Origin of the sequence: Sulfolobus sp. E5-1-F (genome assembly GCF_009601705.1) — an archaeon.
Classification (GTDB): domain Archaea; phylum Thermoproteota; class Thermoprotei_A; order Sulfolobales; family Sulfolobaceae; genus Saccharolobus.
Genome location: NZ_CP045687.1, coordinates 631,574 through 746,916 on the forward strand (window position 1 = coordinate 631,574; position 115,343 = coordinate 746,916).

A 115,343-nucleotide genomic window follows, 5' to 3' on the forward strand; every position below is an offset into this window, starting at 1 on the left:
CTATTGGTGAGGGCAAGAAAATAATGCTGGAGGAATTTAATCATTTCCTTTCAAATAAGGAAAATAAGCAGTTATACTGCAATATAATGAACGTGCTTAAACTAGCTAGTAAGTGGAAAGATATTAAAAATGGTGTCGAGATCAGAATGGGTAAGGTAGATGATAAAGTTTTCAGTAACGCGTTACAAAATTTAGTTAACTTTAACTTCGTTTCAAAAGTCGATGATGAGTATAAGATTGTTGATCCGATGTTAAAGGAGATAAACTTCAATAAGTGTTAAAAAAACAAAGAAAAATTACTTCTTAATTAGTCTTTTAATTTCCTCCCACATCTCGTCAATTTCCTCTTGTATGACCTTTATTTGTTCTTCAGTGAGCTGTTTAAATCTTCCTTGTAATTTTAAATACTCTGCTAATGGTTTCCTATTCTTCTTCTCAACTAACGTCTTACTCACACTAGTCAATCTAAATTCGCCATTTTCTATTTCAAATAGAGGCCAAACACCAGTTTCAACTGCAAGTTTAGCAATATCGATAGTTAGTCTAGAGTCAAAACGCCAACCGGGTGGACATGGTGATAATAAGTGTAAATACCTAAATCCATGAATCTGCTTAGCTTTCCTCACCTTGGCTTCATAATCGTATATGTAAGCAATTGAAGCAGTAGCGACATATGGTACTTTGTGTTCTGCAATAATAAATGGTAAGGGCTTTTTGAATTCCCTCTTGCCCTCTGGGGTTGTTGTGGTCCAAGCACCTTTTGGCGTCAAACTTGAACGCTGAATCCCAGTATTCATATACGCTTCATTATCATAACATACGTAAAGGATATCCTCATTTCTCTCCGCTGCACCGCTTAACGATGCAAATCCTATATCGCCAGTTGAACCATCACCAGCCCAAACGGCCACTATTGCATCCTTATCACCCCTAGCCCTTAAGGCCCTTACAATACCGGAAGCTATAGCAGCAGGAGCTCCAAACGCGCTATGTACCACCGGAACAGTGGAAGGCATTCCATTTTTATCACCCATTATTATCGTAGTACATGAAGCTGGAACGACTAGGACTGTTTTATTTCCTAAAACCTCTAGGAGTACATCCAACTCTTTAGGTATTGGACAACCTGGACATGCAGCATTCCCCTTATAGAACTTAGGTATTCTCTTAGGTATAACTAAACTACTCATAACAACCACCTCTCCTCTTCCAAATTATCGTTAATCAGATCTTCAATTACTTTTTCGAAGTGACGTGGTCTGACATCCTTCCCACCTATACCAGCTATTACGCTATAGACTGGCACTCTATAACCATAAAGTGTAGCCTTTATCTCATTTGCTAAAATCCCACCTGAACCATAGGAGTAAGCTCTATCGAAAACTATTACACCTTTCATCGACCTTAAATATTCCTCAATTATCTCCTTTGGGAATGGCCTGAATACTCTGATCTTAAGCAATCCAGCTTCAATCCCAGCATCCCTTAGTCTATCCACAGCAACCTTACCGTCACCACTCCATGCTCCCATGGTAACTAAAACGTACTTGGCATTTTCGCACTTATAACACTCAACTAAACCGTATTGTTTCCTTCCACTTATTCTCTCATATTCATTCATTACTTCCCCAATAACTTTTTTCGCTCTTTCCATGGCCTTCATAGCTTCATACCTATACTCCATATAGTCCTCTGGAGTAGCAACTGGCCCAATACCAATAGGATCAGAGAAATCAATTAGGTTAAAATGTCTAGGTGGTAAGAAGCTGTCAACTTCATCATTCTCCAGTACCTCAATTCTTTCCATTGTATGAGTTAATATAAAGCCATCAAAGCCCATCATAACTGGTAAGATTACCCTCTCATCCTCTGAAATTCTAAAAGCTTGTATTGTCATATCGTAAGCTTCTTGTACGTTTTCTGCCATCATTTGAATCCATATGGCATCCCTCTTACTTACGAAATCTTGATGATCATCCCAAATACTCCAAGGTTCCGCAATCGCTCTAGTTGCAACTGCAGCTACAATAGGAACTCTTTGACCACCAGCCCAATAAATCATTTCAGTCATATATAGCAGTCCTTGAGAAGAAGTAGCAGTGAACACTCTAGCACCAGCTAATGCTGCACCATAAATTGAAGCCAAGGCTGAATGTTCGCTTTCAACCTTTATTAACTCTGCTTTTAATTCCTCTGAAGCAATATACTCAGAAAGTTTCTCCAACATTGTAGTTTGAGGAGTTATTGGAAACACTGCCAAAACCTGAGGTTTAGCTTGCTTAACAGCATAAGCAACTGCATGATTACCGACTAAAGCTAGAACTTTCCTTTTTAAAACCTGCATTATTTATTTCACCTCCCTAACCATATCTATTGCCTTAGGTGGACAGACTTGTGCACAAACGCCACAACCTTTACAGTAGTCATAATCAATTTGAGGATATAGGTTCTCTAGGAGATCAATGGTATTTTCTGGACAATAAATTACGCAAAGTCTGCATTTAGTACACTTATCGTAACTAATCACCGGTTTCTCTACTCTCCATAATCCAGTTTTTCCAGCTGAACCTATCTTTGGCCTTGCCACTGGAACTCCTATTGGAACTTTAATCAACCCTTTTCACCTCCTTATATCCTATTTCAACTGCCTCCGCATTTAGTTCACCGATTTTTCCGGGAAACTCCTCCTTTACAGCCTCTTCCAATGAGTGTAAGGAAGGTTGACCCAAGATTCTTGCTAAAGCCCCTATTATCGCTGTATTAACAACAGCCCATCCAGCTACTATTAGTCCTAATTCTTTAGCAATATTGGTAGCGTCAACTACATACTCATTCTTCCAAATTCTTTTAGGTGTGTTTGTGTTCAATAGTAAGAACCCGTTTTCCTTAAGACCCTCCGTAACGTTAATTAGTTGGATTAGCGATACATCAAATATTGCTACACCATCTGGATTGTAAACTTCTCTATGCAAGAGTATTGGCTTATCTGATAGTCTTACAAATGAAACAACTGGTGCTCCCCTCCTTTCTCCGCCGAAAAAGGGAATAGATTGGGCGTACTTATCCTCTAAAACCATCGCCTTCGTTATAAGTTCTCCAGCGGTAACTATCCCTTGCCCACCTCTTCCTCTTAATGCTAATTCAAGAAGAGTCATTTTGTCACAATTATAATATTCCAATTCATAGGAAAAAAAGTTGTCCTAAAATGAAATATGATAAAGATATTTAACAGCATTTAGTCAAATAATTTTTATATTCTGATTAAAACATGATATTATGATAGTACGAAATACGCGGAAAGATTTAATTAGTTAGTTTACGTAATAACTTTCATGATACAAGAGCATTTACCTCTTATAACTGGCAAAGGTAGTTATATCGACGATATTAATCCAAAGAACGTCGTTTACCTTCACGTAATTAGATCTCCAATAGCTAGGGGTATAATAAAGAGTGTATCCAAACCAGAAAGCGTACTCTTATCGTTAACATGGGAAGATGTGAAATTATACATGCCGGCGAGACTATTTCCAGACCTAGCTAAAACTGCACAAGTCGCTAAAATGCCAGTATTGGCTGATGGTAGGATCAACTTCGTAGGTCAACCAATTTTAGCATTTGTAGTTGAAGATAGGTACAAGACTGAGGACGTTGCAGAGGAAGTTTCAATTGATTATGATGAGTTAACGCCAATAGTCGACCCTGAGGAATCGTTAAATAAGGAGCCTATTCATCCCGGATTGAAAAGTAACGTTTCTATAGATCAGTATTTAGAAGGGGGAAATTTATCGTTAAAAACAAGGCTGATGTTATTGTAAGGAGGAAAATTAAACAACACAGAATTGTTTCAAATCCAATGGAACCAAAAGGTTTCATTTGTTGGTGGGAAAACGATGTGCTAAACGTTTATGTATCTACACAAGCACCATTTGGAGTGAAGAACGATTTAAGGGAAGTTTTAGGCATTTCTCCAGAAAAAATAAAGGTCTATTCAGCACCTAATGTAGGAGGAGGATTCGGAAATAAAAGTGGTGGATATCCCGAGTATGTATTAGCTGCAATTGCTTCCCTAAAACTGGGGAGACCAGTTAAATGGATAGAAACTAGAAATGAGATGTTAGTTAACACTCAATCCTTAGGTAGAGGAGAAGTATCGGATATGAAACTTTACGCTACTAAAGATGGCGAGATTTTAGGAATAGAAGGTACTATAATAGCTAACATTGGTGCTTTCGATTATGGAATCGGTTTTATTGCTCCTCTATTTATAGCTAGATTATCTAATGGTCCTTATAAGATGAAGTTCGCCTCCATTAGGGCTTTAGGAGTGTTCACTAACACTCCTCCAATGGGATTTTACAGAGGCGCTGGTAGACCGGAAGCAGCACTGATTCATGAGACTCTTGTTGAGGATTTGGCTGAAGAATTGGGTATGGACTCTGTAGAGATTAGAAGGAAGAATTTGATCGGTGATAATGGCTATGTCACACCTCTTGGTGTTAGAATTGATCCTGCTGGCTATAATGAGGTTCTAGATATAGCTGAGAAGTATTATAGGAAGGCTAAGGAGGTTTATAAGGACAAAGGGGTTTCAATAGTTACGTTTGCTGAGATAGTTCGAACTTCACCCGGAGAAGGTGCTAGAGTTAAGATAGAGAACGGTAAAGTACGCTTCTACTTAGGACTGGGTCCACATGGACAAGCTTACGGTAGTACATTTAGGAAGCTTGCATCAGAAGTATTAGGTATAAGTGAAGATAAAATAGAAATAATTACTGGTAGTTCTGAGATCGTCAAAGAGGGTATAGGTAGCTTCGGTTCTAGAGCTGGCACTATTGGAGGTTCAGCAGTAGTAGCTGCGGCAACAGAGTTGCTTAAGAAGATAAATGCTAATTCTTTAAGTGAAGTTGACTTAGTCAAGTATGAGGGCGTAGAGGCTGAAGTGTTCTATAAGGTTGATGATATATTTGCCCCAGGTGCTCATGTAGCTGTAGTTGATGTGGATAAGGAGACTGGATTTATTAAAGTTTTGGAGTACTATGCAGTTGATGACGTTGGTAGAGTTATGAATAAGGAAGAGATAGAGGGGCAAATAGTTGGTGGAGTGTTGCAAGGAATGTCGCAAGTTATGATCGAAGCAATGAGATATGATGAGAGAGGAATTCCATTATGCTCTTCAATTGCGGATTGTGGAGTCCCAACTGCTTTAGAAGCTCCTTTAAAGGTAAATACTGAGTATGTGGAATACCCATCTCAGCTCTTGTCTAAAAGCAGGGGAGTTGGTGAGGCTGGTACTACTGGTGCTTTACCGGCTGTTTTTATAGCAGTAGAGAAAGCTACTAAAAGGAAGTTTGATAGAACTCCAATAGATCCTTGGTTAATATCTTCCTCAATCGCTTAAGATGTATCTTTTCATAAGTTTCCAATATAGGTCGTTCTTTATGAATTTTATAAATGTATAAAGAAGACTTTAATATTATTTAATCAGAATGCCGTGATTGAATAATCATTAAAAATATGAATAGTTATTTTTGCTTTTTTTTATGTAGTTAAAGACACCTTATACTCTGCTATGCGATGATGGTATGTACCACAAATGAGAGGTATATAGGGTTTACCTTAACTGAGTATAATGCCGTTAACTGACGATTTCCAACTCGGAGCTAATGACGAAATTTCCTAGTAGTAGCTAAAAGTGATGTGAGAGGAAAATGTTGAAATATAAAAACTAATAATTAATAAATCTAAGGAAAAGTTTAGCACTCAACTAAAGTTATACATCACATAATACTTTGTGTAAATTTACCTTGAACCTTAAATACTAACATAGATTCTCTTCAAGAAGATTTAAATAATCGTAAATGCTTTACGCGTGTATAGTATAAATAAGCCTTAAATTCTACATTGGAAAAACTAAACGTTATATACTATACGTCATTTTTAGGAAACTACTAATCACGAACGATCTAGGGTAGAGTAAGTCTTACTTGTTTGATTCTTATGAAGAGAATTGTTAGAAACCCTAAAAGATCAAACAAGGTTAAATATAACCTTATCTAAAACTCTACTAATTTTACACTTGTACGTAATTAAGAGACAAGCTTTACTACGAATATAATATATTTTTATAATATTTTCTATTACTATTTCCATAACTATTATTTTATACTTATGTGAAGTAAGCATCCTTATAGTGCATTAGATAGATGATACACTTATAAACTAATTTTGCTTAAATTCAGTTTTTAGGCAATAATCTAGGATTTGCTTCCATTATTTTTATCAAGTTGTCCAAGGTTCTCAACTTCTCTTCCACTTCCTTCTCCTTTTCCAATTCCTTTTGCAATTCGTCTAATTTATTTTTTAACTCATCAAGGTTTTTGGTACATTTTTCTTCAACTTCTTTAAGTTTCTCGTTACACTCATTAAAATCTTTAAGGTGTTTTAATGTTGCATAAATTAGAGAGGCTACCATTATTCTCTCATCTTCTGGCAATTGCTCACCAGCTATAAACTTATCTAACGCATTGGTGAGTTTCTTGATCCACTCTTCAACCATAATAATTAAAAAGTGTAGAGGATTTATATTTATTTTTTGCACTCCTCATATTAACCATTAATTCCCCTTTCGTTGTGAGAATGAAAGAGTTTAAATTGGTATGCGAGGAGAAAGTTTAATTGATGCCATCGTTTGGCATTATAACAGATATTGTAATTGAGGAGCTTAAGGAAGAACTAAGGAAAAAGTTAGGAAAAGAAATTCCCAGTGTAACAGTTGAGTTTGTTAACTACCTCCCTCCTCAAGTATTAGCATATGTGAGAGCCAACGATTACACAATATACGTCAACTACGAACAGTATATGAGAGCCAAGAGAATGGGATATGAATACGAGTATCTATATGTCATACTACTGCACGAATATCTACATATCATTGGAATTGCAGATGAGAGGGAGGTGAGAAGGATAGATTTAGAAATTGTGAGAGATAAGTTTGGCGAAAATAGTACAGCATATAAGATAGCGTTAAATCTAGCAGACCCTAGAGACGTATATTTAAATGAGTCTCAAAGGTTAGGTGGGAAGCCAAACACATTTATGTGATGGAAAAGTAAGCGTCTTTCTTTATTTTGTATTGCCCTTTATCTAAATTGTGAGACAAAATACTTATATAGAATAGATATAATTCACTTTTGTGGAAGAGAAAATAGAACTATATGGTAATGATTACGATGAGAAGCTTTCTATAATATTTGCTGATCCAAAATTTTTACTGCCAAACTTGGTTGGAGCTTTGAATATTGAAGTTAAAGGAAGCGATTTCTCTGCTGAAATTCCTCTATCGACACTACTTGGCAAGGCTACAATAGTAATATACGGTAAAATTTTTATATCGCCCAATTCTGTAGCATATGTAATTAACGTAGCAGGGTATGGACCAGATAAAGGAGGAAAAATAAAAATCCAGCTAGAGAAAGGTAAAGTAGTCATGGATATTGAGTTTAATATTCCGCTTGGTTTTTTAAATACTAGACTTATCAGGTCTAGAATAAACGATTTCAAGAATAAGGCAAGTGAGTTAATAAGGCTTGAAAGAATAAAGAGGAAAATCTAACTTTTCCATAAAAACTTTTTAATTTTTCTCCTGTTATTTGAAAACTATATAAGGGATAAAGGACTCCATTGACCCTAAAATCCTTTTATTAACTTACATATAACTATTTATTATGGACTTCAACGAATTAAGTGATATTGAGCAAAAAGTAGAGGAGAGGGAGGATTTTTCAGGAGCGAAGGTAAGACCATTAACTGTGTTTTTCCCTAAGGATGAGGATGAAGTTGTTAGGATCGTTAAATTTGCCAAGAAAAATAGATTACCCATAATACCTTGGGGTCAAGGAACGAGTTTAACTGGAGCAGTTTCGTGTGATAAAAACTGTATACTAGTAGACCTATCAAAAATGAATAAAATTTTGGAGATAAACGATATTGATTGGTATGTAAGAGTTCAACCTGGGATAAAATTAATAGATCTCTTTGAGGAACTAGAGAAAAAAGGTTTTATGTTACCTCCAGATCCAGCAAGTTTCTTCCTATGTTCAGTTGGTGGTGCAGTGGCTGAATCCTCCGGAGGAATGAGGGGTGTAAGACATGGTTCATTTAGAGAGTGGGTATTATCTTTACGTGTAGTATTGCCAAATGGTGAGGTAATTAAGGTTGGAGAACCGTTAAGGAAGAATAGGGCTGGATATGATTTAGTTCATTTATTCGTGGGAAGTGAGGGAACTTTAGGAATTATAACGGAAATCTGGTTAAGAATAATACCAATTCCAAAGAGAAAGATGGTTATGATATCTGCAATGCTAAAGGATTTTGAATCTGCTGGAGAAGTGATAGTAGGCTTAAGGAAGAGTAAGATACTGCCGGAATTGTCAGAGTACATTGATGCTGATGTAGTTAAAGCGTTAAACAAACACTTGAACGCCAACCTTAAAGAAACAGAGGGAGGGATGCTGTTGATATCCATAGAGGAAGATAGTGTTAATGATGTATTGAAGGTTCTGGAAGGGAAAGCGGTAGATGTTAAGATTGCGGAAGGAGAAGAGGCGGAGAAATTGTATTCATTGAGATCCCAAGCTGCAATAGCAGTAAAAGCTGAATCAAACAAGGTATTTTACGCTGAGGATATAGTTGTACCAGTTTCTAAACTACCAGAGGCTATAAGAAGACTTAGAGAAATAGGTGAGAAATACAATACTAAATTCTACGTAATATCACACATAGGTGACGGTAATCTTCATCCAAACATAATTATTGAAGATGAGGTAGCAAGGGAAAAGGCATTTGAGGAGATAGCTAGAATGGCAATAGAACTTGGAGGTTCTGTTAGTGGGGAACATGGTATAGGCGTGCAGAAGGCTAAATTAATGGCTGAACAAATAGTCAAACACAATGGTATTAGGGTGTTAGACTTAATGTATCGTATAAAGAAGCTAATAGATCCAGATGATATAATGAATCCAAATAAGTATGTGGAGTTAGCCTATAACTACTTAGCCTCTAATAGTCTTAAAGTAGATTGATATAATGACCTCATTAGCTTGTTTTTTAAATCTCTCGTAAGATGGGATTTTATTGAATTTTCATATATCCACTCCTTAAACCTTGGGCATTCAAGTGAACTACTCCGCCCTTGCGGACGGAGCATCCCCACCTCACGATGAGGATTTCCTGCTTCTTCCGGGAAACTTGCTATACACTCCCTCTGAGAAGGGAATGTATAGTAGAGGTTTCCCGTCCACAGGCACTAAGGGCAGTCCCGACCCCGCACAAAGAATATTTAGAGAAGCATTATAATCACGATCTGCCACCCAACCACAGTTGGGGCAAACAAATGTTCTGTCAGCAAGAGTAAGGTCGTTTCTCACATAACCACATCTCGCACACATCCTTGACGTGTTTCTTGGGTCTACCTTCACCACCCTCCTACCAGCTCTTTCAGCCTTGTAGGAGAGGTGATGAAGGAAGAGGGAGAAGTTTGAGTGAAGAATATGCTTCCTAAGGGTCTTGCTTTTTGGTCTCTCTACCATTTGTTTGGTTTCCAGATCTTCAACGTAAATCTCGTCATATTGTTCCACTAGCCATGTGGTTATCTTGTGTATGTAATCGTTCATAACGTTCTTGGCGTGTTCGTGAAGTTTTGCGAGCTTAACCCTAGTCTTTTCATAGTTCTTAGAACCTTTCTTTTTCCTAGATAATATTCGTTGGACAAGACGTATTTTCTTCTCGATCTTGTCGAACACTTTTGGATTTTCTATAACAATACCATCTGATGTTGTAACTAGTTTCTCAACACCAACGTCAACACCTACTCTCCTACCGTTACTTGGTAATGGTTTCTTTTCAACCTCAATCTGGAATATGGCATACCAGCCTGTAGCATTTTTCACTATAAGCACTCCCTTTACTCTCCCTTCTAAGGGTCTGTGAAAGAATACCTTTACGAAACCTATCTTTGAGAGAATTAGCTTATCTCCCTCAACCTTGAAACCAGATTGATTATAGTTTATGAACTTGAGGATCTTCTTATATCTAAGCCTACCAACTTTCTTTCCTTTCTTCTTGAGTTCGTGAAGTGCTCTAATATTATACCATAATACATTGTTTACCATTTGGAGGGCCTTTGAGTATACCAGTTCCTTTCCCTCAACTTTCAAGTCCTTGATCATTGCTTGGGTGTCACTTGGGGTTATCTTCTTTCCCTCTCTTCTCGCTTTCGTAATAACGTCTAACAACGTGTTGTAAACTTTTGCTTCAATTTGCATTACTCTGAGGAGTTTTTCCTCTACTTCTCTCGACGGGTAAATCTTGTACTTGAAGGATAGTTGTACTACGTTATTTTTTCCCTTGGCTCTCCACATAGTTCTCCTCTAACGTAACTTGTCCGCTAGTTGCCAAGAAGTAGGATGGGGACCATAGATGCCCCTTCCATAACTTGTGGAAATTTTCTCTGTATCTCCCTTGAGGTTATTGTCTTTATCGTATTTATGTACCTTGGTATGTTAAGGGTTGGTTTAGCCTTGAATAACATGTGGAAGTGATCCTTGTCAACGCTAATGTCTATAACTTCGAATGTTTTGCTTATTTCAAGAATTGTTTCTTTCAAGAAATTTATGATCTCCTCATTGTCGAACACTTTCCTGCGGTACTTCACTACCTGAACATAGTGGTAGTAAAGCACGTAAACTGAATGTGCATTTCTGTTCAATCTTTTCCGCATAGTTACATGTATTTTTCAAAAACTATAAAAATCTTTCTATAAGGGGGCTATCCCTCACGGAAGGGGACTTTCGCCCCCTTAACCCCCATAAAGTTAAAAATACTCCATTTACCTAGGTTACTGAATTTGATAAATACTCTAAAAAGTTCTTAATTGTAGCCTGTCGTATATATTGCTAAGAGTCCTAATTCTTCTTATGGAGAATAACTGTTGATAAACGGAAAGCTACGTTTGAATCTCCTTCCTAGCTTAAATGTTTAACCCATAAATATGATTTTAATATTATAAATAGTTAATAAAAATCTCTGAATATTATTTGTGTAAACTTTAATTATCGCTAAGAATTTATAGAAGATAGATTTTTTAGCACTCTTAACTATCTCAAGGACATTTTAACTACGTGAATTTTATTACAGTATATCTTATAAAGATTATTGGAATCATTTTCATAGAGAGTAAAAGAAACAAGAATCGGTTATTTTGCAACAAATTGATGATAAATCATAAATATATTATATAATATTATCTACTATTGTGAATAGACTGATCAGACAGAAAATAAATGGGCCTAGGAGATTAAGGGAACTCATGAATTCAAAGGACCTCATATTAGCTCCTGGAGCTTACGACGCATTAAGTGCGAGATTAATAGAACTGACTGGGTTTGATGTAGTATATATGACCGGATTTGGAACTGCAGCGAGTATGCTAGGATACCCAGATGTAGGATTGATTACCATGCATGAAATGGTAGATAATGCGAAAAGAATCGTTGATGCCGTTAATATTCCAGTTATTGCTGACGCTGATACCGGTTATGGAAATCCGATTAATGTAATTAGGACGGTCCAAGAATATGAAAGAGTGGGAGTAGCAGGTATACACATTGAGGATCAGGTATTCCCTAAGAAGTGTGGGCATATTACTGGGAAACAAGTAATTCCCCTAGAAGAGATGGTAGAGAAAGTAAGTGCAGCTAAGGATGCTAAACTATCTAAAGATTTCGTATTAATAGCGAGGACAGATGCCATAGCGGTGGAAGGATTAGATTCCGCATTAGAAAGGGCAAAGGAGTATTATAGAGCTGGTGCTGATGTGATTTTTGTAGAAGCTCCGGAAAGTAGAGAGCAGATAGAAATTATATCTAAAGAATTAAAGGGTATTCCATTATTATTCAATTGGGCCGAAGGAGGTAGAACTCCGCCAGTTACTCTAGAGGTCTTGAGGAAACTGGGTTACAAAATAGTCATCTTCCCCATCTCTACGTTACTAGCAGCTACTAAAGCTATTAAGGAAGTTTTAGAGGAAATAAATAAGGATGGGACTCCAATTAACGTAATGAACAGACTATATCCATTCAAGGATTTCTTGGATTTCATTGGTTTACCAGAAGTTCAAGAGCTTGAAAGGAAATACATAACAAAGTCAAGGACTTAGAATTAGCTTTTATTTTTGCTTAAAAAGATGATAGTAGGCATAATCTTTTCATGACTTGTTTGAAACATGTTTGAAAGAGATATATTAACGACTCATCGCTTTAAATTACCTATGGGTAGGGTATTAGAAGAGGTCAAGAAGTATTATGGGAGACTGAAGCTATACATAAACGGTGAGCTTATAGATTCTAAAACTAATACAGTAGGTAATGCATATAATCCAGCTAAAGATGATGTTATCGCTGAAGTCCCATTCTCAACTAAGGATGAAGTTAAAGAGGCTGTACAATCAGCACAAGATGCATTTCAGAAGTGGAGAGAAGTTCCGATAACGACTAGAATACAATACCTCTTCGCACTTAAGAGTAAGTTAGAGGATTATTCAGAAACAATATCTAAGATAATTGTTCAAAACCACGGAAAGACTATCCAAGAGGCTAGAGGAGATATGAGGAGAACTATAGAAAACGTTGAGGCTGCAATTGCTGTTGCTTACACTTTATATAAGGGTGAACATCTAGACCAAGTATCTCAGGAGGTTGATGAGACCGTTATTAGAGAGCCTTTAGGAGTTTTTGGAATTATAACTCCATTTAATTTCCCAACAATGGTTCCTTTTTGGTTCTTACCATTTGCAATAGTTTTAGGCAATACGGTAGTCGTTAAGCCTTCTGAGATAACTCCAGTACCAATGGATTTTATTACTAGAATTTTTGATGAAATCAAATTGCCTAGAGGCGTTGTAAACGTTGTTCACGGTGCTAAGGATGTAGTTGACGAGTTTCTTACCAATAAATTAATTCAAGGTGTAACTTTTGTAGGTTCGACTAGAGTGGGAAAGTACATTTATGAGAATGCTGGGAAGAACGGTAAGAAGGCCATTGTTCAAGCTGGAGCTAAGAACTTTGTTGTAGTAATGCCAGATGCTGATTTAAATAAGGCAATACCCTCTATTGTCTCAGCGTTCTTCGGTAACGCTGGGCAAAGATGTTTAGCTGCTGCTAATTTAGTAGCAGTAGGTAATATTTACGATGAGGTTAAGAGAAAGTTCATAGAGGCTTCAAAACAATTAAAGATAGGTTACGGTCTAGATGAAAGTGTAGATATGGGTCCAGTAGTTACAAAAGATGCTAAAAAGAGGATAATAGGATACATAGAGAAAGGTATAGAAGAAGGCGCTAAACTGTTGTTGGATGGAAGAGATGTTAAAGTACCTGAATACCCCAATGGGTATTTTCTGGGTCCAACAATATTTGACGAGGTGACACCTGAGATGACGATAGCAAAGGAGGAGATATTTGGACCAGTAGCATCAATAATTCACGTAAGAAGTTTAGATGAGGCAATAGATATTATAAACCGGAGCAATTACGGTAATGCATCATCAATATTTACTACAAGTGGTTATTATGCTAGAAAGTTTAGGCGTGAAGTCAATGCCGGAAACATAGGTATTAATATAGGAGTTGCTGCTCCAATGGCGTTCTTCCCATTTGGAGGTAGGAAAGAATCCTTCTTTGGAGTGTTGCATGGGCAAATAGATAGCGTAGACTTCTTCACAGATAAGAAGGTAGTAATAACCAGATGGTAAAATTAATTTTTAACTATCCTTTTTCTCCCCTTCTTGCTGCAAGCCACTATTAACTACATTGTAGAATTTTAGATCATTAATATATCGTTTAATTATTCTCGATTCAGCCGATCTTAAATGATAGGTGAATGTAGATTTACTTATATTTATCAATTTAGATATTTTATCAGACTTAATTCTTCTAGGAAAATCAAAATATCCATTTTTATAAGCCAAAATTAAAGTTCTGAGCTCATATGGAGTAAGTTCATCATCTGTAATATTTAACTCTTGAAAGCTAATAAACTCCACATTGCCTTTTGACCTAAGCTTCTCCCTCAATTCATTTATGTAACTTTCATATAATAAAACTCGCCAATATTCCTTTCCATCATATTTAAATCCATCTAAGATTATACCATCTACGGAGCTTATATTATCCATTACACTATATTTATATCTCTTTCTGAAATCAAACAGTATTTTCTTGTTGTCAGATGTGAGATTAATTGATGAGTATCCTATGAAACTATTATTTCTCTTTATCTTATTTATTAAATCCTTATATTTTTTATCAATCACGATTAGGGACCTAATAAAGTCCCTCTCAGTATCCACAGAGAATCTCATAGTTTTCACAACGTATTTACCAACTAAATTAGTCCAACAATTTTCATGTTCCACAGAGAACGTAATTTCCAATAGTCTATCACTCATGTCAATTCTATCTCTGAATTAAAATTTATAAACTTTATGACAATTCTCCTCATCTTAAATCACGGAATCAAACAAAATTGTTCATAGTAAATTAAGTCGCTATCTAAAAACATTAATCCTAACTCGTTGAGATTTCAATAATTAATTTATTAACCTAGTTTACTTTATTGACTATATCAAACATGTTAGAGAAATCCATTTTAATAGTATGATAAAATATTTATTGATGAAGGCGGCTAGGTTAGTAGAGTTTCAAAAGCCTCTGAAAGTAGAGGATCTAGATGTTCCTAAAGTGGGAAAAGGAGACGTACTTCTGAAAGTGATAAGCTGTGGGATTTGCAGATCAGATTGGCATTTGTGGCGTGGAGATCCTGCTTTGGTAGCATACATGCAGTGGAGTGGTGGTAAGTTACCAATAACTCAAGGTCATGAGGTTTATGGAGAAGTTGTAGAGGTTGGAGAGAGTGTGAGTAGATTAAAAAAAGGAGATAGGGTAGTCATGCCCGCATCATCTACTGGAGATAATAGGACATGTAAGTACTGCATGGAAGGAAATTCAAACGTTTGCGAACACTTAGTAATAGCTGGCTACGGAATCGATGGATGTTTTGCAGAATATATGTTAGTTCCAGAAAGATCTGTAGTTGACTTAGTTAAAGTACCAGACGGGATAAAGGCAGAATGGGCTGCACTGACTTCATGCGGTTTTGCAACTTCATGGAACGCGTTTACAGTGAAGTCTAATTTAAAGCCCGGGGAGACGGTAGTCATAATCGGAGCCGGAGGAATGGGATTAAGCGGTATATCAATAGCTAACGCTCTTGGAGCTAAAGTGATAGCTGTAGATATTAATGAGCGATCTTTAGAGAAAGCAAAGATGTTAGGGAGTATTGAGACTTATAGATACTCTGGCAAATCCGAGGAATTGAATAAGATAGCTGAGGATATTATGAAGAAGTACGGTTCAGTAGATGTAGTATATGATACTACCGGAATTCCAGAAGCAATTACTCCATTTTTGTCTCTTATTAGACCACAAGGGACATTACTACTAGCTGGATTAATGATGAAAGGAAAAGAAGTTTTCCCATTGCCGGCGGATTTAGTAGTTGCGAGAGAAATCAGAATACAAGGTGTATTGATGTTACCAGCTCAGAAATTCGACGCAATATTTAATTTAATGAAAGAAGGGAGGATTAACCTAGATCCAGTTATATACAAGACTATAAGTGTGGATGAGATCAATGACGCCTACAAGGAAATGAGCGAGTACAAAAATGCAGGGAGAATTATAATTAATAAGTTTAGCTGAACTTTTTCACCTCTTTCTCGTTATAAAACTTGTTTCATAAAGGTTTATTATGGTAGGGCAAGAATAAATCCTATGGAAGATGTACGTGAGTCGTATTATAATACGTTCAGTTTGCCAATAACTAAGTCTGGTAAGTCACAAATCGTTCCACCTCCGCCATGGATATATGCAATAGAAATGATAGGGGTAAAAGCATATTTCGATCCCAATAAAGTTCTTGATGTAATCCCTCCTCCATTAGAAGTAGAGGACGGAGAAGGGTTTGTATATGTTGCTAAGATCTGGACGGTAAGTGGAAATATATGGGAGATGTTGTACGAAGATCCTGAAGAGACTAAGTATATGGAGGCTGCAATAGCCTTTAAGGTCAGATATAATGGTAAAATTTACACATATTTTCCATTTATGTGGGTTGATAAAGATCTACCGATGATTCGTGGATGGCTGTTGGGCTATCCTAAAAAATTAGCTCACATATCAATTTCGGAATTTCATAAACTTCTAGATGGTTATAATGGTCCTAACAGTGGCGTAAAGATGGGAGGGTATGCTTTAAGGAATGGTAAGGAGATAATAAGAATGAAAATAACGCTAAAAGAAAAAGTATCACAACCTCCAATACCCTTTGGTCCTATAGTACAATTTAGGAGATTCCCAGCTGTCCAAGATGGTACAGATGTTTATGAATTAGGACAAGTAATCTCTTCAGATTTTAGAGTCGGCGAAGTATGGAGAGGTGAAGGAGAGTTGATATTAAATGGCTCAGTAAATGAGGAATTGGAAACTTTGAAGATAAACAAGATTGAGAGAGGATATTACTTCAATTGGTCATTTAAGCAATTAGGCACAAAAATCCTTGCTAAAAATATTGGATAATTGCTCAAAGCTGTATTTTTAAGTGAAATACGAAAATATTAAACATGTTTAATGGAATGCTTATTTAATGGGTTAGATTAATACCTTTCATGGCAAAAAATAACTCCGATTTCACGTTACCCCCAACAAAAAATGGTAAATCCCAAATTGTATTCCCACCACCATGGTACTATGGGGTTACCTACATTGGGGCTCATGTAAAGTTCTCTAAGGAATCTGCAGAAAAACTCCTCCCAAGTTTTCTATCGACTGACGGCGAAGGTTGGGTTTATATAGCTGAATTTATTTCTACCTCAGAAGACAATTGGGAATACATGTATCAAGATCCAGATTTAGTACAGTACATGGAGGGAGCTATTGGGTTAAAGGTCAGCTTTAAGGGAGCTAATTACTTATATTTTCCATTTATGTGGGTAGATAAGGATTGGGCATTAGTAAGAGGTTGGTTAGATGGTTATCCAAAGAAAATAGCAAAGATAGCAATGACCAAATTACATCCCTTACTTCCAAAGTACAATAAACCAGAAGGTGGACTAAAGTTAGGAGGATACGTAGTAAGGGGAGGAGGTGTAATGTTTAGAATGCAAGTAGAATTAGAAGAGAGAACAGACTCTCTGCCTCTTAAGAGCTTCGGACCATTCTTAAATATAAGGAGGTTCCCGAGTAGGGGTGAGGACGAAGTTGACCTTTACGAAATAGTAAGTAGAGTTAGGGATGAGAGCAAATACGGAGAAATATGGAAGGGAAAAGCTAATGTAGAGCTAGGCGGATACGTTAATGATGAAGTTAACTTGCTCGAAATCGAGAAAACGATTGGAGGTTATTATTATACGCTATATTTCAAAGTAACTACTACTCAACTAATAAGTAAGAAAATTGAAGAAACAATCTCACTAAAATAAATAAACTAAAGTAAATAAAAGATATATAATTTTTAATAAAAATAATTTTAAAAATATAATAATCTTTACTTAGATTTTTGCACCCAATTTCTGCCTAACTATCTCTTTTAACTCGTCACTAACTTTATTTGCAGGTATAGGGCTACCATGCCAGAACGCTTCTTTAACATGTCCCCAATAATATAACCATCTGTTTTCATCCTCCTTAGTATCCCACACTACGGGCTCCCAATCTGGTACAACATTAAGATAGCCACCATGTAATAATTCAATTACGTTTCCGCCCGGCTCCTTTACATAGAGAGAGTGGCTATCAGTTATACCATGCCTTAAAGGACCTCCTACAATTTCCAATCCGTAATCAGTGTAAAAATCCGCAGCTCTAAGTATGTCGTCTGCATAATCCACATTAAATGTAACATGGTTTAATCTTGCTGGAACTCCAGAAGGATCTAGACCAACCGCTAAGTCATGTGCTGTTCCATTAACTGCCATCCAATATGCAACCTTTTTATCACCTTCCTTCAATATTTCATTTACTTTAAATGTAAGCTTCTTTAATAATTCTACAGTCTTAGAAAGAGCTTCGTCACTATAAGCGAAAATAAATATGTGAGACAAATCCTTAGCCTGAACTCCTTTTGTAGGTTTTTTCATAGGCCTAGCTTTATAGCCAGATCTAAGTTCACCTGACTCTCGCCATACTTTCATTTCCCATACGAGCTTACCAATTTGACCACTGGGTAAGACAAATTTGTAACCTTTCCCTATTCCCATATCTGGCTCTCCTTGATCCCATCCCAATCCTAATCCATTAGAGTTTACTATATTTATAGCATCAATTAGATCTTTTTCACTATAAGTCCTCCATACGATCTCCCTAACTCCAGCGGTATCAGATTCAGTAACCTTCAAACTATACGTGTACCAATCTTGCCATCCTCTTAAGTACACTGACCTATCTTTCCTTCCTACTTCGTGCAATCCCAAAATGTCCTTGAAAAACCATAATGTATCATTGATTTTAGGCGTTAGAATTTCTACGCTAGCTAGCTGAGAAAGTAACTTATTTACCATTTTTCACATTCACCTTATGTTCCTTCTTTTTCTGCGATATTAAAAAATCTACTCAAACAAGTTTTATGTAAAGCTTAATTCAATACTATACTTAAATATTACTCATGAATTTGCTAAATAAGTTAGGTATATCGGACGAATTGGCAGATATATTGATAAGTGAGGCAGTAAAGAAGGCTAAAGAGTTAGGAGTAAACGTTTCAATAGCAATAGTAGATGAAGGAGGAGAGTTGAAAGCTTTTAAGAGGATGGACGGTGCACCAATCTTAACCATACAAATAGCCATAGATAAAGCGTGGACTGCTGTAAGTTTTGGTATACCAACACATGAGTGGTATAATATGCTTAAAGATAATCCCCCACTGGCGATGGGATTTCCTAAAATACCTAGGTTAATAATCTTTGGTGGAGGATTTCCTATAATCTATAAAGGGCAAGTAATAGGAGGAATAGGAGTATCTGGTGGGTCTGCTGAACAAGATATGGAAATTGCCAGGAGCGCACTTAAAAAAGTAGAGTCATAATTTTGTTAAATATTACTCAAACTATTCAGCAAAGATATAAAAATGAATAAGGATGGTTTAAACTTCATCTTCAATTTTTTAAATAATTGTGGGCTTCTAAGAGTGTCAACAACAATTTTGTTAATTTAGTATAAATCATCTTAAGAAGTATTCATTTATTTTCAATTCAATGTGTGCTTTAGATTTTGATAAGGAGAAGATAGAGCAATTTTTAATCTTTTTCCAAAAGTTTTACTACACAACTAAAGTATTTGACGAGAGAGTTGTCAGAGGAATTTAAACTAAGTTTCAAATGGATGAAATTATTACTTATACTTACTTTTAAGTTCAAAATCTCAACACATCAAACTTGTTAGACCAAGCTTAATATTACTTTCGACTTTGGTTGAATCTAGATGGAAGATGAAATGTGAGTACTTGATAATTGGGAGTGGGATCGCGGGATACAACGCATTAAAGGAACTACTCCAAATAAAACCGGACTCAAAGATAATCATGGTAACATCAGACAGATACTACCCATACGATAGACCACCACTATCAAAGGATTATCTTAAAGGAAAATTGGAAAAAGATATGTTGTTTTTTGAGTCTGATGATTTTTATAAGAGGGATAATTTGGAGGTGATATTGGGTAAGAGTGTTGAAAGGATTGATGTTAACTCAAAGGAGGCAATATTAAATGATGGTAGTGTAATATCGTTTGTTAAGGCATTAATAACTACTGGTGGTAGGCCGAGAAGGCTTAACATTCCGGGAAGTGATAACGCGTTGTATTTGAGAACGTTAGATGACGCTGATAAGATAAGGGAATCTGCGAGTAAGAGTAGGAGTGCTTTGATAATTGGTGCTGGTTTCATAGGTGTTGAAGTTGCCTCTAGTCTAACTACACTTGGCGTAAAGACTACAGTCGTGGAAGTAATGCCATACATATGGAACACGTTCGTGGATGAGAAAGTATCAAGGGTTATACAAAAATACTTGGAGAGTAAGGGAATAAACTTCATATTAAACGATTCAGTGAGGGAGATTCAAGGGAAGAACGCTATAACATCAAGTGGTAAAAAAATTGAGGCGGATATGCTCTTGATCGCGGTGGGAATTTCACCAAACGTTGAACTGGCACAAAGGAGTGGTATACAAGTCGATAATGGTATAGTCGTAAACGAGTACTTGGAAACTAGCGCTAAGGACATTTACGCAGCTGGGGACGTTGCGAACATATTCGATCCAAGGGAGGGTAGGAGGAAGAGGATAGAGCATTGGAATAATGCTGAGTATACTGGAAAGTTGGCAGCTAGAAATATGGCTGGAAGTAAGGAGGCTTACAATTTCATATCGTCAATATGGTCAGACATATTCGATTTACATATAGAATCAGCTGGAGAGACGAGAAATTACGATGAGTACGTAATAAGAGGAAAGTTTGAGTCGCAAAAACCAAGATTCAGTGTAATATACTTAAAAGGAGGTACTATAAAGGGTTACCTAACAATAAATAGGAACGTTAAAGAAATAGTAGCCCTTAATAAATTAATACAAAAGCAAATAGAGATCTCAAGCAAAAAAGACAAGTTGGTAGATGAAAGTTTTGATCTTCAGAGGTTATTAGTATAAGTTGGATAAAGTTACTTCTTTTTTCGAACATGTTTAAGAAGTATTTTTAAATGCAATGATGCACAGTTACTTATGAAACCAGTTCCTGCAGAACCTAGACTACCATCAAGAGACGAGTATTATGATTTAGCGAACAGGTTAGAGTGGACACCAAAATACGTAGAAGAAGAAGAGTTATTTCCAGTAGATATGAGTGGAGTACCGAATTTACCAATAGACGTATGGGTCGAACTATATGATGCCCCATACAAGGTGACATATAGAGAGTATGTAAAGAATCAAAAGGAGAAGGATCAAAGACTTTTCTCTGTGAGAGAGGCTGGATTAAGGGCAGAGTTAGTAAAGAAATTAGATAAGACTTACCATCAAGGCTCCTTCTGTTTCCACATTACTGCAGTTCCTATACCAGAATATACTGCGGCTATAGCCGAAGCAAGAATGGCAAGATTTGGGAAAGCTGGTGAATGGAGGAACTTGTCCACATTCGGTTCTATGGATGAGGTAAGGCACGCACAAGTACAAATCTTACTGTCTCATGATAATATACAAACTAATCCTAAGTTCGCTTTTGCGCATAAGATGTTCTGGGTTGACGGGTGGTTACCAATAGCAGCTAGGTCGTTCTTTGATGATACTATAACTGGTACAAATGCAATAGAATTTGCTTTATTAACGACCTTTGCATTTGAGACTGGATTTACTAATTTACAATTTGTAGCATATGCTGCTATGGCAAATAAAACTAATGACTTCGTGTTCTCCTCAGCAACTCAAAGTATACAGACTGATGAGGCTAGGCATGCGCAAATAGGGCACCCAGTTCTAAAGACTTTTGTTGATATAACAAAATTAAATGAAGAAATGGAAAAGAAAATTTAATTTTTTTGTTAAAATTTTTTATTTATACTTTATTCTTTTTAGTAAGGATACAAAATCTATAAGCTGATAAATGCATCTATCAAACTTGTTAGAACAATTCTTAAAAAGTATAAAAAGGATTAAATGATGATGAGTAGGGAAGGAAGTTTAGGCCAAACTAAAGGAGAAGTTAAGCAAGCCTTATCAAACATTTCAGAGGGGCTAATGAAAAATTATAGAAATACTGTTGAATTTGCTGCTAGAATGAGAGAAAAAGGCCCAGCATATAAGGAAGCAGGGGAATATTTAGTAGCGAAAGGATTCTGGCTAGCATATAGGTTAATAGGAGCTTTAACTGGAGTTTCGATGGATTACCTCACTCCACTAGACGCTAGAATAATGTCGTTCAAGGAATTTATGACAGAATGGGTAGGTGCACAATTAAAGAGATTACTAGAAGATTATGGGGTAAAATTACCTTGGTATTGGAAATGGTTTGAGTTAGAGTTAGACTATTGGCATCATGACTTTATTATAGGACTATACACGTGGAGAAGGACCTTAAATATTGCGTTTAGAGGACCAACACCGGATGAAAGAAAATGGTTAAATGAGAAATATCCAACCTGGGAGAAGTTTTTCGGAAGGGTTTGGGACTTATACATAAAGAAGATAATTGATGGGCAAATACCATTACCATTAACAGCAGTACATCTATGTTCAGTTTGTCAAGTACCAATACAAGCTCCAACCATTGGAAAGTACTTGAGAATCTACTTAAAAGAGTATAAGGGAAAGATATATACATTTGATAGCCCAGCTTGCTTATGGATTTTTGAACAAGAACCGGAAAGATATGCTGGAAGAAGGACCTACACGCAGAGAGTACTTGAGGGAATGATACAGTTTACTGAAGAGGCATACAAGGATCCAAAAAGATTACTGGATGAGGTAATATGGAATATGGGACAGACAGAGGAAGGTGAAGCTGGGCTTGATCCTACCGATGGTGCATATGCACTATTGTACAAAGAGAAAGATCCAGATTTCTTTAATAGGATAAAGAAGTATACGGAGGGGTAAGAAAATGAGTATGGAAGCAGTACCAATTATATTTGTCCCGGAAGAGGGCACGGTGTGGTTACCCGCTGTACTTCCAACAAACATTACAGTAAAAGAGGCTGTTGAAATGTTAAGGAGCCTAACAGTAAACGTGTTAGTGTGGGAAAAGAAGGGAAAAGAATTAAGGTTAGTAAATTACTTTAATGGTAATATCTTAGATCTTAATGCCAAAGTTGGAGATGTGATAAAGCCATATGATGTCTTCTGGTTAGTTTGGTGGCCTCCTAAAGAAGAGTTCTGGAAGCCAGAGAATCAGAACGATGAAATTTTTAGGATTATAAAGGAGACTGAAGAGGCAATAAAGTCAGCCCCGAGATCTCCTTCAGTACTATTTGAAGATGAGATTGAAAAATATAGTATCATTAGAAGATTGGAAAGGGAGGGTAAATTGAGAGCGTGAAATTATGAGTTATCCAGGAGAATTCCGTAAATTACTAACACTAGACGACATTTATGAAGGAGAGGCTAAGCTAGTAGAGGTTAATAGATATGAAATTCTAGTAGTAAATATAAAGGGAGAAATTAAGGCATATTATGCGAGATGTGCCCATGCATTAGGTTTAATAGAGCCAAACTCTTTCGATGGTGAGGAGAAAATAATATGCCCAGTACATCTATGGGAGTATAACGCGAGGACGGGTGAAAGTATAAACCCAGTTGGTAGTTCCCTCTTTCCATTAGATGTGAGAGTTGAAGGTAATGATATTTTTGTTAAAGTTCCATCTGTTCCCATATCCGAATTCAAGGTTAAATGGTTTGGTATGTATAGGCAAAGGGGTGTGATAAATGAGTTTGGAGTTAACTCTTGAAGCAATCTTAGATAAATATCAAATAAAAGATTTAAGTAAATTACCGCAGAATATGGTAGGCCCTGTGTTGATGAAAGACGAATTCAGCTATGGTGTAGTTGAGGCTTTAGCGCTTGATAATCCAAATACTTTTAAAGGTGTTGTTGATAGGGGTTCGTATATAAGAATAGTAGGTGAAAGGGAACTTATTTTAAACAAGAGTACGCTAGAGGAAGTGCTGGGTAGAGAGGTTAGATTTCCTGGAGAGGTTGAGGTAAGGATGAGTGCGTTTGCAGGAAAGATAACTGTTAGAGGGGATTACATAAAATGGTATTTAGAGTTGTGAGGTGAAAAGTTATGACTAGATTAGAGGATTTGGAATGGTATAAAAGGTATAAACAAATGTTCGGGGCATTTAAGAGTGGTCCGGAAGGGGATCCATTTTTCAGAGATTACGAGTATAGAGGATACAAGAAGGTTTGGTCAACGTGGCCGATGCTGGAAAGAAAGCTAGGAAGGAAAAAGCCCTCAGAATATCAAATAGTTACATATGCATTATCGTACTGGGCTGATCCAAGATCCCCTACTTACATCTACGATAAAGGGCCATTTGAACTAGGGACAGATCACATAACCCAAAAATGGTATAAACACTTTAGAGACAACTCTCCATTCATTAAACCATTATTCGAGAGAAGTGAATGGCACGATTACGAAGATCCATACAAGCTGACATATTGGACATATAACTCAATGGCGGATGATAATGAAACCTATTTAGATAAGATATATGAGGAGATTGTAAGTACTAAATACGACTGGAACCTAAGTGAGGAAGTCCTAGAATTGTATAAGAATGTCTATGATCCATTAAGGTATGTATTCCATATTATACAAATGGAATCAATGTATCTAGGAAGCATGGCTCCTACGAGTTCTATAGCTAACGTTTTCATTTTCATGGGAATGGACCACATGAGGAGAGTCCAAAGAATTTCGCAAAGAGTAAAGATGCTCGATATCGTATATCCAAGCTTAGGATTCGGAAAGGAAACAAGAAAAACATTTGAGGAGAGTCCAATATTTCAGCCGGCAAGAGAAGTATTGGAGAAAATGTTAGCTACATATGATGTAGGAGAAGGCTTAGTAGCGTTTAACTTAGCAGTCAAATTCGTATTAGATGAACTAATACTCCAACATCTAACTCAACAATTCAGTAAAATGGGTGATGAGATGATAAGACACATTCATATGTCGTTCTATAATGATACGTTAAGGCATAGACATCAAGCTCAAGAACTGTTCAAATACGCATTCAGTAAGGAACCAAGCTTAAAGGACGTTATCAAACCTTGGTTGAAAGATTGGCAAGAGAAGGCATTTATGGCTACGGAGGGATTTAGAGATGTGTTCAAAGGAGAATATGACAATGTTATAAAACAAATCAAGAAGGCTCATAGTGAATATCTTGGAGGAATAGGATTATGAAGGATAGAATTGTGGAAATTCTAAGACAAATTTACGATCCAGAGATTCCAATAAATATATATGACTTAGGGTTAGTAAGAGAGATAAAAATTGAAGGTAAAAAAATTTTTGTTAGACTAATTTTCACTGCAAACAAGGGATGTACGTTAGCTGATCTTGTAGCGGTACAGGTTAAGTATAAACTAATGAAAGTATTTCCAGACTATAACGTGGAGGTAAAGAGTGATTTCAACGAAGAATGGAATATAGGGTATGCGACAGATTCAGGAAGGCTAATGTTAGAGGAAATATATGGGAAGGATGCAGTGGAATTATTAGTTAATAAGGCAAAAATAGAAGAGTTAGTGTCGGTCAATAAAGTCAGATTGGAGAATTTCGATCCACGTGAGTATATGAGAAAAGCAGTGGATGAGAGATATAAAAAATTTAAGGAATGGTACGAAAAACATAAGATATTCACGTCTAATTCTATCTAAAATCGAACCTTTTTAACTTTAATCTCCTAATGAAATGTTCTTTGTATGGAGCGTTAAGTATTAAATATTTTTAAACGATTAGAACGATTTAATATTCATGAATGGTTCAAGTCTTCTCTTTTCCCTTTTAAAGGAGTATGATGTTAAGCATATATTTGGTTTACCGGGTGAATCATCAATATCATTATATGATCAACTTAAAGAAGGTGATATACAGCACATACTTACTAGAGATGAAAGGAATGCAGTATATATGGCCGATGCATACGCAAAGCTAACTTATAAACCTGGAGTGGTTGAAGGCCCAAGTGTAGGTTCAGTATATATGCTTCCTGGAGTTGCTGAAGCGTATAAGTCATCTACACCACTAATTATACTGACTACCGATACACCATTATATGGAGAGAAGGAGAATTATTTAACCGCATTAGATCAAACTTCTCTATTTAGACCAATAACTAAGGACACTATAACAGTATATAAAATTGAGGAATTACCTCACGCTATAAGAAGAGCATATAGATTAAGTACTAGCGGAAAACCTGGACCAGTCCACGTTAGAATACCCGGAGACGTTTTAGAAGGGACGTTAGAAGATAACGTTGAACTTAAAGCACAAAAGGAGTTCTCAAGATATCCGTCTCAAAGACCTTTAGCGGATCGTGAAATGATCAAGAAAGCTGTAGATTTGATTTTGAAGAGTGAAAGTCCAGTAATAATTTGCGGTCAAGGTACATTATATTCGATGGCGTGGGATGAGGTAATTGAATTCGCTGAGTTACTAGGAATTCCAGTAGGAACTACAATAACGGGAAAGGGTTGTATTCCAGAAACGCATCCATTATCAATAGGCGTAGTTGGCGGTAGAGGAGGTATGAGTTTTTCGAATAGTGTTGTAGAGAAATCAGATCTTGTAATTCTCATAGGGAGTAATACGGACTCAGCAAATACTTATAACTGGACAATACCATCAAGAGACAAAACCATAATTCACATTGACATAAGCGAGACAGAAGCAGGGAATAATTACGATAGTATAAACCTTATAGGCGATGCTAAAGCGACACTAAGGGAAATTATTAGTGAAATAAAGGGGAGTGAGAAAGGGATTAGCAAGAAAAACATTACTTTAGATAGAAGTGTATTCGAAGGTAGGCTTAGTGAGGAGAAAAGAGAAGTAGTAAACCCGTTACGTTTCATAAAGGAACTTTGGAATCTATCACCAGAAGACGCTATAATAATAGCAGATCCCGGCGTTGGAGCAATTTACGCTGCAGCCTTCTATAAGGCCAAGAGGGCTGGTAGGTATTTCATTTTTAACTATGGCTTAGGTGGTCTTGGCTACTCAATTCCAGCATCTGTAGGTGCTTATTTTGCAAAGCCTAACTCTTTAATTATTTCTCTATCTGGAGATGGGAGTTTCGGCTTTTCTGTTGGTGAGCTAGAAACTATAAGGAGAGTCAATGCTAACGTGGCTATAATTCTCTTTAATAATGGGGGTTACGGTTGGATAAGAGCTGAGATGAGGGCTAGGGGTAAGGACATTGTTGGAACTGATTTTTCAAGTCCAGATTACGTTAAGATTGCTGAAGGGTATGGATTATCTGCGTATAGGATAACCAATGATGACGAGATATCTGATACGTTAAAGAGGGCTATAAAGAATACTCCTTCTTTAGTTGAGGTTATTGTTGAGCCTGAGGATAAGTTTATCCCTCCAGTTATGCCTTGGAGTAAGAGATTTCTTTAAACTGCATAGTAAAATAAACCCTAAGAATCTTATAGTCGTATTTTCTTTAACAACTTTCATTTAAAAATTAGGGGAAAGTTCAATCTTATAGGCGATAAAGAGTTAGATACAGCTTTGAATCTTAAGATGTTTATTCTGACGATAGTTACTGATAGCTTTAAATATGTTCCTCAAGAAAATATATCATGGATAAAAAAACATTTGTTATACCTATAATGATAAGTATACTAATTATAATAGCTTCTTCGTTCATCTATTTTGAGAAAATTCCGCAAACTTCTACATCAGTTACCCAAAGTTTGACGTCTTCTACTTTGTGCTCATCTTCATTCTCTACTTCTCAAACTTCTACATTAATCTCTTCTTCTCCGCAAACTTCATCAACTTCTACTCAAAGCCCTTTAGTTAACCTATTTCCCACTTTAGCATCTGGGTTCACGTTGATTGGAAGCTACTTAAGTCAGAGCAGATATGGGATGGCCTTGCTAAATAGTAATGGAACTAGCTTATATGCTTCACCATTTTTATGGAATATTAAATCTGCTCAAGGCCAAGTTGCAATGACTTTCAATCCCTATCTCAACGTTCATGTTAACATGTCTAACATAAAGAAGATAACTCCATCCATATCTGTTGATGGATACCCAGGTTTAATGTATGGTCAAGAGTTATGGTTTCCATTTGCAGGGAAAACTAATGTAAGTCCTTATTTATCTCTTCCAATGATAGTCTCAAACTTGCCAAATTTCATGTCCATTCTCAATTTCACTGTGTATGATAACGTAGGAACTATTGATGATTTTTCATATGACATTTGGCTTTCTCAAAACCCGAATATAACATATTTACAGTATGGAGATTTCGAAGTGATGATATGGATGAATTGGCAAGAGAATATAACTAAGGGAGATCCTTACATAGTCAGTGTAGGCTCATTACAAATTCCTACATTAGTAAATGGTACAATAGAGAATTTGACGTGGTCAGTTTATGTTTTGCCTAGAACTGGATCAGCAAATGGTTGGACATCAATTTACTTCCTATCTCCCAGACATCTAGAAGGCCAAATAGGAATACCAATAGCGTATGTTTTGAAGAATATGGGATCCTATCTAGAAAAGGCTGGAGTTTCGATATATAACCCCAACACATATTATTTGGATGCGATACAAGTTGGAATGGAGTTTAATGATACTAATGGCGTCGCTAACCTAGGATATAATTTATATTCATGGTATATAATGATAAATACTTAATCTTCGTTATCTTAAAGGAGGATTCGATATATATTTTTGCTGAGTGTGGACAACAATTTAATTAATTTGTAATCAATTGTATAAGTTGCTTTTATTATAGAAGTAAATTGTTTTTATTTAGCGTAATACCTTTTTGGGTGAGCACGGGATTTTTATTGGTGAGAACATAATGAACAAGTGGAGTATTCCCGTCCTAATCCAGGTTATTTTAACGCTTAGAGCATATTAACCTTAAGCCTAGGTTTCACGTTAGGGAGGAGATAACATTAGGCTTAGCGAGTTATCTAGCTGGCTTATCCTCCTGGAGGACTACGTTACCACACTCCATCTTGCTCTACTATTATAAGAGGCTTGGTAGTGTTAAGTACGTCGTATCCTTGAAACGCTATTGACGAGGCTTTTGCGTTAGGGGTAATTATTATTACGTTTTGATTGTTAGGGATGTTGTGTTGAGGGGTGTTTTTCATATGTTGATTGCTAACGTGAGGAGATTACTAGTTAGGAGGGTTGATCGAGTGATTTACTTGCATGATGGTTTACCAGCTTATAGTGCCTTTGACTGGTTTAATGTTAAGCACAAGAGGGTTTGGTAGGAGGGATTACGCTGAACAAGGACATTGAAGCATAGGCTCTCCTCTATGAACTTATACTTCTCCTGGAATTTCAATAGGTTCACAAGTCGGCTCTCTACCTTCTTCCTAATCTACAACATTCTTTACACTCAAGTGTATTTAGTGGATAGGGAGTAGTAATTATAAATGTAAATATTTCAAATGCACGAAATTGTTGACCACGCTCAATAGTTAAAAACGTCTTATATTTTTAAGGCTTTGTGGAATTCGAGTAAACAATATTTTTAAGGCTTCGTGGAGTCTAAATACACAATGATTGAAGATTATAACCCTTGGTGGATATCAAAGGATAGGATTAACGACTTGGATATATATAGAAAATTCGAGGAATCAGATGTAAAGTGGATTCCAGATGTAATTGACAAAGTCTCTCTTTTTCCTTACTCTCTAAATTTCATTTTAGGTCCTAGACAAGTTGGAAAATCCACGGCACTTATACTTCTCGTTAAGAAATTGTTGGAGAAAGTTAATCCGGGAGTGTTCTCATGCAGTCATCTTATTCGATATATTATTGTAAAAATATATCAGATTAGAAATTTTTATAATTACTCATCTTGACTTTTAGGTAAACACGAAATTAGAACATACATAGTACTTTACGTAAATTTACCTCAAATCCCTTAAACCTTAAACACTAATATAGATTCTCTTCAAGAAGATTTAAGTAATCGTAAATACTTCAAGCGTGTGTAGTATAAATGCACCTTAAATCTTACACTTACATTAGAAAAAATTAAGCGTTATATATTATACGTCGTTTTTAGGAAACTATTATTAGAAAAATCATAAAATTAAATTACACACTACATATATTATTACTCAAATAGTACCTCTCTATGTCTTATGAAAGTACCCTTCCTTAAATCTTCAAATGCTTCAACTATTTGATCTTCAGTATTCATAACTATTGGTCCATACCAAGCTACTGGCTCATTTAGAGGCCTTCCGGATAATACAATAAAGCTAGCGTTTCCGCTAATTTTAATCTCATCTCCTTCTCTAGTGAAGATCACTAGATTTCCCTTTCCTATTTCTGGAGAATTAGGAGCGAACCTAGCACTACCATCAACCACATAGGCGAGTACAGTATATCCTTCTTTTACCTTTAATTTCATATCTCCATTTAATTTCACGTGAATGTATGATGGATCAACATCGCTCTTCACTTTAACTGGTCCCTCAATTCCAGCGAATTCTCCCGCAAGAACTGATACTTCTCCAAAGTCAAACTTCTCCTTAGGAACACTTTTTACATCCCTATATACGGGCTGTGTCATCTTTTTGTAAGATGGTAAGTTTATCCATAACTGTAATCCTCTTACTAGGAAGGGATCTTGATTGTACTTAGGGATTTCTATACCCTCTAAGGGCTTTGGCATTTCTTGGTGAAATATTCCACTCCCTGCTGTCATCCACTGAACTTGACCAGGATAAATTGTTCCCTTATTACCTAAACTATCCTGGTGTTCCACCTTTCCTTCAAATAGTAATGTCACTGTCTCAATTCCCCTATGCGGATGCCAAGGAAATCCATTAATATACTCCTCAACCTTATTTGAACCGAAGAAGTCCAGTAAAAGGAAGGGATCCGTTAAATCCACAGTATCTGGTCCACCAAACACTCTGTAAAGTTTAACCCCTGCACCATCCATCGTATTTCTTCCTTTAATTACACCATCTATTCCTCTTATCATAAATTATATTTTGTATGCCTTTAATAAAAACCTAATCCATCTTGCTTATGGTTATTTTATTAAGAGAATAAAAAGGTTAAGAATCTCTTATCAAGCTAAGTCGTTAGATAGAAAGTCGTAAGGTTTACGTTAGTTTATCATAAGCTCCTAGTAAGTTATAAAGGAATGTGTTTAGAAATGAAACATAGGGAGTAAATAAAAACAAAACAGTGCACCAAAAGCTTGAAGAATGAAAACATTTTTCAAGAGGAAGATTAAGAAGAATGAACAGGTTTATCTATGACTTCAACAAATCCAAAAACACTTAACGCAAATTATCTTCGCAATGTAGCAAGTTAGTACATATTATGTGAATATACGCACATAACATTAATTTATTATCCTTAATGTATTTCCTTTTCTAAAACTTCCAATAATTTCTTAAGCTCATCGGCCTTTTTACTATACTCCTCTAATATTTTATGGAATTCAAGGCCTTTACTTGTAATATAATAGAACTTATCATCTTTTCTGATTAATCCTAATTTCTCTACAAGTGGCAAATATTTTTCTGCAATATTGTAGCTTATGTTGGCTTTATAGATTAGCCTAGTCTTCAATACTCGCTCATGAACTACCGCGTTTAATATATCGTAAATGATTTCAAATTGTGTTCTCTTTCTCTTGTTAAACTTAAGAGCCATAAACCTATTTATGCTTGTATTTATATAAGGATTTCCTCGAATATGCTCTTATTAGATATACAAGTTACGTAAAATTTTATCTATATACTTGTTGGGATAATACCTTTTTTCCATCTTGTTAAATTTGAATATTTCAATGTAGCAGAAAGACTACCACTTTTATTGGAGGAAAACCCTTAAGTTTAGTCTCCTTCTGAACCAATTCGTGTAATGACCAACTTTTCCGCTTATGCGAAAAATTAACGATTCACGCTTAAATACCTTTTCATAGAGAAGTTCAGCTAAGTTTATTTATAATAATATATACTACCGCACCCACTACTATGCTCATTTCAACACTTTCAGCAATTAAGGGTAATATTGGATTTAGTATGAATAAAAAGTTAAGTATTTGAGGAGGTAAGAGTTCAAGCAATATTTCAATACTTACTACCTCAGAGTGTAAACCTGGAGAGAAAGTGTAAAGGAGAAAGATTAGATTGAGAGATACATTTTGTAATTTGAGGCTAGGTGAATGTAGAATTATCAAGGGTATTTTTAATAAGAAAGGATGATAATTCACGTTAAGAGTTATCGGGATTGTTGAATATGGAGGTACAGCTCCCAAATTATTACTGAATTGCCTAGGTATTAATGGAGCATTTGGTACTGAGTTCCACATTATCTCCGTAAATATAACATGAGGGGAAAAGAGAATCATGAATGTTATGAAAGAGAGGACTATAAACGCTATTGCAAAAGTTTTAGGATCCGCTACTTTCCTCCTATTTCTCCTTCTAACTGTTAGAACTACTTGATTTCTATCATATACTTCACTGATACCATATATGACAAAAATTACTATCATGGCTACTATATAGCCCGTTGTTCCCCTTATTAGACCTATTAAATTGCCCACGTAAGGAATAATTATGGGCTGTCCAAATATTTCTGGCACAAATCCCTTAATCCATGAGGATTTTACGATCCAAGGATCTGAAGTAGGGTTATTTATTCCCTTGACGATGTATCCATTACTGGTTACGTTAATGATTTCATGAACTACGTAATAGTTTAAGAAAGGCGGTTTATATGCTATTATCTCACCAGGAGAAAGCTTTCCCATAATGGGAAAAACAAAAACTAGATCTCCAGGCTTCAGTAAAGGATACATAGAATTTGTTGCCTCAATATTCCAACCATATGGTAGATGATATATCATTTGCGAAATTACAGAAAATATTATACTAACAAGAAAGAGAGAAACTAAAAATATTGCTATTAGTTTGATCACGGGTCATCACGTTATTAGCATATTATTTTACTTTAAAATTTATTTTATAAAAATATAGAATTAAAAAATAAATTACCTTTATATTACTCACCTACTTTTTTGTGCTATTATGAAGTAGCAGTAACTATTATAAGGAACTTAGCGTGTCCTTGAGTTCCACCAGTTGCTAGCCTTAAGCTGATTGATTGTGAGTGTCCCGCAGCTAAAGTGAACATGTAGCTAGTTGATGGTCCAGATGGTGTTAGTATGTATAGATTTGTTCCGGATGGTACGCTAACCGGCATCACTGTTATTGTTATGGTTGCAGTAGTGTTCAAATCGTTAGATACATCAAATGCGTACAATAATGTTTCGTTAGCGTATGTTGCTACGTCACCAAAGTTTATTTGTAGATCTCCAGAACTATTATAGTTTACGAATGGTATACCTGTCGAAGACCAACCGTGTGCTGTATCGTTTGCAACTAAGTTTATATTTGCAGATGGATCCGCTACGACGGTTGCATTTACATCTCTCGCAGCTGTATATTGGAATGTTAGTGAAGCTACCATTGATATTAGTAGTATTCCTGCTACTATGCCTATTATTAGGGCTTTAGTTGTGTGTTGCATTGTAGTTCTAAATCTATGTAAGGAATGGACATTTTTAAATATTTCTCCTAATTCAGCTATTTTAACAATATGATTTTAAAAGATTAAATGTTAAATTTGACATTATTATATGGAAAAAGACCTTACATTTTATATGTAATTTACGTTAATTATAGGGTTAGATTAAAATGTCTATATAAAGTATGTTGTATATATGAAGTGGTATTATATCGTAGCTATCATCATTGTTTCGACTCTAGCTCCGCTTTTCGCTATATATTCTATGAATCTTTCACTAAGTGAAAGCTTTTCAGTTAATGCTAATGTAATTGACTCTTTTATCACTGTTGATGGAAATTACACCATTATAAGGAACGTCTATAACTTTACTGTAACTGTTTATTATGGAAACTATACTGCAGTCCTATATCCAGGTGAATTAGTAAGTTTTCCCTATCAACAAGGTAGTAGTGTTATTTTAAAGGCAAATAGTTTTGAGGAGGTAGTTAAGGTAATTGAGGTGAACTAATGTGATTAAGGTAAAGATTAATAAAAATTTAAGAATTGGACTTATTTCTCTCCTAATACTTTTCATTGCGATAGCATCTTATTTCGATTACGAAAGTACTGTTCCTCATATTGTTTTAGCTGGCTATCAACTCAAAAGTGAGATGACTTTCACATCTCAAGGTTTATTAAAGATTTATCCTGTTGGTGAGAGTAAATTTATAGGTTATACCAACGTCTCTAAACCTCTTGCTTACTTAGGTCTTTCTACCTACGCTTATGTCATAAATTCTATCTTGTATAATAACGCTAGCGTGGTTTACAACCAAACATACTATTTCCTAAAGTTAACGAAAATAATGTTTCTAAAGTTTAACGTTTCCAATCTAAATTACAAGATATATATAACAACACCTTATTATAGTAAGCTGATTACTCAGAATTTAACGCATTACGGGATAATACCGATAAATATAACCTCGATTTATAATCTATATCGTATTTTGGAGAACGAGACAGAAGTGTATGTAGAACCCACTATCAACGTAATTATCAACGGTTCAGCGGTTGTTAGTTTAAACATAAATGGAGATGTCATTTCTGTTGATTTTATTAAGAATACTATAACGAGTGTTGTGGAGAAACCATCCTATGGTAAGTTGATTAGCCTAGAAGAGTATCCCATGTCTCAACTTATGGTCCTTTACATCTATCCAAACTTCTACCCTAATCCTCTATCTGAAAACTATTCAATATTACTAAGTGTTGACAATTTTAACTTCACTGTAGAAAAAGGTAGTTCTCAGAATTACATTCCATTAAATATTTCACAACTCTATTCTATAGCTAAGAATTTTACATATACTTACAATTTAACTCCTACTACACCTATAATCTACTTAAATTTTACAGCGAGATATCCTAACTTTACCTTCAGACCTTTTATTGAGATAGTAGATAATAACGGTATGATTCAAGTTCAAGCATCTAACAATTCCATAATCTCTCCAGTCTATAAGACGATTGACGATCCCATAAACTACCTTAACTTAATGTACATTATACTGCCTTCGGCAATATTAGTTTACCTATTATTATTTTCACAAAGTATTTCTAAGACACCCTTAGATATTATTATGAAGAAATATAGGAAGCTAATAGTAAGCGTTAATGATCCATCACCTCATGAAAAGAAGATAATTAGGGTTAACAATTTCGGTGATCTGCTCAAATTATCACAGATTTTAGCTAAACCTATTTTAGCAAAAGAAAATAAATTGTGGGTAGATAATGAGAATTTAATCTATATATATGAGTTAACGTAAAAGTTTTAAGAAAATATTTTTTATCTACAAAATAAAAGTATTATTAAGTTTGCGAAATGAGTCAATTCTTACAATTAATACTAGTGGGTGTTTTCGCAGTAGGCTATTTCGATTTTCTTTTCATGATATCGAATTCTATGAGAAAAAGAGTGAAACTGTTGAGAGAGAAATTAAAGGTGGAGTTCCCATTAAGGTTTCTACAGAAGAGTGTTGACTTCCTTTCCTCGAGCGAGTTCGCTGAGCTGATGAATGAACTTTCTATTATAATGAATATTAGTAAGATTAATAAGAATAATTTAATTAAGGATTTTTACTCTAGATCTCCCAAGATAGAAAAAGAATTAGAGGATTTATTGATGTTAATAAGCATAGCTAATAAAATTGACAGCTTAGCAAAAGATATGGAGAGAAAATCTACATTAGTCAGAGTTGCTGCTATACTTATTTTACTTGATACTATTGCAGTATTTGTTATATTGAATTACTATCCTAGCCTAAACATTATGATGTATTTCATTTTAGTTGGGATAATGATAGGACTATTATTCATCATTTTCGAATCACTTATTGTCTACTATAATAGTGAAAGATACATAAAAATTTAATTTTGATATATAAACGAAGGAAATTTTGCTCATTCTGACTTCTCTCATTCTTTAACGATAGAGCTAAAATCTCCATTTAAAAATGAATTTAGTAATCTAAACTCTGTTTTAGATAAATTTACTTTAAATAGCTTTATATCTTTATTAAATATTTATGTATAGCAGTTATCTTCTAAACTCATAATATTAACTGTTCATATTTTTTACGATCTAATACACAAAGTGTTTCGATATAACGATATGTATCTATAGTAGTTGTATCATTCTTATAGGACGTCTTTATGAAAGTGTTTAAGGTAAAGCATGTTCGAGGTAAATAAAGTACTACTATCAAAAAGAAGATGATTTGGTAAACTCTATTCTTCTTTGTGTCATACACCGAATCACAAAGTTACAATCTTGTAACCAACATTTACGCAACCTAAGATTTTTGTATATTGGACAGTACATTACTTTTTAAATGTTATTAATTTAAGTTTTTGTAAAATATAATAAAGAATTTATTAACTTCTAGGCAAATTGTATATTGGTGAGTGTAAAAGATGAGTAGTCTTAAGATATATAAGGAGCTTGATTTAACGAGTTCTTCTTGTGCTGGACCTATTGGTGAGTTGTCTAGTGTTGTTGATGAGTTAAGAGATGGTGAGGCTGTTAAGGTTATTTTGGGTGATGAGGCAACTAAGAAAGATATCACTCTGTGGAGTAAGAAGAGGGGTTTGAAGATCGTTCAAGAATCACAAGAGGGAAACAAGTACGTATTACTAATAGCTAAGTGAAATTACTTTTTCTTTTTTTCCCAATTTTATTCTTTTAAGGAGTATGGTAGGAGAAATCATTAGATCAGCGTATTTTAAAGCAATTTTGATACTTTTCGTATCCGGTGTATATGAAGGTTTATCCATTAAAGGATTAATCCAGATTATAGATTTACATCTATGTTTTATATTTCTTAACTCTCTTTCTAGTAACTCTAATTCACCTAAATCCCACCCATCGCTAAATATTATAACACTGCATTTTCTAAATAATAATTCGCCGTGGTTTTTCCTTAAATTGTATAACGCTTCTCCTATTCGCGTTCCGCTTCCGTAAGATACAATAGAGATTACTTTTTTTATATCTATTTCATTTATGCCACCTACTTGAAAGAAGTTTGTAACTCTCTTTACGTCAGTGCTAAAATAGAATATTTCAGATTTGTTAGCAACTCTTTTAATAAAGAAAGAGAGAAGTAATATTTCCTTAATATAATCTTTCATTGAACCTGATATATCGCATAATAAGACTATATCTGACTTATTTATTTTTCGTCTGTGTTTAATAAGGTATGGTGATTCTAACGAATATTTTATCTCGTCTTTTATTGTCCTTCTCATATCGAGTTCTCCATTCTTCTTTACCTTGAATCTATGTCCTTCATAATTTAGCGTAATCTCCTTAAGTCTCTTTGCTATTTTACTCCATTTTATTATATCGTTATTTTCTATTTGGAATGTAACTGTCTTAATTTTTGATTTAGCTGGACTATAGATGTAGAACTCATTTGCTAAATACGGACTATCAGTTACTTTACCCAGAACAGAATACCTATTTTCAATCTCTTGACTTCTTTTTTCTTGTTTATCTTCATTTGGCACAAAATCCTTTATCATTGTTGCTCTTAGTATTGCTTTGATGGTCTCAAAATCTCTATCTTCTATTAATTTTAGCGCATTTATTGCGTCTATGACCTCATCTACTCCAACTTTCCTCCCTAATCGTCTGAGGATATTAGCTATCTTTATTATTGTTTTCTCTTCTTCTATTTTCAATCCCCTCAAAGTGCTTTATGTCTTCCTCATCTTTAAGTAAAACATTTACCACCAAACTCCTCAAATCCTCTTCAGATTCCACGTCAAGTAAGTTGATTGCATTAGCTAGATCTATAGTCTCAGCTATTCCAGGTTTATGCAGTATTTCTCCATCTTGCCTAAGACTGTTCACTATTTTAATGGCTTTTCTAGCTTTCTCAATATCTATTCCTCTAACTTTTCTACTCACTATCTCTAACTCTCTTTCTTCATTTGGATAATTAAGATAAAGGTAAAGACATCTTCTTTTAAGTGCATCTGAAAGGTCTCTAGTCTTGTTAGATGTTATAAACACAAACGGTTTATGCTTAGCTCTTATGGTGCCTAACTCTGGTATAGTTACTTGAAATTCTCCTAAGAATTCTAGTAGAAATCCCTCAAATTCAGGATCAGCTCTATCTATTTCATCAATCAATAAAACTACTCTCCTATCACTTTTTATTGCTTTTAATAGGGGTCTCTCTATTAGAAATTCCTCACTATATATTCTCTTCTTTGCTTCATTCTCATCAACTTGCATCATCATTTTAATTTCTAATAGTTGTTTCGGGTAATTCCACTCATAAAGAGCGTGAGAGTAGTCTAGGCCTTCATAGCATTGCAATCTGATTAAGTCTAGGTTTAATATTTTAGCTATAACTTTAGCTAACTCCGTTTTTCCACTACCTGGTGGTCCTTCAATTAACAGAGGCTTCTCCAATTTTAAAGCTAGATATACTGCTACGGCTGACTTTCTATCAATTATATAGTCGTTTTCAGCTAACAGTCTGATTAAATCGTCTATACTGTTAAGCATAATGTATGACACCTTAATAAAAATAAAGGAATGAAGTATTAATTAATATATTTTCCTATTATTATTCATCAGACGCAAATCCCTTCTCTTTAAGAACTTTCCAGACTTTCCATGGCCATATTGGCATATCAATATGTTTAACACCTAAATACCATAAAGCATCAACCACTGCATTCACAAACGCCGCTGGAGATCCTACAGTAGCGGATTCTCCAACACCTTTAGCACCTAAAGGATGGTGGGGAGATGGCGTTATAGTCTTATCTAATTCCCACTTAGGTGTTTCAACTGCAGTAGGTATTAGGTATTCAGCGAAACTTCCACCGTAAATATTTCCGTTCTCATCATAACGTATCTCCTCCATGAAAGCTGTACCAAAACCCATTGTCAGCGCTCCCATTATTTGCCCATCGACAATCACTGGATTTATTATATTACCACAGTCGTCAACAGCTACAAATTTCCTTACCTTAACTTGTCCGGTTCCCTTATCTATATCCACTACACAAATATAAGCTCCAAATGGGAATGTCATGTTCGGTGGGTTATAGTATGTTACTGCCTCAAGTCCAGCTTCAATGTTAGGAGGTGGGTTAGTATACGCAGCAAGTGCAACATCTTGGATAGTTTTGTATTTATCTGGATATCCCTTAACGTAAAACTTACCCTTTTCAAATACTATATCTTCTTCTCTAGCTTCAAGTAGATGAGCTGCTATTTTTTTAGCCTTATCTAATATCTTTCTAGAAGCCACAGCTGCGGCAGCACCTGCTGTAGGTGTACTACGACTTGCGTAGGTACCTAAACCATAGGGACAAGTATCAGTATCACCCTCTTCTACTATTATGTCTTCAACTGGAATACCTAGTATTTCAGAGATAATTTGAGCATATGTTGTTTCATGCCCTTGACCTTGTGCTCGTGTTCCAAATCTTGCTATGACTTTTCCGGTTGGATGTATTCTAATTTCAGCACTATCAAACATCTTAATCCCCACTATATCAAACAGATCAGCTGGACCAGCTCCTACTATTTCCACAAAAGTGCTAATTCCTATGCCCATGAGCTCTCCCTTCTTTTTCTTCTCCTCTTGCTCCTTTCTTAACTCATAATATCCTATCTTCTCCATTGCTTTCTTTAACGCTGAAGCGTAGTTTCCACTATCGTAAGTCCAGCCAAGTGCTGATTTATATGGAAACTTCTCTGGAGGGATGAAGTTCTTTAATCTCAACTCTGCAGGATCCATACCTAGCTCGTGGGCTAGGATATCAACTAATCTTTCTATGGTATAGGAGGCTTCTGTTACCCTGAATGAGCATCTATATGCTATACCACCTGCTGGTTTGTTAGTGTAAGCTCCAGTAACCTCAACATATGCAGTCTTTATATCATATGCCCCAGTACAAATACTAAATAAGCCTGCTGGGAATTTACTTGGATTCGCATCACCATAAAATGCTCCATGATCACTTATTACCTTAATTCTAAGTCCCAAGATAGTACCATCCTTTTTAGCAGCCAACTCACCATGAATGTGAAAGTCTCTTGCAAATGCGGTACTTCTCATATCCTCGGACCTAGTATTTATCCACTTAACTGGTCTTCCTAATTTTATTGATGCATAAGCAGATACTACATATCCAGGATAAACGTAGACTTTGCCACCAAAACCTCCTCCTATATCTGGTGATATTATCCTTATTTTATTTTCGGGAATTTTAGTCACTAGTGAAAATACCGTTCTAACCACATGAGGAGCTTGAGTGGTCATCCATAGGGTTAACTTTCCAGAAACCGGATCATAATGTGCTATTGAACCAACTGGTTCCATATAGGCTACATGTAAACGCTGATAGTAGAAGTCTTGACTTACTACAACATCCGCTTCTTTAAATACCTTATCAGTTGCTTCTTTGTCACCAGCTTCCCATCTAAATACTAAATTAGATTTCTTATCTGGCCTAACAATAGGAGAATTAGGCTCTAATGCTTTTTTAGGATCGACTACTGGATCTAACGGTTCATATTCTATTTCTACTTGATTTGCCGCATCCATTGCCACATATCTATCCTCTGCTATTATAGCTACTACTTCTTGCCCTTGAAATACTACTTTATCTGTTGGCAGTACCATCATCTTATCTCCCATTAGTGTTGGGATCCATGATAGTCCTGCCTTATCTAGCTCTTCTCCGGTAATTATATCGATAACTCCCGGTATAGACTTAGCCTTCTCGACATTTATTTTCTTTATTTTAGCGTGGGCGTAAGGACTTCTTACGAAAACTAGATACGTCATATTAGGTAGTTTTATATCGTCAACGTATGTCCCTTTACCCATTAAAAATCTGATATCCTCTTTACGTCTTATCTTATGTCCCATACCGTGAACTCCTGTTGGTGGTAAAGTTTCTTCCATCCTAATCCACCTCTCTCATTTTCTCAGCTGCGTACTTTATGGCTTCAACTATATTTTGATAACCAGTACATCTGCATAAATTTCCAGAAATACCCCATCTTATTTCTTCCTCCGTAGGATTTGGATTCCTTTTAAGTAATTGATAAGCAGCCATTATCATCCCGGGAGTACAATAACCACATTGCAATCCATGCTTAACCCAAAATCCTTCTTGTATTGGGTGTAATTTGCCATCTTTAGCTAAACCCTCTACAGTTAGTACTTCTTTTCCATTAGCTTGAACTGCGAACATAGTACATGATTTTACAGCTTTACCATTAAGAATTACCGTACAAGCACCACAATTCGTTGTGTCACATCCTATATGAGTTCCAGTTAGTCCCGCAATCTCTCTAATAAAATGTACTAATAGTAACCTAGGTTCTACATCAGCCTCATATGGCTTTCCATTAATTATTATTTTCACGTGAACCTTTTGAACCATTTTAAGCACCTCCCAATGCCCTTCTCAGACTATATTTAATTGCCCTTACTGTTAGTACTCCAGCCATTGCCTTCTTGTATTCTCCGGGTGGACCAAATGGTTCTTCGACTGGTGTAATCTCTTCAGTAACTACTTTTCCAACATCCTTAATCAGACTATCATTTATCTTATTTCCCTTAAGCAACTCCTCAGCCTTAGTTACCTTAACTGGGTTATTAGCAGCTCCTCCTATTGCGATCCCAGCCTCCTTAACGGTACCATCATAGTCCAAGGATAAGTTAACTGCAGTAGAGACTATAGCGAAATCTCCAACTCTTCTCTCTAATTTTATATAATGACCTCCGTTTCTAGGTTGAGGAATTGGGATTCTTACCTCAGTCAAAATCTCATCTGGTCTTAGTGCAGTTTGGAAGGGGCCTAAAAAGAAATCCTTCGCTTTAATAACCCTATTCCCAGACAGACTAGTAGCTACAAACTCAGCGTTGTATGCTAGCATTACGGCGGGTAAATTATTTCCTGGGTGATTATAGCACACATTTCCTCCAACTGTTCCCCAATTCCTAACTATTGGATCAGCTATATGCTTAACAGCTTCGTGAAGTAATGGATACTTAGATTTTATCAAATCTGAAAACTCTAAATCGGAATACCTAGTAAGAGCACCTATTTTTAAATACCCATCAGATTCATTAATATACGAGAGATTAGGAATATTATTCACATCAATTATGTACTTAGGAGAGACTATTCTCAATTTCATTGCTATTATCAAGCTCTGCCCCCCAGCTAATACCTTAGCCTCTTCACTATACTTAGAAAGAAGTTCTAATGCTTCCTTAAGTTCACTCGGAGCATAATAGTCAAACGGCGCAGGATACACTTATCTCACTGTTTAATAATCAGTGTATCAGCATAAAAAGGTAATTATATCTAATAATACATATTTCATTATTTAACATATATTTCAGGATTGTTATCAAATTTATCCTTACAATATTTACTACAGAAATAGTATGTTTTATCTCTAAAAATTGAATAATAAGGAACTGACTTAGAGATAGTCATCCCACATACAGGATCAACAACTTCCTCAGTTTCCTCTTTCTTACTAGTCGTATCTTTAGTATTTGAAATCTTAACTATTTCAGCTAATACACTTAACGCTATTTCTTCAGGTGAAATAGCGCGTATATCTATTCCTGCAGGAACTTTAATTCTGGTAAGAAACTCTTCTTTATAGCCCTTATGACGTAAATACGAAAGTAAATCCTCTCCCCTTCTCTTTCCAGCTACAACTCCAATATACCTTATCCCGGTATTTAGAAGACTTTCCGCAAATTCATGATCTTTCTCACCCATAGTAGCTACTACAGCAAAGGTATTTCTGGTTATTTTTACCTTTACTAGTTCATTTGTACTTTCTAACTTTATTATAGTGAAACCAAGCATCTCACCTAATTTCTGAATATAATACGTGATGGGATTATTTCCTACCAAAATAAGCTTTTTCTTAGATATTACTGGTTCTATATATAGATAGACAATTCCTCCATGGCAAGTATTTAAATTCACATATATGCTTTGGCCATTTTCCATGGCCTCTAACGAGTACCTTATTATCTCATCCTTAGTACAGAATCCTCCTATCCATCCCTCAAAGCTTCCATCACTCTTAACTATTAATTTATTACCGGGCTTTAATGAACTAGGACCTTCTGTTTTTATTACTTCAACTATTGCAAACTCCTCATCGTTTTCAATCAAATCCCTAACTCTATTTATAAACTTATAAGAATGACCAAAGTAACTACTACTCTTTTCTTCATAGATCATTATAAGTTAATATAAAAATAAGACTATTTAAATTTAATCGCACTATATTTGAAAATAATAAAGGAGATTCTACTCTCTTTATTTTAGCTAGTCATTGTTAAGTATACTCCTATTAGCGTTATTGCAGAACCAATAATTTGAATCAGTGTTGGAATTTCTCTGAAGAAAGCAAAAGACAATACATAAGCCATAATTGGAACCAACAACGAACCTGAGCTAGCCTTGACACTTCCCAAGTATTTGACCGCGTTAAACCAGAAATAAAATCCCCCAACTTGGGCAATTAAGCCTAACGCTATCAGTAATCCTATGTTTATTACGCTAAGCGAGAAATGATACCCTAAGGGCGTTAGGAGTAATAGAATCGGCAATGATGCAATACTCATAAATGCGTTCAATTTCCCCAAATTTTCTTTCACTAAATTCCTCCTATAATATACTGTACCAATCGCCCATACTATACCTCCTAATATACCGAATAATAATCCTAAGTCAAATGATAGGAAAGCTGATGCTGTTACTCCTATTACACCTAAAATTATTCCAATTATTCCTTTAATCTTAACTCTAGTTCCCATGAACATCTCTATTAAAAGGATAAATAGAGGTTGAGTATATATCATAACTGCAACTAGGCCAGGATTTGATGAAAAATAAACGCCTAAATTTAAAAAGGTTAACAATCCCACGAAATTGAACAAACCATTAATAAATTGCTTCACACCTATTGAAAGACCTCTGCCTAATATAATGAAGAACATACTTGCTATTGCAACTCTAACAACGCTCACTATCATTGGTGATGAATAATATGTAATCAGTTTAGTTAGAGGATACGAAAGGCCCCAAACTATTGCCACTGGAATCATCCACTTTATAAAGAGATACGTGGTACTGGACGACATAATGTAAGATTACATGAGTAAGTAAAAAAGTTTACTGTTAACTATTAAACAACTTCGCAAAACACGGAAAAATTACTTTAGTAATTCCTTAAGATCAAATCCTTCATCCGCCAAAGAGTTCTTCTTATTTGAAACATCCATACCTCCTTCAATTAGCTTATTTAGAACCTCCAATTCACTGTAATCCCTATTTATAGCGACATACCCCTTAACTACACCACCTTTCAAATATATCACATTGAAGTTAGGATTATCAGAATTAAACTTTCCTCTTATTACGTACTCATCGTAATTTCTCGTCTCTCCAGCTGATTCTATATGTAAATCGAATATGTCTGACCATATTGACGATATGAAATTGTAAGCCTCCTTACTTCCAGCCATATTTCTAGCTGCCAACTTTCCAGTATACTCAGCATTATTCCAATGCTCTATCCTCTTCCTCCTACCCTCCCTTGGATCGAATATGTTCGCAACGTCCCCAGCTGCGTAAATGTCCTTAGCGCTAGTTTCCAAGTACTCGTTTACGACTATACCATTATCGACTTGTATACCACTCCTTTGTGCCAGTTCAACGTTTGGTGAAATTCCCACCGCGATCAAGAGCATATCCGCCTCAATTTTTTTACCACTTGATGTTATAGCGTTCTTCCCTTGAATCTCCCTCACTGAATCGTTTAATATGAAGTTTATTCCCTTACTCTCCAAGTATTTTTGTATAACCCTTGATACTTTCTCATCCACGAACGTGTTCCATATGTATGGCATTACTTCCACGACTGTAGTCTTTACGCCAAGTGTAGTTAGACTAGAGGCAACTTCAACACCTATGAAACCAGCACCAATTATCAAAGCACTCCTACTCTTACTCGCAGATTCCCTTATCTTATCAGCGTCATCTAACGTTCTCAAATACAACGCGTTATCACTTCCCGGAATGTTAAGCCTTCTCGGCCTACCACCAGTAGTTATTAATGCCTTAACAAACGATATTACACTACCATCATTTAATATTGCCTCCTTTGAGTTAACATCAATCCTTTCAACACTCTTACCCAATATCACCTCCAAATTATCCCTCCTATAAAAATCATCAGACTCAAAGAATAATTTCTCCCGTGGCATTTCTCCTCTGAGGTAGTATTTTGATAGTGGTGGTCTATCGTATGGGTAGTATCTGTCTGATGTTACCATGATTATCTTTGAGTCCGGTTTTAGTTCTAGTAGTTCCTTTAATGCGTTGTATCCCGCAATCCCACTCCCAATTATTAAGTATTGACAAGATTTTTCGGTCATAATAATGAATTCGTAAAGGATAATATAAACCTTAAATTTAGAGTTCCTTAGTGAATCTGTTGAATTTTTATAAAGAGATAAGAGACATTATAAACCTAAATTGTACATTTTGAGATAAATTGATAAGGAAGATAATATTATTCCGAAAATTCCTACTCTTTAGTGGGTTAGTGGAAAAACATTCAATAGTTCAGTAAAAGCAATTTAGATACCTATTTTCTCCTCTATAAAAAGCTCGCAAGCATTATTATTGCAAGATGGTGAAAGTATTTTGGGAAAGTTTTATTATTTAACGATCCTTCCTTACTATATGCAAGATCCCGTTTGTAAGATGGAAGTTGAGAACACTACACCATACAGGATAAACTATAAAGGTATAACGTATTACTTCTGTTCTAAGGGGTGTTTAGAAGAGTTTAAGAAAGATCCTACAAAATATGTCTCTCCAGCCGATCTGAATAAGAAAATTAATGTTAAGATAGTTTACTGCAGACCTTGTAAGTATATGGATAGAGCGTTAAATCTAGCGAGGGATATTTTATCCTACTTTGAAGAGGCTAATGTAGAATTAGTCCAAGGTGATAAAGGAATTATGGATATATACGTTAATGATGAATTAGTGTTTTCTAGATATATAGAAAAAAGGTTCCCAGAAAGTGAGGAGATTCTAAAAAGTATAGGTGAAAAATTACAACTTGCCAGACAATCTTAGGATATCCTCTATAATATTCTCAATGTTTTCAACGTTACTGTAATTCTTTTTTATGTCCTCTATTGTCATCTTCTTTTCCGTAAGGTGTTTAACTAGGACGTCAGTAGCTATTTTAGTCAAGGTATCTACGTCAATCTTATATTTATCTTTCAATTGCCTTACTGCATCATCTACTGTACAAGTTTTAACATTAGTAGGAGCTGATAACCCTTTAAGGTCCTTTAATTTCCAACTCATTAATAATGAATATTTATACAAGCTAAAAATCCTTTTCTTCTAGAAGTGGTTTTACGGATCGCTGTAGGGATAGGATTTTCCTAAAAGTAGTGCTATATTTTACTTCCTAATGGTAGCTCTAGTTTTTCCTAATAGTCGGTTTTTAAGAAGAGGCAATTAGTCTAGCCAAGTATACTCGTATCTGGAATTTCTACCCATTACTGTCAAGTTGACAACATTTGCTCATTCATCTCAAAGCATAATCCTAGTTGATTGAATATTTAGCAAGTAATGTAGTGTACTTGAGGAAGATATATCATTTGTCTCATTCTTTCAGCCTTATATCTATAGTTTTGAGGATTTGAAATGTGAATGGTTTATGCTCTAGCCAACTTAAAAGACAAGTTGTAATCTAGGTGCTATTACTGGAGTTATTTTAGTCATAGCGATGTTATACCCTACTTACCTTTCTTTACTAATTCTAGTATAGTAGTTTCCTGAAAATGACGTCAATTTGAAATACCTTAAAAACTTTTTAGGATGATAATACCAAGACTAAACAATGAAAATAACGAGTCTCTTCAACAGACGATTTGCAAGGGTAAGGAAGTACCTAGAGAAAGTGAAGAAGACGCTAGGCAGTAAATCCCTAGTGAAGTTACTGGGCGCATCTCTGATCGAAGATGGATCAATGAGGACCAAGTGCACCACGGCTGGAATTGACTACGAATACGCCTTGAGGAAGTTAGAGGAGGTCGCTAAGGTCGATCTAATCGAAGTAGTGAAGGAATTAGTAGGGGAACACAAGGTCCAGCTCTCAATAGACGACACACTAAACGAGAAATACTACGCTGAAGCCGCGTGGGTCTCAGCTCACATGACCCAATTCTTCTACTCCAGGAAGGATAAAACCTACATCCCAGCACACCAAATCCTTGTAGCCACAATAAGGGACTTGGAAACCAACGAGGTCTACTTGATCCACCTCGAGATCTACCTACCACAAAAAGTCGTGAATATCTTGAAACAAGAAGGGAAGCCAGTCCAGTTCAGAACGAAGATCGAAATCGCAATTGAGCTGATAGAGAAAGTGAGGAGGAGGCTTAACGTTAGTTCAATAGCGTTCGATTCGTGGTACGTGAACAGGAGAACTCTTCTGCCCGGTGTTGTTTCGGAACTTAAGGCGAGCGCGCGGGTTACCGAGGGAGGTAGATCCGTGCCGGTCGCCGAGTTCCCCGAGGGAGAGTTCTCCGTCACGTACCTCGGCGTTCCTATTAAATTAATTGTAGTTAATAATTATAAAGGTTGCGGGAGGAGGTACTTCTTCACGACCGACCTAACCATGACCTCTGAGGAGGTAATAACGACTTGGGAGAATAGGTGGGATGTTGAAACTGTGATAAGGGATTTGAAGGTCCTAGGCCTTAGGAGCAGTTCGTTCAAGAGCGTAGTCAAGATCCTCGGATACATGAAGCTTGTTGGCCTAGTTGTGAACTTCCTCCACATCTTGAAGTATGAGCTCGGTTCCCACCTTGGTGTAAAGGCTCTCTCAAGGTACTTGAAAAACGTTTATGGATACTTCCTTGACTATAAGAAACTATTCAGACTACGATAAAATCTATAAAGTACTACTAGTAGGTAATGCTGGTGAACACTTAATGGAGCTACTATTAGGTTTTACTTTTTTAGGAGCTCTCACATTTTCCTTTATAAAGAAGATTAGTCAGAACCTAGGACTGCTTATATAACATCATTTTTTAGGAATAGTAGCTGAAGGAATTGAGGTAGAGCTCTTTTCAGTGGATTTTCTTATGACTCCTAAATCTTCATGATATTTTAGGCTCGAGTTCTTAGTTTTTGTTCACTCTCTTTTAAGGAATTATTTTCGGGAGTTTCGAGAGAGAATATGAAATATGTCACTGTAGGATTCCTTTATACTGTAAGGTTTCGTTATATTAAATATTGCTATAGTGTGAGTTATCCTTATGATGTTATCTACAACAAGAGACTTAATGGCTATAAAGGTTAAATTTCTCATCTAGTGAAGGAACTAATACTCAAGAGTAAAATATGATGATTTTACAACCTTGGTGTTAAATTCTAGGACAGTGTTCAAGAGTAGCGTGGCACCTCAACAACCTAAACCATTATAATATCCTTTACAACAAATCCCTTTTTATTTAAGAACTCATAAAACGATCTATCCATAGTAAGTAGTGGAATTTTAGTACTTTTGTGTGCGGTATATAGTATTGCATCAAATATGTCATTCCAACCACTCTTTATTATATCATATATTAGTTCAATATCTATTTGTTCTAATGTGATTAATCTTACATTTCCTATAATATATAACAAGCCTTTAATATATAAAAGCCTTCTATCGCCTCCTCAGGCAATTGCTTTAGTTTAAGTTTCTTTGCCTCTTTAATAATTACTGCAAGAAGTTCAGTTAGCATAAGTGATGGATAATATATGGTTTTTCATCAAGCACCTCGCCTTCAATACCTCTAATCTTGATACCCGTAAATGGAAGTAAAAACGTTGTATCAACTATTAATTCCGAGAGATTTGCTAATCTCTTCTCCAACCTCCTCTATCTCTTCAGCCTCTATATCAGCCCAATACTTAGATGACCTTCCAAGTGGTATTAGTTCTATTTTGCTTCCCTCCTCAATTAATTCAAGCTCTTCACCCTCCTTCAAATTTAGGACCTTAGCTACATCTTTTGGAATATAAATTGCATTCCTTTTCCCTATTCTTACTATCCTTCTCACACATTTTTATCTGATTATTATTATTAATAAGTTTATTCTGATTACACTTAAATATGTTACTAGAACAATATGAGTGTAGCCAACAATTTAATTAATTCGAAAGTAATTGTATAAGTTGCTTCTATTATAGAAGTAAAATTGTTTTTATTTAGCGTAATATCTTTTTGGGTGAGCACTGAATTTTTATTGGTGAGCACTTGATGAACGGATGGACTATCCCCGTCTAACCCAGGTTATTTTAATCCTATTGGAGTATATATTAGTTAGTACTTTACGTAAATTTACCTCAAATTCCTTAAACCTTAAATATTAACATAAATTCTCTTCAAAAAGATTTAAGTAATCGTAAATAGTTTAAGCGTATATAGTATAAATACACCTTAAATTCTACATTGAAAAAACTAAACATTATCTACTATGCGTCATTTTCAGGAAACTACTAAAAGATAAATTTAAAGAAAGATCTCTGAAAATTCTTAAGAAGATACATTTAAGGATTAGACTTTTAACTTCATGGGGGAGGAGTGAAAGCCCCTTCTTGGATGGATAACCTCTTGTAGAAAAGTTTCTATTAAGAGAAAAAGTAAGAAGCGTTATACTTTGGCTGGAATAGCTAAGCCTACCTTTCGACAAGGATTTTAAGCCTATGAAGAGTAAGCTCTCCGAGCCCTCTTCCACACAAGGAATTGCAGAATAGTTACGTTCAATTTGATTTAGGAGGATCAAGGTTGCCTTTAGAAGCAGGAAATCCTCCTCGTGAGGTGGAGATAGTCCCTCAGTAATGGTAAGTAGTTGACTCATTCATTGAAACAGTTATCCAATGCGAAAGATAGTATTGAAGAAAGGAGAGAAGTATTCATTAATTGATCTAATTTATAGTATTTTAACTAAATAAATTCGTTCCATCACATTATTAACATTTCCATGTTATGTTATATCACTTTCAACCTTTATCAAGTGTCAATAGATCAATTCTGATCTCTTTAAAGGTAAAGATCATCTAATTGTAGGAAACTTTTTAATGAGGAATAAAAACTTACTTTCATGCTTTCGGAAAGAGAAGTAAATGAAATACTTACACAAGAGGAAATTTTCAATTTTATAGGTATTAAATTTGAGAAACTTGAGAGAGGTTATTCTAGACTAAAATTCAACTTTGATGAAAAGTTGACTAGAATAGGTGGGATTTTACATGGTGGAATAATATTTACAGCAGTTGACTATGCGGGCAGTTACGCCGTGAGAACTCTGGAAAACGTAAAGGATGGGGTCACAGTGGAACTTAAAATAAACTTTTTGAAACCAATGAAGGATGGCCCATTTACAGTTGAGGCAAAGGTTATAAGCGAAGGGAAAAGACTAATAGTAGTTGACATATTAGCATATGATGGAAATGGTAACTTATGTGCTAAGGCTTTAGGAACGTGGGTCGTTTATAGGGATACTAGCTCTGAAACTCAAATATCCTCTTAGCAATCTTATAGTGTACGTAATCGACTAATTTATCGTCTAACCTTATAGCCCCTCTACCCTGAGCTTTAGCTTTTTCATAAGCCTCTATAACCCTTTTCGCCCACTCGATTTCCTCCTTGCTCGGAGAAAATACCTCATTAGCAATATCAATCTGAGAAGGATGAATAACTTGCTTTCCCACGTATCCTAATTTCTTTGCTTCTTCACATTCTCTTCTAAAACCATCTAGGTTCTTCAAATCGAAGTAAACTTTATCTATGGCATCAACATCGTAGGCCCTAGCGACACTAACAATTAAAGTCTTCACGTATTCGTTCTTTTCATAGAAATTGTAATCTCCACCAAGGGATAACGAAAGGTCAGCTGCACCATAACTTACAGCTACAACACCTTCAGACCTAACTATATCCTCAATCTTAACTAAACCCTTCGCAGTCTCTATTAACGGTATTAAGTGTTTCCCAGTCGCCTTGTGGAGAAATGAAAGGTCATTTTCAGCCTTAGGCACAACAATGCATGTGATCTTATCTTCCCTAGAAATTGTCGTAATATCCTTGTATGAGTCAAGTAGTTGTAGGGAATTAACTCTAACGCATAATTCTCTCTTATCCCAATCCAATTCCTTTACGAGTTTAATTAACAATTCTCTTGCTCTTTCCTTATCCTCTGGAGGTACTGCGTCTTCAAGATCAAAAATTATTGAGTCAGCTTTCAGTTCAACCGATTTCCTTATCATCTTTTCGGAAATTGCGGGGACGTATAACTGAGATCTCCTTATCATAAGTTAATATAGTAAGAATTTAGCATTAAATTTTATCTAAACAACACTGGCAATATATTTTGCTTTACATAATCTAAAACTTTCTCCTCATGCATTCTCATCATGTCATAAGCCAAATCCGGACTACGGTTCTTTATGGCTATTACTATACTCTCGTGTTCCCTAAGCTCGTCATCCCTTCTCTGAAAGCCGGTAAACAAGGTTATTCTAACAATTTTTAGCTTCAATCTAATACTATCCAAAATATCTACAATGTATTTATTATGTGATGCCTCAGCTATTGCCCTATGTAAGTTACCGTTTAAATTTGCTAAGGTTAATGGGTCAGCGTTTACTGACTCCTTTATCTCGTTTAAAACATTTATGATCTTGTTAATTTCATCTTGGCTAGCTCTTATTGCAGCTAGTTTAGCTGACAGAGACTCTAAGTTTATTCTAACTTCGTAGAGTTGAAGAATATCGCTTTCTGTTAACGGTATTACGGTGAATGATTTACCATTCTTTATTATTACTCCCTCTTTTTCTAACCTAACAAGGGCTTCCCTAATTGGTGTTCTACTAATCTTAAGTAGTGACGCAAGCTCCTCTTCTTTCAGAGTGCTCCCGGGTTTATATTTGCCAGTAATTATGTATTCCAGAATTTTCTCGTAAGCTATTTGTGATAATGACATATGAAATGTTTCTGTAGTAAACTTATAAGTGTTACCATCTGAGTCACTTTAAGTATACACGCAAGAAATATTTTTTATTGAATAGTCAATGCAAATTACATAAGCATGAATTGTTAAAGAGTCCAGTAGTAAAATCTTTTGGAAAAAAAGAAATAATTAACGGATAAATAGAATAATTTTCCTGAGGTAAGGGACTTCTAGTTAAGTACCTCTCTTTCCTGTGGTTAAAGCAATTATAACAAGATTTGTCTCTTACTGGTCATTTGTATCTTCAAGAGAGATGAAGATATTTACGTAAGGTTTGTCTATAACTTCAATGAATTCCAAAGTTCGAAGATTGATATAAAATGGCATGAAATTCCTAATTCCAAAATTTTCACTCCCACGACCAAAGCTTTCCTTCCCTTCTAAACTTTTTCCTTACTTCTTTATAAATCTCTAGAACTTGTTTTATGAAATTCGCATCTCCACATAGTATTTTACCATCTTCAATAACTTCTAGTAAAAACGTGCTTCCCTCTTTTAAACGGGCCAGAAACACTTCCGTATTCATAACTGTAGGGATGACTTTATCTCTTGAAAGTTTAAAGGCTGACGCAAATGCCTCTTTGGGATCTTTTGGCAAGATGTCAGAAACAATTAGAACATCAATGTCACTCTTATTAGTATAATCCCCTCTAGCATAAGAACCAAACAAAATAACTAAAAGAGGTTTTAAACTACTAAACATTTCACATAAATCCAACAATACTCTTCACCCATGACAGAATTTTTTTAGCACATGAAATACACCTTTCAGCATCACTCTTGTTATAGTAATCAGCTGGAGCTCCCTCTGCATATGCATCAGGGTACCTAGAAGGAATATAATGTTTATCAAGTTCTTGTGCGCAACTGATAATATCATCTGGGACTGAGATATATGTAGATCTCAGCAAAAGCGTAATTGAATGTCCTCTTTCCTCCTTATGAAGAAAATTGAGAAGACCCTTTACTGATTTCTCAGCTACCTGCTGAGATTCGTAACAAGATTCCTCATAAAGTGAGTTAGCGTAGTTAACCTCAGCAGATATTAGATTCCTTTCTGCTTGTCTTAACCAGTCCTTAACTCTACTAACCATATAAGTATCTTTTATTCCTCTTTTAAAAAGAATAGAGACAGATCCTAATGACTTTTCCTCACAATTTTTTCTACTTATTGATACTCTTCAATAAATTTCTATATATAGAATCATATCATAGAGCAACAATTTTTTTGTCGAGAATAAATTTTATGGCATTTTGTTAGTATAACCCTTAACCTCAACTCACAATGAAGTAGTGACATTATCTTACTACTTACGCTAATCTCTTCCTCTTACCTATAAGTAATGCTTAACACAATTAATTACGAACTTTCGTGTAATTCTGGAGTGGTCCATAAAGGACTTACTAGAGGATTTTACAACCACCTTATTTTCCTTAGGTAAATCACTAGAAGGATTGTTAATATTAAAACGGGAGATAAGAAGATCAAGCTCTGCCAGTTTATAAGTGTATTATATACATTTGTAAAGTCAACTGCATAAATACTGGCAACCGCGGTTATGGGCATAAATATAAAGGATATTGAGGTGAGCTTTTTAATTATCTCATTTAAGTCATTTTGGACTTCTGTGAGATAGAAGTTGTACAGATCACCAGATCTAGTAACTAACAATTCAGCTCTTTCGTAATTGAACTTAACGTCCTTTACACTCTCAGCCGAGAGGAACTTGCTCAACCTCCTACTAACGTAGTATATTACTGTTGAGTCCGAATAATTCGTCAATATCATCTTTCTCAACAATACTATACGTTTTGAGTCCTTTACCTTTCCAGACGTTATGAGATCGAAAAGGTTATCGAATTCTAAGAAGAGTTTGGTCCTTCTAGTACCCAATTGATATAAAATAACATAGAAGATTTCTTCCAAAATACTTAATGGGGAACAATCGTCAATCTCCTCTCTTGAGACCAATTCAGATAGTTCCTTTGAGTGCAAAACTATTTCGCTGGTACTAAAGGTAAAGTACATCGGTTTGCCATCAAGCTCAAGTCTAATATAATATTTGCCATCCTCTTCTAACACTCTATAAACATCTACATCAGATTTAGGAAAAGTATCCGGTAACTCGACATAATGGTAGCTGGCATTTCATATTTTAACCATAAATCTACACCTATTTTTAAGTTAATAGGAACTTCCAGAGTGGCATAAAATCTATATTTTTTATCCATTTTTATGATATTGCGTTATTGCGATCTTCCTCTTACACTTTAACTTTATGGGGGTTAAGGGGCGAAAGTCCCCTTCCGTGACGGTAGACCCAAAATCACTTCCTTAAAAATAAATCTAACAAGGTAAAACTCTTAGCTATGGTATTTAGTTCCTCACCGATTACGGCAAGATTTCCCAACTAGAGCGAATTCTTCATCAAGTCCCCATTAGCATAGTCCTACTTGCTTTACTTCCTCCTCTTGAAGATGAGATTAGAGAGAATTTTAAATTTGATTGACCTGCTAAGAAAGGTTCAGTATGCTTATCTTCTCCACTTACTCAAGGTGTCTTCTCTATTTTATGTTTTTCGTAAAGTATTAATTTTCTTCTCAAAAATAATCGGCTTAGATATTTTTGTAAAATGAATTTGAAGTCTACTAGCTACGGTTAATAAGAAATTGCTAAGTAAGATAAAAAGACTTTGATTTAATTCTTCGTATATAACGATTATCCATTATTTAGTATCATATAATCATGACTATTAAACATTATTCGAATTGCATTAGATAAGTAACTTGACACAAGCTACAACTAGGGTTATATTTTAATATGAGGTAAAAGCTAGTAATCTGTTCCATACGTTGAAAAGAGATAGTTAAACTATTCGGAGTTTAATATTACAATAAGAGTAAAATAATTAACGTTCTTGATATTAATTCTATAAACTTTTCACCCAAAAATTTAAATACTCTAAATTTGAGAAGGAATTGATATGCTAAAGGAGGACATCATAAAACTACTAAAGGAGGATACAGAGTTCAGAAAACAAGTAGAGGAGATACTAGGCATTTCGTTTATAAACATAACTCTAGCTGATTTAAAGGATATATTGAAAGGATTATTAGCATCAATGGACAAACTAAGGAGTTCTGTAGATCAGCTTGTGGATGCTCAAAGAAGGGCGGAGGAAAGGATATCTAAACTTGAAAATGCGGTTGAGCAACTTATTGAGGGTCAGAAAAAACATGATGAAAGAATAGCGAAATTGGAGGAGAGTACGAGGAAGTTGGAGCAAGCTGTACAAGAACTTATTGAGGGTCAGAAAAAACATGATGAAAGAATAGCGAAATTGGAGGAATCAATACAAAAATTAGTGGATGCTCAAAGAAGGGCGGAGGAAAGGATATCTAAACTTGAAAATGCGGTTGAGCAACTTATTGAGGGTCAGAAAAAACATGATGAAAGAATAGCGAAATTGGAGGAGAGTACGAGGAAGTTGGAGCAAGCTGTACAAGAACTTATTGAGGCCCAAAAGAGAAGTGATGAAAGATTGAGTAAATTAGAGGAGGTAACTATGAAGTTAGTTGAATCCCAACTGGCTATGCAAAATGAGATTAGAGAATTAAGAAAAGCTTTGGGGAGTATGGGTAAGAGGTGGGGAAGAGATTTTGAAAAACTAATAATTGAAATAGTCGACGAATTAGCTAAGCAAGAAGGACTAGATCTAAAGTACGTTAATAAGTTTACTTACAAGGATGATAATGGATTATTTGGTCTTAAAGGTGTTGAATATGATGTTGATCTCTTAATAAAGGACACTAAAGTGTATTTAATAGAGATTAAGTCCTATGTGGAGAAGGACGACGTCAACTGGGCAGCACATAAATTCAATGTGGTAGAAAAGGCTTTAGGTCTAAAGAATACTATCAAAATGATATTTGCAGTTGATGCTACAAATTTAGCAATAAAGAAGGGTGAAGAGTTGGGAATTAAAGTTGTATACGGAAGTCAATCCGAGGAGGAAGAGAAAGGAGAAGTAAAGGTAGGTTAAGCTTACTCTTGTCTTATTTCTGAGAGAGATTCTGTATATCATAGTTTTCACCCAAAATTTTGTTTAGGCTTAATTTTCACGTGTTATATGGACCTGATTACCTTAAACATTACTCTTCTAAATTATTTTCAAGGGAAATGAATGAATGAATAATATTCTCATTTTAAGATTGATATATTCTATGTCTGAGACAAGTTAATTTCGTAGGCAGTTAAATCTGCGAGTGTAATAAATGTGTAATTGTAATTTCTGAATCACCTATTCCGCATAGTTGACAACTTTTCCATGCACTAGCGTTTTCTCGTAATTTCCTACGCTATTTTTCCTCTTAACTTGTTCTCCAAATCACTGAAATGTAATATTCTGAGCCTATTTTTGTAACTATATTTTTCTATATTTCTCTCTACAACTTCGAGATTTTCTGGTGGAGATATATAACCACCTTTGAATTTAGGTAAGGAATAAAATAGGTCATTAGGAAAATCTGCAATGGTATATTCCACCATCTCTATTTGGCTATTTACTAGTCCGAGATTTAACGTATATATTAAGGATAGTGGAGAAGCGTCTGGTCTATCGTGAGGCAATACTCTCACTTTATACTTAGACGCCAGATCTAATATTTCGAGAAATTTACTCACCCCTCCAACCTTAGCAATATCTGGTTGTAGATACGTTATACCGCTTTCAATCAATTTCCTAAAACCATATAAAGAATATTCGTTCTCCCCAGCAGCTATAGGTATAGGAGAAAATTCAGTCAGCTTAGAGAGTAGATCATAATCATTAGGAGGCCATAACGGTTCCTCAATCCATTCAATTTCATATTTGTGAACCTTATCTACGAATTCCTTAGCTACATCCAGATCATCGAAAGGAGAATTAAGGTCAATCGCTATTTTAACTTCCTTGTAATTTTCTCTTATAGCTTTTACCGCATCTAAAACACTTAAAGGAGATTGGTGAAGTTTAATTAAATCGAAACCTCTGTCCAAAGATTTCCTTGTAGCAATCACAACATCGTTAATTCTACCAAATCTGGGAAAACTAGCATATACTTTTACTGAATCTCTAATTTTACTTCCAATTAATCTATACAATTCTACATTACTTTTCCTGGCTTTCAAACCCCATAATGCCATTTCCACAGCACTTATGGCCCCAGAAACTACTCCACAGTTTCCAGCACTAAAAAGAATTTTCTCTAAAATAGTCCTAACATCTATAGGTTCGCTTAATTCTACTCTAGACAAAAGTGGCACTACAATATCATTTATAATCGAGAGATAAGCGTTTATAATTCCACTTCCCGCTACTAATGCCTCCCCCCAACCGTAATCTTCTCCATCTTCCACTTTAACGTAGAGCTGTACATCCCACGTGTCCTTCCATTCAGAGGGAGGTTCAGTATTAAAGGGAATGGATAAAGGAAAAGGTTTAACTTTCATAGTTAAGCACTTATGTAAAGCTTTATTGGAGAGAACTCCTCATGCTGTAATATCTCAGCTGAAGTTAACCTACCATTGGCAACCCTAATCGTATAGTTGAATATTCTCTCCCCTGCTTCTTTTAAGCTAACCTTCAATTGAAGTAAGTCAGAAACGTCAACGTCAATATGCTCACTCATTGTCGAAATAGTCTTTGGATTTGCGGAAATTTTCACTACGGGAATTATCGGATGCCCAACTACATTCCCTTGCCCAGTTGTAAACAAGTGAAGTACTGAACCCTTAGCTGCGAATAGTGTAACTGCCTCTGCTGCAGCAGATGAAGTATTAACGAAACATAGCCTAGAAGAACCTTTCCCTAATGGGTCTAAATAGTCTAATACGCAATTAATTGGTTTAGTACCTAACTTTTGAATATTGCCTAAAGCCTTTTCTTCTATAGTTGATAATCCTCCTTTAATGTTTCCCTCAGTAGGTTGTGAACCTAGTAGATCTACTCCTTGGCTCTCAATGAATTTAACGTACTCCTTATAAATCCTCATGAACTTCTCCCTTAAAACCGGATCTTGTATCCTACTAGCAACTAAATCCTCAGCACCAGTCAACTCTGACGTTTCTCCAAACATCACTGTTGAACCATAATCTATCAATTTATCCACAGCATAACCAGTAGCTGGATTTGACGCTAAACCAGATGTAGTATCGCTTTCCCCACATTTAATGCTTAAAACTAAAGATGATAGGTCTACTTCAGTCCTCTGCTTCTCACTAGCTTCTTGAACGAATTCCTTTGCTTTTCTGCTAGCTTTCTCTATTACTTTCAAATCTCCATTTCCCTCAATAGAGAATACCTCTACTGGCTTTCCAGTCTCAGCTATCTTATCAGCTACTCTATTTGCCCAGTTCTCCTCAATTCCAATAACTATTGCCCCCGCTACGTTTGGATTTGCCCCAGTTCCAGACAGTATGTGAAAGAGTAAATCTAAGTCTTTACCAAATTGCAATCTACCATAGGGGTGAGGAATAGCAACAGTACCCCTAATTATTTTCGATACTCCTAATGAAGCATTGTTTGATAAGTCATCTACTGGTATAATCGCTACGTAATTTCTAACCCCAACGCTACCGTTTTCCCTAATATAACCCTTTATTATTGGTTTCTCCATTTTCCCCACCTATTAGATCTTATATTATGTACATGTACGTGTTCTCCTACTTTAATTTCCTTTATAGCAGACCCTATTGGTCTACCATACTTTATGACGAGATCACCCTGCTTAAGATTCTTTAATGCTATCTTATGACCTAAGGGTATATCGCTAATTGCCTTAATTTTAGGTCCTTTAGTCATGTCCTCAATATAAACTCCTTCCACTTCCTCCCCAGCTTTAATGTCAGTTACGGCAACTCCAACGTTGTCTTCCTTGTTATGAATCAGATAATGTGGCATGTCTTATATTATGTAAGAAGACATATATACTTAACTGTATACAGAAACATTCTTTCCAATTACTCTTAAATTGGCCTGGTCGTAAAATACTTTATACATGAAAAAGGTAGGAGTATATGAGTTGAGAAACTTAATTATTAAAATACTTAATGAAAGAGATGTAGAGAGCTGTGAGATAATAGCTGATCACTTAGTTGAAGCAGAACTTAGAGGTCACTCATCTCATGGCGTTCAGAGATTAATTCCCTTAGTTAAGGGAATAGAACTAGGAACGATTAGGAGAAGGTTAAGATATGAAATCATAAGACAAAGCGGAAATAGTATGTGGATAGACGGAATGAGGAGTATAGGTATTGTGTTATGGACTAAACTGATAGAAAGGGAATTTACTAGCGATCCCATCTCAATAATAGCGATTAAAAACTCATCCCACATTGGATTCCTAGGATATTATACTGAAAGATTAGCTAGGAGAAGACTGGTCGGAATAATGGTAGGTAATGCTGAGCCAGCTGTAGTAATGCCCGGGAGTTCAAGGAAAGTGCTATCTACTACTCCGATTTCAATTAGTATTCCACCTTCAATAGTCCTAGATATGGCACTTTCACAAACTTCAAGAGGGAAGATAGTAGAAGCCCTTAGAAGAAAGGAGAAGATCCCATTGGGTTTAGCTGTTGACGAGAATGGGAATCTTACAGACGATCCGGAAAAGGCGTTAAAAGGTGGTATATTACCGATTGGCGGGATGAAGGGATTCTTTCTGATGTTAGTTTTGGAAAGTCTAGTGAGTTTCTTAACTGGTTCAGCGTTAGGACCTAACGTTAAGGGTGTATTAAACACTGAGAATCCCCCAAATAAGGGAGAAGTGTTGATAGTTATTAATCCCTCATTTTTTGTAGGCTATAGAGAAGAAATAGAAAGATTGAGAGAGATTTTAGGAATTGAGTTCCCTGGTGAACACGGGTTAAAGGTTAAGGCTAAAAAGCTTATTGAAGGAATAGCTATTGATGAAGAGTTATGGAATACCTTACAAAAGCTTAGCCGAAATTAGTTTCCTTTCCTTTTACCTTCCCACTACAAATCTCCTTAGACATTTCCTCCAGATCATTAAAGTACCTTATCTTAATAACTCTTCTATCATCAATATATTCTGGAAATGCTTTAGCGAACTGATCAGTACTTAATCCAGTATTAGTTAACGCGTATATAGGCTTACCCATTGCGTAAGCTAACATTATCTCTATTTCCGTTCCAACACCTCCGCCCAGTGAAACTAAGATATCCCCTGATCTGACTAGGAATCACTGATCTACACCTAAACTCACAACCAGACTTTATTGGAATTACATCTCTTGGAATTTCGATGTCTTCCCTCTCGATCGGTAATATTAAAACTGTTTTTATGCTCTCTTTTAACGCCTCATCAACTATAATTTTCATTAGTCCCCAATATCCTCCTAGAAGCAATGTGGGATTACAAGTTTTAATTGACCTTACGAATTTTCTCGCCTTGTCAGCTAACTCGTGATTTGGTTCTTCACTATGGGCAGCTATGGAAATAATCATGAATGATTGATAATTTTATCTGTATTTATGATTATCTCTCATATTAAAACCCCATAAGACGATATCAATAAATATTAGAATTACACTAAGAATTTCAGCTACTGTCTTATATTGAAATATGTTAACTTTATAGATTGTTATTTCGAGAGTAATAGGATAAGTCCCATTTTTAGTTGTCACTATCTCTTGATATTTCTCTATTTTTTGATATTCATAAACGTATACTATACCATCTGACTTATTAACAACAGTAGCGTTTATCACTTTCGTTAAAGTTATAGGGAACGTCTCATTATATATAGAAAACTCCCATGTCCCTGGTGTTAATTCTAGAAAATAAGGTAATTTAACAATATTTTCTACTTGTCCATCGTGAAAGAGCTTAACGTAAACTGTAACGTTACTATTATTCTCGAGAAGCCTAACAGTAGCATAAGCTATTTTAGGTATCGTGATGGTATACAGGTTTGAAATACTTACGTATGAGTAAATTGGCGAATTAATGGATAATAGAGATAGAACTAATAAGGAGAAGCCTATAATGGTAAGGAGTCCGAATTTCATCTCATTAAACCTCCATTTTCTTGAACTTGAGTAACGATACGGAGAATAGTACAACTGATATTAAAGCTTCACTGTAAATTCCAACATTCAAGTAAGCTACTTGTTTTTGGCTTATCGCTTCATAAATTAAAAACACGTAGGGATTCGAAATAGTGGCTATTGGTGCTATTGGTGAGTTTGTTATTATTCCATAATATCCCGCAATACCTCCAAAGATAAATAAAATCCCTATTATTGTCCCGGAAAGGAGTGTCACTATACCTCCACTCCTAAACGACAGTGCCGTTAAAAGTACAATGTTTTCAGTAAAGTAATACCCTACAGTGTAGACTAGGACTAAATATTGAGGAACTGGAATTCCGGAGAGAAAGATATAAAGCTCCGTTGTGGATAACCAATATAAATAAGGTAATATTATATCGCAAAAGTAGGTGAAGAAGAATAGATTAATTCTCTTTATAGGCATCATTAGGAAGGATATTATGGAACCCCTATAGATGTGATCTCCGGTAACGAAAATGATATTCCTCAAAGCTAAGGCAAAGGCTAAGGTTTCCGAAACGCTTATTAAAGGCACGAATGCTAGTACTAAACCATAAATGTTAAACACTCCCCTAGCGTAAAATGCAGTGATAAAAACGTTTGAAACTAACATTGTTGGTATAACTAGCTCGAGTGTGGGTTGTCTGTATCTCTCTTTAAATATAAGTCTAAATATTTGAAAACTTCTTGAACGCATCATCTAGTGAAGACCTCCTAATGCTTATTATCTCAATTCCATTATCATCTAACCTATCAACTATTTCTCTTAGCCTACCTTTGACCTTAATATACGGTCCTTCCAATATTCCTCCCAATATTTTTAAAGCTCTTTCAGTTTCGTTTACCATTACGTAAATCTCTTCCTCTTCAACGTTAGCTAATGCTTGGTTCATCCTGCCAGTGTATGATATTCTTCCGTCGTTAATAAATACTACATCAGTTACAACTTTCTCAAGTTCTGAAAGAATATGAGATGAAATGAAAAACGTCACACCGTTTTCCCTATTCAGCTTCTTCACTAACTCATAAAACTCCATTCTAAAGGAAGGATCTAAATTTGTAGTTGGTTCGTCAGCTATTATCAACTCTGCCTCTTTAATAAGAGCGGCAACTAATTGAACTCTTTGGGCTAAACCAGAAGACAACTGATAAAGTTTCTTACTGATATGAGAAGTTAACTTAAATTCCTGAATGAGAGATTCAACCATCTCCCTCTTTTTTCCATAGACGTTTCCTAGATCTCTTAAATATTCTCCTACCGTATTTTCCTGAGGATGAATTAAGTTAGTAAAAATCACTGAAACCATTCCCATAACTTTTGGGTTATCCCAAGGATCTTCTCCAAACACCCTAACTTCTCCTCCATCCTTTCTTAGCAGTCCAGAAAGTATTTTTATTGTAGTCGTTTTTCCGGCACCATTTGGTCCAATAAAACCTGTAATTGAACCCTTTCTGACTGTAAAACTAACACCTTTAAGCACCTCTTTACCATTAAACTTCTTCTGTAAGTTGTCAACTTCGATTGTCATGATGTAGAGTTGGAAAAAGAATAATTTATTATTTTTTAAACTATGACAGCCTTTACTAGTCCCGGAGGAGTGTCTATTGGTAAGCCTCTTCTAACTCCTAGTTTATAAGCTAATAGCTGTAAAGGTATAACATTGCTTATGGGAGTTAAGTCCCTAGTTGTTTTAACACTCTTTATATCACCGTCTTCAGAAATGGTTATAATAACATCCCTCCTTTCCTTTATAGACTTAACAACCTTGTTGTATAAATCCTCAGCCTCTGCGGGTTTTATCAAAATTACGGGATAGCCTTTATTTGTGAGAACTATTGGACCATGCAAGAGTTCACCTAACTGCATACCCTCTGCGTGAATCATTGAGGCTTCCTTAAACTTCAACGCTCCTTCCAAGGCTACAGGATAATTTATCCCACTACTTGAGACGTATAAGCTTTCCTTATCCAATTTAGTAGCCAGTTTCTCTGCTTCCTTCTCTATCTCCGGTAAACTTACAGTAAGTTGCTTAGCCAATTCCTCAATCTCAGTTTTTAATGAATTAATATCACTCCTGCTATTTCTCCCAGAGTGGAGCCCAGTATACAGCGAAAGTACTTTTAATACTACAATGGTCGAAGTAAAAGTTTTGGTTGCAGGCACTGCCATTTCTGGTCCAGCTGTTATTGGCAAATACACATTAGATTCTAATGCTAATCTTGAACCTACAGAGTTGGTAACGCCTAATATTACAGCCCCTCTCTGCTTAGCCATTTTAACACTCCTTATAACGTCGCTCGTCTCTCCGCTTTGACTTATTGCAATAATTACTGAACCGGTAGTTACGTTTTCCAGTGCGTAATATGGAAACTCTGCCGCACTTACAACGTTAACGTTAAGACCGACTTCAGAAAAGTAGTAAGTGGAGATTAGTCCAGCGTGAAGACTAGTTCCATTACCTATCACGTAAACGTTTTTGGCACCATATAATATCATTGAGGCTAAGGAAAGGTACTTTTCCATTAAAGAATTATATGAGTTTATCAATGCTTGAGGAACGTCATATATTTCCTTTAACATAAAATGTGGAAATCCACCCTTTTCCGCTATCTCCTCCTTGTATTTAACCCTCTTAATTTCCGGTTTTACCTCATTACCTTCAGTGTTATACACCTTAATCTCATTCCAAGAGATCACTGCAATAGTATTCTCTGGCATTACTATTGCATTTTCTGCAATGCCACTCAAAGATGGTAAATCACTAGAAACGTACTTGCACTCGGGCGTGAGACCTATCATCAAGGGTTGGCCAGAATTTATTCCAAATATTTTATCAATGCCCACGATCACGAATACTAGAGAGTATATCCCTCTTATCCTTTTCAGAACGTTTAATGAGGAGTCTAGGTAATCCTTTGAATTCTCAAGTAAGTGTGGTATTACCTCAGTATCCGTAGTAGAGACGAATTTGTGCCCCTTTGCTATCAGATCATCCCTTATTTTCTCGTAATTATCCAAAATCCCGTCCATTACAAGTGCTATTTTCCCATTACAATCAGTTAGTGGGTGAGCATTTTCTAAAGTTGGCCAACCTCTACTTGCATATCTAGTGTGACCTATTGCGACCTTTGCCTTATCATTGACGTTTATCTCATTCTTTGATATATTCCCTACAATTTTATTTATCACCAAATTATCATCCTTGAGATAACCAATACCAGCACTGTCATATCCCCTATAAATTAATTTCTTTAGCCCCCTAGTGATAATTGAAACTTCATTTGGATCCTTGCATACAAAACCGAAAATTCCTCCCATAATTAAATATTAGTTTGGGTATAAAAAAGGAGTTCTAACCATCATTCCCTTGCTCGATCGAAGCAAACGTAGCTAAAATTATACTGTAAACTTCTGGATGAACTAGGGATAAATTGCTGAACAATTTTCTAATCTGTATAGGTTCAACATTATTATTTAATATTTTCATAATGGTTTCTGTTGGAATGTTAATCTCCCTTAGCTTCTTTTCAATAATTCTCTTCATATCTTCTTTAATCTCAAATGACTTTAACGTATTATAAGTTGTAGCACTTCTAAGGCTCCTAGCCTTCCATAGATCTCTATAGTTAATAATTGCGAAAATAATTGGAATTCCTAGATCAATATCGCCCAATTCCTCGTATATATGGTAAAGATAATATCCAGTAAATACCTCATTTTGTATAGCGTTTTGTAAGATTATAGCTAGCTCAATATATTTTTTAACCTTCCCCTCATCCCTCTTAACCCTATTTGCTATTATAGGGACAACGTAATAATATTCTTCCATAAATTTCTCTAAATCCATTCTCTCACGTCCTTAGCCTTTAATCCTAAAAATATCTCCTTTTTTCCCTCTTCCTCAATGGGATTCTTATAAGCCTTTGCTAAATTCCTCTTAAACCATGAAATACCTCCACCTTCTAACCAATTATAAACTATTTTAGAACATTTTTCTCCATCTGAAAAGTACGTGTAAACACAGTCATTTCCGTAATATAATATCTTCTTTCTGTTGTCATATACAAACTCTGGAGGAACGGCGCTGATCTTTACCTTATCAGTAAATAGATCTACTGTTACAAAATCGCCCAAGAGTTCGGTAGTCTTTTCGAATTCCCTCTTATCCATTAAGTGACTTATTTCACCTAACCTTTTTATAAGCCTTTCATCAATATTAGGCTTTAGGATCATCTTATTAACATATCCCATCTTTCCATTACAGCCAAAGGGATGTTTCAAGCATATCTTAATATTTGAAAGTAAATTAAGAGTACTTTCAGTCATTTTATCGTAATTATCCCTATCTACCCAGATGTAAATTTTATCCCCCTCATTAACCATTCCACTTCTAGCTATTACTGTTGATAATGGTGAAATTTCACTCACTACGTTATATCTAGTAGGCATGATCTTTGTTGTGATAGTTACTTTACATTCATCACTATTATTAAGGAGACATACCTCAACGTTTCTCTCCTCCCTTAGTTTTCTGTATAATCTCAACGCCTTTTCCCAAGAATTTACAAAAAGTGTAAATGGTTCCTTTACCTTAAATATATCTTCACCTTTAATGATCTCATAATCCAAATCCCTAATGTTAAAATCCTCGATTAGCTCTATAACTTCGTAATTACCTTTACACTGATAATATCCCTCACCTTTCTTTACACAATCTCTACCCTCTACTGCTTGCGCATATTCATTTACTATCGAAATAGATACTACTCTTCTATTTCTAAATCTATTCACTATCTCCTCTTCGAAGAATACCGAAGGTGTTGAAGTCGAGAAGATTACGTTAACACCACTCCTTGATAATTCGTCAGCTGCAGCAATTAACGCTTTATCTGGCATCATTTGGTATTCATCAAAGATAACTAGTGAGGTGAGAATGTTAAACCTTGGGATTTCAGAAAACGCACTACTATAAAGGTTTAAAAAGAATCTACTAAAATGAAGTTGTGAACTCTCATAATCATTAGGAACTACGTAAGTTAATCTTGAAAAGTTATTAGTCGTATGTTTCGATAAATAATTTTCAAGTGGTAAAATTAGGTCTTTTAGATAACCGATAGGTAGATTTAAGATGAAGTTAACATCATTGCATACTGAAAACTTTCTGCCGTTGAGTTCCCTTTCAGTCTCCTTACAGTTTAAAAGCTCAAGAACTTTATCTATCATTCTAAACACTTTATGTCAAATGATATCTCAAGCAATTGTTTACTATTCCTATATCTCCAATAGTCCTTAATTATTTCTCCAATCTCAGAGGTAGTCTTAGTATGTTGCTTATTGCACGCGTTTATATTCCAATCTGGTATTATTACAATACTTAACTCCCTAACCTCCGCTGGAACGGGAAAGAGGTCATAAATTTCATCTCCATATTTCTTTTCAGCTTCTTCCCTATCTAAAACCTCAACTATTATTGGAAGGTTTTCCCTAACCTTCTCATTGGCTAATACAAAAACCTTATCGATCTCCTCATCACTAGGTTTTCTCTCAAACTTCACCGTTAATCTTCCATGGTTACCATTAACGTAAGTGCTTGCAGTCCATTTAGCATTTAACACCTTTCTCACAGCTCCCTTGACCAAGTGTAAGGCTGTGTGAGTACGAATCTCAATGCTATCCATGTCAAATATATTATCCTCAAAGCCTTTTATATAATATGACTAAGAGGAGAAGCATTGGTTTCTCAATCTTCCCAGGCTGGAAGGAGATAAAAGATGAGCAAATTAGTTTATTGAAAAAAGGTAGAGATCTGGGATTTTCCGAAATATTTATGGGTATTGGCCCCGGAACGCATTGGAGTACTTCAGTGACCGAAGCACTTGTCATTGCTGAGGATATCTTAAGGGAGGCCAATAAACTGGACTATTATACCTTTGTAGATATAAACCCCCAGATTCTTAAAGAGTTAAACGCATCACCAAGGGATTTATCACCGATTATGGAGATAGGCTTTAAGGGAGTGAGGGTTGACTATGGATTTAGTAAAGAGGAAATTGTTGAAATGAGCAAACAGATGACTGTTGAGTTAAACCCATTTGAAATAAATGAGGAGGAGCTAGATTTTATTGTTAAGAATGCAAATCTTGAAAGGATTAAGGCTTGTCATAACTATTACCCAGTACCGTACAGTGGAATATCAAAAGAGATCTTTCTGGAAAAGAATAGAATGTTTAAGGAAAGGGGTATAGAGATAGGTGCATTTATCGCTCATCCAAAATTTAATCTTCGAACCACATTAGAGGTTTTAAGGTATGTGGAACCGTTCGATTCTGCTAATTATCTGTTTAAACTTGTTGATAGGGTCTTGATAGGAGACCCTATTCCAGATTACGAAAGTTTAAGTCAAGTATCAGAAGTTTTCAAATCTGATATTACGAAGATAAGGATTAAAGTATATGATGGAAGTATGGGTAAAACATTAGATAATAGAAAATTTGTTGTTGAAAAGTATAGAGAGTATGCTATAGTATGTTATACTAAGGATAATATATCTCAAGGGGAAGTTTGTTATACTAAAATATTTAAGAATGCGGTGACAGTTAGGGGTAAAGAGGTTTGGATATTTACTGAGGATTTGGGAGTTGGCCCTTATAGGTTAATAGGAAAGATAGATGATATTAATCTTGAGATTCTCAAAATGTCGAAGGAGGTTATATTCACTAATAAATAATCAATATTCAACGATCGTATGCATAAGATTTTTATATAGCGCCTTCCTAACTATATTCGGTGTACAGTGTGTTAAAGATAAAAAGTAAAAAAACTATTTCACTCTTAATATTAGTGGCAACCATTATCAGCCCTATTTTTGCCACTGCACAATCTGTCAGTTCATCACCCGCTTCTACAGCAATAACAATAATTTCATATAATGGTAATGACGCTAACGGTATATTGGCTTTTGAGCATGGACAAATAGCTTTTTACGCTTACGCCGTGCCTCCATCAGAATACACCAGTTTGCCTCCTGGGGCTAAAGCCTATTTGCTACCGAGTACTTATTACGACATTCTAGTAAATCCATTAAATACTACTTTTGGTTTTAACCCATTCCAATTCCAAGAAGTTAGATTCGCACTGAACTATATAGTAAATAGAACCTATTTTGTAGATAGTATACTTCACGGATATGGTATCCCGGCAATCTCTCTGTATGCTGGAGAACCCGATGTGATTCATCTTCAACCAACGCTATCTAAGTACGCTAATGTCCATTATAATTTCACTTATGCAAATGAAACTATTTATAAAGTTCTAACTGCTCATGGAGCTCAATACATAAACGGAAAATGGTATTATGATGGAAAACCCATAACTGTTTACGTATTTGTCAGAACTGATAGTACCGTAAGAAGAGAATACGCCGAATATTTCATAACTCAGTTACAGAAGTTAGGTTTCACTGTTCAACAAATCCAAGGTAATTTACAGAAAGAAATTTCCGTAGTATATGGTAGTGATCCAGCAAACACTACGTGGGACATACTGATTGAAGCTTGGGGTGGTACTTATGGGTATTATGATTCTAGTCTAGCAATAGGTCTTTACAGTACCTTAGGAGCTTCAGATCCATATTCTTCATATTACGGCTTAAGTATGGGTACGTATAACGATACGAAGTATGAATCTCCATTATTACTCAAAGAAGCTAATGAGCTTGACAATTTGTCATTGATAATAGCCCAAAGTCAGTTCACTAGCGCCCAAGAATATTACCAATTATATAATGAGATTGTAAACTTAGGTATTAACATGTCAGTAAGAATAGGACTTGGGATGAGTCTAACTCCAATATACGCACTATCTAACATTAACGGAATCTATCCAAGTTTTGCCCAGAGTACACTACTAAGCTTCCAAACGTACTATTCCATAACCAATGGAAGTTATCCCAATGTTACGATAGGCGTTAGACACTTAAGTCAAGGTTCAGCTAATCCTGGAGCTGGTTTCACTGATGCATATACAGACGAAATAGGAAGTGCTTTATTCACTCCATCATCTTTAACAGTACCAGGTTCAGGATACCCAGTACCCTTTATTTACACCTATAAGATAGTTAACATAACTCCACATGCTGTAGTACCAGTACCTTCAAATGCATTGTGGTGGAATCCAACAACACAACAGATAACTAAGGTACCTCCTAATACTACCGCACAAATGGCTGTAATATACAACTTGGCCCCACTATTCAATAACGATAAATGGGCTGATGGTCAAAATATAACTCTTGCTGATATAATATATCAATATATAATTGCATCCGAGATGTCTTTAAATTCTAGTAATCCAATTTATGACTCCACAGCATCATCAGTTTACGCTCCAGCATTACAAACAATTAAAGGATTTAAGGTAATTAACTCCACTGCTATAGAAATATGGGGCAATGATTGGTTCTTCGATCCTACTGAGGCTGTGGTAAGCTTATTTGGATCTTTCAATCCACTAGGTTATGCGTTAGCTGGAGGAGGTTACTTCCCGTGGCAAATGTATGTTGGTATGAAAGATGTTGTTGCACAAGGTAAAGCAGCGTGGTCTGAAGGAGCAGCTCAGTCTAAGGGAGTTGATTGGCTAAATCTAGTTAGTCCAACTGATGTTGGCTACATAATTTCGGCGTTACAGAATGCCTCAGCTACTGGATATGTACCTAAGAGTTTACAAATAGTAGAGAACTTAAGTGGCATAACTCTAGTAACTCCACAAGAAGCAAAAGCTGGTTATCAGGCAGCAATTAACTTCATGAAGACCTATGGAAATGGATTAATTGGGGATGGTCCATATATCTTGGTAGCGTGGAATCCAAGCGCTTCACCACCATATGCAAAACTGATTAGGAATCCCTACTTCCATCTGGTTCCTCCATCTAATGCATTAGCATCCCCAACAATGTATTCAGTTTCTCTAAGTGTCCCGTCTACAGTTTCACCTGGTCAAACCTTAACTGGCACTGTTATGGGAACTCCTGCCGGAAGCACTACTGCAGTACCTACTCCAAATGCCATAGTTAATATAGAATTATTGTATCCAAACGGCTCTATAATATCAGGATATAAATTAATGACCAATGCTAGTGGTCAATTTACCTTCTCCGTTCCATCTTCATTACTGCCCGGATCATACCTAATAACAGTATCAGCGTATAGCAATACTTCAATATTGATAAATCCAGTAACTTATACTCTTGTAGTATTGCCATCCATAACAACTACTACGAGCACAACGACAAGTACTACTACCACATCTACGTCAGTCAGTACGTCTGTATCTACAACTACAATTACTTCCGTTAGCACTGTAGTTAGCACCTTGTTAAGTACTGTAGTATCCAGTGGCTCCAATATTGGTTATATAGCTGTAATAATAGTCCTAATAATTATAATAATAGCTTTAGCAGTATTGTTGTTCAGAAGAAGATAATGAAGAGTGGATGGTAATGGGTTTTACCACATATATAATAAAAAAGGTACTTATTTATTTTTCAGTTCTTCTCGCAACTCTAACTATACTTTATATTTTCACTTTTCCCATATTGCAGGAGGTTATAGCTAAGAGTATAAATTTTCAAGTTGCACAATTCTCTCAAACCCTGTTTAAAAATGCTCATAATTTGAACTCTACCCAAATTCAGATTGCAGTAGAGAAGTATAGGGAATCTTTAATTATTGCTTACGGCCTTAACCAGCCAATTATCGACAAGTATTTTATTCAGATGTATAATTTAATACGTTTCGATTTCGGTACAGCCTACTTTTTACAAGCCCCATCTGGTTCTAGGGAAGTTGGTGCAATCATTGCCTATTATTTACCCAATACTATCCTCTTATTCACTACTGCTACTATAATATTCATAGTCGTAGGGACCATTATAGGTTTACTTTCTGCAAAATCTAAATTCTGGGAGAAAATTATCGCAATAATAGCTGTAATACATTCTAGTATCCCTACATGGTGGTTAGGTTTTGTCTTAATTGCAGCATTAGCATATGCGGTTAAAGTTTTCCCTCCTGGAGGAATGACCTCAGTCCCACCGCCAAAGAATCCCTTTGATTATGGAATAAGTGTCTTATATCATATGTCATTACCATTAATTACCATCTTTATAGTAAACGTAGGAGGATTCGCATATATTGTTAGAAGTTTAGTTACATCTATAATGAAGGAGGATTTCGTGATTACAGCAAAGGCTAGAGGATTACCAGATTCCAGAATATTGTATAGGCATGTTTTACGTTCTGCCTCCCCATCAATTGCTACCCAAGCTATTTTGGCATTAGCTGGATCGTTAGGAGGTAGTTTAACTACGGAAGTTGTATTCGAATGGCCTGGGGTTGGTTTATTAACTTATGTTGCCATATCCTTGAACGATTTGCCTGTGATATTAGGAATAGCATACGTTTTGACAGTTGTGTTACTTGTTGGGTTGTTTTTAGGGGAATTAGTTTATGGATTACTGGATCCTAGAATAAAGGTGGGTGAATAAGATTGAGTAAAAGGAATGTAGGTTTTTCCTCTTATCTTAGAGATTTTTTGTCTAGTAAAATTGGATTAGCAGGTCTTATAATTCTAATTATTTTACTTATATTCACTGGGATAGCCCTATCTATCCCCGCAAAAGTTTACGCATCTTGGAATAATCCAGCATCATGGAATGAATATCCTGAACATGTACCTCCATCGTGGTTATCTATCTTTTATCCTAATGAGTATTTTACAACAAAGGAGTTATCTCCAACAAATATATCTTTATATTCTCTTGCTAAGAACATATATGTAGCTGTAATAACATATCAATTTAATTGGTCTAAAGCCTTACCGGCTTATAACGTATATTTCATAGCTTCAACCAATGTTACCCCTATTGAGGAAGTAATATATTGGAGTAAACCAGATGGTTATACTCTACAAATAAATGTACCAAGTGGGGTATTTAATGTACCGTTTGACCTTACAAGTATTAGAGGTAGCATTTTGAGCTATATATCGTCAGTCACCGGAAAGACACCAAATATAGTTAATAGCACTGTGTTATCATCAGCTTTATTCAACTCTCCAAAAACCAATTTCACAGTTACTGAACAAGGGAGTTATGTAGTCAAGATAGAAATTGTATCCTCATTACCTATGAACATTACAAAGTCAAGTTTGCTTCTATTAGGAAATTCCTATGGTTTGATGGGAACTGACTATTTTGGAAGACCATTAGATCTGGGAGTTCTTTTAGGACTGCCCAACGCATTAGAAATAGGCGCATTAACTTCACTAGTAGCAGTAGTCGTGGGAGTTTTCGTGGGAGGTATTTCAGGTTATTTAGGGGGAAATAAGGATTCTGCAATACAGTGGGTTACCTTAGTATTTTTAGCATTACCAGCTCTTCCCTTTCTAGTTGCAGTATCATTTGTAACACAGCCAAATCTGGAAATTGAAGCCCTACTAATAGCGTTCTTATCTTGGCCATTTTACGCTATAATAGCAAGGTCAATGGCTTTATCAATAAAGTCAAATAGTTATGTTGAGGCCGATAAACTACTCGGAATACCATCATACAGGGTATTCTTCACACACTTTATGCCTAGGTTAATACCAATAACAGTAGCTTATATGGCCCTTGGTGTCCCAGCTGGTATACTTTTAGCTCAAACGTTAGCCTTTTTAGGAATAGCCCCAGCCAATATAGTAACCTGGGGAGGAATTTTAGATGCTGCAGAGACTTATCAAGCACAAGTTAATGGATGGTGGTGGTGGGTTGTGTTCCCTGGAGCGATGATTGTAATCGTAGCAATACCTTTCGTGTTAATAGGTTTCGCAATAGAGAGGGTTACATTAGGTGAGAGGTAAAATGCTACTTGAAGTAAGAAATTTAAAGATTTACTTTTACACGAAGAGAGGTATTGTAAAGGCTGTTGATAACGTTAACCTTTATTTGGATAAGGGAGAAATTGTTGGACTTGCTGGAGAAAGCGGATCCGGAAAGAGTACAATAGGCTATGGCATTATGAGACTTGTGCCTTTTCCGGGAAAAATTGAGGGTGGTGAGATACTATTTAAAGGTGAGGATATACTTAAACTAGACGAAGATACTTTTAGGAAAAAGTATAGGTGGAAAAAAATAGCTATGGTTTTTCAAGGCTCAATGTCTGGGTTTACTCCTGTTTTTAAGATAAAGGATCAAATAATTGAGGTTTTACGCATCCATGGTTGGACTGGAGATTACGATGAGAGAGTAAAGGAGTTATTCAAAATGGTTAACATGGACCCACAGCTAGCTGAAAAGTACCCCCATGAACTTTCTGGAGGACAAAAACAAAGGGCCTTTATAGCCATGGCCCTAGCCTTAAATCCAGAGATTCTAATAGCGGATGAACCTACAACGGCCTTAGACGTAATGGTTCAAGAACACATTCTTAACCTATTGAAGAAATTAAGGAAAGATCTAAACTTGTCCATAATTTTCATAACTCACGATTTAGCCTTACTTTCCGAGATTTCAGATAGGGATTATATGCTATATGCGGGTAAAGTTATGGAGAGTGGACCATCAGAAGTTATATTCAAAAAACCCAGACATCCCTATACTTCACTACTTATTGAATCAATAGCTACATTAGATAAAGATATAATAAAGGGGATTCCAGGATCCATGCCAGACCTCTCAAATCCTCCACTAGGTTGTAGATTCAATACTCGATGTCCCTTCGCAAGGGATATCTGTTTTAAGGAAGAACCTAAAATGAAAACGTTCTCAGATGGTGATGAGGTTGCCTGTTGGCTCTATTAGTAATTATATTGTAAAAGTAGAAAACCTAAAAGTATATTTCACTAAAGGAGGAATATTTAGTAAGAAGTATATAGTTAAGGCTCTAGATGGTGTAACATTAGGAATAAAAGAAAGGGAAGTTATGGGAGTTGTAGGTGAAAGCGGATCTGGCAAAACCACATTAGGTAGAGTCACAATAGGTCTCCAAAAACCAACTTCTGGTAATATCTATATTAAGGTCGATAATAGGGAAATTAATGTAAATAAGGCAAAGTTAAGAGATATTAGTAAATACGTTCAAATGGTATATCAAGATCCATACTCATCTATAGATCCTATAATGAGAGTTTATGACGTTTTAGCAATGCCATTGAAGTACAGAAAAGAGAGTGACATAGATAAAAAAATAGAGGAAGCAATGAGGTTAGTTGACCTTCCGCTTGAACTTTTGGAAAATAGGGTATATCAGTTATCTGGTGGACAAAGACAGAGGTTAAGTATAGCTAGGGCTATAGTTGTAAATCCAAAATACATTGTTGCTGACGAACCTACCACAATGTTAGACGCTTCATTAAAGGGAGAGATACTAAAGATAATAAAGGACGCTAGGGAAAGTAAAGGTTTTTCGTTTATGCTTATAACCCACGAGCTACCAATAGCTAAAATAATTTCAGATAGAATTGCAGTGCTGTATTTAGGGAAGGTAGTAGAATTAGGAAACTCAAATGAGATTATTAAAAACCCATTACATCCATATACACAAGGGCTAATTGAGGTATATCCTAGAATAGACCCTTCACTAAGGGACAAGATGAAGGAGATAAAGATCAAGGTTGATATAGTTAGGCCAGAGAAGGGGTGCGTATTCTATCCAAGATGTCCATTTGCCATGCCTAAGTGTAAGGAACAAGAACCAGAGCTAAAGGAAATTTCTCAAGGTCATTACGTAGCATGTTGGCTTTACTAAGGAGGGTTAAATGGAATGAGATCAATACTAAAGATAATAGTTGGTCTTGGAATGTTAGGCGGAGCTATCGGATTAGACTACGTAGGAGCCTCATTTCAAAGTTTATCCGTTTTGATACTATCCATGATACTTGCAATAGCTGGAGCAATGGTAGGTATAAGAGGTTTAATGGAGTTTTTAGGAGAGAGATTTTAAGGAACAAACAGAGCCCTATCTTTTTTAAATATCTTGATGATTTTCTAAACATATATACACTGAAAGTGTCTCATGCAGTCATCTTATTCGATTGGTACTTTGCGTGAATTTACCTCAAATCACTTAAATCTTAAATACTAGTATAGATTCTCTTCAAGAAGATTTAAATACTCGTAAATACATCAACCGTACATAATATAAATGCCTTAGATTTTGTCCGCAATTCCCTTTAAATGCCTTAGATTTTGTCCGCAATTCCCTTCCTTTTCCAAGTAGTTTCTTATTGTTTGTGGCGAGACGATGTATATCTTAACCTTGTTCTCTATTGAGTCGTTCTACAAGGTTGCTGAGATAAGTCTTCTAACTTTCTCTCCCTTTTTTCTCTTGAAGTTTATCGTGGAAGGTAATTTATACCTTATCTGCTGAATGGGTGAGGGAGACCCGTATTACTATCTTGAATTCGCCTTCGATAATAAGGTTTCCCTCACCTTAATTCTTTTTCCAATTTGTTGACTGCTTTATACTGTAATTAATTCTGTTTCTTCGATAGATTCAATATTAGACAAGTAGTATTATTTTTTATAAAATGATTTTAGATCTATTGTCACGGAAGGGGACTTTCGCCCCCTTAACCCCCATAAAGTTAAATAGGATATATAAAGACGAAGGTTCTGCAACTACTAGACTTGGAAAAACGTTTTAATAACACCCTGTTAGTATACTAATAGGGTGTTAGTTATTTACTTTGACTTTAAACCTAAAGAGACTAAGGAGGATTTATTTGATAGGGAGGAAGAACTTAAGAAATTATTGTCGTGTAAAGATGAAACTATTGTTCTTCTCACTGGGATAAGAAGAATTGGAAAAACGTCACTTCTTAAAGTATTTCTAAATGAGAGCAAACTACCTTTCGCGTTAGTTGACGTTAGATCTCCTCTAACATCTTATAGATCCCTTTATACAATATTTTCAGATGTCCTATCTCAGTTAAATAAAAAGAGAAGAGTTATTGATCTCTTAAAATACGTAAAGGGAATCTCCATCTTTGGTATAAATATATCATTGTCGTGGGATCCTAAGAATAGACCATCCCTTTTGGAAATAATGGATAGAGTGGATGAAAGTGGAAAAGTGATCGTAGCCTTTGATGAGGCTCAGAATTTAAGGGGAAAGTTAGCTAACGATTTCCTCTCAATTTTAGCACATTGCTATGACTATTGCAAAAATGTTACGTTTATTCTAACAGGTAGTGAGATTGGACTGTTATATGACTTCTTAATGGTTGATAATCCTTCATCCCCACTTTATGGTAGACATATTGAAGAAATTAGGTTAAATAGGTTCACTGAAGAACAATCATTGGAATTCTTGAAGGAGGGATTTAGACAAGCTAATATTTCACCTGATGAGACAGTATTGCAATACGCAGTCAGTAAGCTAGATGGTGTCGTTGGTTGGTTAACTGAATTTGGACATAGATGTGTTAGGATAGGTGATGTGAAGAAGGAAATAGTCGATGAAGTATTAGAAATTGCGGGTAGACTAGCGTTAGAGGAACTGAGTCATTTCTCTAAGGATTATATTTTAGTAGTTGAGGCAATTGCTAAAGGGTATAATAGGTGGAGTGAGTTGAAGAGATACTTGGAGGATAAGAAGAAAAGGAGAATCTATGATGCTGAGTTGAAGAGATACTTGGATAAACTCGAGAAGAGAGGCTATGTAGTAAAGAAGGAGGGTGGAGAATATGAGTTAACAGATCCCGTTCTAAAAAACGCATTAGCTTAAAAAGTATTATTATCCAATTTTTATCTTTCTTATATCAAAATATTAGGGAGATGATATAAGCTTTCTAACGCTAAACATTATATAGAGTAGATAACAATTTATTGTACCAAATATAAAAGTATCTTGTGAGCAACGAAGAGATAATTAATACTATAATCAAGAACCCCCAGCTAATATCAGCGTTGGCTGAGAAAGTCTATGATAAACTTAAGGACGAAATAGTAATAAAAAAGCTTGAAGAGAACACTCAAGCAATAAAAGAATTACAAATAGTAATAGTTGAATTACAAAAAAATGTTAATGAACACAATAGGATTTTAGGAGAACATTCGAAGGCTATACAAGATTTGCAAAAGGCTGTTAATGAGCATTCTGAAGCAATAAGGGGTCTTCAAATTGCCGTAAATGAAAACACGAAAGCTATACAAGATTTGCAAAAGACAGTCGATGAGCACACAAAGGCAATACAAGAGCTACAGAAATCTGTAAACGAGCATACGAAGGCTATACAAGATTTGCAGAAGGCAGTTATCGAGCACTCAAAGGCTATACAAGATTTGCAGAAAGCGGTGAATGAACATTCTGAAGCAATAAGGGGATTGCAGAATGCGGTAAACGAGCATTCGAAAGTAATACAAGAACTGGTTTACGAACAAAGGAAGCTCTCGGTAGAAATAGGGAGTTTTACTAACAGGGCTGGTAGAAATATGGAGAAGACTATACTAATGCTCTATAAGAAGGCTCTAGAACTACATGGAGTAAATGCAGATAAGGTAATTCACGGAAACATAATTGATACTTTAGGGGTTATAGAAAAGGACAGAGTTTTTGAGGTAGACTTTTATGAGACTAACGATTACATATACGTTTTTGAAATAAAGAACTTTGCAGATGAGGGGGCATATGAACAAATGCTAAATAGGAAAAAGTTGTTCTCTGCACTTTATAATAAACCTCTAAAGTTATTCCTAGTAGCTAATTATGTTAGAAAAGATATAAGGGAACTTCTAGAGAAGGAAGGAGTAATAGTAATATCGTCTGTAGATGTTGAGTAATTGTGTTCTCTTAATATAATATGACGAGATAGTATGTTAAGGGGATATTTGAGTTTCCTTTGTAAATTATGAATGTATACAATAATTTAGTTAATTAAAAGTTAAGTTGGATAATTTGCTCTTATTATAGAAATAAATCGTTTTTATTTAGCTTTAGCTGAACATGGAATTTTTCTTGATGAGCATATGTTAAACATGGAGTATCCAGTGCTCATCAAATGGATTATATTAATAATCTTAAGTAGTACTTTGCGTAAATTTACCTCTAATCACTTAAACCTTAAATACTAAGACAGACTCTCCTCAAGGAGATTTAAATAATCATAAATACACTAAGCGTATATAATATAGACACTCTTAAATTTTGCATTGTAAAAATTAAACGTTATACACTATACGTCGTTTTCAAGAAACTACTACTTAAGCCCAGATAGAGAGGGTAGCGTTAAGTTTAGCAAATTATCTTGCTGGTTTATCCTCTTGGTGTATACCTCACTTCATCTTGCTCTACTATTATAGGAGGCTTAGGGTTAAGTACGTCAGTATGGGGATTTCATTTTTAGCGAAAATTACGCAGTAAATAAAATACAATAAGGCTAAATTTCGGATTTTAAAATAGAAGAAAAGTTTGTATATAAGGAAGGCGAACCTAACGTATGACCAGAAGCGGAAATCCTACCAGAACTTACGTTAGGTCCGCCTTCAAGAATTTATTATCCCTTTTCTCCCTAATATTCCTTTCTCTCCCAGATGAGAAGGTAAAAAAGATCTTGAGAACACTCTTGAAAGCTAGAGGAAGATACTTAAGCGAGCTTGGAAACGAGGGAAAATACACACTCAACGCCCTAAACTCGGTGAAAGCTGAGAACGTGATAAACGCAATAGAGGAACAGGCTAAAAAACTCCTCAAGAGACAAGAGGGTAGCGGTGGACTTCCACGCAATGCCACAATACCACAAATCGAAGAACTTACTAGCGAGAATAAAACCAACCAAGGGCACAACCTATGGACTAGTCCAAATAGCGATCTACCTCATGGGAAGAGTTAAGGGATTCATAAGCGTCCAACCCGTTACCGAGAAGAACGTAACAAAGAACTTCAAGGAAATCTTCACAAACCTAGAGAGACAAGTCAAGGAGCTGGGATTCAAGCTAACAATTGTCTTCGATAGGGAGTTCGCCGTGAACGAGGTACTCTCGTTCCTCGTGGAGAGGGGAGTTGACTTTGTCATAGCAGCTAGGTTGAACATGTATAAGAATTACCTCAAGGAGTTGGAGGAGATTAATGTAACCTACGCTGGGGTAACCTATACGGGTTTCTTGGTTAAGAGGCATCGCTCTGGAGCTTATTTGGTTATCTTGAGGGAGGGAGATAGGGTGATCTCATTTTTTGGTGAGGAGTAGGGTTTCGGAGTACGAGGCCATTTTCTTGGCTGAGATGTATAGGAGGAGGTGGGGGATAGAGACCGCATTTCGTTCCCTTGAGGGCTTTAGGATAAGGACGAGGACTTGTGATGTGAGGAAGGAGTTGGTTATCGTCCTCATCTCGTATCTCATAGTTAACGCTTGGTTTATTCTCTCATCTCGTCGGAGGATCAGGTTGAGGGAGTTCGCTGACGAGATGATCTCTCTTTCCTCGACTGAGATGAGGGGAGAGGGATCTCAAACGAGTTCTAAATCTTACTTGGACTACCCAGTTTGTTTGTATACTCGTTTACTTGTTTACTTGAATTGACTCACTCTCGCTTTCCCTTTATCTCACGTGCAATAAATTCTATATTCCTCTTCATTTAATTAGGAAAAGTGTTATTTTTCTTCTACTTTAGCACAATATAATATATTTTTATGAAGTGAATGTTAGCTTAATACTATTCTAGTATTTTTTAGTTTATATCAAGATTAAAGAAATCCCCATACTGACGTTACCTCTCTAAGCCTTTACGCTATTGACGAGAATAAGGTTATGTGTTAAGCTATTATCAAATTTGTTAGGGATGTTGTGACTATTCCTTTCTTCATGACTTGAGGAGTGGTCTTCACGTGTTGATTGTCCTAATTAACATGATTGTGAGTGAGTACTTTTGGGAGGGTTGATCGAGTTTATTTGTATTACTGACTATTAGCATATAATGCTCTGGTTTAATGCACATGAGGGTTTGTGAGAGAGATTACGCTGAACAAGGGTTTAGGGCCTTGAAGCTCCTCTCTATAACTTCCGTCAGAATTAGAATAGGCTAACGAGCCAGCTCTCAGCTTTCTTCCTAATTTACAACATCCTTTACCCTCAATTGCATTTAGTCGATGAAGAAGTAATAATAAATTCAAATATTTCAAATGCATGAAATTGTTGTTCATCTTCTCTATATTCGTGTATACTTTCATAATGTTCAGTTCGAAAGTAGGGATTTGTCCCGTTCCTCAATTGAAGATTTTCCTTCATTTCCCTTACCATTTTTCCCCAGCTGAAGAGAGTTACTCCCTTCAGCTAATTAACCTATATAGGTTTGCCCGTGATTTTGGTGAAGTTCAAGGGCAGAGAATTGGATACATTTAATGAAGCCCAAGCTATATATATCATTCACTTATAAATAAAATCTAAAAATTCAACAATTCAAACCTTAGTCCAAAAAACCTCATAGTCTCCAGTAAACTTATCTAAAGGAAGACCTCCAATCTGACTTTTATACTCATTTATAGCCTTAATCTTAACCTCCTTGTACTTTCTGATATCAAACACTACTTTCTTCCAATGAACTTCATTAGAGCCCCATATTAAGTAGAAGTAAGCCTTTGGATACAACTTCTCTATCACTTTACCTATCTTAGCGTGGTCTGGATGACTATCAAAGGGTATTGGGGAAAAGACTAAATCTTTTCCTCGTAAAAAGTCGACTAAGGCATTTTCAACATCACTTTAGTTAACCTTAGAATCCTCGAAGTTCAGAAATGTAATCTCAACTATACCTAAAATCTTACTAGCCTTTAATGCCTCTTGCCTCCTAATCGAGTGTGGTCAACAATTTAATTAATTTGAAATTAATCGTATAAGTTGCTTCTATTATAGAAATAAATCCTTTTATTTAGCGTAATACCTTTTTGGGTGAGCACGGGATTTTTATTGGTGAGCACTTGATGAACAGATGGAACATCCCCGTGCTCACCCAAGTTATTTTAATCCTAATGGAGTATATTAATCTTAAGCCAAGATTTCACGTTAGGGAGGAGGTCGCGTTAGGCTTAGCGAGTTATCTAGCTGGCTTATCCTCTTGGAGGACTACGTTACCACATTCCACCTTGCTTTACTATTACAAGAGGCTTGGTAGGGTTAAGTACGTTGTGTCCTTGAGTGGTCTTTACGCTATTGACGAGACTAAGGTTGTTTGCGTTAGGGGTAATTATTATTACGTTTGGATCGTTAGGGATGTTGTGACTAAGGCTATTCCTTTCTTCATGGTCACTAGCTTGAGGAGTGGTCTTCACGTGTTAATTGTCCTAGTTAACATGAGGGGGATTGAGGAGATCGCGAGTAGGTACTTTAAGAAGGTTGATCGAGTGGTTTACTTGCATGATGGTTTACCAGCTTATAATGCATTTGACTGGTTTAATGTTGGGCACAAGTGGGTTACGTTTGGTAGGAGGGATTACGCTGAGCAGGGGTTTAGGACATTGAAGCATAGGCTCTCCTCTATGGACTTTCATTTCCCTTGGAGTTCAAATAGGTTGACGATTACGAGTTGGCTCTCTACCTTCTTCCTAATCTACAACATTCTTTACACTCAAGTGTATTTAGTGGATAGGAGAGTGATAATAAATGCAAATATTTCAAATGCATGAAATTGTTGACCACACTCTCCTAATCTCAACTAACTCCTTACTCCCCTTTAGCTTCTCATCTGGAGAACCGTATCTTCCATCAGTTACTATAACTACACTTACATTATAACCCCTTTCCTTAAAGCTCTGAATAACCCCACCACAGCATAAGGTCTCGTCATCTGGATGAGGCGCAACAATCAAAACTTTCATATGGTTATCTCTTAGCAAAGGCTTTTATATCTTCTAACTCGGCTTTAACTACTTTATCCCACGAGGAATATTCCTCTGGAATAGGTACCTCTTCTCCTTTGAAATTCGATATTAAATCCGCTAATCCCTTTATGTCATTCTCTCTTGCCAAATGAACTCCCTTAACCTTTCCATATATTTCCCTCAATGCTAGAGTATCGTAAGCAAACACTGGAGTTCCCACTGCTAAAGACTCAAGTACAACAAGGGAAAAACTATCGTAATGTGAAGGGTAGACTGTGAACATGGCTTTCGCTACAGTACTATAAAGTTCCTCATTTTCCTTAAAGCCTAAATATTCAATGTTTACGTCAAGCCTCTTAACTAAAGAAAGGAAATCTTCCTTATCCCTCTCATCTACGAATTGGCCCATAACGTAGAGCTTAACATCTCTCCTTAATTTTTTCCAGATCAAGGGAATTTCAAAAAGTCCCTTTTCAGGCATGAGTCTCGTAAAGTAAACAGCGTAATCTTCCTTGTTCTCCTCTCTCCTAAACTTCAGTAAATCCTCATCGAAAGCATTTCCCGGTTTAGTCACCCTATAACTTATGAGCCTATCTAAACCGGAATTTACTAAAGGTACCTTGCTTACAGAAATTGCGAAGTTTAAATCGCCTCTTTCTATCAATCCCTTCCATTTTACTTCTTCTCTCTTTGACTCCTCCATCGCTTTCTTAAACTTTTCAACAGCTCTACCAGTTACTCCTCTAAACTTTATTTTGAAAATTGTTTTCACATCTTGATAAAATGGTTCCAATTGTAGTTGAACCCCTATAGGCGCAGAAGTTATTCTTCTAGCTAGCTCAACGTTTTCAGAGGAATTATTATAAACAACCGCAATATCATATCTTTTTTCCGTTTTAAGTCCCTCCAAGAATTCCTCAACACTACTGCTCTTTTCCAATAGTTCAATGACGTAGTCTGGAGTAGAGTTCAAGCTCACTAGTAGGGAGATTAGATCTTTCCTAAATGAGTAAAGCCTAACGTTTCGTAAAGATGGTATTATATCTACGTTAACCATTTTCGGTAATCGCTTCATGATCTCAAGGTTTCTCTTGTATCCCCCAGTCTTTTCGTTAAGTCCAAAGTCAACAATCGCCAAAAAGTTCATTGTCTAATGATTAGCGAAATAGCCTTTTAAAATTAATATTAACGTGGTCTTTAACACTAAGGATTGAAATATGAGAATCTTATTTTAGGGACTTAGGAAGATTATAAAGTGCAAAAATGGAATAATGTAATTATGTACAAGAACCCATACGGTCTCGAGATTCACTTAATTAAAGGTGATATAACGGAAATTGAAGCAGATGCAATAGTTAACGCAGCTAATTCCTATCTGCAACATGGTGGTGGAGTAGCCTATGCAATAGTGAAAAAAGGAGGTTACGTAATTCAAAAGGAAAGTAACGAATACGTTGAAAAACACGGTCCAGTTCCAGTTGGAGAAGTAGCAGTTACTGGTGCAGGGAAGTTAAAAGCAAAATACGTTATTCATGCAGTAGGCCCAAGGTATGGGATTGAGGGAGAAGATAAGTTAGAATCAGCGATTTTCAAATCACTATTAAAGGCTGAGGAGCTTTCATTAACCTCAATAGCCTTACCTGCAATCTCAACTGGAATTTACGGCTATCCGTATGAAATATGCGCCAGAGTTATGGCGAATATACTAAAAAATTATAAGCCTAAAACCTTGAAAAAGGTTATAGTCTGCCTCTACTCCCAAGACGCATATGACGTTTTTAAAAACATTTTTGATACAGTTTTGAAAAGCTAATCGATTTCTCCTTTTTTTAGTTATTTTAGATATATCCTAATCATCAGCTAATTTAGGTCAGATATATCCATTTACTAAGCTCTCAGAAATACTATACAAGTTAATAATGTATAAAAATAAAATTTATAAAAGATAAATACTTTATTATAAATATTGTAATAACAGCTAATAGTAGAAGTGATATAATACCCAATCGTTTCCTTAACGAGTAAAATGGTATCGCCAAAATCGGTAATGGGAATGAGACTGCTAAATAGGATATTAGCTGAATAACATCACTATCCTCAACACTCTTACTTCTCGTAATTAGAAATACAACGATCAAAAGAAGTGATATACTTGAAAACACTATCACGCTCATTAAATAGCCTGTTGCAAATAAGTATAAGGAATACACGAAATAGATTAGTGACGCGATCAACATTATCAAGTTAGATCTCAACTTTTTCTTATTCTTCTTATTAATACCTATTATTAGATATATTAAAACCCCAATTGCGTAAAAAATCCACGATGTTATTGAGTAATGATAGTAAATATATCCGATCAAGGGGATTATGAGAAAAACGTAAGAGAAATTACCAATAACGGAGGATAGCCCCGCGAGTGGATTTATCAGACTTAGGACTCCAATGAATAACCCTGTAGGGTTAACTCTAACTGGAAAACTTATTGCTATTGCTGACAAACTCAACAGAGTAAAGTCAAATACGTTAAGATAGTAGAAATAGAAAGCGAGAAATAACAGACCTATAGACACGATATAAGGTGAAAAAGAGATCAACGCATTCTTTACCCTTAATAAATACCTCCAGAACCTCAATCCAACTAGAAATGTTGCAGAAAGAGACAAGAATTCAGAAGCGCCATAATTACCTATGATAATGAAATACAGCGAGAACACGAAAGGGAGAGTATAGTATAAAATTGATTGGAATAACTTCCTTTTTTCATTGTTATTACTATTTATCACATCATAAGATGAAGATAAACTGAGTGGTGGGTAGAGAAAAGATAATATTGTTGGTACGATGTTCAATAACTTCCAATTAAATCGTTTCGCAATATACTTTACACTAATTAACCCAAGGAATGGGTAAAAAGGTGAGAAGAGTAAAGATGCCAATGGCGAAAAGGATAGAAGGAAGGGAACTAGATAAGGAATTTTATAGAAAATTAGGAGTGATGAAAGGTATACTGCTGTCGAAGTTTTAGTGTCTATTTTAATTTTCGTCTCAACCAAGGTTGAAATTACACCAGCAACTATTAGGAAAAATGCAATATTACCATAATCAACGTTCATGAAAACACCTCCTAATATTAGGAAAAATATGCCAGAGGAAATCAGCCCCTTCTTATCTAATGCGAATCCCAATAACAATATAAGGTAGTTCTCCGTGAGCATTGCGAAGAATGTTGAAAGTAGGAACGATATTGAAAATTTTTTATCCAGGTATAAAAGAGGATAAGGTAATAATACAAGGAAAGCGTGAATTGGTGAAAAAATCAACAGAATTGAAGAGACAAACACAGGGAAATATTTTAAGCCAAGATAAGAGGCTAAGGCATAAACTAACAAGATAGATAAGTAGAAGAAATACTGATCTTTGAGTAAGAATGAGGAAAGTAAAAGTAGTGTTCCAAGAATTGCTTCTTCCCTAAATTTCTCCATTCCATCTACTACCAATCCAAAGTTGCTTTAAAATTTTATTGACGAGAATTATAACGGTAAGATTCGTAATTTAACCTTATCGACCATCTCTAGCTTAAAAATAAGTTAAGACCATAAATGGTTTCATAACCAATAGAATGATAAACGCTGAATATTTCTGGTAATAAGATCTTAATCGACAACATAAGAGGCTATAATCTCAACTCCCTCTTTCTCAAGCTTCTCTTTAACTTCCTTTTCTATATAGTTAGTGACTACAAATACTTTTAAAGGTTTGTTGTAAAGTGCTGAGAATAACTTCTTCCTTATGAAAACTTGATCAATAACGCCCTTATCGGAGAAGTTCTTTATCTCGAAAACGTAGATGTAGTCATTAGTCTCATAGAAGTCCACCTCAAAGGACCTACCCTTCTCTATAACACCAACAGTATCAACTATTGTGCCATGTTCAACCCTTTTAGGATCTACACCATGAAGTTCTAAAGCCTTCCTATAAAGTTTTAACATTGTCCTTTCAAACCCTTTACCAGCCCTCGAAGTAAAACTACCCAACTCGACTGAGAACTTCTTTTGACTCCTAACTAGTCTAAGAATTATTCTGGAATGTCTTTCAATTTCTTTTTGGAGAGAGACTATTGCTTCTCCTTGTTTTTTCACCTCTTGTTGTAGCGATGTTATTGCTTCTCCGTGTCTCTTGACTTCCTCTTGTAGCGATGTTATTGCTTCTCCGTGTCTCTTAACTTCTTGTTGTAATGATACAATTGCTTCTCCTTGTTTTTTCACCTCTTCTTGTAAAGATTTTACTGCCTCTTGTAGCGATGTTATTGCTTCTCCATGCCTCTTGACTTCTTCTTGTAAAGATTTTACTGCCTCTTGTAGCGATACAATTGCTTCTCCTTGTTTTTTCACCTCTTGTTGTAGCGATGTTATTGCTTCTCCGTGTCTCTTAACTTCTTGTTGTAATGATACAATTGCTTCTCCTTGTTTTTTCACCTCTTCTTGTAAAGATTTTACTGCCTCTTGTAAAATCTGAATACTTCTAGTATTTTCTTCCAATCTCTTTATAACGATTTCATCCTTTAATTTTTCATAAACTCTATCAGCTATTGCGGAAATTAACTGTGGGTTTCTAAGGATTTCATCAACGACTTTCTCACTACTCATATGTTTTTGTATATATAGAGGAGTTTAAAAATCAATCTTAGACAAATGAGTATTACTACCGGGAGTGTTCTCATACAGTCATCTTATTTGGTATATAATAGTAAGGTCGTATCATACTAGAAATTTTCACAATTAATCACCTTTATGTGGCTAAGAGGTTAGATTATGCAGATGTTTCATGAAAGGTTTATATGAAACTTCATTATCTTTGTATAATTAATGTTTTTTTCCTAATGTAGAAATTTAAATCTTAAGTAGAGCTGGCTTAATGGGGTTTAGTAAAATTATTTATTCTTCATAAAAAGATGATTATTACATTATAACATTCTATTGAAAATCTATTGAAGAACTTCGCAACGTACTTTATATCGAAAGAAAAAGGGAAAAATCTCACTTTTTAACCCTTTCGATCTTTTAGAAACTTGAATTCGGTCTGTGCGGATTTGAAAACCCATCGTAGTTAAATAAATAGTTAGGAGGAATTCTTTTAGCAACATCTTCTTTGTTTATTAGTAACAACTCCGGTTGAATTATGGATAGAAGGATTCTTCCCTCTTCTCCATACTTAACTAGATCTCCATCATCACTTATTACTTGTGTATATGTGAAAGGTCTTGGAGAATAATAATGGATGTCATCTCCATTTACAAATCCAATTGAAGATTTACCTGCAAAGTGACCAAACATGGGTATAATTTTAACCCCGTAATAATTCTCTGCCTCTATAATAGACCTAGCATCAACTTCAACCCCCGAAACTTTTAAAACGGGCTTACGTTTCTTTATAAGCTCATTAAGCGGAGGACGACTAATTGTAGATAAAGTAGAAGTCATTAAACCAACTTCTGATTTATTAAGTAAATCGATTGCAGAAGACAGAGAATTACCTATTCTTTTTTGAACTTCTTCTTGAGGCAACAGTTTTAGTCCAGTAGTATCGAAACTCAGATCTCTATATTGCATATTCAGAAGATCTGCCAAATATTGATGCTCCCTAACAAAAGCACCTTGAGGACCTAATATTAAGAGGAGTTTGTCTTTTAATTTTTCATTATCAACAGTTGCGCTAATACCCGTATATTCATTTAACGCAGAGAATAACAAGGGCACTAGACCGTGGTAAACTGTCTTAGGTTTACCAGTAGTCCCTGATGAGCTAGACTTAAATAATGAGTAATCTTTTTTTGTTTTTAGTGAATTGGGAAGGAAGTAATTAAAATAACCATCTTGCTGATATAGTAACGAATAATTAGCCTCTCCCAAAAGCTGATATAAAGTTGTAGGTGCAGTTGGATCATTTTCGAGAGCTTCTACATCTTTCTTATATATTCCCTTCTTTTGAGCTACTTCCTTCCAAAAAGGAGCACCGTGATCAGGGTCAATATGTAAGGAAACTACTCTAGCTAGAAATGGAAATTTATTTTTCGATTTTAATTGTTCATATATTTCATCAAATGCCTCTTCAGGGTTTGAGTATCCTAAAACGTCTAAGAATGGTTTAGAAAAAGTAGTTAATACTAATTGTTTGTTATTGTTTATGTTTTCTATATACTCTCCCATATTAATAACCTTTATAGGATATTTATCCTTTTAATATTTAAGCTTATTATTGATAGGTTTAATACTTTCTTAAAGACTAAAATTTCTGTTAAAGTCTTGAATGGAAGAAAAAGGTCCAATTCCTAATGGTCTACAGTAAATGTGGAAACTCCTTTATGAAAAGGAACGGACAGATAGTCCTTTAGAAGATTGAAGATATATACACACTAAAGGAGATCCCAAGAGCAGAGACTCATTGAAATTTCAATAAAGCCCAAAGTGTGCATACTCTTTTTATTAATATGTCCAATTTTATCCCCTTGCAATATCATATAAGCTTCAATCCGTATTCCTCCAATCTCTCGAAGTGTTTCTTATTGTTAGTTCTTAAAGGTAAGTTATTTGCTATACATATAGAAGCTATAAGTAAGTCTGGATCTTGTATCAAATTTCCTTTCTTCCTCAATTCAGCATAAATCTTTGAGGCAACCTTTAGGGAGACATTATCTATACACACTACTTTAAGGTTAGTCTCTATCCAGACCTTGAACTCCTCTATGTTTCTCCCTATAAACGCTAGACCTCTTAAAAACTCATAGAGGTTTATACACGTAGTAAAATAACCTTTAATCTCGGTCGGATTACCTTTAAAATAGTCGATTATAACGTCAGTATCTAAGCAAACTCCCTTGCTTTCCAATTCTTCCTATCCTCCAATACAAGCTTTTTCAACATTTCAGCTTCCTTCTCTGTTAATCTTGGTACACTTTCCTCCTTAAATACTTCTTGAAAGAACTCATCCCAAGTTAAGGGTCTATTCAATTTGATTTCCATTTCCTTCTTCTTCCTCTCCAATAACTCCTTGACATCTTTGTTCACACTTATTGTAGACTTCACATGTAATTATTTAATTATGTAATTATTTAAGATTATCGAAGAGTGTAATCAACAATTTAATTAATTTGAAAGTAATTCTACAAGTTGCTTTTATTATAGAAATAAATTGTTTTTATTTAGCGTAATACATTTTTGCCACACTCCACCTTGCTCTACTGTTATAAGAGGCTTGTAGGGTTAAGTATGTAGTATCCTTGAAACGCTATTGACTAGACTTTTGCGTTAGGGGTAATTATTATTAAGTTTGGATCGTTAGGGATATTGTAACTATTCCTTTCTTCATGGCTTGAGGAGTGGTTTTCACGTGTTAACATGAGGGGGATTGCTAGTAAGTACTTTAGGAGGGTTGATCGAGTGATTTACTTGCATGACGGTTTACCAGCTTATAGTGCATTTGACTGGTTTAATGTTGGGCATAGGAGGGTTTGGTAGGAGGGATTACGCTGAGCAAGGACATTGAAGCATAGGCTCTCCTCTATGGACTTTCATTTCCCTTGGAGTTCAAATAGGTTAACGAGTTGGCTCTCGACCTTCTTCCTAATCTACAACATTCTTTATACTCAAGTGTATTTAGTGGGAGTGTGGTCAACAATTTAATTAATTTGAAATTAATCGTATAAGTTGCTTCTATTATAGAAATAAATCCTTTTATTTAGCGTAATACCTTTTTGGGTGAGCACGGGATTTTTATTGGTGAGCACTTGATGAACAGATGGAACATCCCCGTGCTCACCCAAGTTATTTTAATCCTAATGGAGTATATTAATCTTAAGCCAAGATTTCACGTTAGGGAGGAGGTCGCGTTAGGCTTAGCGAGTTATCTAGCTGGCTTATCCTCTTGGAGGACTACGTTACCACATTCCACCTTGCTTTACTATTACAAGAGGCTTGGTAGGGTTAAGTACGTTGTGTCCTTGAGTGGTCTTTACGCTATTGACGAGACTAAGGTTGTTTGCGTTAGGGGTAATTATTATTACGTTTGGATCGTTAGGGATGTTGTGACTAAGGCTATTCCTTTCTTCATGGTCACTAGCTTGAGGAGTGGTCTTCACGTGTTAATTGTCCTAGTTAACATGAGGGGGATTGAGGAGATCGCGAGTAGGTACTTTAAGAAGGTTGATCGAGTGGTTTACTTGCATGATGGTTTACCAGCTTATAATGCATTTGACTGGTTTAATGTTGGGCACAAGTGGGTTACGTTTGGTAGGAGGGATTACGCTGAGCAGGGGTTTAGGACATTGAAGCATAGGCTCTCCTCTATGGACTTTCATTTCCCTTGGAGTTCAAATAGGTTGACGATTACGAGTTGGCTCTCTACCTTCTTCCTAATCTACAACATTCTTTACACTCAAGTGTATTTAGTGGATAGGAGAGTGATAATAAATGCAAATATTTCAAATGCATGAAATTGTTGACCACACTCCCTCCAGCGATCACAAATTAGTCTCAAGAATAGTCAATCTAGTCTCATATGTTAGGTGTGGATATTGTTTGAGTTATTACTTTCGCTCGTCTCTATACTTATATATTGGTTTTTAAGAGTTTTATTCATGGATGTTTTCATTCAAGTGCTTAATGATGTTGTTACTGATTACGCTAAGAGTTTGGTGGAGAAGTCTAGGCAGGGTAAGAAGTTGTCTGAGCAAGACTACTTATTTCTAATGATGTATTTGAGTAGTAAGAGGATCGATGACTTGAGGCAAGATATGGATAAGAAGATTGACGATCTGAAAAGTTACGTTGATAAGAGGTTTGACGATACTAAGGCGGAGATCATGAGCGTCAAAGAAGAAATTAAGGGCTTAAGGGATTACACAGAGAGGAAATTCGAGGAATCGAGGGCCTATACGGACAAGAAATTCGAGGAGACTAATAAGAAAATTGAGGATTTGAGAAGCTACGTTGATAAGAAGTTCGAGGAATTAAGAACATATACTGACAAGAAGTTTGAAGAGACTAATAAGAGGTTCGAAGAGACTGACAAGAAGTTTGAAGATCTTAGAAGTTATGTTGATAGTAAGTTCGAGGAGTCGAGGGCCTTCACTGAGAAGAAGTTCGAGGAGTCGAGGGCTTATACGGACAAAAAATTCGAGGAGATGAAGTTGTATGTTGATTCTCAGTTTGTTAGGTTTAAGGAGTATGTTGATAAGCAATTTGAGCATATTGATAACAGGTTTGATGATCTACGTTCTGATATGAATTCGAAATTCGGTGAGCTAAAGAATGATCTGAATTTGATCATAAAGTTGTTAGTTGGGAAAAGGGGAGGAGAAGGAGAGGAAGAAAGATCATCATGATCTTTCTCTTTCCTAGTATCATGATTCAACCTTTATTAGGTAAGTGAAATTTATTGGGGTTAAGGAGAAGAAGTTTTATTGAAATTTCATAAAAACAAACTGTATTCAATTCTCACCCTTTGGATTTCGCTAAAGTTGCCGGCAAACCTATATAAGATACTAGGGTTAAGATGAGTGAGAAAATGGTGGATTAAAGCCTTACTTTGTTGAACATAATGTCAGCAGTTATCATATTTTCCCTTAGTAGTACCGAGTCCACGGTACTACCTAGAAAGTTTTTAACATTCTAGGTCATTTCATTAAAATATATGAAAAACGAGATCAAGGACTTGGTAAGTAGAGCTAAGGCAGAACTCGTAAACACCATCAATTTCGTAGTAGGAACACTAAGGATGCAAGGACTAACAAAAAAGGTCGCTATTGCTCTCGCCTTAATCGCATTCATAAGCGATAGAGCTAGCGTGAAGAACATCTCACAAACGTTCAACCTAGATTACAACAACCTACTCAAAGCGTTAGAGGAAGTGGAAAAAGCGTGGACGAACTACCTAGACAAATTAAGAGAACTAATCAAAGGACCAGTAATAATCATAATCGACGACACGTTCGACCACAAGGAATACGCTAGAGCTAGAAACAGAGCGAGCGGACAAGGAAACTACATCATGTGGTGTCAAGCACACAAGAGATTCGAATCCGGAGTCCAATTACTAACAATCGCAATCTACGATCTGAACACCAAGAAAGCTTACATGATAGGAGCCTTCCCCTACGCTACTAGAGAAATGTACGAGAGGGGAATGGTGAAGGAGTTCCAAACCAAGATCCAGATGGCCTCTGCATTAATGAAGCTGCTGAGAGCGAAGTTTCAAGTGATGAGAGTCGTCTTCGACTCTTGGTATTGGTCGAGTGAGCTCGTAACTGACAAGGTAGTGTCTGAACTGAAGTCCAATAGGAGAGTCCTCAGAGTCAAGTCAATCCAGGGGACCCATGATGAGGTGGAGGGTCACCTTCACGTGGGCGATCTACCCCCTGGAAGTTACTTGGTTGACTTGACCCTGAAGGACAAAGTTATTACAGTTAAGTTGTTCGTCGAGGAATATAAAGATTACGGCAGGAGGAACCTCTATACTACTGACCTATCCCTTAGCAAGGAAGAGGTTGAGGAGACTTGGAGGATAAGGTGGGAGATCGAGAAGTTTCACAGGGACATTAAGGTTCTAGGTCTTCAAGATACCTCTTTCTTCAAGAGGGTTAGGCTTCAAGGTTATGTCCTCCTCTTCGTGATGCTCGTTAACGCGGTTAGGGAGCTATTGGTCTCCCTTAACTTAAGGAGCGTTGAGGAGTTGTTGAGGTTCGTTGAAAGGCATTTAGGAGGGATAGTGGGATTAATGAAAATCTTTAAACTACGTTAAAATCTTATAACTGCTGATAATGTATTTTCAAGGGAGATAACTTGAACGAGACTTACCTGACAATAGTACAGTATATTATAGATACTGATATAATTTTACTAATAGCTCTCGAATAAGATGGCTACATGCCACATACAATTCAGAATCTTATTATTTTCGTAAATATTCTAGAATTGATAAATACCGAAAACAGACTTAATATCATTATAATCATTGCTAAATTCATAGACAATATTCCAATTACAGCTAACGGTATGCCAATTCCATTGTATGTTAATGCTAATATTATATTAGATGGAATAGCATAACTTAATCTTTTTCTATTTATAATTAATCCTAATAAGGTTCCAATATCGTTACTAACTAGGATAATATCTGCTACATTCTTTGAAATATCTACACCATTGCCCATAACAACAGAAACGTCAGCTAAAGCCAATGCGCCAGCATCATTAACACCGTCGCCTATCATTAAACATTTCTTTCCATTTTGCTTAAAATTTTCGATTATTTTCACCTTATCTTCTGGTGATAAACTTGAATAATACTCTTGAATATCTAAGTCTTTAGCAAGTTCTTTTACTTTATCCTCTCTATCACCACTTAAGATTACGAGCTCTAATCCCTCATTTTTTAACTCTTTTAAATGATCTTTTAGATTAGCTCTTGGAACGTCTGAGATATTGAAAGTTGCTTTTGGTTTACCATTTATGTAAACTATTATATCACTATTGCTATTCCTAGCCTTTTTTACTTCTATAAAATTATCACCTATCCTCCCTCTAACACCAACTCCGGGAATTTCTTCAAAATCTCTCACTTCATCTATGATTTTAACTCCTCTTTCTTTAGCATATCTAACTATAGCCTTAGCTATAGGGTGAGATGATAAAGCTTCAACAGATGCTGCATAAATTAAACTAATAGAATCACCAATAAACCTTGTAACAATTGGTATACCGTAAGTTAGAGTGCCAGTTTTATCGAAAATAACTATGTTAATATCTTTAATTTTTTCGTATACGTTTGAATTCTTAATTATCATTCCTTTACGTAACATTTTTTCGTATAATGAAAGAGCCACGGAAGGACTTGAAAAACCTATAGCACATGGATAAGCGATAGCCGATACGAGTAGACCATTAATAATACCATATAACCACAAATTTTCGCCTATTAAAATACCATAAATTCCCCAAGAAATTACGGTAAAGATTGATATAGCTAAAGCCAACGGTACCCATATCCTATCAATAACTTTATCAAAGAAAGTTAATGTAGCAGATTTTTTCTGTTTTGAGTTATTTACTAGACCAATTATTCTAGATAAGTAACTATTATCGTAATCTTCTGTAATTCTTACTTTTAAATATCCACTTCCATTGGTTGATCCTCCTATAACCATATCTCCTTTCCTCTTTAGTATTAACTCGGATTCCCCGGTTATTATTGCCTCACTTACTTCACTCTCACCATCTATTACTATTCCATCTAATGGTATTTTCTCTCCTGGCTTAACTATAACTACATCCCCCTTCTTTAGTTTAGTTATTGGAACATCCACACCATTAATTAAATGAGCATATGGAGGTCTTAATTCAATAATTTTATGGAACGCTTTTTCAACCTTATTATTCAACACTGCTCCCATCCATCCAGCTGATAAGTGTAACGATGTAAGTAGAGATGATATGAACAAGAAACCAACTAAATTTACATTAAAATTTAAAATCCCTATAATACCTAAAACATATGAGGAGATTCCTGCAACACCGTATAAAACATGTTCATTTAATATTCCTTTCCTTATAGCATACAATGCCCCTTTATAAATGGGTAACGCTATATAGAATAAGTTTAGAGAAGTCAATAATATTGAGAAGATATAAAATTCGTTAAAATTAGTTATAATGGGAAAAAGTTTAAATTCAAAGAAAAATAGTAAGCCCAAAAACGTAGTTAAGCTCCAGCTAATTATGGACCTTTTTCTTGAATCTTTTAATAACTCATTAGAATATTGACTCTTATCTGATACATAATATCCGAGTTTTTCTACCTCTTTTTTAATAGCTTCAGTGCTAACTAACGAAGGATCATATTTTACAAACACCTCACCTGATTCTAAGACAACCTTTACCTCCTTGACTCCATTTACTTTCTTTAAACCTTTCTCTATAGTTGATGCACAAAACGCACAAGCCATACCACCTACGTAAAATCTTTCTATCTTTCTATGATTTTGTTCTTCTGTCATCAACCATATAATAGTTACATATGTTTATAAACTATAAAGTTTATAGCAATTAATATGGTAAAGAGAGATAAAGTTAGTAAACAGCAGAGTTGCCCATTAATGGAGACTATAAATTTAGTTTCTAGGAAATGGTTACTCCTAGTCCTAAATACTATAGGTAATGAGGGTGAAGTAGGGTTTAATTCCATTTTAAATAGTATTAATGGTCTTAGTCCTAAGGCGTTATCGGATATATTAAAAACTATGGAGAATATGAGACTAATTAAAAAAGAGATAATAAGCTCTTCACCTCCTAGGGTTAAATATTCACTAACTCGTGAAGGGAAGAAGTTAAGGAAAGTGATAATTCCTTTATTTAAATGGGCTTCAGAGTATACTGGACATTATGAGTGTCCAATACTTCAGTCAAATAAACTAAATAAAGAGAAGTATAGCTAAAGAATAAAAGTTGGAAATATCTAATTATGGATAGGGAAAGTAGATATGAGGAAATTAGAGGTTGAAGTAAAAGGTATGTGCTGTGACCATTGTGCTGCCAATGTCAATAGAGGTTTAAAGGAGATAACCGGTGTAAAGGATGTGGAAGTAGATTTAAGGGAGGGATTGACATTTATTACCATAGATGAAAATACTGATATAAATAGGGTAATAAATAATATAAGAAATAAAATTAACTATCTTGGATATATACCGGGTGAAATAAGAATAATAGAGGTTGACGTGGCATGAAAGCTATTACCAATATTTTTCCAATACTCATCGTCTTGTTACCTATGCTATTTTTCACTATTAGGCATTCTTCATAGTACAGTTACCGGTAACTACATGACCCTAATACATACAGTGAATCAAGTTATCAATGACTGTGAACAATTTGCACAATACTGCGGGTGCTGCTAAGAAAGTTTTTAAGGTATTTAACAGCAGTTATAAGATTTTAACGTAGTTTAAAGATTTTCATTAATCCCACTATCCCTCCTAAATGCCTTTCAACGAACCTCAACAACTCCTCAACGCTCCTTAAGTTAAGGGAGACCAATAGCTCCCTAACCGCGTTAACGAGCATCACGAAGAGGAGGACATAACCTTGAAGCCTAACCCTCTTGAAGAAAGAGGTATCTTGAAGACCTAGAACCTTAATGTCCCTGTGAAACTTCTCGATCTCCCACCTTATCCTCCAAGTCTCCTCAACCTCTTCCTTGCTAAGGGATAGGTCAGTAGTATAGAGGTTCCTCCTGCCGTAATCTTTATATTCCTCGACGAACAACTTAACTGTAATAACTTTGTCCTTCAGGGTCAAGTCAACCAAGTAACTTCCAGGGGGTAGATCGCCCACGTGAAGGTGACCCTCCACCTCATCATGGGTCCCCTGGATTGACTTGACTCTGAGGACTCTCCTATTGGACTTCAGTTCAGACACTACCTTGTCAGTTACGAGCTCACTCGACCAATACCAAGAGTCGAAGACGACTCTCATCACTTGAAACTTCGCTCTCAGCAGCTTCATTAATGCAGAGGCCATCTGGATCTTGGTTTGGAACTCCTTCACCATTCCCCTCTCGTACATTTCTCTAGTAGCGTAGGGGAAGGCTCCTATCATGTAAGCTTTCTTGGTGTTCAGATCGTAGATTGCGATTGTTAGTAATTGGACTCCGGATTCGAATCTCTTGTGTGCTTGACACCACATGATGTAGTTTCCTTGTCCGCTCGCTCTGTTTCTAGCTCTAGCGTATTCCTTGTGGTCGAACGTGTCGTCGATTATGATTATTACTGGTCCTTTGATTAGTTCTCTTAATTTGTCTAGGTAGTTCGTCCACGCTTTTTCCACTTCCTCTAACGCTTTGAGTAGGTTGTTGTAATCTAGGTTGAACGTTTGTGAGATGTTCTTCACGCTAGCTCTATCGCTTATGAATGCGATTAAGGCGAGAGCAATAGCGACCTTTTTTGTTAGTCCTTGCATCCTTAGTGTTCCTACTACGAAATTGATGGTGTTTACGAGTTCTGCCTTAGCTCTACTTACCAAGTCCTTGATCTCGTTTTTCATATATTTTAATGAAATGACCTAGAATGTTAAAAACTTTCTAGGTAGTACCGTGGACTCGGTACTACTAAGGGAAAATATGATAACTGCTGGTATTTAATTTTTCTCTTTTCTCTCTAGAGTGTGGTCAACAATTTCATGCATTTGAAATATTTGCATTTATTATCACTCTCCTATCCACTAAATACACTTGAGTGTAAAGAATGTTGTAGATTAGGAAGAAGGTAGAGAGCCAACTCGTAATCGTTAACCTATTTGAACTCCAAGGGAAATGAAAGTCCATAGAGGAGAGCCTATGCTTCAATGTCCTAAACCCCTGCTCAGCGTAATCCCTCCTACCAAACGTAACCCACTTGTGCCCAACATTAAACCAGTCAAATGCATTATAAGCTGGTAAACCGTCATGCAAGTAAATCACTCGATCAACCCTCTTAAAGTACTTACTCGCAATTTCCTCAATCCCCCTCATGTTAACTAGGACAATTAACACGTGAAAACCACTCCTCAAGCTAGTGACCATGAAGAAAGGAATAGCCTTTGTCACAACATCCCTAACGATCCAAACGTAATAGTAATTACCCCTAACGCAAACAACCTTAGTCTCGTCAATAGCGTAAAGACTCAAGGACACAACGTACTTAACGCTACCAAGCCTCTTGTAATAGTAAAGCAAGGTGGAATGTGGTAACGTAGTCCTCCAAGAGGATAAGCCAGCTAGATAACTCGCTAGGCTTAACGCGACCTCCTCCCTAACGTGAAATCTTGGCTTAAGATTAATATACTCCATTAGGATTAAAATAACTTGGGTGAGCACGGGGATGTTCCATCTGTTCATCATGTGCTCACCAATAAAAATCCCGTGCTCACCCAAAAAGGTATTACGCTAAATAAAAGGATTTATTTCTATAATAGAAGCAACTTATACGATTAATTTCAAATTAATTAAATTGTTGACCACACTCTCTCTCTAGATACCCTTAATAATATCTTCATTGGATCACTGAGAGGGAGTTAAAATTGCAAAGGAGCCTTAAATTGTCCCCCGGGCTGGGTTATAGTCTCCTGATTATATAATATTTTCATAGATATTGTAATCATATTTAATACTTATAATAAATTTCTTATTCTCTTCTAACGCGTTTTTAATGCGTTTAGTTAATGAAAGCATATCTTCACTTACACCAATCATAAAAGTTTTTTCAGAGTCTGAAAATTTTAATATTTCTAAATCATTAAATTCATTAATGTAAGAATCGGAAAATACCGAAAACATTACGATATTAGCTCTCTGTAGATCAACTAGAGGAATTTTTTTAATTAAGTCACTATTAAATAATTTTTTTATTTTATTAGAAATTTTACTCTTATTAAGATTTAATTTTAATGATAACTCGCCAAGATCAATTTTCTGATTAAATTTTAAAAGATGTATTATTTGCTTATCAATATTATTAATGGAAATATTTTTGTTCACATTTATTTCCATAAATTTTTCGCCTTTAGTTAATGTTAATATTCTTTTCTTATTTTCTTCTAACTCTTTCTCACTTTTCCCAATGACCTCATAGATAGTATAACCTTCTATACACAAAAACTTAGATGTAACATACGGTAAGTCATAACCATGATCATACCCCTTAATAATTATAAAAGAATGTAAGTATCCTAAAACATTAGGATTTATATATATACTAAAGCCCTTTAAGATTCTGTTTTTAATATGAGTTTTTAATCTATAGTGTACAGCTTGATGTGAAATTTTAAGTACTTTAGATATATGCCTTAAGGATGTATTTCCTCTAAATAGCTCAATAATAATTTTCTTATCTATTTCGTCCATAAAATCATTTTATTTAGTTGGTTTATAACAGTTATTATACTTTCTACGAGTGTGGACAACAATTCTATGCATTTGAAACATTTGCATTACTCCTTTAGTAGTTTCCTGAAAATGACGTCAATTTGACTTTGCAGATTGTAAGAGTGATCCAATGAAGATATTATTAAGCGTATCTAGAGAGAAAAGAGAAAAATTAGATTGAATATAATATATTATTACAGTTAGGTTGCAGTTGAGGTCTACTGTTATCGTGATCTGGAATAATCTCCGGAAGGATTTCCAGATCCTCTTACGTTCCCTTACAATCTGCAAAGGAATACTGAATCACTTTATCTAGGAGAATTCAAAAACCCTTAAAAAATAAAATAACTTGTTACAAAAATTATGATAATCATTACTCTTTCTTAATTGCTTTTTGTATCATCGACATCATTTCTGGTGTGACTTCTTTAATATTATGAGCTTTTTCAGCATGCGCCTTAATTATTGCCATTAGTTCATCTTCCGACATAGCACCTTTCACTTCGAAATCGCATTTTTGTCCTACATCTTTGCACTTAAACGAATACGTCATATGCTACTATTCATCAAACGCTAATATAAGGATTCTTCAAATTTATTTTGACGTTTTTCACAAGTCATTATTGTTACATGATAAAAATATTTTTGACTTACTCTTTTATATTATCTATTTAATCGTGTTAATGGAGAGTCATGAAATATCTAATCTCCGTGTTAACTGATCCTACGGAAAGTAGAGGTAACATGGTGAAAGTAGCTCACGCTATCCTATATGCTATGGAACTAAAGAAAAATGGTCACGATGTTTTAATACATTTCGATGGAGGAGGAATTAAGACTTTTGAAAATGAAAGTTTGAGAAAGTATATAGAACTTGCTATAAAAGAGGGAATAGTGTATGGAGCATGTGGTTATTGTGCATCTCCCTCACATATAGGAGGTAAAGAAAAAATTGAGAAAATTGGGGTAAGATTGATTGGAAATGAAAGCAGTCATATTGGCATAGCAGAATTAATTAATGAAGGTTACTATCCAATTATAATGTGATATGAAATGTTATATGCATTCGACGTATACGGTACTTTATTTGACGTTAATAGCATAGTCGAGGAAGTTGGAAATATGGAGTTAGTAAATGAGTGGAGGAGGAAACAACTAGAGTATAGCTGGCTTTTAACAATTATGAATAGATATGAAAGTTTTTGGGAAATAACAAGAAAGGCATTAATGCACGCCATGAAGAAGTTTAACGTCTCTTTAGACGTAAACAAAGTCATGAGGGCATGGCTTAATCTTAAACCTTTCGAAGACGTAATAGAAGCTTTACCCAAAATAAAGGCAAGAAAAGTAACGTTAACAAATGGTGATGAATGGATGGTTAGAGAACTACTGAAAAATTCAAACTTATTAGAATATTTTGATGAAATGATAGCTGCTGAAAGAGTTAAAAAGTACAAGCCAGCTAGAGAAGTTTATAAATTAGTTGAAGGAGCAATTTTCATATCTTCTAACCCCTGGGATATAGCTGGTGCACATAATGCTGGATTATCTGTAATTTATATTAATAGATATGGTTATAATTTAGAGGAGATAGATATCGGAGGCGAATTAAAAATAATTAAATCCCTAAGGGAATTACTGTAAGATATACAAGTTACACAATTCCATAATACTTACAGTAGTTTCCTGAAAATGACGTCAATTTGAAATACCTTAAAAACTTCTTAGGATGATAATACCAAGATTAAAACAATGCCACACCCGCAGTATTGTGCAAATTGTTCACAGTAGGAGTTCTTGAATAATATCTCCTTTTTTTTGATTACAAGTCATTATTGTTTTAAACTCAATCATAGCAATGATGAGAGAATTCTTTTTATTTTCATCTAGTCCAATTATTATACATTTCTAGAGCTAAATAGTTCTGCTATATTGATAATTCTTTGTGTGTTTTCAACATCGATTATTATAGTAGTTGTTACATCCTTTCCTACTAATGAGCTAATTTTACTGCAGCACTCCATTTTATTATCACATATATAGCAAAAGTTAGCACAAATACAATTAGGACGTTCTTGACTCATTATCAGATATTTTCATTTCCCATGTGAACTACTTCGCCCTTGCGGACGGAGCATCCCCACCTCGCGATGAGGATTTCCTGCTTCTTCCGGGAAACTTGCTATACACTCCCTCTGAAAAGGGAATGTATAGTAGAGGTTTCCCGTCCACAGGCACTAAGGGCAGTCCCGACCCCGCACAAAGAATATTTAGAGAAGCATTATAATCACGATCTGCCACCCAACCACACTTAGGACAAACAAATGTTCTGTCAGCAAGAGTAAGGTCGTTTCTCACATAACCACATCTCGCACACATCCTTGACGTGTTTCTTGGGTCTACCTTCACCACCCTCCTACCAGCTCTTTCAGCCTTGTAGGAGAGGTGATGAAGGAAGAGGGAGAAGTTTGAGTGAAGAATATGCTTCCTAAGGGTCTTGCTTTTTGGTCTCTCTACCATTTGTTTAGTTTCCAGATCTTCAACGTAAATCTCGTCATATTGTTCCACTAGCCATGTGGTTATCTTGTGTATGTAATCGTTCATAACGTTCTTTGCGTGTTCGTGAAGTTTTGCGAGCTTAACCCTAGTCTTTTCATAGTTTTTAGAACCTTTCTTTTTCCTAGATAATATTCGTTGGACAAGACGTATTTTCTTCTCGATCTTGTCGAACACTTTTGGATTTTCTATAACAATACCATCTGATGTTGTAACTAGTTTCTCAACACCAACGTCAACACCAACTCTCCTACCGTTACTTGGTAATGGTTTCTTTTCAACCTCAATCTGGAATATGGCATACCAGCCTGTAGCATTTTTCACTATAAGCACTCCCTTCACTCTCCCTTCTAAAGGTCTGTGAAAGAGTACCTTTACGGAACCTATCTTTGAGAGAATTAGCTTATCTCCCTCAACCTTGAAGCCAGATTGGTTGTAGTTTATGAACTTGAGGATCTTCTTATATCTGAGCTTACCAACTTTCTTTCCTTTCTTCTTGAGTTCGTGAAGTGCTCTAATATTATACCATAATACATTGTTTACCATTTGGAGGGCCTTTGAGTATACCAGTTCCTTTCCCTCAACTTTCAAGTCCTTGATCATTGCTTGGGTGTCACTTGGGGTTATCTTCTTTCCCTCTCTTCTCGCTTTCGTAATAACGTCTAACAACGTGTTGTAAACTTTTGCTTCAACTTGCATTACTCTGAGGAGTTTCTCCTCTACTTCTTTAGACGGGTAAATCTTGTACTTGAAGGATAGTTGTACTACGTTACTCTTTTCCTTGGCTCTCCACATAGTTCTCCTCTAACGTAACTTGTCCGCTAGTTGCCAAGAAGTAGGATGGGGACCATAGATGTCCTTTCCATAACTTGTGGAAATTTTCTCTGTATCTCCCTTGAGGTTATTGTCTTTATAGCGTTTATGTACCTTGGTATGTTAAGGGTTGGTTTAGCCTTGAATATGTGGAAGTGATCCTTGTCAACGCTAATGTCTATAACTTTGAATGTTTTGCTTATTTCACGAATTGTTTCTTTCTAAGAAATTTATGATCTCCTCATTGTCGAACACTTTCCTGCGGTACTTGACTACTTGGACATAGTGGTAGTAAAGCACGTAAACTGAATGTGCATTTCTGCTCAATCTTTTCCGCATAGTTACATGTATTTTTCAAAAACTATAAAAATCTTTCTATAAGGGGGCTATCCCTCACGGAAGGGGACTTTCGCCCCCTTAACCCCCATAAAGTTAAACGTTATATGCCATACGTAATTTTTAGGAAACTACTATATAGGTAATATACTAAAATCTCTCCACGAGTTAGTATAATAGTTCTAGTAATTGTTAAAGCAACACACATCTCATCATAAATTTTTAAGTACAAAACCTCCTCCTTCATAAGCCCAAACACTGTTATTAGCGTATGCATATTCCACATAATTTCTTAACAAATTATCATTTGGTAAATTCCTTATACTATTCTCATTACCTAAAACAATCAGCTTATACCTAGCCCTAGTAAAGGCTACATTCAACCTACGCTTATTAGTAGCAAACTTCAGATCATTAGTAGTAGCAGTCACACTGAAAATTATCACATCCTTCTCCCTCCCTTGAAACGCATCAACAGTATTAATCTCAACATCGTAGTCACTTAACTCCTCAACCAACCTATTCCTCTGAGCCCTATAAGGTGAAATTATCCCAACCTCTACACCTCTTAACCAAGGGACAATCTCCTTAATAGCTTTGATTTCCATCTCGTTATAAAGACTCTTGCTCACCTTATTTTCAGTAACCTTTACCTCCCTACCATTAACGTGCACAAACACTACCTGCTTTAAAGGATCTAGTAGAGGGAAGTCCGACTTAATATGTAGAGATAGGTTAAAACACCTCGAATCTGGAACAATCTCGTTATTATACACATGTTTAGCAACAAAATTAATTATCTTAACATTACTTCTGTAATGCTTTCTCAATCAAAGACTCCTATGCTTATACTTCTCTATTAGTGTAATAAAGGAGCTGTACTTTGCAACCTCATCATCGTCATTAATAGACTTTAAAATTGGTGGCAATTGGTTATGATCACCAACAACCACCCACTTCCTCCCCTTAACCATTCCCAATAAGGCCAAAGTTATTGATGCTTGACTCGCCTCATCAATTATTACAGTATCAAATGATATATTTGTGAGTGGTGCTAACTGGGACTTAATAAGCGTTGAACCCACAACCTTAACGTCTTTAAGCACTTCCTCTGAAATCTTACTGATTAACGCATTCCTCTTCTCTAATTCTTCACTTAACTTTTCGTAAACGAGAGGAGAAGTATTACCCCTAGAAATTTCATCTAATAATTTCTCAATTTCAAGTTCGATCTTAGAGAGAATATCTCTAGCACGTTCCCTAACTTGAGGGGTCAGAAGGAACGGTCTTACCTCCTTTGAGACCTTTTCAACCATCCCAACCCTCACAATGTCATTTGGAATCCTCTTACCTAAGAGCTCAATAACGTTATCAACTGCCCTATTTGTGTGAGAAGTTACTAACACCTTTTCTCCTCGTGAAGATAAAGCCTCGGCTATCTTACTTATCACCCTAGTCTTACCAGTGCCAGGTGGGCCAATTATAAGAAGTAACTCATTATCGTTCAAATCTAGTGCTGAGTTTAACGCCTTATTCTGGTGCTCATCTAATTCAACATCTTTAACACTTACTCTCTGTGAAAGAGGTGGTAATTCAACATCTTTGAAGAATAAATCTAATGCATTATGGTTAAATATCTTAAAACCTCGAACATAATCTACTACACCCCCTGTGTTAAATGCTCTTTCGAGTAGTTCTAATTGGACAAGATAACTAATTAGTAACTCATTATCGCGGATAGACACTTTTTTCTTAGGGAAATGAACGTCTTTTCCAAACTTAACTAATAACCTCCCACCGCGTGAAGATATTACAGTTCCGGGGATATTTCCTACAAGTACTTGATCCCCAGGTTCAAAGAGGTTTGCGTACTTGGTCTTAAACACAACTAGAGAGAAGTAATAATTCTCAACCTCAGCATTATAATGGATTATGTCCTCTTTAGCAATCTCCATTTCATTCAAAATTGTATAATATAACTTGTAAGGGTCCATCACTTTCACTTAACCCTCTAATTATTTAAATGGATCTTAAAGAATTAAGGATTATTTTCACAAGTTGTCAAGGAAACTAGTTAAACCGAGTAGTCAACCTAAAAGATTTCTTTGACGTTAATAGGTAGTTTAGCTATGGTCGTTATGAGAGGTCATTCCAATTTGGAGAACTTGTATAAATAAAGAGAAAATGTATGCCTTAATTTTACGAGAGCTTAAAGAGAAAGCTGAGAGATTTTAGGTACAGATATAAGTAGCAGAAAGAATAGTAGAGATATTGCTATATATAAAAGAAAAGCCGAAGAAAATAACAGAATGAATGGAATATTTTGAGGAATGGATAGTACTTTACGTAAACTTGCCTTAAACCTCAAATACTAACGTAAATTCTCTTCGAAAAGATTTAAGTAATCGTAAATAGTTCAAGCGTAGTATATAGTGTAGTATAAATATACCTTAGTCTTATATTGGAAAAACTAAACGTCACATACTGACGTCATTTTCAAGAAACTCCTATACATTAATTAAAAAATAAAATATAGAGACTTTTCTTCTCTAAGATGTATTGAACCAGTATTGTGCAATTTTCTCGCTCCTAGATCTAATCTCAGTTAATTGCTAAAGTATCGATATCAATCATTGTTTACGCTCCTTGTTTTTACCACTATCTTATGATGGTTTATAGTTCTGTAAACACTCCTCTACGAATTTCTTAAGTTTCCATCTATTTACACTCCCATTAACATTTTCAGCAGCAACTCTGACGTCTAACTCCAGATCTCGTATGTCGTCAAATTTAAAGCATGGATTTAATATACGATTCCAAGCTTCAGAAGATTCGCCTGGAGGCACTGTAAAGCATATTTTATCAATATTCCCTAATAATTTGTTAACATCTTCTAATGAGCTCTTATCACTCGTACCTTGTCCGGAACTATCAGTTTTCAATCTAATAAAAAGTACAACTAATGATTCTTCACCAACAATGTCTAATGAATATTTATATGTGTAACCCCAAGGTGCCATAGCACCATGTTTATCGTCAAGTTTTACCCATCCTCTTGAATTCTTAGCTAATGCCCTACTACCAAAAGGTATATACTCAACTTCGTATCTCATACTACATTGAATACATTTATATTTTTGTTTCTCGTCACATGGGATATATTCACTTTCTTGCGGGTCTACTTCTTTGACTCTTATCTTTAAACCTTCTATCTCATTCCCCGTAACCTTCAAAAATTTAAACTCAGGTTTGAAAAGCGTGTCTAAATATCTACCTAAAATAACTCCAAAAATAGTTCCAAGTATGGAAATAACTTTAATAGCTTGAGGAATAAAAGAGGTAATCAAAATAATAATGATAATAGATAAAAATAGGATGATGAGTAATAGGGTCACTTTATCGTTTATCACTCTCTTGACAGCAATTTTCAAAGATGACGCTTGCATAATTAAACTATCTATAATTATGATTTATTAAAATTTATTGTGTTATAGATTATTTTTTGTGTTATTGAGAGTTTGATAAGGCTTAAATAACTTTTTCCATTTAGAAACCTTCATTAGGAGATATTCTAAACAGCTGTTACGTATAAAAATTTTTACACTTCCAACCGAGTAACTTTTCTCTTTTTTCTCATAATTCTCTCCATGGATTAGGAAATATTTTCAAAGGCAATATTGAAACTGATAGGATCAAAACTACTGCTCCTTTACATGCGTAATATAAGGGCTATATCTCCTATCCCCCGCTGAACTATTATTTTTCCGTATCGTAATGATAAAAAAGTAAGTTTCAGCAGATAAGCTATTGAGATTAATAATGTTAAGCCTACATATACATATATATTGAACTATATATATATTGAATATTTTCTTCTAAATTGGGAAAAGATAGAAGCGTTTAATTAACACATTGAAAGAATATGCGCTTAAATAAATAAGGAAAGAACATATAAGTATAATTGTGATATTTATAACTAGCACGGTTGTTTTTAAAGAATGACTTACAATACGATGAAAACTTAAAACTCTACATCAAATATTCCAGCAGGAATTTGGTTAGATCAACATTAATCCGAGTGGAAAAAGGAAATAGTTGATGAAAGATGAAGAAGGTTTGAAAATACGTAGAAAACTCATAACTGCAAAGGAGCTTAGAGTAATGACAGTAAGACTCTAACCGCATATGTTAATATAACTAAATCAAACATATCTATCTTCCCTTCTGGTAGTTTAAACCCATGTATAACATGATTTGATATTTGTTTAAGGTTTCTCAACATTTCGTCGAGTTTTCTATCTTTTAAACTTGTTATCTCATAAATGTAGTCCCATACATTTTTTAGAATTATATCGTTGACTTGCTTACAACATTCTCTCACACTCTTCACGTTATAATTCGAATTACATAATCTCTTGACGATCTTTTCAATTTGACTTTTTATATTTTCAATATTTTTCTCTAATTCTTTCTCATATTTATCTTTTACTTTATCTTGCAATGTTCTTTGGAATATTATTAAATTGTAATATGCAAATACACGATTATCATTATCAATAGCATTTTCGATTTCATTTATTAGAAAAGAGACTTCCATATGCTTATTTTTAATTTCTTTTAAGGTTTCTTTTATCCATTTTTTTAAAGCAGTTTCGTCTTGACTAGCATAAACTATGAGGTCCTGCGGTAATTTGTTAAGCTTTAATAGCACAATTTTTTAATGTATGAGGAATATATAAAACGAGATGGTTAAAAAAGTAATATACTACGATCGGACCGTTAGTCCAAGCTTTTTAGACACAAAGGTAATCTTAAGTAAACCACCAGATTATGACGTAGTTGATTATTTTACTATTTCTGAATGGTTAGAAGTAGCTGGCAAGGGTGATATTTTAGTCTTCGCTCACGATATTATTCCTTATACTGCATATGAGATTACCCCATATTCCACAGATAGTAAATTACTAAGGTTTTTGCAGAGAGGCGGAATCGTAGTCTGGTTGGGTGACGTCCCATTCTTTTACAGGCTACATTGTTATGATAGTTCGCAAGAGAAAGAAATAGAAGAGACTAAAGAATTGCTAAAAAAGAACGTTAGCTATACATTAATACCTGAATTTTACTTAAAGAAATACGGTCCATATGAAAGAGATAAACAGTTGTGCACGCTTGACATAATTGGCGGATTCTATGCAGATCTTAACAACGTTAGTTGGATTGGATTAGATTTTAAACATTTAAACTTCTATAAGTTAAATGATGTTTGCTATCTAAATACACCAGCAAGAATTACCCCAACGATTATAGGAAAGCTTTTGGGTTATCAAAGCAGAGAAACGATAAGGCCGGTAAAGCTAACTACCAAAATCTTTCCATTAACTATGACAGAGTTAGATGGGATTTGTCAAGGAAAATACGCCGGTTCGTGGATAGCACAGATAGGTGAAGGAGTATTTGTAAGATTATATGACCACAGGGAGGACATTGTTAACGTTTCGAATATATTCAAAATAGCAGAAACATTATCTAACTCAATACAGTTAAAACTGTGAAAAAGACGTGGAGAGTCAAAATTCCTATTATTTCATTATAGAGGGAGAATTTTCAGCAGTTGTTTTCTGAAAATAACGTATATATAGTAGACAACATTAAATTCTTCCGATGTAAGACTAAGGTGGATTTATATTATACGCGCTTGAACTATTTACGATTACTTAAATTTGAAAAGAATTTACGTTAGTATTTAAGGTTTAAGTGATTTGAGGTAAATTTACGCAAAGTACTATACTTTATCTCCGAGATCGATTTATTTGATAACGCGTATTTAGAACGCTAGGGACTAGCATGGTTTGCTCTATTAAATTGATTTTTTCATGATATTACCTTCTACTCTTCACTTGGTAGTCTTACCCATTAAAATGTAGAATCAATTACTCTAATCAAGGTCTATAGAAACAAATTGAAATCACAAAGGAGACTTGAATGGCCCATTTATTTCTTATTACTCTATGATATAATTCTATTGAAATTTCTTGAAGAGCTCCACAAAGTACATTAAACCGCTAAGCTTATTTAATTTCTGTCTTTCCTTTTATCTATGAAAGTTTTAGTGACTGGAGCTGGAGGATATATCGGAACTGTTCTTGTCCCATTATTACTCTCAAAAGGCTATGAAGTAATAGCCCTAGATAGGTTCTTTTTCGGAAAGACATTGCAAGAAGATAAGGGACTTAAAATAGTAGATGATGACATCAGATTTGTTGAACCAGACGTTTTAAGAGGAGTTGATGCAGTAATTGACTTAGCCGCACTCTCAAATGATCCATCTGGTGAACTAGATCCAATAAAGACTTGGTCTATAAATTATCTAGGAAGATTTAGGATAGCAAACTTAGCTAAGAGAATGGGAGTTAAACGCTATATTTTACCGTCCTCATGTAGTGTTTATGGTTTCAGAGAAGACATAGCTGATGAAACCTCATCAACTAATCCTTTAACCACTTATGCCAAAGCTAACTTAAAAGGTGAAAAAGATATTTTACCTTTAGCTGATAAGAACTTTACAGTTACAGTATTTAGAATAGCAACAGTATATGGTTATGCAAAGACTCGAAGAATGAGGTTTGATCTTGTAATAAATGCTTTTGTTAGAGATCTAGTTACCAAGAACAAGATATTTGTAATGAAAGACGGTACTCAATGGAGACCTTTCGTCCATGTTTGGGATGTAGCTAACGCTTTTACCATTGCCTTAGAAAAGGAAACAATAAATGGTGAAGTATTTAACTTGGGTAGTGATGACCAAAATTATCAAATATTTGATTTAGCTGTGAGGATTTCTAAGGCCTTAAACAAAGAGTTAAATTATGAATGGTACGGTTCACCAGATAAGAGGTCCTATAGAGTCTCCTTCAAGAAACTTAAGGAGAAGTTTGGTTACGTTCCAAAATATAGGGTTGAAGATGCTGCTGTAGAAATTTCTAAGGCTATTTTATCTGGTGAATTAGATCCAAATGATCCGAGATACATTACTGTAAGTTGGTATAAGAAGTTAATAAGTGAGGGAGTTTTAGTTTAACTCACTAGGGGTGAAGACAATAAGACCCACTATATAAGTTAATTTTTTAGTCTCCTTCTATTAGAAGAATAAACACATGCCATTTGAGTTCAAACGTTTAGAAATACCAGAGGTAATATTAGTAGAGGCTAAACAATTTCTAGATAATAGAGGTTATTTTGAAGAAATCTACAAGAGGAGTGACTTTGAACCTCACATACCGTGCAATTTCGTCCAGGTAAATCATTCCTTTTCAAAAAAGGGCGTATTAAGGGGCTTACACTTTCAACTAAAACCAATCCCTCAGGGTAAATTAGTAACTGTGACTTCTGGAAGGATTTTCGACGTAGCTGTTGACTTAAGAAAAAACTCTCCATACTACAAGAAGTGGGTTTCAGTTATTTTAACACCAAGTAAACTATTATGGATCCCAGTAGGCTTTGCTCACGGCTTTCTTGCATTAGAGGAATCCCACGTAGTTTACATGGTAACTAGAGAGTTCTCAAAAGAACACGATGCTGGTATTAGCTATGATGACCCAGAAATAAATGTCAAGTGGCCCACTGATTCTGAAATTATAGTATCAGATAAGGATAGAAACTTACCCTATCTAAAAGATGCCAAAATTAACTTTGAGTATGGAGATGATCTTTGCTAATAGTAAGTCAGTGTAAGTTCCTTCATTAATACCTTTATATAACTCTTCCCTTCATTAAGATTTTTATTAGTCAATTAGAACTGTATTCTATGAAAACGCTTATTATTGGAGCTTCTGGACAATTAGGTATCGAGCTATCTAAACTATTTCCAGATGCAATCAAAACTTACTCTTCTCACGAAATACCTGGAGGTATTAAGTTGGACGTAACAAATTTCAGTGCCGTTGAAGATTTAATTCTTAAGGTTAAGCCAGATGTTGTAATAAACACCGTAGCTTTTACAGACGTTGATGGCTGTGAAAAATACAAGGACAAGGCGTACAATATAAATGCAGAGGCTGTAAAACACATTGTAAGGCCTTCAAGGGTAGTTGAAGCTTATTTAATCCACGTTAGCACAGACTACGTATTTGATGGGGAAAAAGGGAACTACAATGAGAACGATATACCAAACCCAATCAACTACTACGGCCTAACAAAACTCATGGGAGAAGCTTACGCCATGTCTTATGATGACGCTCTTATAATTAGGACTTCCGGAGTGTTTAGACATAAAGCTTTTCCAGTCTACGTTTATAAAACACTAAAAAGTGGGAAAGAAGTCTTAGCATTTAAGGGTTATTATTCCCCAATATCAGCTAGAAAGTTGGCAAATGCAATCAAGGAACTAGTTGAGTTAAGGAAAACTGGGATCTTAAACGTAGCTGGGGAGAGAATATCGCGTTATGACCTAGCCTTAAAAATTGCAGAGAAGTTCGGTTTTGAAAAAAGGGTAAGGGAAGTAGACCAAATCTCAACGTGGGTAGCAAAAAGGCCTTATGATTCCTCCCTAGATATATCGAGAGCTAAGAAACTCCTTTCAACAGATTTTTACACATTAGACCTAGACGGGATGGTGGTAGATTAATGGAGGCAGTAATTTTACACGGCGGTCAAGGTACACGTTTAAGGCCTTTAACACACACTGGACCAAAGCAATTAATAAAAGTTGCAGGGAAACCGGTCTCACAATGGGTATTAGAACAAATAAGAGATGCTGGGATAAAACACGTCATAATCGTGCTAGGTGACAACATACCTACAAAAGTTACAGAATATTACGGAGACGGGAGTAGATTTGGAGTTGAAATAACTTACGTTTATCAAGGTAAGGCTAGGGGATTGGCTGATGCAGTTTATAAGGTTAAAGATGTTGTTTCAGACAAGTTCCTAGTTTATCTAGGAGACAACATTGTATCATACGACTTGAGGAGGTTCATGGAGTTTAATGGATCAGCCTCAATACTTTTAGCTAAAGTTGAGAACCCTAATCGCTTTGGTGTTGCTGTAGTCGAGAATGGAAAGGTGGTTAAGTTAGTGGAAAAACCAAAAGAGCCAATCTCAGACCTAGCTCTCGTAGGTGTGTACGCTTTCACTAAGGATGTCTTTGATGTAATAGAGGGTTTAAAACCTAGTTGGAGGGGTGAGCTAGAAATAACTGATGCACTTCAAGGGCTAATTAACAGAGGCAAAGATGTCAACTATGAAATTGTTGAGGGTTGGTGGAAAGATACGGGTACTCCAAAGGACATACTTGATGCAAATGCATTCTTACTAGACAAATACGCTGAAAAGAGAGTTGAAGGTGAAATAGAGAACTCTACCTTGGACGGAAGGGTAATAGTGGAAAAGGGTGCAGTAATTAAAAACTCTGTAATTAGAGGGCCAGCATATATAGGAAAGGGTAGTAAAGTAATTAATTCATATGTTGGTTCATTTACCTCTGTTGGAGATAATTGTGAGATAATAGAGAGCGAAATTGAATACAGTGTGTTGCTAGACAATGTGAAAGTGAAGGGAGTAGCGTTAATGGATTCGATAATAGGAAATAACTCCATCGTAGAAAAGGGAAAGAGATGGCAAAAATTAATTATTGGTGAAAACTCATCGGTGATATTATGATCATGATAATTGGAGGTGCTGGTTTCATAGGCTCAGCTTTCGTAAGAGAAGTTAACAAAAGGGGATAACACCAGTAGTGGTAGATTTACTTACATACGCCGGTAGGTTGGAGAACTTAAAGGATACATCATACGAATTTGTAAGAGCAGACGTAAGAGATGAAAAGCTACATGAGATAATTGAGAAGTACAAGCCAGAAATTGTAATAAACTTTGCACCGAGACGCATGTAGATAGGTCAATATATAAGCCACAAGAGTTTATAACGACAAACATAATAGGATAACGTGCTAGAAGCGTCTAGGAAGTACAACTTCAAGTATATTCACATTTCAACAGATGAGGTATATGGTGAGGAGTGTAGCGACGAGAATGCCCCTTTAAATCCTTCTTCTCCTTATAGTGCTTCAAAAGCCTCAGCAGATCTTTTCGTAAAGTCTTACGTAAGGACTTATGGTGTAGAAGCAGTGATAATCAGACCTTCTAACAACTACGGACCTAGACAGTACCCAGAGAAGTTAATTCCCAAGGTCATTATACGCACTCTTTTAGGACTCCATGTACCAATTTACGGTAATGGTGAACAAGAGAGGGACTGGATTTACGTCGAGGACACTGCTAGGATAATCTTTAATATAATAGAGAAAGCGGAGTGGAAAGGTGAGGTTTATAACATCCCCGGGGGGAAATAGGGTTAAAAACTTAGAGTTAGTTAAGATGTTGGAGAAAATAATGGGAAGGGAGATTAAGATTAAGTTTGTCTCTGATAGACCGGGGCATGATAGGAGGTATTGTATGATAAGCACTAAACTGAGCTATGCCACGACTCCATTAGAGGAAGGACTTAGAAGGACATATGAGTGGTATATTAATAACCAGTGGTGGTGGGCTCTGCTAATTGAGGACAAATCCTTTAAGGAAGATGAACCGTGGAAGGCTTAGTGAAATCGAATGCTCTAATCTATTAATAGATGCTGTTAAAAAGAATTTTAAACTAAACAATTCTTAAACTGTCATTAAATTACCTAGTTTAAAACATAAAATGAATTAGGTGTGTTTAACTGCCTATAGTAAATAGCAAATTATAGTCTAAATATGTTATAATATGAATGCTTTCTAACACCAGTCCTTTTACATCAGTTGTTTTAAGTAACTAAATAGAGCCTATCTAGGCAAAAAGCTTTGAGGCTAATATAAATCCAGAGTCTAATAAGATTAAGATTAAAAATGTGGGTAAAAGATAAAAGGACTTGTAACCACATTTTCCAATAAAGATACCAGATAGAACCGAATCATCGTTAGAATTACAGTAGACAAAATTGATAAAACCTATTAGACATTTATTCTTCTTTTTGTTTCTTTCATACATTTGTCACTCCCTTTAAATTTTTTCAATTAAAGGATAGGTATTACCATTTCACAATTAAGCCTTTCCAATTTGAAACTTTAGAAATAAGTTCTAAAAAAATAACTATACGAATATTTCATAGCTAAAAAGTGAGAAAGAATTTTTCCTCCTCGCTCTATCTTTTTGTTATTAACCATCCTTGTAAATACATTGCATCAAAACCACCAACAGCAAAACTCCTAATAGCATCTTGAGGAGTCTCAACCAATGGCTCACCAGCTAAATTGAAAGAAGTATTCATCACCAGTCCCTCACCCCTTAAGTCCTTAAAAGCCTTGATCACGTTATACCAATTCTTATCCTCCTCACCAGTAACAGTTTGAGGTCTTGCTGTTAAATCAACATGACAAGTAACTGGAACCCTCTTACAAACCTCCTCATCCTTATAACGAAGCATTAAAATCATAAACTCGTGTTTAGTAGGATCTCTGAAATACTCTGAGGCGTCTTCTAGAAGTAAAGAAGGTGCTAATGGTCTCCACCACTCCCTACCCTTAATGTCATTAACTAAACGCCAGTATTCTTTTCTAGTTGGGTCAGCTAAAATGGATCTGTGACCCAAAGCCCTTGGGCCTAACTCAGCCCTACCTTGATAGAAAGTAACAATTTCCCCCTTAGCGACCAAATCAGCAATAGGATTCATATCGTTGTCCACATATTCAGCCTTAAACTTACTCTTCCTAACTATATTCTTAACCTCATCGTCTGAATACTCCGGCCCAAAGTAAACGTGAGTAAGCCTCTCATTCTTCATCTTACCACCTAGAATGTGTTCATAAACGTAAGCAGCTGCACCAATAGGACCACCAGCGTCATTAGCTGCTGGAAAAATGAAAATGTCGTTGAAGAGATGAGAATAGTGAAGCTCCATATTAGCCTTAGCGTTCAAAGCAACGCCACCAGCCAAAGCAACCTTGTCTTCTCCCGTATGCTTCTTAGCCCAATAAGCCGTGGATAGAACAGCCTCCTCCGTGACTTTTTGAACAGCCCAAGCAATGTTAACAGCATTTTCATTCAACTCACCACGAGGATTCCAGTCCAAAGTTTTGGAACCAATAACACTCTCAGAAATAATGTCATAAATACGACTTATTTTCTGCCAATACTTCGTCTTTATTTTCTTTCCATCTAATAATATTGTGTAAGGTTCATCACCATCCGGTGTAATTTTTACAAACTCTTTGAGTTTATGATAATAACTTGATTCTTTACCGTAAGGTGCTAAACCCATACCTTTGCCTGGACCTTCAAGCGGGCTAAATTTAATACTCTGCATCATAGATTCATAAAGATTTCCTAAGCTGCCATATGATGTCCACATTGATAATATTGGTTCAAAGTTCCCATCTTTTACTTTCCAAATTACCGTTGATTCGTACTCACCAGAAGCGTCGATTGTTAGTATAGTGGCCGAAGAAAAACTAGAGAAATAATATGCTGATGATGCATGTGTTAAATGATGCCTAACGGGATAAATCTTTATATCATTTGGCATTTCTTCTCCTAGGTCATTAATTACTTTCCTTATCAATCTTTCAGCTAGATACATGTAATTTCCGTT

The 115,343-nt window shown here is 35.6% G+C and carries 106 protein-coding genes and 15 pseudogenes (2 of these 121 running past the window's edge); 58 read left to right on the forward strand and 63 right to left on the reverse strand.

The genetic code is table 11. From position 1 onward, the window contains the following. Positions 1-281: the 3' portion of an AAA family ATPase gene (locus tag GFS03_RS03415; protein ID WP_256365654.1), read on the forward strand. 667 nt of this gene lie to the left of the window's left edge; the window shows 281 of its 948 coding nt (coding positions 668-948); its start codon lies beyond the left edge, outside the window; its stop codon occupies positions 279-281. A gap of 15 nt (positions 282-296) precedes the next feature. Here the strand turns inward: GFS03_RS03415 and GFS03_RS03420 are convergent, their stop codons facing one another. The 4 genes from GFS03_RS03420 to GFS03_RS03435 are packed head-to-tail and all read right to left on the reverse strand — an operon-like array spanning position 297 to position 3,155. Then, positions 297-1,190, reverse strand: coding sequence for a 3-methyl-2-oxobutanoate dehydrogenase subunit beta (locus GFS03_RS03420; protein ID WP_153422527.1), 894 nt, complete (start codon positions 1,188-1,190; stop codon positions 297-299). Beyond that, on the reverse strand, positions 1,187-2,344 hold the full coding sequence (locus tag GFS03_RS03425; protein ID WP_153422528.1) for a pyruvate ferredoxin oxidoreductase: 1,158 nt from the start codon (positions 2,342-2,344) through the stop codon (positions 1,187-1,189). The genes GFS03_RS03420 and GFS03_RS03425 overlap by 4 nt, the downstream gene beginning before the upstream one ends. A gap of 3 nt (positions 2,345-2,347) precedes the next feature. Continuing rightward, positions 2,348-2,614, reverse strand: a complete 267-nt coding sequence (locus GFS03_RS03430; RefSeq protein WP_153422529.1) for a 4Fe-4S binding protein — start codon at positions 2,612-2,614, stop codon at positions 2,348-2,350. Further along, positions 2,607-3,155 carry a 2-oxoacid:acceptor oxidoreductase family protein gene (locus tag GFS03_RS03435; RefSeq protein WP_153422530.1) on the reverse strand — a complete coding sequence of 183 codons (549 nt, stop codon included), beginning with the start codon at positions 3,153-3,155 and terminating at the stop codon, positions 2,607-2,609. Before GFS03_RS03435 ends, GFS03_RS03430 begins: the two co-directional genes overlap by 8 nt. 177 nt (positions 3,156-3,332) lie before the next feature. On the opposite strand from GFS03_RS03435, the pseudogene GFS03_RS03440 reads away from it, so the two are divergent. Beyond that, positions 3,333-5,401 (forward strand): annotated as a pseudogene (locus GFS03_RS03440) (xanthine dehydrogenase family protein molybdopterin-binding subunit). A gap of 837 nt (positions 5,402-6,238) precedes the next feature. Here the strand turns inward: GFS03_RS03440 and GFS03_RS03445 are convergent. Then, a complete protein-coding gene (locus GFS03_RS03445; RefSeq protein ID WP_238699165.1) occupies positions 6,239-6,559 on the reverse strand; it encodes a hypothetical protein in 321 nt (106 codons plus the stop codon). Between the two features lie 122 nt (positions 6,560-6,681). Between GFS03_RS03445 and GFS03_RS03450 the strand changes: the two genes are divergently transcribed. The 3 genes from GFS03_RS03450 (at position 6,682) to GFS03_RS03460 (ending at position 9,083) form a co-directional block, all read left to right on the forward strand. Beyond that, positions 6,682-7,104 (forward strand): hypothetical protein, encoded by a 423-nt coding sequence (locus GFS03_RS03450; protein ID WP_153422531.1) that lies wholly within the window; start codon positions 6,682-6,684, stop codon positions 7,102-7,104. Positions 7,105-7,195: 91 nt separating this feature from the next. Next, positions 7,196-7,615, forward strand: coding sequence for an STK_08120 family protein (locus GFS03_RS03455; protein WP_153422532.1), 420 nt, complete (start codon positions 7,196-7,198; stop codon positions 7,613-7,615). Positions 7,616-7,727: 112 nt separating this feature from the next. Then, positions 7,728-9,083, forward strand: a complete 1,356-nt coding sequence (locus tag GFS03_RS03460; protein ID WP_153422533.1) for an FAD-binding oxidoreductase — start codon at positions 7,728-7,730, stop codon at positions 9,081-9,083. A gap of 132 nt (positions 9,084-9,215) precedes the next feature. Here GFS03_RS03460 and GFS03_RS03465 read toward each other — a convergent pair whose 3' ends face one another. Further along, positions 9,216-10,421: an RNA-guided endonuclease InsQ/TnpB family protein gene (locus GFS03_RS03465; RefSeq protein ID WP_153422534.1), complete on the reverse strand. Its 1,206-nt coding sequence runs from the start codon at positions 10,419-10,421 to the stop codon at positions 9,216-9,218. Then, a pseudogene (gene tnpA / locus GFS03_RS03470) lies at positions 10,396-10,780 on the reverse strand (IS200/IS605 family transposase). The gene GFS03_RS03465 and the pseudogene tnpA (GFS03_RS03470) overlap by 26 nt, the downstream one beginning before the upstream one ends. Before the next feature lie 534 nt (positions 10,781-11,314). On the opposite strand from tnpA (GFS03_RS03470), the gene GFS03_RS03475 reads away from it, so the two are divergent. Continuing rightward, positions 11,315-12,217 (forward strand): isocitrate lyase/PEP mutase family protein, encoded by a 903-nt coding sequence (locus tag GFS03_RS03475; RefSeq protein WP_202980437.1) that lies wholly within the window; start codon positions 11,315-11,317, stop codon positions 12,215-12,217. Positions 12,218-12,283: 66 nt separating this feature from the next. Next, positions 12,284-13,807 carry a CoA-acylating methylmalonate-semialdehyde dehydrogenase gene (locus GFS03_RS03480; RefSeq protein ID WP_153422535.1) on the forward strand — a complete coding sequence of 508 codons (1,524 nt, stop codon included), beginning with the start codon at positions 12,284-12,286 and terminating at the stop codon, positions 13,805-13,807. Positions 13,808-13,816: 9 nt separating this feature from the next. Here the strand turns inward: GFS03_RS03480 and GFS03_RS03485 are convergent, their stop codons facing one another. Continuing rightward, complete coding sequence (locus tag GFS03_RS03485; protein ID WP_153422536.1) at positions 13,817-14,503, reverse strand: helix-turn-helix domain-containing protein; 687 nt, start codon at positions 14,501-14,503, stop codon at positions 13,817-13,819. 226 nt (positions 14,504-14,729) lie between these two features. Here GFS03_RS03485 and GFS03_RS03490 point away from each other — a divergent pair, with 226 nt between their 5' ends. The 3 genes from GFS03_RS03490 to GFS03_RS03500 all read left to right on the forward strand — a co-directional run bounded on the left by GFS03_RS03490 (position 14,730) and on the right by GFS03_RS03500 (position 17,593). Then, on the forward strand, positions 14,730-15,815 hold the full coding sequence (locus GFS03_RS03490) for a zinc-dependent alcohol dehydrogenase family protein (protein WP_153422537.1): 1,086 nt from the start codon (positions 14,730-14,732) through the stop codon (positions 15,813-15,815). A gap of 72 nt (positions 15,816-15,887) precedes the next feature. Further along, positions 15,888-16,691 (forward strand): acetoacetate decarboxylase family protein, encoded by an 804-nt coding sequence (locus GFS03_RS03495; protein ID WP_153422538.1) that lies wholly within the window; start codon positions 15,888-15,890, stop codon positions 16,689-16,691. 89 nt (positions 16,692-16,780) lie between these two features. Then, positions 16,781-17,593 (forward strand): acetoacetate decarboxylase family protein, encoded by an 813-nt coding sequence (locus GFS03_RS03500; protein WP_153422539.1) that lies wholly within the window; start codon positions 16,781-16,783, stop codon positions 17,591-17,593. 69 nt (positions 17,594-17,662) lie between these two features. On the opposite strand, the gene GFS03_RS03505 is transcribed toward GFS03_RS03500, so the two are convergent. Beyond that, positions 17,663-18,670, reverse strand: a complete 1,008-nt coding sequence (locus GFS03_RS03505) for a VOC family protein (RefSeq protein ID WP_153422540.1) — start codon at positions 18,668-18,670, stop codon at positions 17,663-17,665. Positions 18,671-18,774: 104 nt separating this feature from the next. Between GFS03_RS03505 and GFS03_RS03510 the strand changes: the two genes are divergently transcribed. From GFS03_RS03510 to GFS03_RS03570, 13 genes and pseudogenes are all read left to right on the forward strand, one after another. Then, positions 18,775-19,194: a GlcG/HbpS family heme-binding protein gene (locus GFS03_RS03510; protein ID WP_153422541.1), complete on the forward strand. Its 420-nt coding sequence runs from the start codon at positions 18,775-18,777 to the stop codon at positions 19,192-19,194. A 402-nt stretch (positions 19,195-19,596) separates the two neighbouring features. Then, positions 19,597-20,811, forward strand: coding sequence for an NAD(P)/FAD-dependent oxidoreductase (locus GFS03_RS03515; protein ID WP_153424536.1), 1,215 nt, complete (start codon positions 19,597-19,599; stop codon positions 20,809-20,811). Between the two features lie 72 nt (positions 20,812-20,883). After that, entirely contained in the window at positions 20,884-21,690 is an 807-nt protein-coding gene (locus tag GFS03_RS03520; protein ID WP_153422542.1) for a toluene hydroxylase, read from the forward strand. Positions 21,691-21,813: 123 nt separating this feature from the next. Continuing rightward, a complete protein-coding gene (locus GFS03_RS03525; RefSeq protein ID WP_181443775.1) occupies positions 21,814-22,752 on the forward strand; it encodes a YHS domain-containing protein in 939 nt (312 codons plus the stop codon). Positions 22,753-22,756: 4 nt separating this feature from the next. Next, a complete protein-coding gene (locus GFS03_RS03530; RefSeq protein WP_153422544.1) occupies positions 22,757-23,191 on the forward strand; it encodes a hypothetical protein in 435 nt (144 codons plus the stop codon). Between the two features lie 4 nt (positions 23,192-23,195). Beyond that, the gene (locus GFS03_RS03535; RefSeq protein ID WP_153422545.1) at positions 23,196-23,600 is read left to right on the forward strand and encodes a Rieske 2Fe-2S domain-containing protein; all 405 of its coding nucleotides are present in this window, start codon (positions 23,196-23,198) and stop codon (positions 23,598-23,600) included. Next, entirely contained in the window at positions 23,578-23,925 is a 348-nt protein-coding gene (locus GFS03_RS03540; protein ID WP_153422546.1) for an MmoB/DmpM family protein, read from the forward strand. Before GFS03_RS03535 ends, GFS03_RS03540 begins: the two co-directional genes overlap by 23 nt. A gap of 11 nt (positions 23,926-23,936) precedes the next feature. Then, a complete protein-coding gene (locus GFS03_RS03545; protein WP_153422547.1) occupies positions 23,937-25,067 on the forward strand; it encodes a toluene monooxygenase in 1,131 nt (376 codons plus the stop codon). After that, positions 25,064-25,543: a metal-sulfur cluster assembly factor gene (locus tag GFS03_RS03550; protein ID WP_153422548.1), complete on the forward strand. Its 480-nt coding sequence runs from the start codon at positions 25,064-25,066 to the stop codon at positions 25,541-25,543. Before GFS03_RS03545 ends, GFS03_RS03550 begins: the two co-directional genes overlap by 4 nt. 97 nt (positions 25,544-25,640) lie before the next feature. Next, entirely contained in the window at positions 25,641-27,293 is a 1,653-nt protein-coding gene (locus tag GFS03_RS03555; RefSeq protein ID WP_153422549.1) for a thiamine pyrophosphate-binding protein, read from the forward strand. A gap of 185 nt (positions 27,294-27,478) precedes the next feature. Then, entirely contained in the window at positions 27,479-28,549 is a 1,071-nt protein-coding gene (locus GFS03_RS03560) for a GH12 family glycosyl hydrolase domain-containing protein (protein ID WP_238699168.1), read from the forward strand. 107 nt (positions 28,550-28,656) lie between these two features. Continuing rightward, a pseudogene (locus GFS03_RS03565) lies at positions 28,657-29,339 on the forward strand (IS6 family transposase). A gap of 94 nt (positions 29,340-29,433) precedes the next feature. Continuing rightward, complete coding sequence (locus GFS03_RS03570; RefSeq protein ID WP_238699169.1) at positions 29,434-29,739, forward strand: hypothetical protein; 306 nt, start codon at positions 29,434-29,436, stop codon at positions 29,737-29,739. Positions 29,740-29,996: 257 nt separating this feature from the next. On the opposite strand, the gene GFS03_RS03575 is transcribed toward GFS03_RS03570, so the two are convergent. The 4 genes from GFS03_RS03575 to GFS03_RS03590 form a co-directional block, all read right to left on the reverse strand. After that, positions 29,997-30,875, reverse strand: a complete 879-nt coding sequence (locus GFS03_RS03575) for a pirin family protein (RefSeq protein WP_153422550.1) — start codon at positions 30,873-30,875, stop codon at positions 29,997-29,999. 383 nt (positions 30,876-31,258) lie between these two features. After that, entirely contained in the window at positions 31,259-31,558 is a 300-nt protein-coding gene (locus GFS03_RS03580) for a winged helix-turn-helix domain-containing protein (RefSeq protein ID WP_153422551.1), read from the reverse strand. Between the two features lie 277 nt (positions 31,559-31,835). Then, positions 31,836-32,831, reverse strand: a complete 996-nt coding sequence (locus GFS03_RS03585) for a S26 family signal peptidase (RefSeq protein ID WP_153422552.1) — start codon at positions 32,829-32,831, stop codon at positions 31,836-31,838. Positions 32,832-32,938: 107 nt separating this feature from the next. Further along, positions 32,939-33,442 carry a hypothetical protein gene (locus GFS03_RS03590; RefSeq protein ID WP_153422553.1) on the reverse strand — a complete coding sequence of 168 codons (504 nt, stop codon included), beginning with the start codon at positions 33,440-33,442 and terminating at the stop codon, positions 32,939-32,941. A 193-nt stretch (positions 33,443-33,635) separates the two neighbouring features. Here GFS03_RS03590 and GFS03_RS03595 point away from each other — a divergent pair, with 193 nt between their 5' ends. From GFS03_RS03595 to GFS03_RS03610, 4 genes are all read left to right on the forward strand, one after another. Beyond that, positions 33,636-33,950: a hypothetical protein gene (locus GFS03_RS03595; protein WP_153422554.1), complete on the forward strand. Its 315-nt coding sequence runs from the start codon at positions 33,636-33,638 to the stop codon at positions 33,948-33,950. A 1-nt stretch (position 33,951) separates the two neighbouring features. Continuing rightward, on the forward strand, positions 33,952-35,253 hold the full coding sequence (locus GFS03_RS03600) for a DUF5305 family protein (protein WP_153422555.1): 1,302 nt from the start codon (positions 33,952-33,954) through the stop codon (positions 35,251-35,253). 56 nt (positions 35,254-35,309) lie between these two features. Continuing rightward, positions 35,310-35,858: a hypothetical protein gene (locus GFS03_RS03605; RefSeq protein ID WP_153422556.1), complete on the forward strand. Its 549-nt coding sequence runs from the start codon at positions 35,310-35,312 to the stop codon at positions 35,856-35,858. Positions 35,859-36,400: 542 nt separating this feature from the next. Continuing rightward, entirely contained in the window at positions 36,401-36,634 is a 234-nt protein-coding gene (locus tag GFS03_RS03610) for a sulfurtransferase TusA family protein (RefSeq protein WP_153422557.1), read from the forward strand. On the opposite strand, the gene GFS03_RS03615 is transcribed toward GFS03_RS03610, so the two are convergent. The 8 genes from GFS03_RS03615 to GFS03_RS03650 form a co-directional block, all read right to left on the reverse strand. Continuing rightward, the gene (locus tag GFS03_RS03615) at positions 36,620-37,669 is read right to left on the reverse strand and encodes a VWA domain-containing protein (RefSeq protein WP_238699171.1); all 1,050 of its coding nucleotides are present in this window, start codon (positions 37,667-37,669) and stop codon (positions 36,620-36,622) included. The genes GFS03_RS03610 and GFS03_RS03615 overlap by 15 nt on opposite strands. Beyond that, on the reverse strand, positions 37,629-38,504 hold the full coding sequence (locus GFS03_RS03620) for an AAA family ATPase (RefSeq protein WP_153422558.1): 876 nt from the start codon (positions 38,502-38,504) through the stop codon (positions 37,629-37,631). Before GFS03_RS03620 ends, GFS03_RS03615 begins: the two co-directional genes overlap by 41 nt. A 61-nt stretch (positions 38,505-38,565) precedes the next feature. After that, positions 38,566-40,923 carry an aerobic carbon-monoxide dehydrogenase large subunit gene (locus tag GFS03_RS03625; protein ID WP_153422559.1) on the reverse strand — a complete coding sequence of 786 codons (2,358 nt, stop codon included), beginning with the start codon at positions 40,921-40,923 and terminating at the stop codon, positions 38,566-38,568. A 1-nt stretch (position 40,924) separates the two neighbouring features. Beyond that, positions 40,925-41,407: a (2Fe-2S)-binding protein gene (locus GFS03_RS03630; protein WP_153422560.1), complete on the reverse strand. Its 483-nt coding sequence runs from the start codon at positions 41,405-41,407 to the stop codon at positions 40,925-40,927. A 1-nt stretch (position 41,408) separates the two neighbouring features. Then, positions 41,409-42,287, reverse strand: a complete 879-nt coding sequence (locus GFS03_RS03635) for an FAD binding domain-containing protein (RefSeq protein ID WP_153422561.1) — start codon at positions 42,285-42,287, stop codon at positions 41,409-41,411. 68 nt (positions 42,288-42,355) lie between these two features. Continuing rightward, on the reverse strand, positions 42,356-43,240 hold the full coding sequence (locus GFS03_RS03640) for an XdhC family protein (RefSeq protein WP_153422562.1): 885 nt from the start codon (positions 43,238-43,240) through the stop codon (positions 42,356-42,358). A gap of 83 nt (positions 43,241-43,323) precedes the next feature. Beyond that, positions 43,324-44,145 carry a DMT family transporter gene (locus GFS03_RS03645; RefSeq protein WP_153422563.1) on the reverse strand — a complete coding sequence of 274 codons (822 nt, stop codon included), beginning with the start codon at positions 44,143-44,145 and terminating at the stop codon, positions 43,324-43,326. Between the two features lie 72 nt (positions 44,146-44,217). Beyond that, positions 44,218-45,441: an NAD(P)/FAD-dependent oxidoreductase gene (locus GFS03_RS03650; RefSeq protein ID WP_153422564.1), complete on the reverse strand. Its 1,224-nt coding sequence runs from the start codon at positions 45,439-45,441 to the stop codon at positions 44,218-44,220. 310 nt (positions 45,442-45,751) lie between these two features. Here GFS03_RS03650 and GFS03_RS13745 point away from each other — a divergent pair, with 310 nt between their 5' ends. Beyond that, a complete protein-coding gene (locus tag GFS03_RS13745; RefSeq protein WP_349750549.1) occupies positions 45,752-46,153 on the forward strand; it encodes a SelT/SelW/SelH family protein in 402 nt (133 codons plus the stop codon). On the opposite strand, the gene GFS03_RS03660 is transcribed toward GFS03_RS13745, so the two are convergent. Continuing rightward, on the reverse strand, positions 46,130-46,390 hold the full coding sequence (locus GFS03_RS03660) for a hypothetical protein (RefSeq protein ID WP_153422565.1): 261 nt from the start codon (positions 46,388-46,390) through the stop codon (positions 46,130-46,132). The two genes, GFS03_RS13745 and GFS03_RS03660, sit on opposite strands and share 24 nt — an antisense overlap. Before the next feature lie 541 nt (positions 46,391-46,931). Between GFS03_RS03660 and GFS03_RS03665 the strand changes: the two genes are divergently transcribed. Then, complete coding sequence (locus tag GFS03_RS03665; RefSeq protein WP_153421922.1) at positions 46,932-47,984, forward strand: ISNCY family transposase; 1,053 nt, start codon at positions 46,932-46,934, stop codon at positions 47,982-47,984. Positions 47,985-48,508: 524 nt separating this feature from the next. On the opposite strand, the gene GFS03_RS13470 is transcribed toward GFS03_RS03665, so the two are convergent. Together GFS03_RS13470 and GFS03_RS03675 are read right to left on the reverse strand one after the other, a co-directional pair. Further along, entirely contained in the window at positions 48,509-48,727 is a 219-nt protein-coding gene (locus GFS03_RS13470; protein WP_238699173.1) for a hypothetical protein, read from the reverse strand. A gap of 191 nt (positions 48,728-48,918) precedes the next feature. Continuing rightward, the gene (locus GFS03_RS03675; protein WP_153422566.1) at positions 48,919-49,146 is read right to left on the reverse strand and encodes an AbrB/MazE/SpoVT family DNA-binding domain-containing protein; all 228 of its coding nucleotides are present in this window, start codon (positions 49,144-49,146) and stop codon (positions 48,919-48,921) included. Between the two features lie 1,044 nt (positions 49,147-50,190). Here GFS03_RS03675 and GFS03_RS03680 point away from each other — a divergent pair. Next, the gene (locus tag GFS03_RS03680) at positions 50,191-50,619 is read left to right on the forward strand and encodes a PaaI family thioesterase (RefSeq protein WP_153422567.1); all 429 of its coding nucleotides are present in this window, start codon (positions 50,191-50,193) and stop codon (positions 50,617-50,619) included. Here the strand turns inward: GFS03_RS03680 and GFS03_RS03685 are convergent. The 5 genes and pseudogenes from GFS03_RS03685 to GFS03_RS03705 all read right to left on the reverse strand — a co-directional run bounded on the left by GFS03_RS03685 (position 50,591) and on the right by GFS03_RS03705 (position 54,251). Continuing rightward, a complete protein-coding gene (locus GFS03_RS03685; RefSeq protein ID WP_153422568.1) occupies positions 50,591-51,400 on the reverse strand; it encodes an HpcH/HpaI aldolase/citrate lyase family protein in 810 nt (269 codons plus the stop codon). The genes GFS03_RS03680 and GFS03_RS03685 overlap by 29 nt on opposite strands. A 32-nt stretch (positions 51,401-51,432) precedes the next feature. Next, positions 51,433-52,071 (reverse strand): GntR family transcriptional regulator, encoded by a 639-nt coding sequence (locus tag GFS03_RS03690; protein WP_153422569.1) that lies wholly within the window; start codon positions 52,069-52,071, stop codon positions 51,433-51,435. Positions 52,072-52,447: 376 nt separating this feature from the next. Further along, positions 52,448-52,801: a nucleotidyltransferase domain-containing protein gene (locus tag GFS03_RS03695; RefSeq protein WP_153424540.1), complete on the reverse strand. Its 354-nt coding sequence runs from the start codon at positions 52,799-52,801 to the stop codon at positions 52,448-52,450. A gap of 1 nt (position 52,802) precedes the next feature. Further along, positions 52,803-53,192 (reverse strand): HEPN domain-containing protein, encoded by a 390-nt coding sequence (locus GFS03_RS03700; RefSeq protein ID WP_153422570.1) that lies wholly within the window; start codon positions 53,190-53,192, stop codon positions 52,803-52,805. A gap of 320 nt (positions 53,193-53,512) precedes the next feature. After that, positions 53,513-54,251: pseudogene (locus GFS03_RS03705) on the reverse strand (CorA family divalent cation transporter). 831 nt (positions 54,252-55,082) lie between these two features. On the opposite strand from GFS03_RS03705, the gene GFS03_RS03710 reads away from it, so the two are divergent. Next, positions 55,083-56,141 (forward strand): DUF3782 domain-containing protein, encoded by a 1,059-nt coding sequence (locus GFS03_RS03710; protein WP_153422571.1) that lies wholly within the window; start codon positions 55,083-55,085, stop codon positions 56,139-56,141. Between the two features lie 311 nt (positions 56,142-56,452). Here the strand turns inward: GFS03_RS03710 and GFS03_RS03715 are convergent, their stop codons facing one another. From GFS03_RS03715 to GFS03_RS03725, 3 genes are read right to left on the reverse strand one after another with little or no spacing between them, the layout of a single operon-like run. Beyond that, positions 56,453-57,589: a mandelate racemase/muconate lactonizing enzyme family protein gene (locus GFS03_RS03715; protein WP_153422572.1), complete on the reverse strand. Its 1,137-nt coding sequence runs from the start codon at positions 57,587-57,589 to the stop codon at positions 56,453-56,455. 2 nt (positions 57,590-57,591) lie between these two features. Then, positions 57,592-58,755 carry a UxaA family hydrolase gene (locus GFS03_RS03720; protein WP_153422573.1) on the reverse strand — a complete coding sequence of 388 codons (1,164 nt, stop codon included), beginning with the start codon at positions 58,753-58,755 and terminating at the stop codon, positions 57,592-57,594. Continuing rightward, positions 58,740-59,039, reverse strand: coding sequence for a UxaA family hydrolase (locus tag GFS03_RS03725; protein ID WP_153422574.1), 300 nt, complete (start codon positions 59,037-59,039; stop codon positions 58,740-58,742). The genes GFS03_RS03720 and GFS03_RS03725 overlap by 16 nt, the downstream gene beginning before the upstream one ends. A gap of 97 nt (positions 59,040-59,136) precedes the next feature. On the opposite strand from GFS03_RS03725, the gene GFS03_RS03730 reads away from it, so the two are divergent. After that, positions 59,137-60,090: an Ldh family oxidoreductase gene (locus GFS03_RS03730; RefSeq protein WP_153422575.1), complete on the forward strand. Its 954-nt coding sequence runs from the start codon at positions 59,137-59,139 to the stop codon at positions 60,088-60,090. Here GFS03_RS03730 and GFS03_RS03735 read toward each other — a convergent pair. The 8 genes and pseudogenes from GFS03_RS03735 to GFS03_RS03770 form a co-directional block, all read right to left on the reverse strand. Next, a pseudogene (locus GFS03_RS03735) lies at positions 60,077-60,605 on the reverse strand (LOG family protein). The gene GFS03_RS03730 and the pseudogene GFS03_RS03735 overlap by 14 nt on opposite strands. A 15-nt stretch (positions 60,606-60,620) precedes the next feature. Continuing rightward, positions 60,621-61,169, reverse strand: a complete 549-nt coding sequence (locus tag GFS03_RS03740; protein ID WP_153422576.1) for a hypothetical protein — start codon at positions 61,167-61,169, stop codon at positions 60,621-60,623. A 4-nt stretch (positions 61,170-61,173) separates the two neighbouring features. Beyond that, complete coding sequence (locus GFS03_RS03745; protein ID WP_153422577.1) at positions 61,174-61,911, reverse strand: hypothetical protein; 738 nt, start codon at positions 61,909-61,911, stop codon at positions 61,174-61,176. Beyond that, positions 61,880-62,740 carry an ABC transporter ATP-binding protein gene (locus GFS03_RS03750; RefSeq protein ID WP_153422578.1) on the reverse strand — a complete coding sequence of 287 codons (861 nt, stop codon included), beginning with the start codon at positions 62,738-62,740 and terminating at the stop codon, positions 61,880-61,882. Before GFS03_RS03750 ends, GFS03_RS03745 begins: the two co-directional genes overlap by 32 nt. Before the next feature lie 35 nt (positions 62,741-62,775). Further along, positions 62,776-64,530, reverse strand: a complete 1,755-nt coding sequence (gene glmS, locus GFS03_RS03755; RefSeq protein ID WP_153422579.1) for a glutamine--fructose-6-phosphate transaminase (isomerizing) — start codon at positions 64,528-64,530, stop codon at positions 62,776-62,778. A gap of 34 nt (positions 64,531-64,564) precedes the next feature. Continuing rightward, positions 64,565-65,059, reverse strand: coding sequence for a hypothetical protein (locus GFS03_RS03760; protein ID WP_153422580.1), 495 nt, complete (start codon positions 65,057-65,059; stop codon positions 64,565-64,567). Next, positions 65,050-66,435 (reverse strand): RNA helicase, encoded by a 1,386-nt coding sequence (locus GFS03_RS03765; protein WP_153422581.1) that lies wholly within the window; start codon positions 66,433-66,435, stop codon positions 65,050-65,052. The genes GFS03_RS03760 and GFS03_RS03765 overlap by 10 nt, the downstream gene beginning before the upstream one ends. After that, on the reverse strand, positions 66,432-66,890 hold the full coding sequence (locus GFS03_RS03770) for an alanyl-tRNA editing protein (protein WP_153422582.1): 459 nt from the start codon (positions 66,888-66,890) through the stop codon (positions 66,432-66,434). The genes GFS03_RS03765 and GFS03_RS03770 overlap by 4 nt, the downstream gene beginning before the upstream one ends. 35 nt (positions 66,891-66,925) lie before the next feature. On the opposite strand from GFS03_RS03770, the gene GFS03_RS03775 reads away from it, so the two are divergent. The 7 genes from GFS03_RS03775 to GFS03_RS03805 are packed head-to-tail and all read left to right on the forward strand — an operon-like array spanning position 66,926 to position 75,191. After that, positions 66,926-67,939: a MupG family TIM beta-alpha barrel fold protein gene (locus GFS03_RS03775; protein WP_153422583.1), complete on the forward strand. Its 1,014-nt coding sequence runs from the start codon at positions 66,926-66,928 to the stop codon at positions 67,937-67,939. A gap of 59 nt (positions 67,940-67,998) precedes the next feature. After that, entirely contained in the window at positions 67,999-70,692 is a 2,694-nt protein-coding gene (locus GFS03_RS03780; protein ID WP_153422584.1) for an ABC transporter substrate-binding protein, read from the forward strand. Between the two features lie 16 nt (positions 70,693-70,708). After that, on the forward strand, positions 70,709-71,755 hold the full coding sequence (locus GFS03_RS03785; RefSeq protein WP_153422585.1) for an ABC transporter permease: 1,047 nt from the start codon (positions 70,709-70,711) through the stop codon (positions 71,753-71,755). Positions 71,756-71,757: 2 nt separating this feature from the next. Beyond that, complete coding sequence (locus GFS03_RS03790; protein ID WP_153422586.1) at positions 71,758-73,110, forward strand: ABC transporter permease; 1,353 nt, start codon at positions 71,758-71,760, stop codon at positions 73,108-73,110. Between the two features lies 1 nt (position 73,111). Then, the gene (locus GFS03_RS03795; protein ID WP_153422587.1) at positions 73,112-74,050 is read left to right on the forward strand and encodes an ABC transporter ATP-binding protein; all 939 of its coding nucleotides are present in this window, start codon (positions 73,112-73,114) and stop codon (positions 74,048-74,050) included. Continuing rightward, complete coding sequence (locus tag GFS03_RS03800) at positions 74,019-74,996, forward strand: ABC transporter ATP-binding protein (RefSeq protein WP_153422588.1); 978 nt, start codon at positions 74,019-74,021, stop codon at positions 74,994-74,996. Before GFS03_RS03795 ends, GFS03_RS03800 begins: the two co-directional genes overlap by 32 nt. 15 nt (positions 74,997-75,011) lie before the next feature. Beyond that, positions 75,012-75,191 carry a hypothetical protein gene (locus GFS03_RS03805; protein ID WP_153422589.1) on the forward strand — a complete coding sequence of 60 codons (180 nt, stop codon included), beginning with the start codon at positions 75,012-75,014 and terminating at the stop codon, positions 75,189-75,191. 257 nt (positions 75,192-75,448) lie between these two features. On the opposite strand, the pseudogene GFS03_RS13475 reads toward GFS03_RS03805, so the two are convergent. Beyond that, a pseudogene (locus GFS03_RS13475) lies at positions 75,449-75,619 on the reverse strand (DUF4322 domain-containing protein); the annotation flags it as partial. A gap of 301 nt (positions 75,620-75,920) precedes the next feature. Here GFS03_RS13475 and GFS03_RS03815 point away from each other — a divergent pair. The 3 genes and pseudogenes from GFS03_RS03815 to GFS03_RS13810 all read left to right on the forward strand — a co-directional run bounded on the left by GFS03_RS03815 (position 75,921) and on the right by GFS03_RS13810 (position 79,766). Next, on the forward strand, positions 75,921-76,976 hold the full coding sequence (locus tag GFS03_RS03815) for an AAA family ATPase (protein WP_153422590.1): 1,056 nt from the start codon (positions 75,921-75,923) through the stop codon (positions 76,974-76,976). A gap of 125 nt (positions 76,977-77,101) precedes the next feature. Next, positions 77,102-78,031 carry a hypothetical protein gene (locus GFS03_RS03820; RefSeq protein WP_153422591.1) on the forward strand — a complete coding sequence of 310 codons (930 nt, stop codon included), beginning with the start codon at positions 77,102-77,104 and terminating at the stop codon, positions 78,029-78,031. 656 nt (positions 78,032-78,687) lie between these two features. Beyond that, positions 78,688-79,766 (forward strand): annotated as a pseudogene (locus GFS03_RS13810) (transposase). A 404-nt stretch (positions 79,767-80,170) separates the two neighbouring features. Here GFS03_RS13810 and GFS03_RS03830 read toward each other — a convergent pair. Together GFS03_RS03830 and GFS03_RS13755 are read right to left on the reverse strand one after the other, a co-directional pair. Further along, positions 80,171-80,413, reverse strand: coding sequence for a hypothetical protein (locus GFS03_RS03830; RefSeq protein ID WP_153422592.1), 243 nt, complete (start codon positions 80,411-80,413; stop codon positions 80,171-80,173). 229 nt (positions 80,414-80,642) lie between these two features. After that, positions 80,643-81,035: pseudogene (locus GFS03_RS13755) on the reverse strand (PIG-L deacetylase family protein); the annotation flags it as partial. A 117-nt stretch (positions 81,036-81,152) separates the two neighbouring features. Between GFS03_RS13755 and GFS03_RS03840 the strand changes: the two are divergent. Further along, positions 81,153-81,865, forward strand: a pseudogene (locus tag GFS03_RS03840) (IS6 family transposase). Between the two features lie 15 nt (positions 81,866-81,880). Here GFS03_RS03840 and GFS03_RS03845 read toward each other — a convergent pair. Continuing rightward, positions 81,881-82,057: pseudogene (locus GFS03_RS03845) on the reverse strand (PIG-L family deacetylase); the annotation flags it as partial. A 4-nt stretch (positions 82,058-82,061) separates the two neighbouring features. Then, positions 82,062-83,207: a glycosyltransferase gene (locus GFS03_RS03850; RefSeq protein ID WP_153422594.1), complete on the reverse strand. Its 1,146-nt coding sequence runs from the start codon at positions 83,205-83,207 to the stop codon at positions 82,062-82,064. Between the two features lie 132 nt (positions 83,208-83,339). Between GFS03_RS03850 and GFS03_RS03855 the strand changes: the two genes are divergently transcribed. Next, positions 83,340-83,873, forward strand: coding sequence for an ADP-ribose-binding protein (locus GFS03_RS03855; protein WP_153422595.1), 534 nt, complete (start codon positions 83,340-83,342; stop codon positions 83,871-83,873). Positions 83,874-83,973: 100 nt separating this feature from the next. Here GFS03_RS03855 and GFS03_RS13500 read toward each other — a convergent pair whose 3' ends face one another. The 5 genes from GFS03_RS13500 to GFS03_RS03880 all read right to left on the reverse strand — a co-directional run bounded on the left by GFS03_RS13500 (position 83,974) and on the right by GFS03_RS03880 (position 89,145). Next, positions 83,974-85,545: a hypothetical protein gene (locus tag GFS03_RS13500; RefSeq protein WP_238699184.1), complete on the reverse strand. Its 1,572-nt coding sequence runs from the start codon at positions 85,543-85,545 to the stop codon at positions 83,974-83,976. Positions 85,546-85,716: 171 nt separating this feature from the next. Beyond that, entirely contained in the window at positions 85,717-86,709 is a 993-nt protein-coding gene (locus GFS03_RS03865) for a hypothetical protein (RefSeq protein WP_153422596.1), read from the reverse strand. A gap of 414 nt (positions 86,710-87,123) precedes the next feature. After that, the gene (locus GFS03_RS03870; protein WP_153422597.1) at positions 87,124-88,269 is read right to left on the reverse strand and encodes a hypothetical protein; all 1,146 of its coding nucleotides are present in this window, start codon (positions 88,267-88,269) and stop codon (positions 87,124-87,126) included. Between the two features lie 307 nt (positions 88,270-88,576). Continuing rightward, positions 88,577-88,948 carry a PIN domain-containing protein gene (locus GFS03_RS03875; RefSeq protein WP_153422598.1) on the reverse strand — a complete coding sequence of 124 codons (372 nt, stop codon included), beginning with the start codon at positions 88,946-88,948 and terminating at the stop codon, positions 88,577-88,579. After that, complete coding sequence (locus GFS03_RS03880; RefSeq protein WP_153422599.1) at positions 88,924-89,145, reverse strand: VapB-type antitoxin; 222 nt, start codon at positions 89,143-89,145, stop codon at positions 88,924-88,926. Before GFS03_RS03880 ends, GFS03_RS03875 begins: the two co-directional genes overlap by 25 nt. A gap of 218 nt (positions 89,146-89,363) precedes the next feature. Between GFS03_RS03880 and GFS03_RS13505 the strand changes: the two are divergent. From GFS03_RS13505 to GFS03_RS03895, 4 genes and pseudogenes are all read left to right on the forward strand, one after another. Then, positions 89,364-89,742 (forward strand): annotated as a pseudogene (locus GFS03_RS13505) (IS6 family transposase); the annotation flags it as partial. Between the two features lie 96 nt (positions 89,743-89,838). Continuing rightward, a pseudogene (locus GFS03_RS03885) lies at positions 89,839-90,551 on the forward strand (IS6 family transposase). 144 nt (positions 90,552-90,695) lie between these two features. Beyond that, complete coding sequence (locus tag GFS03_RS03890; RefSeq protein WP_153422600.1) at positions 90,696-91,442, forward strand: hypothetical protein; 747 nt, start codon at positions 90,696-90,698, stop codon at positions 91,440-91,442. A gap of 308 nt (positions 91,443-91,750) precedes the next feature. Continuing rightward, positions 91,751-92,857, forward strand: a complete 1,107-nt coding sequence (locus tag GFS03_RS03895) for an ISNCY family transposase (protein WP_153422601.1) — start codon at positions 91,751-91,753, stop codon at positions 92,855-92,857. Between the two features lie 139 nt (positions 92,858-92,996). On the opposite strand, the gene GFS03_RS03900 is transcribed toward GFS03_RS03895, so the two are convergent. Continuing rightward, the gene (locus GFS03_RS03900) at positions 92,997-95,111 is read right to left on the reverse strand and encodes a heavy metal translocating P-type ATPase (protein ID WP_153422602.1); all 2,115 of its coding nucleotides are present in this window, start codon (positions 95,109-95,111) and stop codon (positions 92,997-92,999) included. A 54-nt stretch (positions 95,112-95,165) separates the two neighbouring features. On the opposite strand from GFS03_RS03900, the gene GFS03_RS03905 reads away from it, so the two are divergent. Beyond that, positions 95,166-95,549, forward strand: a complete 384-nt coding sequence (locus GFS03_RS03905; RefSeq protein WP_153422603.1) for a winged helix-turn-helix transcriptional regulator — start codon at positions 95,166-95,168, stop codon at positions 95,547-95,549. 45 nt (positions 95,550-95,594) lie between these two features. Then, the gene (locus GFS03_RS03910) at positions 95,595-95,840 is read left to right on the forward strand and encodes a heavy-metal-associated domain-containing protein (protein ID WP_153422604.1); all 246 of its coding nucleotides are present in this window, start codon (positions 95,595-95,597) and stop codon (positions 95,838-95,840) included. 208 nt (positions 95,841-96,048) lie between these two features. Here GFS03_RS03910 and GFS03_RS03915 read toward each other — a convergent pair whose 3' ends face one another. The 4 genes and pseudogenes from GFS03_RS03915 to GFS03_RS03930 form a co-directional block, all read right to left on the reverse strand. After that, complete coding sequence (locus tag GFS03_RS03915; protein WP_153422601.1) at positions 96,049-97,155, reverse strand: ISNCY family transposase; 1,107 nt, start codon at positions 97,153-97,155, stop codon at positions 96,049-96,051. 133 nt (positions 97,156-97,288) lie between these two features. After that, positions 97,289-97,998: pseudogene (locus tag GFS03_RS03920) on the reverse strand (IS6 family transposase). Between the two features lie 220 nt (positions 97,999-98,218). Continuing rightward, positions 98,219-98,992: an Lrp/AsnC family transcriptional regulator gene (locus tag GFS03_RS03925; RefSeq protein WP_153422605.1), complete on the reverse strand. Its 774-nt coding sequence runs from the start codon at positions 98,990-98,992 to the stop codon at positions 98,219-98,221. 394 nt (positions 98,993-99,386) lie between these two features. After that, positions 99,387-99,566, reverse strand: coding sequence for a DUF1059 domain-containing protein (locus GFS03_RS03930; RefSeq protein WP_153422606.1), 180 nt, complete (start codon positions 99,564-99,566; stop codon positions 99,387-99,389). 140 nt (positions 99,567-99,706) lie between these two features. Between GFS03_RS03930 and GFS03_RS03935 the strand changes: the two genes are divergently transcribed. Both GFS03_RS03935 and GFS03_RS03940 read left to right on the forward strand, forming a co-directional pair. Next, entirely contained in the window at positions 99,707-100,060 is a 354-nt protein-coding gene (locus GFS03_RS03935; protein WP_153422607.1) for a hypothetical protein, read from the forward strand. A gap of 6 nt (positions 100,061-100,066) precedes the next feature. Next, entirely contained in the window at positions 100,067-100,657 is a 591-nt protein-coding gene (locus tag GFS03_RS03940) for a haloacid dehalogenase type II (protein ID WP_153422608.1), read from the forward strand. Between the two features lie 254 nt (positions 100,658-100,911). On the opposite strand, the gene GFS03_RS13650 is transcribed toward GFS03_RS03940, so the two are convergent. The 7 genes and pseudogenes from GFS03_RS13650 to GFS03_RS03970 form a co-directional block, all read right to left on the reverse strand. Continuing rightward, positions 100,912-101,037, reverse strand: coding sequence for a hypothetical protein (locus GFS03_RS13650; protein WP_256365645.1), 126 nt, complete (start codon positions 101,035-101,037; stop codon positions 100,912-100,914). 88 nt (positions 101,038-101,125) lie between these two features. Next, complete coding sequence (locus GFS03_RS03945; RefSeq protein WP_153422609.1) at positions 101,126-102,364, reverse strand: RNA-guided endonuclease InsQ/TnpB family protein; 1,239 nt, start codon at positions 102,362-102,364, stop codon at positions 101,126-101,128. Next, positions 102,339-102,721 (reverse strand): annotated as a pseudogene (tnpA, locus tag GFS03_RS03950) (IS200/IS605 family transposase). The gene GFS03_RS03945 and the pseudogene tnpA (GFS03_RS03950) overlap by 26 nt, the downstream one beginning before the upstream one ends. Positions 102,722-102,930: 209 nt before the next feature. Then, positions 102,931-103,548 (reverse strand): AAA domain-containing protein, encoded by a 618-nt coding sequence (locus GFS03_RS03955; RefSeq protein ID WP_153422610.1) that lies wholly within the window; start codon positions 103,546-103,548, stop codon positions 102,931-102,933. Beyond that, positions 103,549-104,712, reverse strand: coding sequence for an AAA domain-containing protein (locus tag GFS03_RS03960; protein WP_238699265.1), 1,164 nt, complete (start codon positions 104,710-104,712; stop codon positions 103,549-103,551). It abuts the gene before it with no gap. A gap of 669 nt (positions 104,713-105,381) precedes the next feature. Further along, positions 105,382-106,164, reverse strand: a complete 783-nt coding sequence (locus GFS03_RS13285; RefSeq protein ID WP_153422612.1) for a hypothetical protein — start codon at positions 106,162-106,164, stop codon at positions 105,382-105,384. Positions 106,165-106,871: 707 nt separating this feature from the next. Continuing rightward, on the reverse strand, positions 106,872-107,429 hold the full coding sequence (locus GFS03_RS03970; RefSeq protein WP_153422613.1) for a hypothetical protein: 558 nt from the start codon (positions 107,427-107,429) through the stop codon (positions 106,872-106,874). A 34-nt stretch (positions 107,430-107,463) separates the two neighbouring features. Between GFS03_RS03970 and GFS03_RS03975 the strand changes: the two genes are divergently transcribed. From GFS03_RS03975 to GFS03_RS04005, 6 genes and pseudogenes are all read left to right on the forward strand, one after another. Next, positions 107,464-108,270: a hypothetical protein gene (locus GFS03_RS03975; protein WP_153422614.1), complete on the forward strand. Its 807-nt coding sequence runs from the start codon at positions 107,464-107,466 to the stop codon at positions 108,268-108,270. Positions 108,271-108,815: 545 nt separating this feature from the next. Further along, positions 108,816-109,796: an NAD-dependent epimerase/dehydratase family protein gene (locus GFS03_RS03980; RefSeq protein WP_153422615.1), complete on the forward strand. Its 981-nt coding sequence runs from the start codon at positions 108,816-108,818 to the stop codon at positions 109,794-109,796. A 76-nt stretch (positions 109,797-109,872) separates the two neighbouring features. After that, a complete protein-coding gene (rfbC, locus tag GFS03_RS03985) occupies positions 109,873-110,433 on the forward strand; it encodes a dTDP-4-dehydrorhamnose 3,5-epimerase (protein WP_153422616.1) in 561 nt (186 codons plus the stop codon). A gap of 89 nt (positions 110,434-110,522) precedes the next feature. Beyond that, entirely contained in the window at positions 110,523-111,341 is an 819-nt protein-coding gene (locus GFS03_RS03990) for an SDR family oxidoreductase (RefSeq protein WP_153422617.1), read from the forward strand. Continuing rightward, entirely contained in the window at positions 111,341-112,375 is a 1,035-nt protein-coding gene (locus GFS03_RS03995) for a glucose-1-phosphate thymidylyltransferase (protein ID WP_153422618.1), read from the forward strand. Before GFS03_RS03990 ends, GFS03_RS03995 begins: the two co-directional genes overlap by 1 nt. After that, positions 112,372-113,316: pseudogene (locus tag GFS03_RS04005) on the forward strand (dTDP-glucose 4,6-dehydratase). The gene GFS03_RS03995 and the pseudogene GFS03_RS04005 overlap by 4 nt, the downstream one beginning before the upstream one ends. 581 nt (positions 113,317-113,897) lie before the next feature. Here GFS03_RS04005 and GFS03_RS04010 read toward each other — a convergent pair. After that, positions 113,898-115,343: the 3' portion of a carbamoyltransferase family protein gene (locus GFS03_RS04010; RefSeq protein WP_153422620.1), read on the reverse strand. The gene runs 336 nt beyond the window's last position; the window shows 1,446 of its 1,782 coding nt (coding positions 337-1,782); its start codon lies beyond the right edge, outside the window; it ends in the stop codon at positions 113,898-113,900.

Excerpts from the sequence above, each read along its gene's own strand:
- GFS03_RS03945 (WP_153422609.1), bottom strand. The coding sequence starts at position 102,364 with ATGTGGAGAGCCAAGGAAAAGAGTAACGTAGTACAACTATCCTTCAAG.
- GFS03_RS03560 (WP_238699168.1), top strand. The coding sequence starts at position 27,479 with ATGGATAAAAAAACATTTGTTATACCTATAATGATAAGTATACTAATT.
- GFS03_RS03890 (WP_153422600.1), top strand. The coding sequence starts at position 90,696 with ATGGATGTTTTCATTCAAGTGCTTAATGATGTTGTTACTGATTACGCT.
- GFS03_RS03535 (WP_153422545.1), top strand. The coding sequence starts at position 23,196 with ATGAGTTATCCAGGAGAATTCCGTAAATTACTAACACTAGACGACATT.
- GFS03_RS03575 (WP_153422550.1), bottom strand. The coding sequence starts at position 30,875 with ATGATAAGAGGAATAGATGGTGTAATTAAAGGAAGAAATACGATGGAT.
- GFS03_RS13500 (WP_238699184.1), bottom strand. The coding sequence starts at position 85,545 with ATGGAGAAATTTAGGGAAGAAGCAATTCTTGGAACACTACTTTTACTT.
- GFS03_RS03525 (WP_181443775.1), top strand. The coding sequence starts at position 21,814 with ATGATGATGAGTAGGGAAGGAAGTTTAGGCCAAACTAAAGGAGAAGTT.
- GFS03_RS03700 (WP_153422570.1), bottom strand. The coding sequence starts at position 53,192 with ATGGTTAGTAGAGTTAAGGACTGGTTAAGACAAGCAGAAAGGAATCTA.
- glmS (WP_153422579.1), bottom strand. The coding sequence starts at position 64,530 with ATGGGAGGAATTTTCGGTTTTGTATGCAAGGATCCAAATGAAGTTTCA.
- GFS03_RS03445 (WP_238699165.1), bottom strand. The coding sequence starts at position 6,559 with ATGGTTGAAGAGTGGATCAAGAAACTCACCAATGCGTTAGATAAGTTT.
- GFS03_RS03510 (WP_153422541.1), top strand. The coding sequence starts at position 18,775 with ATGAATTTGCTAAATAAGTTAGGTATATCGGACGAATTGGCAGATATA.
- GFS03_RS03785 (WP_153422585.1), top strand. The coding sequence starts at position 70,709 with ATGGGTTTTACCACATATATAATAAAAAAGGTACTTATTTATTTTTCA.
- GFS03_RS03420 (WP_153422527.1), bottom strand. The coding sequence starts at position 1,190 with ATGAGTAGTTTAGTTATACCTAAGAGAATACCTAAGTTCTATAAGGGG.
- GFS03_RS03905 (WP_153422603.1), top strand. The coding sequence starts at position 95,166 with ATGGTAAAGAGAGATAAAGTTAGTAAACAGCAGAGTTGCCCATTAATG.
- GFS03_RS03930 (WP_153422606.1), bottom strand. The coding sequence starts at position 99,566 with ATGACGTATTCGTTTAAGTGCAAAGATGTAGGACAAAAATGCGATTTC.
- GFS03_RS03630 (WP_153422560.1), bottom strand. The coding sequence starts at position 41,407 with ATGGTTCAAAAGGTTCACGTGAAAATAATAATTAATGGAAAGCCATAT.
- GFS03_RS03750 (WP_153422578.1), bottom strand. The coding sequence starts at position 62,740 with ATGACAATCGAAGTTGACAACTTACAGAAGAAGTTTAATGGTAAAGAG.
- GFS03_RS03910 (WP_153422604.1), top strand. The coding sequence starts at position 95,595 with ATGAGGAAATTAGAGGTTGAAGTAAAAGGTATGTGCTGTGACCATTGT.
- GFS03_RS03865 (WP_153422596.1), bottom strand. The coding sequence starts at position 86,709 with ATGAGTAGTGAGAAAGTCGTTGATGAAATCCTTAGAAACCCACAGTTA.
- GFS03_RS03800 (WP_153422588.1), top strand. The coding sequence starts at position 74,019 with ATGGTGATGAGGTTGCCTGTTGGCTCTATTAGTAATTATATTGTAAAA.
- GFS03_RS13650 (WP_256365645.1), bottom strand. The coding sequence starts at position 101,037 with ATGGAGTGCTGCAGTAAAATTAGCTCATTAGTAGGAAAGGATGTAACA.
- GFS03_RS03805 (WP_153422589.1), top strand. The coding sequence starts at position 75,012 with ATGAGATCAATACTAAAGATAATAGTTGGTCTTGGAATGTTAGGCGGA.
- GFS03_RS03720 (WP_153422573.1), bottom strand. The coding sequence starts at position 58,755 with ATGGAGAAACCAATAATAAAGGGTTATATTAGGGAAAACGGTAGCGTT.
- GFS03_RS03745 (WP_153422577.1), bottom strand. The coding sequence starts at position 61,911 with ATGATGCGTTCAAGAAGTTTTCAAATATTTAGACTTATATTTAAAGAG.
- GFS03_RS03935 (WP_153422607.1), top strand. The coding sequence starts at position 99,707 with ATGAAATATCTAATCTCCGTGTTAACTGATCCTACGGAAAGTAGAGGT.
- GFS03_RS03555 (WP_153422549.1), top strand. The coding sequence starts at position 25,641 with ATGAATGGTTCAAGTCTTCTCTTTTCCCTTTTAAAGGAGTATGATGTT.
- GFS03_RS03775 (WP_153422583.1), top strand. The coding sequence starts at position 66,926 with ATGACTAAGAGGAGAAGCATTGGTTTCTCAATCTTCCCAGGCTGGAAG.
- GFS03_RS03850 (WP_153422594.1), bottom strand. The coding sequence starts at position 83,207 with ATGAACTTTTTGGCGATTGTTGACTTTGGACTTAACGAAAAGACTGGG.
- GFS03_RS03515 (WP_153424536.1), top strand. The coding sequence starts at position 19,597 with ATGAAATGTGAGTACTTGATAATTGGGAGTGGGATCGCGGGATACAAC.
- GFS03_RS03680 (WP_153422567.1), top strand. The coding sequence starts at position 50,191 with ATGCTTTCGGAAAGAGAAGTAAATGAAATACTTACACAAGAGGAAATT.
- GFS03_RS03605 (WP_153422556.1), top strand. The coding sequence starts at position 35,310 with ATGAGTCAATTCTTACAATTAATACTAGTGGGTGTTTTCGCAGTAGGC.
- GFS03_RS13285 (WP_153422612.1), bottom strand. The coding sequence starts at position 106,164 with ATGCAAGCGTCATCTTTGAAAATTGCTGTCAAGAGAGTGATAAACGAT.
- GFS03_RS03995 (WP_153422618.1), top strand. The coding sequence starts at position 111,341 with ATGGAGGCAGTAATTTTACACGGCGGTCAAGGTACACGTTTAAGGCCT.
- GFS03_RS03830 (WP_153422592.1), bottom strand. The coding sequence starts at position 80,413 with ATGAAAGTATACACGAATATAGAGAAGATGAACAACAATTTCATGCAT.
- GFS03_RS03960 (WP_238699265.1), bottom strand. The coding sequence starts at position 104,712 with ATGGACCCTTACAAGTTATATTATACAATTTTGAATGAAATGGAGATT.
- GFS03_RS03690 (WP_153422569.1), bottom strand. The coding sequence starts at position 52,071 with ATGTCATTATCACAAATAGCTTACGAGAAAATTCTGGAATACATAATT.
- GFS03_RS03550 (WP_153422548.1), top strand. The coding sequence starts at position 25,064 with ATGAAGGATAGAATTGTGGAAATTCTAAGACAAATTTACGATCCAGAG.
- GFS03_RS03770 (WP_153422582.1), bottom strand. The coding sequence starts at position 66,890 with ATGGATAGCATTGAGATTCGTACTCACACAGCCTTACACTTGGTCAAG.
- GFS03_RS03665 (WP_153421922.1), top strand. The coding sequence starts at position 46,932 with ATGAAAATAACGAGTCTCTTCAACAGACGATTTGCAAGGGTAAGGAAG.
- GFS03_RS03570 (WP_238699169.1), top strand. The coding sequence starts at position 29,434 with ATGATTGAAGATTATAACCCTTGGTGGATATCAAAGGATAGGATTAAC.
- GFS03_RS03660 (WP_153422565.1), bottom strand. The coding sequence starts at position 46,390 with ATGAGTTGGAAATTAAAGGACCTTAAAGGGTTATCAGCTCCTACTAAT.
- GFS03_RS03765 (WP_153422581.1), bottom strand. The coding sequence starts at position 66,435 with ATGATAGATAAAGTTCTTGAGCTTTTAAACTGTAAGGAGACTGAAAGG.
- GFS03_RS03715 (WP_153422572.1), bottom strand. The coding sequence starts at position 57,589 with ATGAAAGTTAAACCTTTTCCTTTATCCATTCCCTTTAATACTGAACCT.
- GFS03_RS03480 (WP_153422535.1), top strand. The coding sequence starts at position 12,284 with ATGTTTGAAAGAGATATATTAACGACTCATCGCTTTAAATTACCTATG.
- rfbC (WP_153422616.1), top strand. The coding sequence starts at position 109,873 with ATGCCATTTGAGTTCAAACGTTTAGAAATACCAGAGGTAATATTAGTA.
- GFS03_RS13745 (WP_349750549.1), top strand. The coding sequence starts at position 45,752 with ATGCAAGATCCCGTTTGTAAGATGGAAGTTGAGAACACTACACCATAC.
- GFS03_RS03450 (WP_153422531.1), top strand. The coding sequence starts at position 6,682 with ATGCCATCGTTTGGCATTATAACAGATATTGTAATTGAGGAGCTTAAG.
- GFS03_RS03435 (WP_153422530.1), bottom strand. The coding sequence starts at position 3,155 with ATGACTCTTCTTGAATTAGCATTAAGAGGAAGAGGTGGGCAAGGGATA.
- GFS03_RS03465 (WP_153422534.1), bottom strand. The coding sequence starts at position 10,421 with ATGTGGAGAGCCAAGGGAAAAAATAACGTAGTACAACTATCCTTCAAG.
- GFS03_RS03490 (WP_153422537.1), top strand. The coding sequence starts at position 14,730 with ATGAAGGCGGCTAGGTTAGTAGAGTTTCAAAAGCCTCTGAAAGTAGAG.
- GFS03_RS03915 (WP_153422601.1), bottom strand. The coding sequence starts at position 97,155 with ATGAAAAACGAGATCAAGGACTTGGTAAGTAGAGCTAAGGCAGAACTC.
- GFS03_RS03895 (WP_153422601.1), top strand. The coding sequence starts at position 91,751 with ATGAAAAACGAGATCAAGGACTTGGTAAGTAGAGCTAAGGCAGAACTC.
- GFS03_RS03580 (WP_153422551.1), bottom strand. The coding sequence starts at position 31,558 with ATGGCTCTTAAGTTTAACAAGAGAAAGAGAACACAATTTGAAATCATT.
- GFS03_RS03990 (WP_153422617.1), top strand. The coding sequence starts at position 110,523 with ATGAAAACGCTTATTATTGGAGCTTCTGGACAATTAGGTATCGAGCTA.
- GFS03_RS03870 (WP_153422597.1), bottom strand. The coding sequence starts at position 88,269 with ATGGGAGAGTATATAGAAAACATAAACAATAACAAACAATTAGTATTA.
- GFS03_RS03900 (WP_153422602.1), bottom strand. The coding sequence starts at position 95,111 with ATGACAGAAGAACAAAATCATAGAAAGATAGAAAGATTTTACGTAGGT.
- GFS03_RS03520 (WP_153422542.1), top strand. The coding sequence starts at position 20,884 with ATGAAACCAGTTCCTGCAGAACCTAGACTACCATCAAGAGACGAGTAT.
- GFS03_RS03645 (WP_153422563.1), bottom strand. The coding sequence starts at position 44,145 with ATGTCGTCCAGTACCACGTATCTCTTTATAAAGTGGATGATTCCAGTG.
- GFS03_RS03730 (WP_153422575.1), top strand. The coding sequence starts at position 59,137 with ATGAAAAAGGTAGGAGTATATGAGTTGAGAAACTTAATTATTAAAATA.
- GFS03_RS03795 (WP_153422587.1), top strand. The coding sequence starts at position 73,112 with ATGCTACTTGAAGTAAGAAATTTAAAGATTTACTTTTACACGAAGAGA.
- GFS03_RS03710 (WP_153422571.1), top strand. The coding sequence starts at position 55,083 with ATGCTAAAGGAGGACATCATAAAACTACTAAAGGAGGATACAGAGTTC.
- GFS03_RS03460 (WP_153422533.1), top strand. The coding sequence starts at position 7,728 with ATGGACTTCAACGAATTAAGTGATATTGAGCAAAAAGTAGAGGAGAGG.
- GFS03_RS03740 (WP_153422576.1), bottom strand. The coding sequence starts at position 61,169 with ATGAAATTCGGACTCCTTACCATTATAGGCTTCTCCTTATTAGTTCTA.
- GFS03_RS03975 (WP_153422614.1), top strand. The coding sequence starts at position 107,464 with ATGGTTAAAAAAGTAATATACTACGATCGGACCGTTAGTCCAAGCTTT.
- GFS03_RS03485 (WP_153422536.1), bottom strand. The coding sequence starts at position 14,503 with ATGAGTGATAGACTATTGGAAATTACGTTCTCTGTGGAACATGAAAAT.
- GFS03_RS03695 (WP_153424540.1), bottom strand. The coding sequence starts at position 52,801 with ATGTTTAGTAGTTTAAAACCTCTTTTAGTTATTTTGTTTGGTTCTTAT.
- GFS03_RS03530 (WP_153422544.1), top strand. The coding sequence starts at position 22,757 with ATGAGTATGGAAGCAGTACCAATTATATTTGTCCCGGAAGAGGGCACG.
- GFS03_RS03495 (WP_153422538.1), top strand. The coding sequence starts at position 15,888 with ATGGAAGATGTACGTGAGTCGTATTATAATACGTTCAGTTTGCCAATA.
- GFS03_RS03595 (WP_153422554.1), top strand. The coding sequence starts at position 33,636 with ATGAAGTGGTATTATATCGTAGCTATCATCATTGTTTCGACTCTAGCT.
- GFS03_RS03760 (WP_153422580.1), bottom strand. The coding sequence starts at position 65,059 with ATGGATTTAGAGAAATTTATGGAAGAATATTATTACGTTGTCCCTATA.
- GFS03_RS03925 (WP_153422605.1), bottom strand. The coding sequence starts at position 98,992 with ATGGACGAAATAGATAAGAAAATTATTATTGAGCTATTTAGAGGAAAT.
- GFS03_RS03590 (WP_153422553.1), bottom strand. The coding sequence starts at position 33,442 with ATGCAACACACAACTAAAGCCCTAATAATAGGCATAGTAGCAGGAATA.
- GFS03_RS03500 (WP_153422539.1), top strand. The coding sequence starts at position 16,781 with ATGGCAAAAAATAACTCCGATTTCACGTTACCCCCAACAAAAAATGGT.
- GFS03_RS03540 (WP_153422546.1), top strand. The coding sequence starts at position 23,578 with ATGAGTTTGGAGTTAACTCTTGAAGCAATCTTAGATAAATATCAAATA.
- GFS03_RS03855 (WP_153422595.1), top strand. The coding sequence starts at position 83,340 with ATGTACAAGAACCCATACGGTCTCGAGATTCACTTAATTAAAGGTGAT.
- GFS03_RS03650 (WP_153422564.1), bottom strand. The coding sequence starts at position 45,441 with ATGACCGAAAAATCTTGTCAATACTTAATAATTGGGAGTGGGATTGCG.
- GFS03_RS03980 (WP_153422615.1), top strand. The coding sequence starts at position 108,816 with ATGAAAGTTTTAGTGACTGGAGCTGGAGGATATATCGGAACTGTTCTT.
- GFS03_RS03625 (WP_153422559.1), bottom strand. The coding sequence starts at position 40,923 with ATGGAAGAAACTTTACCACCAACAGGAGTTCACGGTATGGGACATAAG.
- GFS03_RS03505 (WP_153422540.1), bottom strand. The coding sequence starts at position 18,670 with ATGGTAAATAAGTTACTTTCTCAGCTAGCTAGCGTAGAAATTCTAACG.
- GFS03_RS03685 (WP_153422568.1), bottom strand. The coding sequence starts at position 51,400 with ATGATAAGGAGATCTCAGTTATACGTCCCCGCAATTTCCGAAAAGATG.
- GFS03_RS03725 (WP_153422574.1), bottom strand. The coding sequence starts at position 59,039 with ATGCCACATTATCTGATTCATAACAAGGAAGACAACGTTGGAGTTGCC.
- GFS03_RS03545 (WP_153422547.1), top strand. The coding sequence starts at position 23,937 with ATGACTAGATTAGAGGATTTGGAATGGTATAAAAGGTATAAACAAATG.
- GFS03_RS03610 (WP_153422557.1), top strand. The coding sequence starts at position 36,401 with ATGAGTAGTCTTAAGATATATAAGGAGCTTGATTTAACGAGTTCTTCT.
- GFS03_RS03940 (WP_153422608.1), top strand. The coding sequence starts at position 100,067 with ATGTTATATGCATTCGACGTATACGGTACTTTATTTGACGTTAATAGC.
- GFS03_RS03640 (WP_153422562.1), bottom strand. The coding sequence starts at position 43,240 with ATGATCTATGAAGAAAAGAGTAGTAGTTACTTTGGTCATTCTTATAAG.
- GFS03_RS03425 (WP_153422528.1), bottom strand. The coding sequence starts at position 2,344 with ATGCAGGTTTTAAAAAGGAAAGTTCTAGCTTTAGTCGGTAATCATGCA.
- GFS03_RS03620 (WP_153422558.1), bottom strand. The coding sequence starts at position 38,504 with ATGCTTAACAGTATAGACGATTTAATCAGACTGTTAGCTGAAAACGAC.